This is a genomic window from Pseudomonas sp. SIMBA_041 (assembly GCF_046535095.1).
Taxonomy (GTDB): domain Bacteria; phylum Pseudomonadota; class Gammaproteobacteria; order Pseudomonadales; family Pseudomonadaceae; genus Aquipseudomonas; species Aquipseudomonas mucoides.
The window spans coordinates 287,832-386,338 of record NZ_JAWRXJ010000007.1; the positions used below are offsets into that span (position 1 = coordinate 287,832).

General features: G+C 58.9%; 92 protein-coding genes, 1 tRNA gene and 1 other RNA gene (1 of these 94 only partly in view). 39 read left to right on the forward strand and 55 right to left on the reverse strand.

Translation table 11 applies throughout. The features are described from left to right. Positions 1-64, reverse strand: the 5' portion of a protein-coding gene (trmJ, locus tag SB725_RS19225; protein ID WP_027922746.1) for a tRNA (cytosine(32)/uridine(32)-2'-O)-methyltransferase TrmJ. 707 nt of this gene lie to the left of the window's left edge; the window shows 64 of its 771 coding nt (coding positions 1-64); it begins with the start codon at positions 62-64; its stop codon lies beyond the left edge, outside the window. 306 nt (positions 65-370) lie between these two features. On the opposite strand from trmJ, the gene suhB reads away from it, so the two are divergent. Next, positions 371-1,189, forward strand: a complete 819-nt coding sequence (suhB, locus tag SB725_RS19230; RefSeq protein ID WP_027922744.1) for an inositol-phosphate phosphatase — start codon at positions 371-373, stop codon at positions 1,187-1,189. A gap of 248 nt (positions 1,190-1,437) precedes the next feature. Here suhB and SB725_RS19235 read toward each other — a convergent pair whose 3' ends face one another. The 6 genes from SB725_RS19235 to queA form a co-directional block, all read right to left on the reverse strand. Further along, positions 1,438-1,986, reverse strand: a complete 549-nt coding sequence (locus SB725_RS19235; protein ID WP_027922743.1) for a glycine zipper 2TM domain-containing protein — start codon at positions 1,984-1,986, stop codon at positions 1,438-1,440. Positions 1,987-2,105: 119 nt separating this feature from the next. After that, positions 2,106-3,020 (reverse strand): protein translocase subunit SecF, encoded by a 915-nt coding sequence (gene secF / locus SB725_RS19240; protein WP_027922742.1) that lies wholly within the window; start codon positions 3,018-3,020, stop codon positions 2,106-2,108. A 9-nt stretch (positions 3,021-3,029) separates the two neighbouring features. Further along, the gene (gene secD, locus SB725_RS19245) at positions 3,030-4,898 is read right to left on the reverse strand and encodes a protein translocase subunit SecD (RefSeq protein ID WP_027922741.1); all 1,869 of its coding nucleotides are present in this window, start codon (positions 4,896-4,898) and stop codon (positions 3,030-3,032) included. Positions 4,899-4,962: 64 nt separating this feature from the next. Further along, positions 4,963-5,298, reverse strand: coding sequence for a preprotein translocase subunit YajC (gene yajC / locus SB725_RS19250; RefSeq protein ID WP_007982729.1), 336 nt, complete (start codon positions 5,296-5,298; stop codon positions 4,963-4,965). 43 nt (positions 5,299-5,341) lie between these two features. Continuing rightward, positions 5,342-6,457: a tRNA guanosine(34) transglycosylase Tgt gene (tgt, locus tag SB725_RS19255; protein WP_172825974.1), complete on the reverse strand. Its 1,116-nt coding sequence runs from the start codon at positions 6,455-6,457 to the stop codon at positions 5,342-5,344. Between the two features lie 14 nt (positions 6,458-6,471). Further along, positions 6,472-7,521 carry a tRNA preQ1(34) S-adenosylmethionine ribosyltransferase-isomerase QueA gene (gene queA / locus SB725_RS19260; RefSeq protein ID WP_410922482.1) on the reverse strand — a complete coding sequence of 350 codons (1,050 nt, stop codon included), beginning with the start codon at positions 7,519-7,521 and terminating at the stop codon, positions 6,472-6,474. Positions 7,522-7,628: 107 nt separating this feature from the next. On the opposite strand from queA, the gene SB725_RS19265 reads away from it, so the two are divergent. The 3 genes from SB725_RS19265 to SB725_RS19275 all read left to right on the forward strand — a co-directional run bounded on the left by SB725_RS19265 (position 7,629) and on the right by SB725_RS19275 (position 8,841). Continuing rightward, positions 7,629-7,713 (forward strand) — tRNA-Leu (locus tag SB725_RS19265). A gap of 150 nt (positions 7,714-7,863) precedes the next feature. Then, entirely contained in the window at positions 7,864-8,193 is a 330-nt protein-coding gene (locus SB725_RS19270) for a hypothetical protein (protein WP_410922483.1), read from the forward strand. Between the two features lie 405 nt (positions 8,194-8,598). Next, on the forward strand, positions 8,599-8,841 hold the full coding sequence (locus SB725_RS19275) for a hypothetical protein (RefSeq protein ID WP_410922484.1): 243 nt from the start codon (positions 8,599-8,601) through the stop codon (positions 8,839-8,841). Positions 8,842-9,004: 163 nt separating this feature from the next. Here SB725_RS19275 and SB725_RS19280 read toward each other — a convergent pair whose 3' ends face one another. Both SB725_RS19280 and SB725_RS19285 read right to left on the reverse strand, forming a co-directional pair. After that, positions 9,005-10,483: an ATP-dependent nuclease gene (locus SB725_RS19280; protein ID WP_410922485.1), complete on the reverse strand. Its 1,479-nt coding sequence runs from the start codon at positions 10,481-10,483 to the stop codon at positions 9,005-9,007. Further along, positions 10,480-11,664 carry a DUF262 domain-containing protein gene (locus SB725_RS19285; RefSeq protein WP_410922486.1) on the reverse strand — a complete coding sequence of 395 codons (1,185 nt, stop codon included), beginning with the start codon at positions 11,662-11,664 and terminating at the stop codon, positions 10,480-10,482. The genes SB725_RS19280 and SB725_RS19285 overlap by 4 nt, the downstream gene beginning before the upstream one ends. A gap of 771 nt (positions 11,665-12,435) precedes the next feature. Here SB725_RS19285 and SB725_RS19290 point away from each other — a divergent pair. Then, the gene (locus tag SB725_RS19290) at positions 12,436-12,747 is read left to right on the forward strand and encodes a DUF3077 domain-containing protein (RefSeq protein WP_410922487.1); all 312 of its coding nucleotides are present in this window, start codon (positions 12,436-12,438) and stop codon (positions 12,745-12,747) included. 164 nt (positions 12,748-12,911) lie between these two features. Here SB725_RS19290 and SB725_RS19295 read toward each other — a convergent pair whose 3' ends face one another. Both SB725_RS19295 and SB725_RS19300 read right to left on the reverse strand, forming a co-directional pair. Next, a complete protein-coding gene (locus SB725_RS19295; RefSeq protein WP_027922735.1) occupies positions 12,912-13,280 on the reverse strand; it encodes a PH domain-containing protein in 369 nt (122 codons plus the stop codon). Positions 13,281-13,292: 12 nt separating this feature from the next. After that, positions 13,293-13,745 (reverse strand): hypothetical protein, encoded by a 453-nt coding sequence (locus SB725_RS19300; protein WP_027922734.1) that lies wholly within the window; start codon positions 13,743-13,745, stop codon positions 13,293-13,295. Positions 13,746-14,119: 374 nt separating this feature from the next. Here SB725_RS19300 and SB725_RS19305 point away from each other — a divergent pair, with 374 nt between their 5' ends. The 8 genes from SB725_RS19305 (at position 14,120) to SB725_RS19340 (ending at position 22,770) form a co-directional block, all read left to right on the forward strand. Continuing rightward, a complete protein-coding gene (locus SB725_RS19305) occupies positions 14,120-14,596 on the forward strand; it encodes a formate dehydrogenase subunit gamma (protein ID WP_027922733.1) in 477 nt (158 codons plus the stop codon). Beyond that, on the forward strand, positions 14,593-16,125 hold the full coding sequence (locus SB725_RS19310) for a formate dehydrogenase beta subunit (protein ID WP_410922488.1): 1,533 nt from the start codon (positions 14,593-14,595) through the stop codon (positions 16,123-16,125). The genes SB725_RS19305 and SB725_RS19310 overlap by 4 nt, the downstream gene beginning before the upstream one ends. Then, a complete protein-coding gene (fdhF, locus tag SB725_RS19315; RefSeq protein WP_194940604.1) occupies positions 16,122-19,004 on the forward strand; it encodes a formate dehydrogenase subunit alpha in 2,883 nt (960 codons plus the stop codon). Before SB725_RS19310 ends, fdhF begins: the two co-directional genes overlap by 4 nt. Beyond that, positions 19,001-19,222, forward strand: a complete 222-nt coding sequence (locus SB725_RS19320) for a formate dehydrogenase subunit delta (protein ID WP_027922730.1) — start codon at positions 19,001-19,003, stop codon at positions 19,220-19,222. Before fdhF ends, SB725_RS19320 begins: the two co-directional genes overlap by 4 nt. Positions 19,223-19,418: 196 nt before the next feature. Continuing rightward, positions 19,419-19,796, forward strand: coding sequence for a hypothetical protein (locus SB725_RS19325; RefSeq protein WP_027922729.1), 378 nt, complete (start codon positions 19,419-19,421; stop codon positions 19,794-19,796). Positions 19,797-19,877: 81 nt separating this feature from the next. Next, positions 19,878-21,794, forward strand: coding sequence for an alkaline phosphatase D family protein (locus tag SB725_RS19330; protein ID WP_410922489.1), 1,917 nt, complete (start codon positions 19,878-19,880; stop codon positions 21,792-21,794). A gap of 14 nt (positions 21,795-21,808) precedes the next feature. Next, positions 21,809-22,306: an adenylate kinase gene (locus SB725_RS19335; RefSeq protein WP_027922727.1), complete on the forward strand. Its 498-nt coding sequence runs from the start codon at positions 21,809-21,811 to the stop codon at positions 22,304-22,306. Between the two features lie 11 nt (positions 22,307-22,317). Next, positions 22,318-22,770 (forward strand): bleomycin resistance protein, encoded by a 453-nt coding sequence (locus SB725_RS19340; RefSeq protein ID WP_027922726.1) that lies wholly within the window; start codon positions 22,318-22,320, stop codon positions 22,768-22,770. Positions 22,771-22,914: 144 nt separating this feature from the next. Here SB725_RS19340 and SB725_RS19345 read toward each other — a convergent pair whose 3' ends face one another. After that, complete coding sequence (locus tag SB725_RS19345; protein ID WP_059182193.1) at positions 22,915-24,090, reverse strand: aspartate aminotransferase family protein; 1,176 nt, start codon at positions 24,088-24,090, stop codon at positions 22,915-22,917. A gap of 102 nt (positions 24,091-24,192) precedes the next feature. On the opposite strand from SB725_RS19345, the gene SB725_RS19350 reads away from it, so the two are divergent. Together SB725_RS19350 and SB725_RS19355 are read left to right on the forward strand one after the other, a co-directional pair. After that, positions 24,193-25,098, forward strand: coding sequence for a LysR family transcriptional regulator (locus tag SB725_RS19350; RefSeq protein ID WP_027922724.1), 906 nt, complete (start codon positions 24,193-24,195; stop codon positions 25,096-25,098). A gap of 74 nt (positions 25,099-25,172) precedes the next feature. Then, on the forward strand, positions 25,173-26,186 hold the full coding sequence (locus SB725_RS19355) for a sensor domain-containing diguanylate cyclase (RefSeq protein WP_059182192.1): 1,014 nt from the start codon (positions 25,173-25,175) through the stop codon (positions 26,184-26,186). 20 nt (positions 26,187-26,206) lie between these two features. On the opposite strand, the gene msrA is transcribed toward SB725_RS19355, so the two are convergent. Genes msrA through msrB form a run of 3 tightly spaced genes read right to left on the reverse strand, consistent with a single transcriptional unit; the run spans position 26,207 to position 29,267 of the window. Next, positions 26,207-26,911: a peptide-methionine (S)-S-oxide reductase MsrA gene (gene msrA, locus SB725_RS19360; protein ID WP_059182191.1), complete on the reverse strand. Its 705-nt coding sequence runs from the start codon at positions 26,909-26,911 to the stop codon at positions 26,207-26,209. 30 nt (positions 26,912-26,941) lie between these two features. Next, positions 26,942-28,705, reverse strand: a complete 1,764-nt coding sequence (locus tag SB725_RS19365; RefSeq protein ID WP_059183054.1) for a cytochrome c biogenesis protein DipZ — start codon at positions 28,703-28,705, stop codon at positions 26,942-26,944. Between the two features lie 43 nt (positions 28,706-28,748). Next, a complete protein-coding gene (gene msrB / locus SB725_RS19370; RefSeq protein ID WP_059182190.1) occupies positions 28,749-29,267 on the reverse strand; it encodes a peptide-methionine (R)-S-oxide reductase MsrB in 519 nt (172 codons plus the stop codon). A gap of 152 nt (positions 29,268-29,419) precedes the next feature. On the opposite strand from msrB, the gene SB725_RS19375 reads away from it, so the two are divergent. The 4 genes from SB725_RS19375 (at position 29,420) to SB725_RS19390 (ending at position 33,072) form a co-directional block, all read left to right on the forward strand. Continuing rightward, complete coding sequence (locus tag SB725_RS19375; protein WP_027922719.1) at positions 29,420-30,136, forward strand: response regulator transcription factor; 717 nt, start codon at positions 29,420-29,422, stop codon at positions 30,134-30,136. Further along, complete coding sequence (locus SB725_RS19380; RefSeq protein WP_027922718.1) at positions 30,133-31,650, forward strand: sensor histidine kinase; 1,518 nt, start codon at positions 30,133-30,135, stop codon at positions 31,648-31,650. The genes SB725_RS19375 and SB725_RS19380 overlap by 4 nt, the downstream gene beginning before the upstream one ends. 66 nt (positions 31,651-31,716) lie before the next feature. Then, a complete protein-coding gene (locus SB725_RS19385) occupies positions 31,717-32,232 on the forward strand; it encodes a hypothetical protein (RefSeq protein WP_410922490.1) in 516 nt (171 codons plus the stop codon). Positions 32,233-32,367: 135 nt separating this feature from the next. Then, positions 32,368-33,072 (forward strand): hypothetical protein, encoded by a 705-nt coding sequence (locus SB725_RS19390; RefSeq protein ID WP_027922716.1) that lies wholly within the window; start codon positions 32,368-32,370, stop codon positions 33,070-33,072. A gap of 57 nt (positions 33,073-33,129) precedes the next feature. Here the strand turns inward: SB725_RS19390 and SB725_RS19395 are convergent, their stop codons facing one another. Next, complete coding sequence (locus SB725_RS19395) at positions 33,130-33,624, reverse strand: RidA family protein (protein ID WP_027922715.1); 495 nt, start codon at positions 33,622-33,624, stop codon at positions 33,130-33,132. Positions 33,625-33,745: 121 nt separating this feature from the next. On the opposite strand from SB725_RS19395, the gene SB725_RS19400 reads away from it, so the two are divergent. Then, the gene (locus SB725_RS19400) at positions 33,746-35,155 is read left to right on the forward strand and encodes a PLP-dependent aminotransferase family protein (protein WP_410922491.1); all 1,410 of its coding nucleotides are present in this window, start codon (positions 33,746-33,748) and stop codon (positions 35,153-35,155) included. Positions 35,156-35,349: 194 nt separating this feature from the next. Here the strand turns inward: SB725_RS19400 and cyoE are convergent, their stop codons facing one another. The 7 genes from cyoE to hmpA all read right to left on the reverse strand — a co-directional run bounded on the left by cyoE (position 35,350) and on the right by hmpA (position 42,912). Further along, on the reverse strand, positions 35,350-36,237 hold the full coding sequence (cyoE, locus tag SB725_RS19405) for a heme o synthase (protein WP_027922713.1): 888 nt from the start codon (positions 36,235-36,237) through the stop codon (positions 35,350-35,352). A gap of 11 nt (positions 36,238-36,248) precedes the next feature. Further along, a complete protein-coding gene (gene cyoD, locus SB725_RS19410) occupies positions 36,249-36,590 on the reverse strand; it encodes a cytochrome o ubiquinol oxidase subunit IV (RefSeq protein WP_222588365.1) in 342 nt (113 codons plus the stop codon). Next, on the reverse strand, positions 36,590-37,216 hold the full coding sequence (locus SB725_RS19415; RefSeq protein WP_027922711.1) for a cytochrome o ubiquinol oxidase subunit III: 627 nt from the start codon (positions 37,214-37,216) through the stop codon (positions 36,590-36,592). The genes cyoD and SB725_RS19415 overlap by 1 nt, the downstream gene beginning before the upstream one ends. A gap of 3 nt (positions 37,217-37,219) precedes the next feature. Beyond that, positions 37,220-39,250 (reverse strand): cytochrome o ubiquinol oxidase subunit I, encoded by a 2,031-nt coding sequence (gene cyoB / locus SB725_RS19420; protein ID WP_027922710.1) that lies wholly within the window; start codon positions 39,248-39,250, stop codon positions 37,220-37,222. A gap of 3 nt (positions 39,251-39,253) precedes the next feature. After that, positions 39,254-40,198 carry a ubiquinol oxidase subunit II gene (gene cyoA, locus SB725_RS19425; protein ID WP_027922709.1) on the reverse strand — a complete coding sequence of 315 codons (945 nt, stop codon included), beginning with the start codon at positions 40,196-40,198 and terminating at the stop codon, positions 39,254-39,256. 817 nt (positions 40,199-41,015) lie between these two features. Further along, positions 41,016-41,525, reverse strand: a complete 510-nt coding sequence (locus SB725_RS19430) for a disulfide bond formation protein B (protein WP_027922708.1) — start codon at positions 41,523-41,525, stop codon at positions 41,016-41,018. A 205-nt stretch (positions 41,526-41,730) separates the two neighbouring features. Further along, positions 41,731-42,912, reverse strand: coding sequence for an NO-inducible flavohemoprotein (gene hmpA / locus SB725_RS19435; protein WP_059182187.1), 1,182 nt, complete (start codon positions 42,910-42,912; stop codon positions 41,731-41,733). A 148-nt stretch (positions 42,913-43,060) separates the two neighbouring features. Here hmpA and norR point away from each other — a divergent pair, with 148 nt between their 5' ends. The 5 genes from norR (at position 43,061) to SB725_RS19460 (ending at position 47,485) form a co-directional block, all read left to right on the forward strand. Next, positions 43,061-44,611 (forward strand): nitric oxide reductase transcriptional regulator NorR, encoded by a 1,551-nt coding sequence (gene norR / locus SB725_RS19440; RefSeq protein ID WP_027922706.1) that lies wholly within the window; start codon positions 43,061-43,063, stop codon positions 44,609-44,611. Positions 44,612-44,877: 266 nt separating this feature from the next. Then, positions 44,878-45,780, forward strand: a complete 903-nt coding sequence (locus SB725_RS19445; RefSeq protein ID WP_027922705.1) for a chemotaxis protein CheV — start codon at positions 44,878-44,880, stop codon at positions 45,778-45,780. Positions 45,781-45,807: 27 nt separating this feature from the next. Beyond that, on the forward strand, positions 45,808-46,266 hold the full coding sequence (locus tag SB725_RS19450) for a GNAT family N-acetyltransferase (protein ID WP_027922704.1): 459 nt from the start codon (positions 45,808-45,810) through the stop codon (positions 46,264-46,266). 59 nt (positions 46,267-46,325) lie between these two features. Then, positions 46,326-46,652 carry a hypothetical protein gene (locus SB725_RS19455; RefSeq protein WP_027922703.1) on the forward strand — a complete coding sequence of 109 codons (327 nt, stop codon included), beginning with the start codon at positions 46,326-46,328 and terminating at the stop codon, positions 46,650-46,652. Positions 46,653-46,735: 83 nt separating this feature from the next. Continuing rightward, positions 46,736-47,485, forward strand: a complete 750-nt coding sequence (locus tag SB725_RS19460; RefSeq protein WP_027922702.1) for a YkgJ family cysteine cluster protein — start codon at positions 46,736-46,738, stop codon at positions 47,483-47,485. A 153-nt stretch (positions 47,486-47,638) separates the two neighbouring features. Here the strand turns inward: SB725_RS19460 and SB725_RS19465 are convergent, their stop codons facing one another. Continuing rightward, complete coding sequence (locus SB725_RS19465; protein ID WP_027922701.1) at positions 47,639-47,896, reverse strand: hypothetical protein; 258 nt, start codon at positions 47,894-47,896, stop codon at positions 47,639-47,641. Positions 47,897-48,159: 263 nt separating this feature from the next. Here SB725_RS19465 and SB725_RS19470 point away from each other — a divergent pair, with 263 nt between their 5' ends. From SB725_RS19470 to SB725_RS19495, 6 genes are all read left to right on the forward strand, one after another. Next, entirely contained in the window at positions 48,160-49,320 is a 1,161-nt protein-coding gene (locus SB725_RS19470) for an efflux RND transporter periplasmic adaptor subunit (RefSeq protein ID WP_027922700.1), read from the forward strand. Further along, entirely contained in the window at positions 49,317-52,418 is a 3,102-nt protein-coding gene (locus SB725_RS19475; RefSeq protein WP_410922492.1) for a multidrug efflux RND transporter permease subunit, read from the forward strand. Before SB725_RS19470 ends, SB725_RS19475 begins: the two co-directional genes overlap by 4 nt. Positions 52,419-52,427: 9 nt before the next feature. Beyond that, a complete protein-coding gene (locus SB725_RS19480) occupies positions 52,428-53,105 on the forward strand; it encodes a heavy metal response regulator transcription factor (RefSeq protein ID WP_007943491.1) in 678 nt (225 codons plus the stop codon). After that, entirely contained in the window at positions 53,095-54,459 is a 1,365-nt protein-coding gene (locus SB725_RS19485) for a heavy metal sensor histidine kinase (RefSeq protein ID WP_027922698.1), read from the forward strand. The genes SB725_RS19480 and SB725_RS19485 overlap by 11 nt, the downstream gene beginning before the upstream one ends. A 162-nt stretch (positions 54,460-54,621) precedes the next feature. After that, a complete protein-coding gene (locus SB725_RS19490; protein WP_059182184.1) occupies positions 54,622-54,840 on the forward strand; it encodes a hypothetical protein in 219 nt (72 codons plus the stop codon). A 258-nt stretch (positions 54,841-55,098) separates the two neighbouring features. Beyond that, positions 55,099-56,547, forward strand: coding sequence for a sensor domain-containing diguanylate cyclase (locus SB725_RS19495; RefSeq protein WP_410922493.1), 1,449 nt, complete (start codon positions 55,099-55,101; stop codon positions 56,545-56,547). Between the two features lie 204 nt (positions 56,548-56,751). Here the strand turns inward: SB725_RS19495 and lpxC are convergent, their stop codons facing one another. The 18 genes from lpxC to rsmI form a co-directional block, all read right to left on the reverse strand. Continuing rightward, complete coding sequence (lpxC, locus tag SB725_RS19500) at positions 56,752-57,663, reverse strand: UDP-3-O-acyl-N-acetylglucosamine deacetylase (protein WP_008060300.1); 912 nt, start codon at positions 57,661-57,663, stop codon at positions 56,752-56,754. A gap of 112 nt (positions 57,664-57,775) precedes the next feature. Then, positions 57,776-58,969 carry a cell division protein FtsZ gene (ftsZ, locus tag SB725_RS19505; RefSeq protein ID WP_410922494.1) on the reverse strand — a complete coding sequence of 398 codons (1,194 nt, stop codon included), beginning with the start codon at positions 58,967-58,969 and terminating at the stop codon, positions 57,776-57,778. A 71-nt stretch (positions 58,970-59,040) separates the two neighbouring features. Beyond that, positions 59,041-60,300 (reverse strand): cell division protein FtsA, encoded by a 1,260-nt coding sequence (gene ftsA / locus SB725_RS19510; RefSeq protein WP_027922695.1) that lies wholly within the window; start codon positions 60,298-60,300, stop codon positions 59,041-59,043. Between the two features lie 15 nt (positions 60,301-60,315). Next, the gene (locus SB725_RS19515) at positions 60,316-61,185 is read right to left on the reverse strand and encodes a cell division protein FtsQ/DivIB (protein WP_027922694.1); all 870 of its coding nucleotides are present in this window, start codon (positions 61,183-61,185) and stop codon (positions 60,316-60,318) included. Between the two features lie 4 nt (positions 61,186-61,189). Beyond that, positions 61,190-62,158: a D-alanine--D-alanine ligase gene (locus tag SB725_RS19520; RefSeq protein ID WP_410922495.1), complete on the reverse strand. Its 969-nt coding sequence runs from the start codon at positions 62,156-62,158 to the stop codon at positions 61,190-61,192. Further along, entirely contained in the window at positions 62,155-63,615 is a 1,461-nt protein-coding gene (gene murC, locus SB725_RS19525) for a UDP-N-acetylmuramate--L-alanine ligase (protein ID WP_027922692.1), read from the reverse strand. The genes SB725_RS19520 and murC overlap by 4 nt, the downstream gene beginning before the upstream one ends. Then, positions 63,608-64,678 (reverse strand): undecaprenyldiphospho-muramoylpentapeptide beta-N-acetylglucosaminyltransferase, encoded by a 1,071-nt coding sequence (gene murG / locus SB725_RS19530; protein WP_027922691.1) that lies wholly within the window; start codon positions 64,676-64,678, stop codon positions 63,608-63,610. Before murG ends, murC begins: the two co-directional genes overlap by 8 nt. Continuing rightward, positions 64,668-65,885 carry a putative lipid II flippase FtsW gene (ftsW, locus tag SB725_RS19535; protein WP_027922690.1) on the reverse strand — a complete coding sequence of 406 codons (1,218 nt, stop codon included), beginning with the start codon at positions 65,883-65,885 and terminating at the stop codon, positions 64,668-64,670. The genes murG and ftsW overlap by 11 nt, the downstream gene beginning before the upstream one ends. Further along, complete coding sequence (murD, locus tag SB725_RS19540) at positions 65,882-67,228, reverse strand: UDP-N-acetylmuramoyl-L-alanine--D-glutamate ligase (protein ID WP_027922689.1); 1,347 nt, start codon at positions 67,226-67,228, stop codon at positions 65,882-65,884. Before murD ends, ftsW begins: the two co-directional genes overlap by 4 nt. A gap of 6 nt (positions 67,229-67,234) precedes the next feature. After that, a complete protein-coding gene (gene mraY, locus SB725_RS19545; RefSeq protein ID WP_027922688.1) occupies positions 67,235-68,317 on the reverse strand; it encodes a phospho-N-acetylmuramoyl-pentapeptide-transferase in 1,083 nt (360 codons plus the stop codon). Beyond that, positions 68,317-69,684 carry a UDP-N-acetylmuramoyl-tripeptide--D-alanyl-D-alanine ligase gene (locus tag SB725_RS19550; protein ID WP_410922496.1) on the reverse strand — a complete coding sequence of 456 codons (1,368 nt, stop codon included), beginning with the start codon at positions 69,682-69,684 and terminating at the stop codon, positions 68,317-68,319. The genes mraY and SB725_RS19550 overlap by 1 nt, the downstream gene beginning before the upstream one ends. Next, positions 69,677-71,140: a UDP-N-acetylmuramoyl-L-alanyl-D-glutamate--2,6-diaminopimelate ligase gene (locus tag SB725_RS19555; protein ID WP_194940614.1), complete on the reverse strand. Its 1,464-nt coding sequence runs from the start codon at positions 71,138-71,140 to the stop codon at positions 69,677-69,679. The genes SB725_RS19550 and SB725_RS19555 overlap by 8 nt, the downstream gene beginning before the upstream one ends. Further along, positions 71,140-72,879 (reverse strand): peptidoglycan D,D-transpeptidase FtsI family protein, encoded by a 1,740-nt coding sequence (locus SB725_RS19560; protein WP_172825972.1) that lies wholly within the window; start codon positions 72,877-72,879, stop codon positions 71,140-71,142. The genes SB725_RS19555 and SB725_RS19560 overlap by 1 nt, the downstream gene beginning before the upstream one ends. Further along, positions 72,879-73,172 (reverse strand): cell division protein FtsL, encoded by a 294-nt coding sequence (ftsL, locus tag SB725_RS19565; RefSeq protein WP_027922684.1) that lies wholly within the window; start codon positions 73,170-73,172, stop codon positions 72,879-72,881. The genes SB725_RS19560 and ftsL overlap by 1 nt, the downstream gene beginning before the upstream one ends. Then, a complete protein-coding gene (rsmH, locus tag SB725_RS19570) occupies positions 73,169-74,116 on the reverse strand; it encodes a 16S rRNA (cytosine(1402)-N(4))-methyltransferase RsmH (RefSeq protein ID WP_027922683.1) in 948 nt (315 codons plus the stop codon). Before rsmH ends, ftsL begins: the two co-directional genes overlap by 4 nt. Continuing rightward, complete coding sequence (mraZ, locus tag SB725_RS19575) at positions 74,113-74,568, reverse strand: division/cell wall cluster transcriptional repressor MraZ (protein WP_008147486.1); 456 nt, start codon at positions 74,566-74,568, stop codon at positions 74,113-74,115. The genes rsmH and mraZ overlap by 4 nt, the downstream gene beginning before the upstream one ends. A 355-nt stretch (positions 74,569-74,923) precedes the next feature. Next, positions 74,924-75,277: RNase P RNA component class A (gene rnpB / locus SB725_RS19580), an RNA gene on the reverse strand. 75 nt (positions 75,278-75,352) lie between these two features. Continuing rightward, on the reverse strand, positions 75,353-76,258 hold the full coding sequence (gene rsmI, locus SB725_RS19585; RefSeq protein WP_170219129.1) for a 16S rRNA (cytidine(1402)-2'-O)-methyltransferase: 906 nt from the start codon (positions 76,256-76,258) through the stop codon (positions 75,353-75,355). A 176-nt stretch (positions 76,259-76,434) separates the two neighbouring features. Between rsmI and SB725_RS19590 the strand changes: the two genes are divergently transcribed. The 4 genes from SB725_RS19590 to SB725_RS19605 all read left to right on the forward strand — a co-directional run bounded on the left by SB725_RS19590 (position 76,435) and on the right by SB725_RS19605 (position 79,884). Beyond that, positions 76,435-78,246, forward strand: a complete 1,812-nt coding sequence (locus SB725_RS19590; protein WP_027922681.1) for a penicillin-binding protein activator — start codon at positions 76,435-76,437, stop codon at positions 78,244-78,246. Beyond that, a complete protein-coding gene (locus tag SB725_RS19595) occupies positions 78,246-78,608 on the forward strand; it encodes a YraN family protein (RefSeq protein WP_081743924.1) in 363 nt (120 codons plus the stop codon). The genes SB725_RS19590 and SB725_RS19595 overlap by 1 nt, the downstream gene beginning before the upstream one ends. 104 nt (positions 78,609-78,712) lie before the next feature. Beyond that, positions 78,713-79,306 (forward strand): phosphoheptose isomerase, encoded by a 594-nt coding sequence (locus SB725_RS19600; RefSeq protein WP_008025961.1) that lies wholly within the window; start codon positions 78,713-78,715, stop codon positions 79,304-79,306. Continuing rightward, on the forward strand, positions 79,303-79,884 hold the full coding sequence (locus tag SB725_RS19605; RefSeq protein ID WP_410922497.1) for a BON domain-containing protein: 582 nt from the start codon (positions 79,303-79,305) through the stop codon (positions 79,882-79,884). Before SB725_RS19600 ends, SB725_RS19605 begins: the two co-directional genes overlap by 4 nt. 116 nt (positions 79,885-80,000) lie before the next feature. Here SB725_RS19605 and SB725_RS19610 read toward each other — a convergent pair whose 3' ends face one another. The 7 genes from SB725_RS19610 to rplM form a co-directional block, all read right to left on the reverse strand. After that, positions 80,001-80,414, reverse strand: a complete 414-nt coding sequence (locus tag SB725_RS19610; protein WP_007943725.1) for a ClpXP protease specificity-enhancing factor — start codon at positions 80,412-80,414, stop codon at positions 80,001-80,003. A 16-nt stretch (positions 80,415-80,430) separates the two neighbouring features. Next, complete coding sequence (locus tag SB725_RS19615) at positions 80,431-81,048, reverse strand: glutathione S-transferase N-terminal domain-containing protein (RefSeq protein ID WP_027922678.1); 618 nt, start codon at positions 81,046-81,048, stop codon at positions 80,431-80,433. A gap of 150 nt (positions 81,049-81,198) precedes the next feature. Next, positions 81,199-81,981, reverse strand: a complete 783-nt coding sequence (locus SB725_RS19620) for a cytochrome c1 (RefSeq protein WP_027922677.1) — start codon at positions 81,979-81,981, stop codon at positions 81,199-81,201. Further along, on the reverse strand, positions 81,981-83,192 hold the full coding sequence (locus SB725_RS19625) for a cytochrome b (RefSeq protein ID WP_027922676.1): 1,212 nt from the start codon (positions 83,190-83,192) through the stop codon (positions 81,981-81,983). The genes SB725_RS19620 and SB725_RS19625 overlap by 1 nt, the downstream gene beginning before the upstream one ends. After that, a complete protein-coding gene (petA, locus tag SB725_RS19630) occupies positions 83,192-83,785 on the reverse strand; it encodes a ubiquinol-cytochrome c reductase iron-sulfur subunit (RefSeq protein ID WP_027922675.1) in 594 nt (197 codons plus the stop codon). The genes SB725_RS19625 and petA overlap by 1 nt, the downstream gene beginning before the upstream one ends. 269 nt (positions 83,786-84,054) lie before the next feature. Beyond that, positions 84,055-84,447 (reverse strand): 30S ribosomal protein S9, encoded by a 393-nt coding sequence (gene rpsI / locus SB725_RS19635; RefSeq protein ID WP_002555064.1) that lies wholly within the window; start codon positions 84,445-84,447, stop codon positions 84,055-84,057. A gap of 14 nt (positions 84,448-84,461) precedes the next feature. Next, positions 84,462-84,890: a 50S ribosomal protein L13 gene (gene rplM, locus SB725_RS19640; protein ID WP_007905295.1), complete on the reverse strand. Its 429-nt coding sequence runs from the start codon at positions 84,888-84,890 to the stop codon at positions 84,462-84,464. A gap of 245 nt (positions 84,891-85,135) precedes the next feature. Here rplM and SB725_RS19645 point away from each other — a divergent pair, with 245 nt between their 5' ends. Beyond that, entirely contained in the window at positions 85,136-86,176 is a 1,041-nt protein-coding gene (locus SB725_RS19645) for an NADP(H)-dependent aldo-keto reductase (RefSeq protein ID WP_027922674.1), read from the forward strand. A 103-nt stretch (positions 86,177-86,279) separates the two neighbouring features. Here the strand turns inward: SB725_RS19645 and SB725_RS19650 are convergent, their stop codons facing one another. Further along, positions 86,280-87,416: an acyl-CoA dehydrogenase family protein gene (locus SB725_RS19650; protein ID WP_410922498.1), complete on the reverse strand. Its 1,137-nt coding sequence runs from the start codon at positions 87,414-87,416 to the stop codon at positions 86,280-86,282. Between the two features lie 243 nt (positions 87,417-87,659). Between SB725_RS19650 and SB725_RS19655 the strand changes: the two genes are divergently transcribed. After that, positions 87,660-88,556, forward strand: coding sequence for a GlxA family transcriptional regulator (locus SB725_RS19655; RefSeq protein ID WP_172825971.1), 897 nt, complete (start codon positions 87,660-87,662; stop codon positions 88,554-88,556). Positions 88,557-88,752: 196 nt separating this feature from the next. On the opposite strand, the gene zapE is transcribed toward SB725_RS19655, so the two are convergent. From zapE to SB725_RS19670, 3 genes are all read right to left on the reverse strand, one after another. Continuing rightward, the gene (zapE, locus tag SB725_RS19660; protein WP_027922671.1) at positions 88,753-89,847 is read right to left on the reverse strand and encodes a cell division protein ZapE; all 1,095 of its coding nucleotides are present in this window, start codon (positions 89,845-89,847) and stop codon (positions 88,753-88,755) included. A gap of 91 nt (positions 89,848-89,938) precedes the next feature. After that, a complete protein-coding gene (locus SB725_RS19665; protein ID WP_410922499.1) occupies positions 89,939-91,294 on the reverse strand; it encodes a tryptophan--tRNA ligase in 1,356 nt (451 codons plus the stop codon). Positions 91,295-91,318: 24 nt separating this feature from the next. Next, positions 91,319-91,948 carry an alpha/beta hydrolase gene (locus SB725_RS19670; protein WP_410922500.1) on the reverse strand — a complete coding sequence of 210 codons (630 nt, stop codon included), beginning with the start codon at positions 91,946-91,948 and terminating at the stop codon, positions 91,319-91,321. Between the two features lie 144 nt (positions 91,949-92,092). Between SB725_RS19670 and SB725_RS19675 the strand changes: the two genes are divergently transcribed. Further along, the gene (locus tag SB725_RS19675; protein WP_027922668.1) at positions 92,093-92,527 is read left to right on the forward strand and encodes a YhcB family protein; all 435 of its coding nucleotides are present in this window, start codon (positions 92,093-92,095) and stop codon (positions 92,525-92,527) included. A gap of 196 nt (positions 92,528-92,723) precedes the next feature. Here SB725_RS19675 and SB725_RS19680 read toward each other — a convergent pair whose 3' ends face one another. Continuing rightward, positions 92,724-93,428 carry an OmpA family protein gene (locus SB725_RS19680; RefSeq protein WP_059182174.1) on the reverse strand — a complete coding sequence of 235 codons (705 nt, stop codon included), beginning with the start codon at positions 93,426-93,428 and terminating at the stop codon, positions 92,724-92,726. 103 nt (positions 93,429-93,531) lie between these two features. Beyond that, the gene (locus tag SB725_RS19685; RefSeq protein ID WP_027922666.1) at positions 93,532-94,176 is read right to left on the reverse strand and encodes an MBL fold metallo-hydrolase; all 645 of its coding nucleotides are present in this window, start codon (positions 94,174-94,176) and stop codon (positions 93,532-93,534) included. Between the two features lie 211 nt (positions 94,177-94,387). Here SB725_RS19685 and SB725_RS19690 point away from each other — a divergent pair. After that, positions 94,388-98,507, forward strand: a 4,120-nt coding sequence (locus tag SB725_RS19690) for a matrixin family metalloprotease (RefSeq protein ID WP_410922501.1), incomplete at its 3' end; no start/stop codon positions are given.

Below are 98,507 nucleotides of genomic sequence, written 5' to 3' on the forward strand. Positions count from 1 at the left end.
CAGCCCCGCCGATGTTGCCGGGATGGCTGGTATTGACCAGGACGACACGAATGTTATGCAGCACGGGAGGCAGTCTCGAACACAGAAATAAGGAGCCGAATCTTACAGTTCCTCCGGGTGTCCCGCCTCAAAAATAACTGTTCACTTTTGACGGCGTTCAATGTCGGCATGCTGCGCTGCCGCCTCTCCCCATAGCAAGTCATGAGTCGGCGCGGCGCCTTGCCCGCCAACATTGACCACTCGTCAAAAAGTGAACGTATTTCTGAGGCGGGACACACCGTTAAGCTATGAAAGCGAACACCGACCTTCACCTGTAGAAAAGTTCTGATAGAATGCTCGGCTTTCTTTAACAACCTTAGGTGACACATCCATGCAGCCCATGCTGAATATCGCGCTGCGCGCCGCCCGCAGCGCCAGTGAATTGATTTTCCGCTCCATCGAGCGCCTGGATACCATCAAGGTCGACGAAAAAGACGCCAAGGATTACGTATCCGAGGTGGATCGCGCCGCCGAACAGAAAATCATCGATGCGCTGCGCAAGGCCTACCCGAACCACTCGATCCTGGGTGAAGAAACCGGCATGCACGCCGGCAACGGTATCGAAGGCGAAGAATACCTGTGGATCATCGATCCGCTGGACGGCACCACCAACTTCCTGCGCGGCATTCCTCACTTCGCTGTCAGCATCGCCTGCAAATACCGCGGTCGCCTGGAACACGCTGTTGTTCTGGACCCGGTTCGCCAGGAAGAATTCACCGCCAGCCGTGGTCGCGGCGCTCAACTGAACGGTCGTCGCCTGCGCGTCAGCGGTCGCACCAGCCTGGACGGCGCCCTGCTGGGTACCGGCTTCCCTTTCCGTGACGACCAGATGGACAACCTCGACAACTACCTGGGCATGTTCCGCGCCCTGGTTGGCCAGACTGCCGGCATCCGTCGCGCGGGTTCGGCGAGCCTGGACCTGGCCTACGTGGCTGCCGGTCGTTTCGACGCATTCTGGGAGTCGGGCCTGTCCGAGTGGGACATGGCTGCAGGCGCCCTGTTGATTCAGGAAGCCGGTGGCTTGATCAGCGACTTCACCGGTGGTCACGAATTCCTTGAGAAAGGCCACGTCGTTGCTGGTAACACCAAATGCTTCAAGGCAGTTCTGACGGCGATCCAGCCGCACCTGCCAGCCTCGCTGAAGCGCTAAGCCTCCAGCGAAAGAGAAAGCACCCTTCGGGGTGCTTTTTTATGCCTGCGATTTGGGCATTACCCCCAATCCTTGTGGGAGCCGGGCTTGCCCGCGATGGCGGTTTCGCCTGCACCCTTCATGGTGACTGACACATTGCTATCGCGGGCAAGCCTGGCTCCCACAGGGTTTTACGGTGATTCATGAATTCCAGGCACAAAAAAAGCACCCCGAAGGGTGCTTCTTTTAAAACGCTTAAGCTTGAAGATTTAGCGGTTTTCTTCGTTCTGCGACAGGACCAGCTTGCCTTCCTTGTCGACCGGGATCTGGTTGCCCGGATCACGATCCATCCGCACCTTGCCTTCCTTGCCATCCAGCGAATAACGAACATCGTAGCCAACGACCTTGTCGCTGATGTCATTCACTGTATTACAGCGAGTTTGAGTCGTGGTGTAGGTGTCACGCTCTTGCATGCCTTCCTGAACCTTGTTGCCTGCATAACCACCGCCGACAGCGCCTGCGACCGTAGCAATCTTCTTGCCGGTGCCGCCGCCGATCTGGTTACCCAGCAAACCACCTGCTAATGCACCGACCACCGTACCGGCAATCTGGTGTTGATCCTTGACCGGCGCTTGCCGAGTCACTGCGACATCCTTGCAGACTTCACGTGGCGTCTTGATCTGTGTCTTGACCGGTTCAACGGCTAGTACTTGCGCATACTCAGGGCCGCTTTTAACCAGGCTGTAGGTGGCAACAGCACCCCCGGCAGTCACACCGACAGCACCCAATACCGCACCAACCAGCAACGACTTGTTCACATGAACCTCCTGACCATCACATGCGGGACAAACCCGCGCTTCTCCCAGCCTTGGAGCATAAAAAAAGGCGCGAGTTCAACTCGCGCCTTTTTTGGCATTCCGCGGGAAAGCGATGGCCGTTATGGACGGTCGTCGACTTCCTTCTCGGTTGCCGCAGGAGGAATCAGATCCTCACTGTTCAGGTTCAGCCAGATCAGCACCACGTTCGCGATGTAGATCGACGAGTAAGTACCCGCCAGAACACCGATGAACAGGGCAATGGAGAAGCCAAACAGGTTGTCACCACCGAAGAACAGCAGGGCCGCAATCGCCAGCAACGTGGAGATCGAAGTCGCCATGGTCCGCAGCAGGGTTTGCGTGGTCGAGATGTTGATGTTCTCGATCAGGTTAGCCTTGCGCAGTACTCGGAAGTTCTCACGAACCCGGTCGAATACCACGATGGTGTCGTTGAGCGAGTAACCAATGATCGCCAGTACCGCCGCCAGCACCGTCAGATCGAAAGTGATCTGGAAGAACGACAGGATACCGATGGTCACGATCACGTCGTGGATCAACGAAACAATCGCACCGACCGCAAACTTCCACTGAAAGCGGAATGCCAGGTAGATCAGGATGCCGCCCAGCGCCATCAGCATGCCGAGGCCGCCCTGGTCGCGCAGTTCTTCACCCACCTGCGGGCCGACGAACTCGACGCGCTTGACCGTCGCCGGGTTGTCACCGCCGACTTTCAGCAGCGCTTCTGCCACTTGATGACCCAACTGTGGATCTTCACCCGGCATACGCACCAGCAAATCGGTAGTTGCACCGAAGCTCTGCACGATGGCTTCGTGATAGCCCGATGTCACCAGTTGCTCACGCACCTTGGTGACGTCGGCCGGACGCTCGTAGGTCAGCTCAATGAGCGTACCGCCGGTGAAGTCCAGGCCCCAGTTCATGCCCTTGTGGAAGACGCTGAAAATGGCCAGCGCCGTAAGGAACAATGTGACGCCGAACGCAAAGTTGCGAACGCCCATGAAGTTGATTGTACGTAACATGGCAGCCCCTTAAATCCACAACTTCTTGAAGTCACGACCGCCGAAGATCAGGTTGACCATCGCGCGGGTCACCATGATGGCCGTGAACATCGAGGTAAAGATCCCGAGGGACATGGTCACTGCGAAGCCTTTGACCGGGCCGGTGCCCATCGCAAAGAGAATCCCGCCGACCAACAGGGTGGTCAGGTTGGCGTCGAGAATCGCGGTGAATGCCCGGCCGAAGCCTTCGTTGATTGCCCGTTGTACGGTCATGCCCGCCGCGATCTCTTCACGTATCCGCGAGAAGATCAGTACGTTGGCATCGACCGCCATACCCATGGTCAATACGATACCGGCGATACCCGGCAGGGTCAGCGTTGCACCCAGCAAAGACATCAAGGCCAGCAGCAGCACCATGTTCACCGCCAGCGCGACGGTGGCAATGATGCCGAAGAAGCGGTAGATGGCGATGATGAACAGCGAGACAAACAGCATGCCCCACAGCGAAGCATCGATACCCTTGACGATGTTGTCGGCACCCAGGCTTGGACCAATGGTGCGCTCTTCAGCGAAGTACATTGGTGCAGCCAGACCACCGGCACGCAGCAGCAGCGCCAGTTCGGACGACTCGCCCTGGCCGTTCAGGCCAGTGATGCGGAACTGAGCGCCCAGTGGCGACTGGATGGTCGCCAGGCTGATGATCTTCTTCTCTTCTTTAAACGTCTGGACCGCAACGTCTTTCTCGACGCCGTTGACCATTTGCTTGGTGTAGGTGGTCACAGGGCGTTGTTCGATGAAGATCACCGCCATGCTGCGACCGACGTTGCTGCGAGTCGCACGACTCATCAGCTCGCCACCGTGGCCATCCAGACGGATGTTCACTTCTGGCGTGCCGTGCTCGCCGAAGCCAGCCTTGGCGTCAGTCACCTGGTCACCGGTGATGATCAGGCCACGCTCGATCTGTGCCGGCGGACGCTTGCCTTCACGGAACTCGAAGGTTTCGGAAGTGGCTTTCGAAGCACCTGGCTCAGCCGCCAGACGGAACTCGAGGTTGGCCGTCTTGCCGAGGATACGCTTGGCTTCTGCGGTGTCCTGAACGCCCGGCAATTCAACCACAATGCGGTTGGCGCCCTGACGCTGAACGATCGGTTCGGCAACACCCAGTTCGTTGACGCGGTTACGTACCGTGGTCAAGTTCTGCTTGATGGAGTATTCGCGGATTTCCGCCAGCTTGGCTGGGGTCATCGCCAGACGCAGCACCGGTTGACCATTCAGGTCGGCCGGAACAATGTCGAAATCATTGAAGTTCTTGCGGACCAGCGCACGGGCCTGTTCGCGGGTTGCTTCATCACTGAAGCCCAGCTGAATGGCACCGTTGAGTTGCGGCAGGCTGCGATAGCGCAGTTTCTCTTTACGCAACAGGCTCTTTACATCGCCTTCGTACACTTTCAAGCGTGCGTCGAGGGCTTTGTCCATGTCCACTTCCAGCAGGAAGTGCACACCACCGGACAAGTCCAGACCCAGCTTCATCGGGTGCGCGCCGAGGCTGCGCAGCCACTGCGGCGTGGTTTGTGCCAGGTTCAGTGCAACGACGTAGTCATCACCCAATGCCTTGCGCACGACGTCTTTGGCCGGCAGCTGATCTTCAGCCTTGGTCAGACGAATCAGACCGCCCTTGCCATTGGCCGCCAGCGTGGCTGCCTTGACGTTGATCCCGGATTCCTTGAGCGCTGTGCTCACGCGATCCAGATCAGCCTGATTGACCAACAGCGCAGTACTTGCACCGCTGACCTGAATGGCCGGGTCATCAGGATATAGATTGGGAGCGGAATAAATCAGACCGACCGCCAGCACCGCCAGGATCAGAATGTATTTCCACAGAGGGTATTTGTTCAGCATCACGCCGCCCGTTTATGACGCGGGGCGCCTTGCGCGCCCCGTCGATTGAATATGAAGTTGAAACTTAGATCGCTTTCAGCGTGCCTTTTGGCAGCGTCGCGGCAATAGCGCCCTTCTGGAACTTCATTTCGACAGTGTCGGAAACTTCCAGAACAACGAAATCGTCTGCCACTTTAGTGATCTTGCCGGCGATACCACCGGTGGTCACAACTTCGTCGCCTTTCTGCAGGCTGCTCAGCAGGTTCTTCTGTTCTTTGGCGCGCTTGGCCTGTGGACGCCAGATCATCAGGTAGAAGATGACCAGGAAACCGACCAGGAAAATCCACTCAAAGCCGCCACCCATTGGGCCTGCCGCAGGTGCAGCAGCGTCAGCCATGGCATTAGAGATAAAAAAGCTCATTTAGCACTCCAGTTGCAAATGTTGAATCTTGGGGTCAGAAAACTCAGTCCAAAGGCGGAACAGGTAACCCGCGTTTGGCGTAGAAGGCATCGACAAAGGCGGCCAATGTACCCTGTTGAATAGACTCGCGCAAACCAGCCATAAGCACCTGGTAATGGCGCAAATTGTGGATGGTATTCAACATGCTACCCAGCATTTCGCCGCACTTGTCCAGATGATGCAGATAAGCACGGGAGAAGTTCTGGCAGGTATAGCAATCACAGGTCGGATCGAGCGGCGAATCATCATGGCGATGGAACGCGTTACGGATCTTCAGCACGCCGGTGTCAATGAACAGATGCCCATTGCGGGCATTACGGGTTGGCATCACGCAATCGAACATGTCCACACCGCGGCGCACACCCTCAACCAGATCTTCCGGTTTGCCAACGCCCATAAGGTAACGAGGTTTGTCAGCCGGCATCTGACCCGGCAGGTAATCCAGCACCTTGATCATCTCGTGCTTGGGCTCGCCCACCGACAGACCGCCAATGGCCAGGCCATCAAAGCCGATCTGGTCGAGGCCTTCCAGGGAGCGCATGCGCAGGTCCTGGTGCATGCCGCCCTGAACGATGCCGAACAGCGCCGCCGTGTTGTCGCCATGGGCTTCTTTCGAGCGCTTGGCCCAACGCAACGACAGCTCCATCGACACGCGAGCGACGTCTTCGTCAGCCGGGTACGGGGTGCATTCGTCGAAAATCATCACGATGTCCGAACCCAGGTCACGCTGGACCTGCATCGATTCTTCCGGACCCATGAACACTTTGGCGCCATCCACCGGGGAGGCGAAGGTCACGCCCTCCTCCTTGATCTTGCGCATGGCGCCCAGGCTGAACACCTGGAAACCGCCGGAATCAGTCAGAATCGGGCCTTTCCACTGCATGAAATCGTGCAGGTCGCCGTGCTTCTTGATCACTTCGGTGCCAGGACGCAGCCACAAGTGGAAGGTGTTGCCCAGAATGATTTCCGCGCCGGTGGCGACGATATCCCGCGGCAACATGCCCTTGACGGTGCCGTAGGTGCCCACCGGCATGAACGCCGGGGTTTCTACGGTGCCGCGTGGAAAGGTCAAACGACCGCGACGAGCCTTGCCGTCAGTAGCAAGTAACTCAAACGACATACGACTTTGGCGACTCATTCTGTTTCCTCTGGGCCACGTGGTGCGGGGTTACGGGTGATAAACATCGCATCACCGTAGCTGAAAAAGCGGTATCCATGCTCGACGGCCGCTTTATAAGCAGCCATGGCTTCGGGATAACCGGCGAATGCCGAAACCAGCATCAACAGCGTGGATTCAGGCAAATGGAAGTTGGTGACCAGGGCATCGACCACATGAAACGGGCGGCCCGGGTAGATAAAGATATCGGTGTCGCCACTGAACGGCTTGAGCACACCATCGCGCGCGGCGCTTTCCAGGGAACGCACGCTGGTGGTCCCCACCGCCACCACACGACCACCGCGAGCACGACACGCCGCGACCGCATCCACCACGTCCTGGCCGACTTCCAGCCATTCGCTGTGCATGTGGTGGTCTTCGATCTTCTCGACGCGCACCGGCTGGAACGTACCGGCGCCGACGTGCAAGGTCACGAACGCGGTCTCGACGCCCTTGGCGGCAATCGCCTCCATCAGCGGCTGATCGAAATGCAGCCCCGCCGTCGGCGCCGCCACCGCGCCCAGGCGCTCGGCGTAGACCGTCTGATAACGCTCGCGGTCCGAGCCTTCATCCGGGCGGTCTATATAAGGCGGCAAAGGCATGTGCCCGACGCGGTCCAGCAGCGGCAACACCTCTTCGGCGAACCCCAGCTCGAACAACGCATCGTGACGCGCCAGCATCTCGGCCTCGCCACCGCCATCAATCAGGATCTTCGACCCCGGCTTCGGCGACTTGCTGGAACGCACATGCGCCAGCACGCGATGACTGTCGATCACGCGCTCGACCAGGATTTCCAGCTTGCCGCCGGAAGCCTTCTGGCCAAACAGCCGCGCCGGAATTACCCGGGTATTGTTGAACACCATCAAATCGCCCGGGCGCAAATGCTCGAGCAAATCGGTGAATTGACGGTGTGCCAGGGCGCCGCTGACCCCATCAAGGGTCAACAGGCGACTGTTGCGACGCTCGGCCAAAGGGTGGCGGGCGATCAGCGAATCTGGGAGTTCGAAAGTAAAGTCAGCAACGCGCATGATGGGGTTCGTCTAGCAGGGGCCGGAAGTCTAGCCGAAATAGTGAAAATTCTCTATGTACCTGATTGACCGACGGTAATCTCATCTCTATACTTCGCCGCCATTGAGCCCTGATGGCGGAATTGGTAGACGCGGCGGATTCAAAATCCGTTTTCGAAAGGAGTGGGAGTTCGAGTCTCCCTCGGGGCACCAAAATTAAGAAAGGTCTTGCTTAGCAAGGCCTTTTTTTTCGCCTGCCAAAAAGTGCCTGACACAACGCCGACCTGTAGGAGCCGGCTTGCTGGCGATGCTTTTGATTTCTCGCACCCTCGACCGGTACGACCCTTCTCAAGGATTCACCCCATGGAACTGCTGCTGGAAACTGTTGCTCTGTTCTGCCTCAAGCTTGCTTATGAGACGGAGGATTCGAGTCCGATTCTTCGGGATGACTTGGTGATGAGTGAGTATGAGCGGGAGGTTTTTGGGTTGTTGGTAAGGCGGGGGGATGTTGAGGGGATTCAGTTGAAGGTGGGTGAATGCCTGAATTTGGCTCTGGAGGCATTAGGCGGCGTTGATAAACCGCTAGGGCGTGAGATGCATAGGTTGTCAGCTGATTTCAGCAATGCACGGACGATGGAGCAGCTTGATACCCCGCTTATGGCGCTCAAGGGCTACCTGAAAGATATTCAGTGAATGCCTGAGCCACACAGAAACCGGACACTGCCTTAACCCTTGCTAATCCTGGCCACTGGCCCGGGCTCGAGATTTGCTAATGGGTTCCACCTTTCCTCCAGTTTCGCAAGGCTCTATTACCTCGGCATTTCCGTCCTTTCTTCATCTGGAGCTAACGGCGCTTGGTCAACTCATGGGCCTTACCCAACTGGCAACACATCAGGGCATAGCGGTTAGAGTTTGTGAGGAAGACCTCGTCATTCCATACCGGATTCATCACAGGGGTGATGACGGAGTCTTGGAGCGTTTGACGGGAACCTAGAGAATTTTGTACTCGTGCCTTCTGACACGGCACCACGATGGTTATGTGCGCCAAAGTCAACTGAAACGGCTTCTCTTAGTGCAGAAACCCTGGATTGCCCGTTCGTGCTCCAGCTGACGGGCGAGTACGTCATCCAGATTCTTGAAACCATTGAAACGCATCTGCCCACGCTAGATCCGCCGCTTTACGGTCGTTTCATTCGAGACAATCAGGAGTACTTTCAAACGACGCAAGCACGCATGATCAGTTACTGGGATTGCCACTACCGACACCTGTACAAACTCCCATTCGGCCATGTTGGTTTTCGCGCGCTTGCCAAGCTTCGTGAGTTTTCTGAAAGTAGCTAGAACTCGACTCTGCCCCCACGTTATGGCCAAAAATTTACGACTCACCCGCCATACTCTTTATTATGCGCAGATCTTTTAAATTTCGAAAAAACAATAAACACCCCCTTTTCTTTAACCAGCATATCGAATAAATTTAAAAATACACAGGTAACTTTCAACAGCTTCACCCACCATAAATTGCGACTTTCGCCTCACTTAAAAAAACCTCAAGTTCCTTTGGATTCTCTTCAATCCACATCTCACACACGATGGAAAACAACCTGCTAAATTCCCACCCAAAAACCCGACTCACGTTATGGAAATAGTCATGAAAATCTGAACCTGCAGCCACGGCCTTTGCCTGGTTAACTTTCACTTCAGAAACCATCAGCTTTGTAGCAAGGAAGGCTGCTGGCTTTGACTTAAAGTAAGCCGCCATTATTTCATCAGGAGCTAGATTAGTAGGTAGAAAAAAATAGTCCCCACCTTTCTTTAAAGCTGCTTCGTTCCCACGGCAGTCACCATCATATAGCCCAGCAAACTTAAATCCCTTATGAGGAAAAGCCAACCGACCCAAATCAGCGGAAACATGCCCATCCGAACCAGATTTGTGATAATAAAAGCTATCTATAGAAAAATCTGTTGAGCTATTAAACAAAGCCTTAGCAAACAAAATACCCCCAATATCTTCCAAAAATAACATCCCTATTTTGGGTGAAACCAACCCCAAACTCTCAAGGTGAGATGCCATACCATCAGCGGCGGGAAAACTCTTAATACCCTCATCCGTCCTTAAAATCAGATGTACTCCACTAGACGGCATCCTTTTTAGGATATGTTCTGAATGCGTAGCCAACACCAAGGTAATACCTGACCCCGCAACAACTTTAGCTAAAACATTCGTCAATCTTTCTTGACTTGCTGGAGGCAGGAAGCTTTCTGGCTCCTCAACAAAAAGAACCTTACCCCCCTCAACATGCTCCATATACTTGACCAGCCACCAAAAATAAAACAATGACAGCTCCCCCATACCCATACCGGAACTATCATAAACAACCCCACTTAACTCAACCCTAAAAAAAGGAAAGGCAGGATAGTCATCGAATTCCCCTTCTACGGTGGTTATCCAGACACAACTATATTCATTCCCAGTCAGATAATTTATTACGCTTAACTCATCTGCCGCCGCAAGACTCTCGCCATGTTGTTCAATTAACTCTACGATATTTGTTTGTTGGAGCAACATCTCCTGAAAAAGCGGAATCAATGTACAGGGATCAAACATAAAAGAAGCTAATTCCATTTCCTCTTTACTCGGCGAGTCCAAGCCTACATCTGCGTCTTCGTAGTTCACATATTTTTCATAGCGAACACGATTTATCGCCAGATTGATTTTAAGCTTTGCATTCCGCAAGATAGGTGTCTTGAAGGGTGCACGGTTGCTGTATTCCCCTACCAAGCAATTATAGGCAAGCCTCATCAAGTTACTTTTACCCACACCATTTCTTCCTACGAAGACATTCACGCCTTCATTCAAAGAAATCTCTAGGTCATTTAAAACCTCATGCGAGGAAAACTTCAAAACCTCAAGCTTTACCGGGTATTTTCTCCGAGCTAGATCCTTCCAATAGTCATTAATTTTCGCTTCTTTTAAACCACTCATATTACGTCCCCCCAACTTAGGTCTCGACTAACCTTCGCCAAGGATGACTCGTTATAAACAACACTTTTCTGCGAGCTCAGATAGTGAAATATTGAATTCACATCCCCATAAGCCACAAACTCTTCTACTTCTTCGGAAAAATACAGAGAGTACATACCCCACAGAATCAAATCTCGCAAAATAACGGAGCTTGTATCAGCAACCCTAGAACTTGCCCGATCCTGATACACCTGAAAGGTCTTAACCAGAAAATCCTGTGTTATGCCACTTGGTATAAAGTCTTGAACAATTACAACCTCGTGATCTTCCCTTACATTTTCAAACCTATCGAAAAACTCATAAATAGTTTCAGTACCTAACCCCAAATCTATAGACTTATAAATAAAAATCAACCAAGATGAAATTGTCGCCTTGTTAAGCTTACTTGTATATTCCCTGTGCATCAAACACCCATGCAAGACATCCAAACAGCTTTTCGACATATCCGTCAATTTTTTTGAAAAACCAGTAGACTCCCTATATCTACCAGTCACCGTATTTGCAGTAACCTTTTTTGTTAAAGTCCCGCTCTCTAGCGTAAGAAGAAACTTAGCAAGCACATCATCGTATGCCATCCGAGAGTTCGAAAACCCGACAAGGTCCCGTGTAAACCCTACTTCCTCCATATATTCAGTAAGAGATTTAACCTGCTGCCTAGCCTCACCAAAATAAGCGTTACGCTGTTCAGCAGAAGTTAAATTTGTCGGCTGATTCAATCTATAAAACAACTCGCCAGGCTCACGAGGCTTATAGTCAGATATTGTGAGCACCCTTATTGTGAAATCCTCAAATTTACCTTGCATTTCTGCTGACAGGTCATCCCAGTAAAACCCATCAAGCGCCTGAATATATTTCTCTACAGGCTCTTGCTCGCCATTTATAGGGAATTGCCCCTCTATAAAATCTCGAATTGCTGCCAGCCGCTGCTGACCATCTAAAACCTCCTGCCTTTCGCTACTTGGAACCTGAATAACGTGAATTGGTGGAATATGCCAACCACGTAATACACTATCCACTAATCGCTGCTTTTTACCTTTCCCCCATACCTCCCCCCTTTGAAAATTCGGCTGTAAATCAAGACGATCTCCTCGTATCTTTCTATAAAGTGTTGCTATATCAGGATCTGATGGTGTCAGGTGCATTTTACATCCTCAAACTCAACGAGCACTTCACAATAAAAGTCAACGCCATACTTCCCCCCAACCTCAAAACATAAGCATTAACATTCCTTTGATGAACGTTGGTGACTGGCTAAGCAATCATCACTCGTTACAGGCACAAGTACAAGCCAGTGGCCATCAGAGAATCTCTTGATTCCAGATGCATTACTAACGAGCCCTAAGGTTGCAATCACCCCTACCTCTCCTCGTCTCGGTGCTATTGCCCAACGTCCTCACTTTCAAATACCGACATGCTTATCGCACCTGTTGCGAGGACTCAAGCTCACGCGCTCGAACTTTGATTTGAAACGAGGGGACCAAACCACATCCAATCTCGGAGTGAAGGGTATGGAATCTGCTCCTTCGAAGGTTGCAGGAACGAGGTCCACACGATACCCTCCCACCGTCGCTGCCAATTCAGCGACCGGGTGTGGAAACCCGTGCAATTCAAGGCGCAACAGCGCCCCAGACACGTCATCAGGCGCTTTTTTTATGCCTGCGGCGTGAGTTATGGCGGCTGTGCGTGGGACGTCTTCGGGCGTGCCGGTTTCCTTGATTCCCGGTTTTCCACCCTGCGCACAGCTGTCACCCATTCGTGTGGAAACGAATGCGGCAGCTTCACATATCAAGGAGTCTGATAATGCGCAGCATCAATCCGTACAAAATCTGGCTTTTCCCTCAACGCGACTCCCTGTTGCGTAACGCCCCACTGTCCACCCTCTCCCACCGCCTCTCCCTCATCGGAGGTGGCCAATGACCGATCAATCCGAGCTGAAAACCATCGGCCTAACCCCTGCCATTTACTGCGCCGATCAACCACTCTTCCACGTCACTCGCGGCGTTCCCCTCGGCGATGCATTGGCCATGGCTTCTGACTTTCTGTTTCTCGCCAAGAAGCTGAATGAAGATGCCGCGTACGCAACAGACACAGACCGCCACGCCTGGGCTGCGCATTATTTGACGGCGATGAGTAAGGCGGTGGTTGATGATGCGGTGAAGGTGCTTGGGCGGGGGCGGGAGTCTGCGGCGTCGGCTGAGCGGGCGGCGGCTACGTCTGAAGGGTAGTGGTTCAAAAATGAGGTGAGTGGGCTGCTTGTGATGATGGCGGTAGATTCAGCATGGATGTTGGCTGGTCTGGCGCTATCGCGGGCAAGCCCGCTCCCACAGGGATTGCGGTTAGCTGGAGGCCGTTGTTAGCCCCGAGTTTTCGGGGCTTTTTCGTGTTGGGGTCAGAGGACGTGTTGGGAGATCAGTTTTGAGATTTCTACCATGGATGTCCTGCCGGTGAATTCGAACTTCACTTTTCCCAACGACGAAAAGTAGATCTCCAGCTCTGAATCCAGGTCGAAGGTGCCGGACGTTTCCACCGAGTACGCCACGATGTTTTTGTAGGGCAGTGAGGTGAAGTCTTTTTTGCTGCCGGTGAGGCCCTGCACGTTGACGGCGATGATGCGTTTGTTGGTGAACACCACGCCGTCACGCATGGATTTGTAGGCGTCGATGACGTGTTCGCCGTCGAGCAAAAGGTCGGTAACGCGTTGGGCGTATTCTTCGTTTTGCTTGAGTTTGAAGAAGCCCTTGTTGTTGAAATCAATCATGTGTCGCTCCTGTTATTCAATCTGTATCGGTCCTTTGGTCCCGGCATCGCTGTCCATCCAGTAGTCCTGATTCTGCAGGCTTCGATCGCCCTGGAGGGTGAAGAGGATGTTCCCCTGGCGAAACTGCAGCGTGCCGTCGGTACGCTTGGCTTTGACCTGTTTGCCGTTGACCCACACTTGTTCCTTGGCATCGATGCGGATGGTGGCGACAGTGGCGCCGGCATCGCTCTTGGCCACCCATTGCCCGACGTAGGGGGTTGGGGCGCTTGGGCTGTCCGCGGCGGGGTTGGTGAAGCCTGCCTTGGCGTTTTCTGCCTTGCTCTTGTGGATATCGCAGCCTTGGGTTTCGCTGACCTGAGTGCAGCCGGATTGCTCCAGTTGTTTGCGATAGGTGTCGTTGATGGCGTAGGCCGGGGATTGCGCCGCGATCAGGATGACCAGCGCAGGCAGGATGAGTCGGTTCATATGTGCTCCTTTGCGATCTCGTCGGACGGCATCGTACGTTTACGGTAGCGGGCGAGTGTGCCGCGCTTGTACCACAAAACATTTCAGACAATGCGCGCCGTGGTCAGTGCTCTTCTAGACTTAACGGGTGGTCGTGGAAAGAACCAAACACGTCGCTTTGGTGCAGTCGAATCAATACCAGCGTGGCAAGCTCCCTCAATGCCCTATAAACGGTGCGGCAAAGACCGCGCCGGGCACAACAAGATGCCCGCTCAGGGTGCCCTGGCCAACGGCCTGACAATGCCACGATACCGTGACGTGGTGTGAATGCCGCAGCCGACACTTTCGGACGACCGACAACCGCCTGGTTTGTCCGTGACCGTGAGGAATGCTGTATGCCTGATGAGATGTTGCAATTGCCTATGGTCAACAGCGTGCTGGAGCGCCACAAGGGCTCTGCGGGTGCACTGTTGCCCATCCTCCATGAGATTCAGGCCGGTATCGGTTACATCCCCGATGCCGCCATCCCCGAGATAGCCCACGCCCTCAATCAGAGTCAGGCCGAGATTCGCGGCGTGATCAGCTTTTACCATGATTTCCGCACCGCGCCGCCGGCCCGGCATATCCTGCGGTTGTGCCGGGCGGAGTCGTGCAAGAGTCGCGGCGCCGAGCAGTTGGCCGCGCAGTTGCGTGATCGTCTGCAACTGGATGATCACGGCAGCAGCGCCGATGGCAGCATCAGTTTGCGTCCGGTGTATTGCCTCGGTGCCTGCGCCTGTTCGCCGGCGCTGGAGCTGGATGGTCAGGTGCATGCGCGGCTCAGTGCCGAGCGTCTCGATGCGTTGCTCGACGCTTGCCGGGAGGACGTATGAGCCTCTATTTATCCTGTGATTCCCTGGCCCGTGCCGTGGGTGCCGATGCGGTGGCGTCTGCACTTGCCAGTCAGGACCTGCAACGCACCAGCTCTCGCGGCCTGTACTGGCTGGAACCATTGCTCGAAGTGGACACCCCGCAAGGCCGTATCGGCTTCGGCCCGCTGACCGCTAGCGATGTGCCGTCGGTGCTCGATGCGCTGCAAGGCGACCCGTCCTCGCACCCACTGGCCTTGGGCCTGGTGGAAGAATTGCCGTATCTCAAGTCTCAACAACGCCTGCTGTTCGCCCGCGCCGGCATCACTCGTCCGCTGTCGCTGGACGATTATCGGGCCCACGGCGGTTTCGAGGGTTTAACCAGAGCTGTCACTATTGGCGGCGATGAGACCGCGACCGCGGTGTTCGATTCGGGCTTGCGTGGCCGTGGCGGCGCCGCCTTCCCCGCCGGGATCAAATGGCGCACGGTGCGCGCTACCGAGGCGGCGCAAAAATACATTGTGTGCAACGCCGACGAAGGCGACTCCGGCACGTTCGCCGACCGCATGTTGATGGAAGGCGACCCCTTCCTGCTGATCGAAGGCATGGCCATTGCCGGCATCACCGTCGACGCCAGTTACGGCTACATCTATGTGCGCTCGGAATACCCACAGGCCGTCGCCACGCTGAATGAAGCGCTGGAGATTGCCCGGACCAACGGTTACCTCGGCGCCAATGTCGGCGGCAGCGGTTTGGCCTTCGATATGGAAGTGCGTGTCGGGGCCGGTGCTTACATTTGCGGTGAAGAAACCGCGCTGCTGGACTCGCTCGAAGGCAAGCGCGGGATCGTCCGCGCCAAGCCACCGATTCCTGCGTTGAAGGGGCTTTTCGGCCTGCCGACGCTGGTGCACAACGTGCTGACCCTGGCCTCGGTGCCGCTGATTCTGGCCAAGGGTGCGCAGTTCTATCGCGATTACGGCATGGGCCGTTCTCTCGGCACGATGCCTTTCCAATTGGCGGGCAATATTCGTCGTGGCGGTCTGGTGGAACGGGCCTTTGGCCTGACGCTGCGTGAACTGGTGGAAGACTACGGCGGAGGCACCGCCAGTTGCCGGCCGTTGAAAGCCGCACAGGTCGGCGGCCCGCTCGGCGCCTGGGTGCCACCTTCGCAATTCGACACGCCGCTGGATTACGAAGCCTTCGCCGGCATCGGCGCGATGCTCGGTCACGGTGGCGTGGTGGTGGCTGACGACAGCCTGGACATGGCTCACATGGCGCGCTTCGCCATGCAGTTCTGTGCCGAGGAATCCTGTGGCAAGTGCACGCCCTGCCGCATCGGTTCGACCCGGGGCGTGGAGGTGATCGACCGTCTGCTGGCCGCGCCGGACCAAAGTGGTCGCGATGAGCAGGTCATCATCCTCAAGGACCTGTGCGACACGATGCAATACGGTTCGCTGTGCGCCTTGGGCGGCATGGCCCCCTTTCCGGTGGTCAGCGCCCTCAAGTACTTCCCCGCCGACTTCGGTCTGCAATCTTCGGAGGCCGACCAATGATTACCCTCTTCGACCCGAACACCGACATCGATCTGGGCACGCCGGCCCGTGAAAGTCAGGTGCAAGTCACCCTGAACATCGACGGCCGCAGCATCAGCGTGCCCGAAGGCACTTCGGTGATGCGCGCCGCTGCGCTGATGGGCACCACGATTCCAAAACTGTGCGCCACCGACAGCCTCGAAGCCTTCGGCTCTTGCCGCATGTGTCTGGTAGAAATCGACGGCATGCGCGGTTATCCCGCGTCCTGCACCACGCCGGTCAGCGAAGGCATGAGCGTGCACACCCAGACGCCGAAACTCGCGACGCTGCGTCGCAATGTCATGGAGTTGTACATCTCCGATCACCCGCTGGACTGCCTGACTTGCTCGGCCAACGGCAACTGCGAGCTGCAAACCGTCGCCGGCCAGGTCGGCCTGCGGGAAGTGCGTTACGGCTATGAAGGTGACAACCATCTGGCCGACGTGAAGGACACCTCCAACCCCTACTTCGACTACGACCCGAGCAAGTGCATCGTCTGCAACCGCTGCGTGCGCGCCTGCGAAGAAACCCAAGGCACGTTTGCGTTGACGATTACCGGACGCGGTTTCGAATCCCGGGTGGCAGCCGCTGGTGGCGAGAATTTCCTTGAGTCGGAATGCGTGTCTTGCGGCGCCTGTGTGCAAGCCTGCCCTACTGCGACGCTGATGGAAAAAAGCGTGGTCGAACTGGGTCAGCCCGAGCACAGCGTGATCACCACCTGCGCCTATTGCGGCGTGGGCTGCTCGTTCCGCGCCGAGATGAAAGGCGACCAACTGGTGCGCATGGTTCCCGACAAGAACGGCCAGGCCAACCACGGCCACTCGTGCGTCAAAGGGCGCTTTGCCTGGGGCTATGCCACCCACCCGGATCGCATCACCACACCGATGATCCGCAAACACATCAACGACCCGTGGCAGGAAGTCAGCTGGGATGAAGCGGTGACCTACGCCGCCAGCGAATTCCGCCGGTTGCAGCAAAAATACGGCCGCGACTCCATTGGTGGCATCACCTCCAGCCGCTGCACCAACGAAGAAACCTACCTGGTGCAAAAACTGGTGCGCGCCGCCTTCGGCAACAACAACGTCGACACCTGTGCGCGGGTCTGCCACTCGCCGACCGGTTATGGCCTGAAACAAACATTGGGTGAGTCCGCCGGCACCCAGAGTTTCGACTCGGTGATGCAGGCCGACGTGATTCTGGTAATGGGCGCCAACCCCAGCGACGCCCACCCGGTGTTCGCTTCCCAGCTCAAACGTCGCCTGCGTGAAGGCGCGCGATTGATCGTGATCGACCCACGCCGCATTGATCTGGTGGACTCGGTGCATGCCCGCGCCGAACTGCACCTGGCCCTGCGTCCGGGCACCAACGTCGCGATGCTCAACGCCTTGGCCCACGTTATCGTCACCGAAGGCCTGCTCGATCAAGCCTTTATCGACGCCCGTTGCGAGGGTAGCGATTTTGCCCGCTGGAGCGAGTTCGTCAGCCGTGCGGAGAACTCACCGGAAGTGCTGGCCGCCGTCTGCGGCGTAGACGCTGCCGACATCCGTGCCGCCGCTCGCCTGTACGCCACCGGTGGTAATGCGGCGATCTACTACGGCCTCGGCGTCACCGAACACAGTCAAGGCAGCACCGCGGTCATGGGCATCGCCAACCTGGCCATGGCCACCGGCAACATCGGTCGCGAAGGCGTCGGCGTGAACCCGCTGCGGGGACAGAACAACGTTCAGGGCTCGTGCGACATGGGCTCCTTCCCCCACGAGTTGCCCGGCTACCGGCACATCTCCAACGAAGTGGTACGGACGCAGTTCGAGCAGGCGTGGAACGTCACCCTGCAACCCGACCCGGGCCTGCGCATCCCGAACATGTTCGAGGCCGCCCTCAGCGGCAGTTTCAAGGGCCTGTATTGCCAGGGCGAGGACATTGCCCAGAGCGACCCGAATACCCAACACGTCACCGCTGCCCTGTCGGCCATGGAATGCATCGTGGTGCAGGACATTTTCCTCAACGAAACCGCCAGGTTCGCCCACGTATTCCTGCCGGGCAGCTCGTTCCTGGAAAAAGACGGCACCTTCACTAACGCCGAGCGACGCATCTCCCGGGTGCGCAAGGTCATGGAGCCACTGGGTGGCAAGGCTGACTGGGAAGGCACCGTGGCCCTGGCCAATGCGTTGGGCTACCCGATGAACTACAAACATCCGTCAGACATCATGGACGAAATCGCCAGCCTGACGCCGACGTTCACCAACGTCAGCTACGCCGAACTGGATCGCCACGGCAGCCTGCAATGGCCGTGCAACGCCGCAGCACCGGACGGCACGCCAACCATGCACATCGAGGAATTCGTGCGCGGCAAGGGGCGTTTCATGCTCACCGGTTACGTGCCTACCGAGGAAAAGGTCAATAACCGTTATCCGTTGCTGCTGACCACCGGGCGCATCCTCAGCCAGTACAACGTCGGCGCCCAGACCCGGCGTACCGAAAACGTCGCCTGGCACGACGAGGACCGTCTGGAAATTCACCCGACCGACGCCGAGAGCCGTGGCATCAATGAGGGTGACTGGGTCGGCATCGGCAGCCGCGCCGGGCAGACCGTACTGCGTGCGCGGGTCACCGAGCGGGTCGCGCCGGGCGTGGTGTACACCACGTTCCACTTCCCGGAATCGGGGGCCAACGTGATCACTACCGACAACTCCGACTGGGCCACCAACTGTCCGGAGTACAAGGTCACCGCCGTGGAGGTCAGCCGCGTCTACCACCCTTCCGAGTGGCAAAAACGCTATCAGGCCTTCAGTGACGAACAGGATCGTTTGCTCAAGGAACGCCGGCATGCCCGTGGCGCTAAAGCGGAGGTGCGCCGATGAGCACTGAAAACCTGATCAAGATGGCCAACCAGATCGCCCAGTACTTCGCCACCGAACCGGACCAGCAAGCGGCCGTGCTCGGTGTGCGTAATCACCTGCAGATGTACTGGACGCCGGGCATGCGCAAGGAATTGCTGGCCTGGCAGACGGAGCATCAGGGGGCGGACATGCATCCATTGGCGCAGGCGGCGGTCAGTGGGGCGGGCTGGGCGGCATAGGTCTGGATTGACCTTGAAGATCACCCAACTTGTAATGAGGGAGCTTGCTCCCTCATTACATTGGATTCGCGCTGCGACTCAATCAAATCGATATAAACCCACAACGCCCTTCAGCTCAGAGCCACTGATTTGATATCGTGCCTGCCATCGCCTCACCTCAACAAAGACCCACGACGTTGTTAACAGGGAAGATGGAATGCAGTTAATCAGTATGTTGATGTTCTTCGCTGCATCAGCAGGGATGTGGATTTGGGTTGTGAAGAGCCGTGGCCCGTTGAATATCTGGCTGGCGAACCTCTCGGGTGCCGTGGCCAGTTTCATCGTCGGGACTGCGGTGCTGATTCTTTGCTCGAGCTGGTTAACCCCGGACGCCCCCGTCTCGCGAGCCCCGGCCTTTGCGCTTTATACGCTGATGGCATTTATGGGCACTCTGATCGGGACCTGGCTCTTGGTATTCACCAAGTGCAACCAGGAACAATCCCCCGCTTATCGACATTTTGCTGCGGCAGCGTGCAGCCTGGTGGCCGCACTGGTTGCGCTGGTGGTGTCGGTCACGATCTTTCCCCTCAAGTAACCCCCATCGGGCAATTGATGAAGTTCAGCCAGAGCTCTGCGCTATCATCGCCGGCCTGTGCGCCAAGAGCCTTGAACCCGGATGTCCGTATCTCTGCCTTTGTCTGATGACTGCCACTCACTGCCACCGGTGCTGGTCGGCCCGCTGTTGCGGCGGCTGGAACCTGCGCGGCTGGTCATGTGGCTCGTGGGATCCCGGGCGCTGTCGCTGACGTTGCGCCTGCAAGACTGCGCCGACATCCGACTGGATGCCGGACAGTGCACCGTCATCCCGATCGGCACTCACGCGTTTATCCACTTGATCGATGTGCCGCTGGCGACCGCCCTGCCCTGCGACACCGTGATCGAATACGACCTGTTGATCGACGGGACGGGCATCGCCGAGTGGGCCCCGCATTTGCTCTACGGCGATGCTCACTGCCCGAACTTCGTCCTGCGCTCGCGCATTGATCAATTGCTGCATGGCTCCTGCCGTAAACCCCATCACCCGGCCACCGATGGCTTGCTCTGTGTCGACGGTCTATTGGCAACGGAACATGACGCATCGCAACGCCCGGCGCTGTTGATGATGAGCGGCGATCAGATTTACGCCGACGATGTCGCGGGACCGATGTTGCGAGCAATTCATGCCTTGATCGAGCGGTTAGGACTGTTCGAAGAACACCTCGAAGGCGCCGTGGTCAGCGACAGCGCCAAGCTTTATGAGCACCCGGCCAGCTACTACCACCGTGCGGATTTGTTACCGGCGCTCAAGAGCAATGAAACCCTGCGTGATCGATTTTTCGGCGGCGCGCGCAAGCCGATCTTCACCAGCAGCAGTGCCGACAATCACCTGATGACGTTCGCTGAAGTGATGGCCATGTATTTGCTGGTCTGGTCGCCGACGCCCTGGAGATTGATCGCCCCGCAACCGCCTGCGCTGACGCCTGAGAGACGCAAGCGTTATGCCGCTGAACAGACCCATATCGATGGCTTCAAGTCCGGCCTGGGCGGTGTCGCCCGGGCCATGGCGCATCTGCCGTGCCTGATGATCTTCGATGACCACGACATCACCGACGACTGGAACCTTTCCGCGCAATGGGAGGAAACGGCCTACGGCCATCCGTTCTCCAAGCGCATCATCGGCAACGCCTTGATCGCCTACATGCTGTGCCAGGGTTGGGGCAACAACCCCGACGCGTTCAGCGATGTGCTGGAAAAAACCCGTTTGCTCAGCGTCACCGGGGCCGACCGTTACCTCGACAGTCCGGTGCAGGATGACCTGATCGATGCACTATTGAGCTTTCAGCAGTGGCATTACGTGCTGCCCACCACGCCCGCCCTGGTGGTGATCGACACCCGCACCCGGCGCTGGCGCAGCGAGATGAACCTCAAGCAACCGTCGGGCCTGCTGGACTGGGAAGCCCTCAGCGAGCTGCAACAGGAACTGCTCGATCATCCGTCGGCGATCATCGTGTCACCCGCGCCGATCTTCGGCGTCAAACTGATCGAAACCGTACAGAAAGTCTTCAGCTGGTTCGGTTATCCCCTGCTGGTGGACGCCGAAAACTGGATGGCCCATCGCGGCGCGGCGCAAGTGATCCTGAACATCTTCCGACACTCGCGCACACCGGGTAACTACGTGGTGCTGTCCGGTGATGTGCATTATTCCTTCGTCTACGAAGTGCTGATCCGGCACCGTAAGGCCGGCCCGAAAATCTGGCAGATCACCAGCAGCGGCATCAAGAATGAATTCCCGCCGAGGCTGCTCGAATGGTTCGACCGCCTCAACCGCTGGCTCTACTCGCCGCGCTCGCCCCTCAACTGGCTGACCAAACGCCGACGCATGCGCATCGTCCCGCACATCCCCGAACACGCCGAGGCCGGCGAACGGCTATGGAACTCGGCAGGCATCGGCCAGGTGTACTTCAATGAGAAAGGGCAACCCCAGGATATCTATCAGCACAACTCAAACGGCTCGCCCAAGACCCGGATGGTTGCGCCTGAACATGACGACTGAAACGGCGAGTCACCATGAACCTCACCCGCACGCTGATCATCGGCAACTCCGGCGCCGGCAAAAGCTGGCTGGCGGAACGATTGGCCGCACAACTCAAGGTGCCATGGATCGATCTCGACCTGATTTACTGGGTGTCGGACGAACACAGCATCGCCCGCCCATATGCCGCGGCACTGGACATAGCGCGGGTGGCGGCCGCTGAAGATCAGTGGGTGATCGAAGGTGTTTATGGCTGGATTGTCAGAGAACTTATCCACAGGGCAACGGCGCTGATCTGGTTGTGTGTGGATGACGACAGCTGTGTGGCCAATATTCGTCAACGAGAACATAGACCGGACAATGACGAGTTGCTGATAGCGTTGGTGGAATGGGCCGCCAGTTATCGGATGCGCGAAGACGCCAGTGGGTTTACCGTACACCGGCAATTGTTCGCAACGTTCACGGGCTCAAAAATCAAACTCATGGATCGAGGTGAAATCAGCGCTTTCGCCAAGTCCTCCCACACGGTTTAACAAGGATAGGTATGTTTGCACGGAGCAAGTTGGTCCCCGAACTGATGGTCATCGACCTCAAGAACAGCCTTCATTTCTGGACCTCATTGATCGGTTTCAAGATTGCTTACGAACGCCCGGAAGCGGGTTTCGCCTACCTCGATAACAACGGCGCACAGATCATGCTGGAGCAATATGCTCCGGATGACGGCCAGTGGGTGACGGGCGCATTGGAAGCACCGTTTGGTCGAGGTATCAACTTTCAGATCACCGTCGATCTCGTCGAACCGATACTTGAGCGATTGTCGGAAGTCGAATGGCCACTGTTTCGCCCGTGCGCCGATGTCTGGTATCGCGCCGATGCGGTGGAGGTCGGGCAACGCGAATTTCTGGTGCAGGATCCGGATGGGTATCTGGTTCGGTTGGTGGAAAGCTTGGGGGAGCGGCCGTATTCAGATCTGTCTGCTGCCGAGGAGACGGCCTAACTACTACGCTCTCCTGCTAACGCAGAACGCCTGATCAAATCGATTGGTAGCCTGCGCGCGGGGAAGACTAACGCCGGAAAACTTATAGAAGAGTGAACATTTGATCGTTCCCACGCAGAGCGCGGGAACGATCGGGAACGTGTGTCAGGCAATGGTCACGGCCCGACAAACGCCTCTGACAACCATCTCCACTTCCCGCTCATCAATCGTCAACGGCGGCAGCAAGCGAATGGTTTTCCCGCGTGTCACATTGATCAGCAAACCGTGATCGCGCGCGGCGATCAGGGTCAGGTCGCGGATCGGTTGCTTGAGTTCGATGCCGACCATCAAGCCTTGACCACGGATTGCCAGAACGTTCGGATTGTCCGCCAATTCGCTGCGTAATCTGGCGAGCAGACGTTCGCCCTGAAGCCTGGCGTTGTCCAGCAGTCCTTGTTCTTCGATGATGTCCAGCACGGTGCAACCCACACGGCAGGCCAGTGGATTGCCACCGAACGTGCTGCCATGGCTGCCCGGAGTGAACAAATCGGCGGCTTTGCCCCGGGCCAGGCAGGCACCGATGGGGATGCCGTTACCCAGCCCTTTGGCCAGGGTCATGACGTCCGGAACAATACCCTCGTGCTGGAACGCGAACCATTGGCCGGTGCGGCCGATGCCGGTCTGGATTTCGTCGAGCATCATTAGCCACGAGCGTTTGTTGCAGAGTTCGCGCACCGCTTTGAGATAGCCCGGCGGCGCCAGCTGCACGCCGCTTTCGCCCTGGATCGGCTCCATCAGGACTGCCACGATTCGTTGACCGTGGGCTTGCTGCACGGCATCCAGTGCACTGAGGTCACCGAACGGGACCTTGACGAAATCCCCCGGCAATTCATTGAACCCCAAGCGCACGGCCGGGCCATCGCTGGCGGATAACGTGCCCAGCGTCCGGCCATGAAAAGCATTTTCCATGACCACCACCAGCGGCTGCTCGACGCCTTTGTGCCAGCCATAAAGCCGTGCGAGTTTCAGCGCGGTTTCGTTGGCTTCGGCACCGGAGTTGTTGAAGAACGCCCGCTCCATGCCGGACAACGCTGTCAGCCGCTGCGCCAACCGTTGTTGCCAATTGATGCTGTAGAGGTTGGACGTGTGCAACAGCAAACCGGCTTGCTCAGTGATCGCCGAGACGATTCGAGGATGGGAGTGGCCAACGTTGGTCACCGCCACGCCCGCCACGGCGTCCAGGTATTCACGACCCGCCTCATCCCAAAGGCGCGTGCCCACCCCTTTGCTGAAACTCAGGGCCAGCGGTTGGTAAGTGCTCATCAGGCAGGCGGCGGTCATGGCATCAAGCTCCATCAATGGTCGGTGTTTTTGCAGTATGGTTAGCCACCTGAGCTGGATAAACGCGGCAATACTTCAATCATCTTAAAGCCGAGCTTGATAATGGATTTGTTCCAGGCAATGACCGTTTACGTACGCGTGGTGGAGGCCGGCAGCATGACGGCCGCCGCGCAGCAGTGTGAAATGTCCACGACCATGGTCGGCAATCACCTGCGGGCGCTGGAGCAACGCCTGGGTGTACGCCTGCTCAACCGCACGACACGGCGCCAGCGCCTGACGGAATTCGGCTCGGCCTATTACCAGCGTTGCCTTGAAGTATTGGGATTGGTCGCCGATTCCGAACGCCTGGCTGAACAGAGTCAGGATGCGCCCAGTGGCACCTTGCGTATCACGGCACCACTGACCTTCGGCACGGAAAGACTCGCGCCTGCGCTCAGCGAATTTTCGCTGCAATGCCCACAGGTCAAACTGGACGTGGTGCTCACCAACGGGCGCCCTGACCTGCTCGAAAACGGCCTTGATGTGGCGTTTCGCCTGGGCGCCATTGAGCCATCGAACCTGATCGCCCGGCCGCTGATCGACTACACCCTGACCATGTGCGCATCACCGGAGTACCTGGCACGCCGATCTACGCCGGAAAAACCCGAAGACCTGCAACATCACGATTGCTTGTCCTTTGCCTACCCGGTCGGGGATGACTGGCAATCGGTCGAAAAACAATGGCGCCTGAGCGGACCCGAAGGCGAAGTGATGGTGGCCGTCAGTGGTCCGATGTTGATCAACAGTTCAGCGGGGTTGCATCAGGCGGCCCGTACCGGGATGGGCATCGTGATGCTGCCCGATGCGCTGGTGGAACAGGACCTGCTCAACGGAAAACTGGTGGCATTGATGCAGCACTATCAACTGCCGAGCCGGCCCATGCACCTGGTGTACGCCCAGGATCGCTACCGGCTGCCGAAATTACGCCACTTCGTCGACTTTGCCATGCAGTTGTGGGGCAAACACTAGCCGTGGCAATGCGCCATGAACTAATCTCGACCCCAGGCGAATCAATTGATATTTGCGCGTCAGGGAGAGCGGTGATGGGGGAAGCATCAAATATCACGCCGTTGAAATTCAATGTGTCAGATTTTAGCGAAGACCTGCTCCACACCATTCTGGAGCTGGTCAGCGATGGCATTTGGGACTGGAACGCCAACACCGGTTTTGTTTACCGCAACCCTGGTTGGTACAAGATGCTCGGCTACGAGCCTCATTCCCTGGACAACACCGCGTTGACCTGGGAAAACCTCATCCACCCTGACGATTACCCCCGCGTCATGGCCGTGTTTGATGACTACCTGAAACAGCGCGCGCCCACCTATCAAGCCGAATATCGCTGCCGCATGCTGGACGGCAGCTACACCTGGATCGAAGACCGCGGCTATGTGCTGTCCCGCAATGCCGACGGCACGGTAGCGCGGATGGTCGGCGCGCACCGCAGCATCGACGACAAGCGACGTCTGCTCGAGGAACTGGAGCGACGCGCTCATTCCCTTGAAGCCATCGTTGAAGAGCGCACCCGGGAATTGTCCCGGGTCAATCAGCAGCTGCAGATTCAACTCGAAGAGAACCGCAAACTCGCGGAAACCGACACGCTTACCTCCATCGCCAATCGCTACCTGATGGAAAAAAGCCTGCCTCAGGCATGCGAACGCGCCCAGCGCTTTCGACGTCCCCTGTCCCTGATCGCGATGGACATCGACGACTTCAAGATCATTAACGATCATTACGGCCATGCCTTGGGTGATGCCGCCATCGTGCAGGTGGTCGAGGGCGTGAAGCACTTCGTGCGCGAAGGCGATCTGCTGGCGCGATGGGGCGGTGACGAGTTCATCATGATCCTTCCCGATACCCCGTTGGCTGACGCCAGACTCCTGGCCGAAAAAATCCGCGATGGCCTGTCGAGCCTGCCCCCGGTGGGCGCGTTTCACGTGACCATGAGTTTTGGCGTGGTCCAGCGTTTTGAGGAAGAACAACAGACCGGGTTGCTGGCTCGGGCTGATCAGGCGCTTTATCGGTCGAAGGTGTCGGGCAAGAATATGATTTCGGGGTAACCCCCCGTTATCGCTTCCACTCACATCCCCGCCTTCACCAACACCGGCTTCTCCTGATAACGATCGGGATACAACTGCTTCAACTGCGCCACTTTCGGTAGATCGTTGATCACGATGTACGGATAGGTCGGGTGCTCGGTCAGAAAATCCTGGTGCTCCTCCTCCGCCGGGTAGAAGCCGTTGTAGGTTTCCAGCTTGGTCACTATAGGTTTGTTGAACGAATGAGCAGCGTCGAGCTGGGCAATGTAAGCCTGGGCGACGCGTTGCTGTTCGGTGTTCTCAGTGAAAATCGCCGACCGGTATTGAGTGCCGCTGTCGGGGCCTTGGCGGTTCAGTTCGGTGGGGTTGTGGGCCACCGAAAAATAGATCTGCAGCAGCGTCCCGTAACTGACCTGAGTCGGGTCGAACGTGACCTCGACGGACTCCGCGTGGCCGGTATCGCCCTCGCTGACCCGTTCATATTGGGCGGTGTTGGCCGCACCGCCGGCGTAACCGGAAACCGCTTTCTTCACGCCTTTAACGTGCTGGAAAACGCCTTGGACGCCCCAAAAACACCCGCCGGCAAACACCACTTTTTCGCTGTGGACCTGGGTCGTTTCATCCAGCGCCGGCGGAGGGATGACGACGGCTTCTTCGGCTCCGAACGAGAACGCCGAGCACTGACTGATAATGCCGGCAGCGGCCATCCCCAACAGGGTGCGGCGCCAGGTGAACAGGGTTTTCATGGAGCAGACTCCTCAACAAATGAAATGACTTCAACCGAACGTAAACGCGTACGCCGAAACACCCGGATCGAGAAACTCGATGCTGAACGTGCGGTCGGTCACGCCGCCGCTCTGGCGTACCAATTGATACAAACGCTGTGAATTCACACGGCCGCTGCCATCGGGTGCCACATCAGTGCCGTGGGCATCGCCTGGGGCTTTGCCGTCAATGAGCACTTTGAATCGCACCGGTTTACCGTCGGCACCGGGGCCCAGTACCAAGTGCAGATCACGGGCATGGAAGCGATAAACGATGCGACTGGCTGGCGCGCTGGAAGTCGCACGCTCTGAACCGACATTCCACTTTCCGTCCAGGCTCCAGTCGTTGAGTGCCAGCTCGGCGGGAGGGCTGTACGCGGCCACTTTGTCAGGCACAAGGCCGGTTTCGGGGACGAAATGCTCCGCCCGCTGGAAACCGACATAGGTTTCCGGTGATTGCACTTCGCTCATGTCCGGCGCGAGTTGAACCCCTGTCGCCTCCGCGTTGATCAAACCGTCCGCGACGTTCACTGTGCCCGCTTCACGCAGCAGTTGCTGGATGACCCTTTCCGATTCGGCGTATTCGCCTTCACCAAAGTGGTGATAACGAATGCGCCCCTGAGCATCGGCAAAGTAGTGAGCCGGCCAGTATTCGTTGTTGAAGGCACGCCAGATCTTGTAGTCGTTATCGATGGCCACGGGGTAGTTGATACCCAGGTCCTTCATGGCCTTGGTGACATTACCGACGTCGCGCTCAAAGGCGAATTCAGGGGCATGGACGCCGATCACCACCAATCCCTGATCGCGATACTTCTCGGCCCAGGCTTTCACATACGGCAAGGTGCGCAGGCAGTTGATGCAGGAGTAAGTCCAGAAATCCACCAACACAACTTTGCCCTTCAAGGCCTGCGCGGTCAGAGGTGGGGAATTGAGCCATTGCACCGCGCCATCCAGCGCTGGGAGATTGCCTTCAATCGGCAACGCGCCCGATGCCTTGTCACTCGCTTTCATCGCGCCACCCGCGGCCATCATCGCCCCGCTGTTGTTCGGCGACTTGCCGGCCAATCGGCCCACCAGGGCTTGCTCGATCCCGCCGGTGGACGCGGTCGAAACCCGTGCCAGAATCCCGGTATCCAACCCCAGGGCAATCGCGGCGACACCCGCCAGCATGGCGGCCCCAAGACCGCGCCGAACCCATTCCCCGGCGCCAATCGAGCGCTTCATTGCCGCGAAGACTTTACCGCCGAGCAGCAGTGCCACGGCGAGCGACGTGGCGGCACCGGCCGCGTACGCCAGCAGCAACAGCGTGGTTTCGATGCTGGCTCCTTGCAGCGCCGCCCCGGTCAGCAACAGACCCAGGATCGGCCCGGCGCAAGGCGCCCAGAGCAAACCCGTGGCGACGCCGATCAGGAACGAAGCGCCGGGACGCGGCCGGGCATCGGCGCCGGCGGCTTCCGACAATCGACTGCCGGCCGCCACCAGTGGTCGAGTCAGACGCTCGGCGAGTCGTGGCAGCAGCAGCGTCAGCCCGAACAGTGCAACGAACAGCAACGCGAGCCAGCGACCGTACTGATTGACTTGCACCACCCAACCGCCGCCCACCGCCGCCAACGTCGCGACCAGGGCGAAGGTCAACGCCATCCCCGCCAACAGCGGCAAGCCACTCTTCATAAACGGCTGCCCGGTTCGCGCGAAGACAAAGGGCAGCACCGGCAGAATGCAGGGGCTGACAATCGTCAGGACACCACCGAGATAAGCGAGAACCAAAAGCCACATAGCGTCGACCTGCATCAAGTGAGTGAAATGAAATGCCCATGAATCAAGCTGCCTGTGGCTCGAACGTCAGCGCCAGACCGTTCATGCAATAACGCAGGCCGGTAGGCTTGGGCCCGTCATCGAAGACATGCCCCAGATGACCGCCACAGCGCCGACAGTGGACTTCTTCACGCAGCACGCCGAAAGACCGGTCCTGACGAGTGGCCACCGCTTTGTCCAGGGGGGCCCAGAAACTCGGCCAGCCGGTGCGACTGTCGAACTTGGTATCGGATGAGAACAGCGGCAGATCACACCCGGCGCAGGCGAAAACGCCCTCGCGATGCTCATTGTTCAACGGGCTGCTGTAGGCCCGCTCGGTGCCCTCTTTACGCAGGATTTCGTACTGCTCGTCACTGAGCATGGCGTGCCATTCGCTGTCGCTGTGGGTCACCTCGAATACCTCCGCGGCACTGGCATCACTGACCAGTGCCGTACTGGCGGCAAATTTTGGCAACACACCGATCACCAAGGCTGCAGCGCCCAGCCCGCCGCCCGCTACAAGAAACTGTCGCCGTGAAAACATGGCCTTCTCCAAAATTCCCGATGCCTGATAAGGAACACAGCCTAGGCTTGGGTTGATCGCCAAATCCTCACGAGCAGTTAAACAATTCGTGATAACTCGGACTGAGGAAAACCCGCACAATGTGCCCATTGCGCTACAAAGGATTGAGCTTTATGGAACAGACCAAACGCGTCCTGGTGGTCGAGGACGACCTGCACATCGCCGACCTTATCTGCCTGCATCTTCGCGATGAGCAGTTCGAGGTGGTGCACTGCGCCGACGGTGACGAAGGCATGCGCCTGTTGCAGCAAGGAAGCTGGGACGCGTTGATCCTCGACCTGATGCTGCCCGGTGTCGATGGCCTGGAAATCTGCCGTCGGGCACGGGCGATGGCCCGCTACACCCCGATCATCATCACCAGCGCACGCTCCAGCGAAATGCACCGGATCCTGGGGCTGGAACTCGGCGCCGACGATTACCTCGCCAAACCCTTTTCGATGCTGGAACTGGTCGCCCGGGTCAAAGCGCTGCTACGCAGGGTCGACGCCATGGCCCGCAACCTGAAGATGGACTCGGGCAGCCTGATGACGGACGGCTTGTCCATCGACCCGATCACCCGCGACGTTTCGCTCGACGGTCGTCGCCTGGACCTCACGCCACGGGAATTCGACCTGCTGTATTTCTTCGTCCGCCAACCCGGCAAAGTCTTCTCGCGCATGGATTTGCTCAATGCGGTCTGGGGTTACAGCCATGAAGGTTACGAACACACGGTGAACACCCACATCAATCGTCTGCGGGCCAAGATCGAAACCGATCCGGCGCTGCCCGCGCGCATCCTCACGGTGTGGGGGCGTGGCTACAAATTCGCCGTCAAGGAGGAGCAGCCATGAGGCTGACCCTGACACAACGCCTGTCGCTGGTGTTCGCCATTCTGTTGCTGGTGTGCTGTGGCACATCGGCCTGGATGCAAGTGCGCTCCAACAAGATGCATGAACTGGAAGTGGTCCAGGGGCTGTCGCGCGATCTGGCGCAACACATCGCCCATGACACGGTGCTGATGGACAGCAGCGGCTTGATGCCCAATGCCATTCGTGAACTGTTCAGCAAACTCATGCAGGTCAATCCCAGCGTTGAGGTTTATCTGCTGGACACCGAGGGCAAGATTGTCGGAAGCGCCGCACCGGAGGGACGGATACGTCGGGAGCGGATCGATCTGGCCCCCGTCCAGCGCCTGCTCAAAGGTGATGCCCTGCCGATTCTCGGTGATGACCCGCGCAGCGCCGACGGGCGCAAGGTGTTCAGCGCTGCGCCATTGCAGGTCAACGGCCAGCCCGCCGGTTACCTGTATGTGGTACTGCTCAGCGAAGAACACGACCGCTTCGCCGAACGCGGTGCCACCAGCGCCGCACTCAATACCGCCCTGTTGTCCATCGGTCTGGTGGCATTGCTGTGCCTGATTGCCGGTCTGACGGCATTTGCCCTGATTACCCGACCGCTGCGGCGCTTGACCGAAAGAGTCAGTCAGTTCGACATCGACGGCGTGCCCTCCACACCGCCCACCTCCGAGCCGATGGAAAAAGCCGCCAGTCACGATGAAATCGCCGTGCTGGACGCCGCCTTCCGGCAGATGCAAACCCGCCTCAGTGAACAGTGGCGCTCGCTGACGCGTCAAGACCAGGAACGCCGCGAACTGGTGGCGAACATTTCCCATGACCTGCGAACACCACTGGCCTCGCTGCATGGATACCTGGAAACCCTGTCGCTCAAGGACGCCACGTTATCCCCCGTCGACCGGCGTCGCTATCTGGGCATCGCCCTCGATCAAAGCCGCAAGGTGGGAGGCCTGGCGCAATCGCTGCTGGAACTGGTCAGGCTGGAACACGGTTTTGTGCAACCGGTGCTGGAGCGCTTCTCACTGACCGATCTGGTGCAGGACATTTTCCAGAAATTCGAACTGACCGCCGAAGCGCGCCAGATCGAACTGAAGGCCACTTTCGCCCCTAACGTTTCCGCCGCCTGCGCCGACCTGGGATTGATCGAGCGCGTGCTGACCAACCTGTTCGACAATGCCCTGCGCAACACCCCTCAAGGCGGAGAAATCGAACTGAGCCTGCGCCCGCAAGGGCCGTTTATCGAAGTCACGGTCAGCGACACCGGCCCCGGCATTGCTGCGCCGCTGCGCGAAGGCCTGTTCCTGCGCCCCTTCAACATTGGCGGTGCACGGCGCGATGGCGGGTTGGGGCTGCGCATCGTGCATCGGATCCTGCAGTTACACGGACGTGAGATCCAGCTGATCGATCTGCCCGGACGAGGCGCGACCTTCCGCTTCTCCTTGCCAGTGGATCAGCAAACGGCGGAACAATGGGCGGTTCACTCGATGAATCTGAATTCGATGGGGAAATAGCCGACCGCACCTGCTCCGGCAACGGCTATTATCCCGGCACTTGTTTTTCGGCATGGACGCTGCGTGATGATCAATACCCTGCAACACACCCCGCTGTGGGTTTATGCGGTATTCCTGGTGCTCTGCTACTACGGAATCAAAGCGCTATCCCCGACTGAGGAAAGCAAAACCTCGCTACGCGTGACTCCGCCGATCTTGCTCGGCTGGTCGCTCTATTCACTTAACCTGTCGTTGAACCCCACCGCCTCCCTCGGTTGCTGGTTGATCGCCGTTGTTCTGGGAGGTCTGGCCGCGCTGGTGCTTTTCCAAAGCAGAGGCGTCGAACTCAATAAGCCGAAAACCGGACTGGTCGTGCCGGGAACAGCGAAAACCCTGGTGCTCTACCTGCTGTTTTTTGCCGTGAACTACTACTTCGGCTACCAGGATGATGTTCACCCGGAACAGGCCACCACGCTTGAGATGTTACTGCTCAAGGCCTCCGCATCCGGGTTTGTCTGCGGATTGATCAGTGGTCGCTCTTTGCAGTTTTATCGGGCGCTATCAGCGCTTCAGTCACAACGACCGCAAATGGCCATCGACTGAGGCCTTCTCGCAAAAATCATGACCAACCGCCTGTTCATCCGTGACAACTCGGCGTGGGTCCAATAGATTAGGCGACCTGAAAAGGCCCTGTGCTTTCTCGCCTCAATTCAAGTTAAAAGAAGTAGTGAAATTTCAATGTCCGATTCCAACACCGCTGAATCCGTAGTCACCCTGTCGTCCAAAGCGGAATACGAAAACTCCATCAATCTTTCACAGCATGTGCCTCAGGCCAAGACCATCAGCGAGATGGTCCTGGACGCTTTTCAATCCACCCGGGAAAGCGACCAGATCCGCGAACTGCGCGCCGCAATTCGCCAGGCACACGACAGCTTCGACGACGATAAAGCCTATGAACTGATGGGCGAACTCAAACAACTCAAGGACGCGGAAGCGGCCGACATTGCCGCTCTCGAAGACCTGAGCAGCAAATTCCCGATCAGCCGGATTCTCTCCAGCTTCAAGGATGACCCGGCGTTTCAGGAAATCGTCTACGGCCTCGCGCTGAAAGTGCTGAACCAGACTCACCAAGCCATCAGCAACCCAAGCAGTGGCAAAAGCAAAGTGGCTCGCGCCAAGAAAGACCTCGAAGTGTTCACCATCAGCAAGGACGGCATCAACGTCACCCTGCCACTGCGCACCCCGCGTTCAAGCCTGAACGTTGACCGCAAAGCGTTGGAGTTCCTCGGCTTTACCTTCGTCGGCGAAGGCGAAGACGCCGTGATTGAAAGCGAGACGTTCCTGGATAACGCCGGCGTCGAACAAGCGGTCAACCGCAAGAACATCATCACCGCACTGCAGCAACAAACCGCGTTCGACGGCTACAGCATCGCCGCGCAGTAACACGGCCCAACCCAAAAGCCCCGCCCTTGCAGCGGGGCTTTTTATTGCCTGCAAAAATCAGGAAATCGAAGGATGCAGCGCCGCAATCATGTCCACTTCCACCGGCGCGTTTTTCGGCAACTGATAAACACCGACCGTCGTGCGCGTATGTTTGCCAGCATCGCCCAACACTTGGGTGAAGACATCCGACGCGCCGTTGGCCACCTCACTGAGGTCGACGAAATCGAACGTGGATTTCACATAAACGGTGACACGAAGCAGGGCCTTGACGTTATCCAGTGAGCCGACGGCCTCGCGGATCAATGCCAGACCGCGTATCGCGCTGATGCTCGCGGCCTCTTGGGCATCGGCCAAATTAAGCTCCAGGCCCACCCGGCCCGGGTACTGGATTTTGCCGTTCATGCGCGGCACCAGGCCACTGACATACAGCTCATCGACATGCCGAAGCAGTGGCGCGTAATGCCCCCCGGCCGCGTTCTCGTCGTAGATATCGAAGCCATGCTCTTTCGCCATCTCGAGGAAACGTTCGTCGCGGGTTGTTTGCCTAATCATCTACTGAGCCCTCTTGATCCACCATACAAACGCGATTTTGATGGTAGAGACAGACGCTTCTCTTGATCAGGGCAAGTTCGTATAGAATCCAGCGAACTTTACTGCCAGGGAGACCAGTAAAATGCAGGCTCAACGCGCTGTGATCGCCGCCATCGAGTTCCAGCCGGGGGTGCCGCTGGTGCAGCAGATTGTCGATCAGCTGTCCGAAGCCATCAGCCAGGGAGGCCTGCCGCACGGGGCCAAGTTGCCGCCGATTCGCGAACTCTCCGAATTGATGAACGTCGGAAAATCCACCGTGGTGGACGCCCTCGACCGATTGCGGGCCAAGGGACTGGTGGTCTCACGCCAGGGCTCGGGGCATTACGTCCACCGGGCAAGCACTCAGCCCCCAACCGCTACTGCCCCAGACCTGCAACCGCAAGACACCCTCAGCCGTGTCCGCCGTGCGATTCTTGTGGATAACGACGCTCTACGTCCCGGTTGTGGATTTCTACCCGGCTCGTGGTTACCGGCGGATGAACTGCTCAAAGCCGTGCGCGGCACCCTTCGTGCGACATCGCTGCGCATGGGCGAATACGGTGAGGTCGGCGGTTACCGGCCGCTGCGCGAGGCATTGCGGGTCAAGTTGTCGGGCTTCGGCATCGAAGTGCCGGTGGAACAAATCATCACCACCGCCAACACCATGCAGGCCATCGACCAACTGATGCGCCTGTTGATAAAACCCGGCGATACGGTGCTGCTCGACGATCCGTGCTACTTCAACCTGCACACCAATCTGGCGTTGCACGGCGCCAAGGTCCTCACCGTTCCCCGCGATTGCAGCGGGCTGGATCTGGAGACGTTCGAGCACCTGCTGATCGTCCACCGCCCCGTGCTCTATATGACCAACAGCACCTTGCATAACCCGACCGGGCACTCGTTTTCGGCGGCGCAGGTGTATCGCCTGCTGGAGTTGAGTCACCGCTACGGTTTTCACATTGTTGAAGATGACCTGTACGGCGATCTCCAGCAACGACGCACCCCGCGCCTGGCCGCCAGCGGGCTCGACAATGTCAGTTACGTGTCCGGTTTCTCCAAGACCCTGACGGCCAATAGCCGGGTCAGCTACGCCGTGTTATCACCACAACTGGCCGCCCGAATGATCAGCCTGAAGATGAGCATCGCTGGCGTGACCTCGGAACTGGCGGAGCAAATCACCTGCACCATGCTCAGCAACGGAAGCTACGCCAAGCACATCCGGCGCACGGTGGATCGCTTGTATGAGTCGAGCAGTCGCGTGGCGCGCTGGCTGGTGGAGGCCGGATGCTCAGTGTCATCGGTGCCGGGCGAAGGACTGTTCATCTGGGCGCGTCTGCCCGGCGGGTTCCATGCCGAAACCCTCGCCAACAAAGGCCTCAAGAATGACCTGGTACTGGCGCCCGGAGCGATGTTGAGTAAAGCGGCCGACGCCAATAGTTTTCTGCGCTTCAATGTTGCGCATAGCGATGATCCACTGGTGCGGGAGCGGTTTTTCCGGTTGCTTGATAAGTGAGCTTGCTGACGACCGAGGTGTGGCCATCGCGAGCAGGCTCACTCCTACACTCGATTGCATTCCACAGGAAAGAACGCGGTCGAATGCAGGAGTGAGCCTGCTCGCGATGGCCACGACACGGTCCAAAAGAAAGCCCCAACAAAAAGCCCCGCACTTCTCTCGAAGGCGGGGCTTTTGTTTACAGCATCCGACGCTTAAGGCGCGTACGTCAGCAGCAGCTCGGTCGGCACTTTGAAGTCCAGGGACATCATCACGCTCAACGCGGTAATGGTGAAGATCGAGAACACGAACAGCTTGCGTGCCCAGACCGTGTCATCCACTGCCTTGTAACCGGTCCAGGCCATGTACAACCAGTACATGCCCATGGCCGCGGCGACGGCGAGGTAGCTCATGCCGGCGTAGCCGCTGAAGGTCAGCATCAAGGTCGCCACGAGGAAGGCCAGGATGTAGATCAGGATGTGCTTCTTGGCCACCTGGATTCCGCGCTTCACTGGCAGCACCGGAATCGATGCGGCCAGGTAATCGTTGAAGCGGAAAATCGCGATGGCGTAGGAATGCGGCATCTGCCACAGGCTGAACATCACCAGCAACGTCAGTGCGGCCATGTCGAAGCTGTTGGTCACAGCGACGTAGCCAATCACCGGCGGCATGGCGCCCGACAGACTGCCCACCAGCGTGCCGTGAACCGACTTGCGCTTGAGGTACAGGCTGTAGAAGCCGACGTAGATGACGAAACCGATCACGGCGAACAGCGCGGCCAACGGGTTAGCCACCTTGTACAACAACGCAACGCCGGCAACACCCAGGACGGTCGCAAAGGCCAGGGCCAGTTTCAGGGAAATCAAGCCCTGGACCAGCACGCGGTTCTTGGTGCGTTCCATCTTCAGGTCGATGTCGCGGTCGATGCAGTTGTTGAACACGCAACCGGAAGCCACCACCAGGGACGTGCCGATCATGGCGGCCAGGAAAATGGCCAGATCGACATGCCCTTTCGAGGCCAGGAAAAATCCGCCCGCCACAGAAAGCACGTTACCGAAAATGATCCCCGGTTTGGTGATTTGGATAAAGTGCTTAAAGGACATCCGGACTTTCCTCAGTGCGCCATCATGACGGTGTGGATGCTGAACATGATCCACAGCGACAGGCCTACCAACAGGACGATTACCAATGCAGCGAAGACAAACGCGATCACGTTGTTACGCTGGGCAGCGGAGCGGTCCAGGTGGAGGAAGTACACCAGGTGCACGAGCACCTGGATCACGGCGAAGGCCAGTACGATCCAGAGGGTCATGGCTTTTGGCAGCGATGGGTACATCACCAGGCCGAAAGGAATGATCGTCAGGATCACCGACAGGATGAAGCCGATGGCGTAGGACTTGACGCTGCCGTGGCTGGCGTCGTGACTGTCGTGACCATGGGAGTGTGCGTTAGCCATTACAGAGTCCCCATCAGGTAAACAACGGTGAATACGCAGATCCACACCACGTCCAGGAAGTGCCAGAACAGGCTCAGGCAGCTCAGACGGGTCTTGTTGGTCGCCGTCAGGCCGTTTTTCTGGACCTGATACATCATGATCGCCATCCAGATCAGACCGCTGGTCACGTGCAGACCGTGGGTGCCGACCAGGGTGAAGAACCCGGACAGGAAGCCAGAGCGGTTAGGACCGTAGCCTTCGGAGATCAGCATGTGGAACTCGTTGATCTCCATGCCGATGAAGCCCAGGCCGAACAGGAAGGTGATGGCCAACCAGCCCAGTACCGCCTTCTTGTTGCCCTTGAACAACGCCAGCATGGCGAAGCCGTAGGTGATCGAACTGAACAACAGGCAGGCAGTTTCGCCCAGCACGTATGGCAGCTCGAAGATGTCGTGGCCCGACGGGCCACCCGCTACGTTGTTAACCAGTACCGCGTACACCGCGAAGATCGACGCAAACAAAATGCAGTCGGTCATCAGGTAGAGCCAGAAACCGAATACGGTCATCTCGCCCGAGTCGTGGTGATGGTCATCGTGCCCATGTCCATCGACATGGGTGTGTCCAGCATTGGTCACTAAGTTCGACATGGTTTAAGCCTGTTCCAACGAGGTTTCAACACGGGTGGCAGTGGCCGGGATTTTCCCTGCGGCTACCAGACGTTTGCGCTGCTCGGCTTCGGTGCGCTCGATCACGTCGACCGGCACCATGTAGCCCTGGTCATCACGGGCAGCGTGGATCACGAAGTAGATCACGGCGCCGGCGAGGCCGAAGATGGCCATCCACCAGATGTGCCAGATCATCGCGAAACCGAACACGGTCAACAGAGCACCCATGACCAGGCCGGTCGCGGTGTTGTTTGGCATGTGGATCGGCTCGTACTTGACCGGAGTCTGGTACGCAGTACCGTCTTCCTTGGCTTCAGTGAACGGGTCGATGCAGTCGGCTTTTGGCAGTACGGCAAAGTTGTAGAACGGTGGTGGCGACGAGGTCGACCATTCCAGCGTGTGGGCATTCCACGGGTCACCGTGTTCGCACATGTTTTCCGGCTTCTTACGGTCACGAACACTGACGTAGAGCTGGATCAACTGGCAGGCGATACCGCAGGCGATCATGACCGCACCGAACATGGCCACGTACAGGTACGGCACCCACTCAGGGTTGGTGGTGGCGTTCAGACGACGGGTCATGCCCATGAAGCCCAGAGCATAGAGCGGCATGAACGCGACGAAGAAGCCCGAGATCCAGAACCAGAATGCTGCCTTGCCCCAACCTTCGTGCAGCTTGAAGCCGAACGCTTTAGGGAAGTAGAAGCCGAAACCAGCGATGTAGCCGAACACGGCGCCGCCGATGATCACGTTGTGGAAGTGAGCAATTACAAACAGGCTGTTGTGCAGGACAAAGTCAGCACCCGGAATGGCCAGCAGTACGCCGGTCATGCCGCCGATCGCGAAGGTCACCATGAAGCCCAGGGTCCACAGAACCTGGCTGGTCATGCGCAGACGGCCCTGGTAGATGGTGAACAGCCAGTTGAATAGCTTCACCCCCGTCGGGATCGAGATCAGCATCGTCGCCAGACCGAAGAAGGCGTTGACGTTGGCACCCGAACCCATGGTGAAGAAGTGGTGCAGCCAAACCATGAAGCCCAGGATCGAGATCGCGCCCGAGGCGTAGATCATCGAGTGGTGGCCGAACAGTTTCTTGCCGGAGAACGCCGAGATGACTTCGGAGAAGATCCCGAACGCCGGCAGAATCAGGATGTAAACCTCGGGGTGACCCCACGCCCAGAACAGGTTGACGTACATCATCGGATTGCCACCAAGTTCATTGGTGAAAATGTGGAAATCCATGTAACGGTCAAGCGTCAGCAGTGCCAGGGTAGCGGTCAGGATCGGGAAGGAAGCGACGATCAGAACGTTGGCCCAGGTACAGGTCCAGGTGAAGATCGGCATGTCCATCAGTTTCATGCCCGGGGTACGCATTTTCAGCACGGTGGCCAGGAAGTTGACCCCGGTTAGCGTCGTACCTAGCCCGGATAGTTGTAGCGCCCAGATGTAGTAGTCCACACCCACGCCAGGGCTGTAGCCCAGTTCCGACAGCGGTGGATACGCCACCCAACCGGTACGGGCGAATTCGCCGACACCCAGGGACACGTTCACCAGCACGACGCCAGACATCAGCAGCCAGAAGCTCAGGGAGTTCAGGAACGGGTAGGCAACGTCACGCGCGCCGATCTGCAGCGGCACTGCAAGGTTCATCAGGCCGGTGAAGAATGGCATCGCCATGAAGATGATCATGATCACACCGTGAGCGGTGAAGATCTGGTCATAGTGCTCAGGCGGCAGGTAGCCCGGCGAGCCTTCGGTGGACAGGGCCAACTGGGTACGCATCATGATGGCGTCGGCAAAACCGCGCAGCAGCATGACCATGGCGACGATGATGTACATCACGCCGATTTTCTTGTGGTCGACCGAAGTCAGCCATTCGGACCACAGGTAGGTCCACTTCTTGAAATAGGTGATTGCAGCGAACACGCCCAGACCGCCGAGCGCGATCATGGCGATGGTCACCATCACGATCGGTTCGTGGAACGGGACCGCTTCCCAACTTAATTTACCAAACATCGTTTACTCCTCTGCCCCGGCAGCTGAATGCGAACTCATGTCCATCCCTTCCATCTGGGCCACTTCTTTCTCTTTCTTCTCGTGGTCCACTTTCGGACCTGGTTTCATGCCTTCGTACTTGTCGACGATGGTCTGGAACAGGTTCGGCGTGAACGAGGAGTAGAGCGCTACTGGATTGTTCTGGCTTGGTTTGGAAAGGGCTTCGTATTCAGCTTTTTCAAGCTGTTTAGGTGCCTTCTTGACATCACTGACCCAGGCATCGAAGTCCGCCTGAGAGGTGGCGATTGCTTTGAACTTCATGCCGGTGAAACCCGCGCCGCTGTAGTTGGCGGAGATCCCGTCGAATTCAGCGTTCTGGTTGGCGATCAGGTGCAGCTTGGTCTGCATGCCCGCCATCGCGTAGATCTGACCGCCCAGGCCCGGAATGAAGAACGAGTTCATCACGGTGTCGGAAGTGATCTGGAAATTGATCGGCGTGTTGGCCGGGAAGACGATCTTGTTGACCGTGGCAATCCCTTGTTCCGGATAGATGAACAGCCACTTCCAGTCCATCGATACCACTTGAATGGTGATCGGCTTGACGTCGGATTCCAGTGGTTTGTACGGGTCCAGAGCGTGGGTCGACTTGTAGGTGACATAACCCAGGGCAATGATGATCAGCACTGGAATAGCCCACACCGCGATTTCAATCTTGGTGGAGTGCGACCACTTCGGCGTGTAGACGGCGTCGGTGTTGGAGGCGCGATATTTCCAGGCGAACAGGAAGGTCATGACGATGACCGGTACCACGACAAGAAGCATCAGCAGCGTTGCGGTGATGATCAGGTTTCGCTCGTCCAGGCCAACCTGGCCCTTGGGATCGAGCAAGGTCATGTTGCAGCCTGACAGCAACAATGTGCCAATCAGCGGCAATAAGCCTAGTAGTCTGGGGTACCTGTTTTTACTCATCTCACGACCTCTAAAGCAGCTTGCGCAATGCAGTTGGGTTTTGATCGCCAACACTTCACCCTGCCAAGGGTTGGCATTTTTCTTGGATTGAATAAGGGCCGCCCGTCGCGCGTCAGACGCTGCTCGACAAATCCTGGGACAGCGGTAAGTTCTTATTCGAATTCGTGGTCAAAGGCCTTGTTACAGACCAATTCCATTTGGTGCGGATAGTTGGAAGGCTCCGACACCTGGGAGTCGCATGAGGCGTTCAAGCCTCTCGACGCCCTACTTTCTGCTCATGATGAGCAGTGCCGGGAATTCAGTGCGGGCGATTGTAGATATGTAACGATTCATAAACCATGTCTCATCCCGAAATAATTTTTATCCATTCCAGCAACAATCATTAACGGATTTCGCAAAAGTCCGGCATGGTATCGAAATTGATTCTCAACAAAAACACTAAAAATAGTAGGTCTACCGAGCGCAGTTCAGACAGCTTCGGGGTGACTGCGTCCTCCCCCTACCCTGCTCAACCCCCTATGTGACAAGGGCTTTGGCAATTTGCCAGACCCTGTTAAAACTGCCTGTTCCAGCATTTCCGAGGTCAGATGATGTGCCGCGGCAACAGACCAATTTTGTTGCCCGCCCCCATGCCAATTCAGCCCCTTGAAATGCCTTGCGACACTCGCGCTGTGACAACATGTCGCACACGTGCCGCACCGTTGCTTGTCGCGCATCAAGGTCTTTTTACCTGGCCTCTGAAAATGCAAAACGCCCCGGCCCCCTCAACGAGGGCCGGGGCGTTTTTATGGATGACGCAGCAGTGCGGCGAACCGCCTCAGCGCAGCGCTTTACGGTTACGCGAAGTGAGCAACGGCACCAGAATCACGATCAGCACGAACGCTAACAGCGCCCATTGCGCCAGCGACAGACCGAGGATCGGCGGGTACGGCGTGGAGCAGAAGCCATCCACCTGGAAGCCCAGCGGGAAGATCTTCGCCAGCGGCAGACCATCGACAATCGGCTGCAGCACATCGATGCCGCAACTGACCGCAGGGTAGAACTGGGTGTAGACGTGATGCCCGGCCACCGCTGTGCCTGCCAGGGCACTGATGACCACCAGCGTCTCGAACACGGTAATGCTGCGACGGGTACGCGTGGCCGCGCCGATGAAGGCAAACACCGCGATAAACAACAACGCATAGCGCTGGAGAATGCACAGCGGGCATGGCGCCTCGCCCAACACAATTTGCATGTACAGCGCGCCGCCGATCAGCGCCAGGCAGATGATGCCCAGTAACACCAGATAGCGCCGTTCGCGCCCCAATCGCATTGTTTCCTCGCTCATCGCGTTTCCCTTTTAGATAGCAGTTGCCGCCAGTCTACACGCAGGCTCGGAGGTTTGAGAGCCTGGCGCGTGCCGGTGGATTGGGGGAATAAACGATAAGCCGGTTAAGAAGGGATTAACTTTTCTGACTGTCATCAAGAATTGAGACCGTGGTGCGGCCTGCTCGCGAAGAAGGCGACTCGGTCTCCCGAGTCGCCACATACAGTTACTCCAACGCCGAAGCCGGCCCAAAGAACTCATAACGGCTCTGCTTCTCCGGAACCCCCAACGCCTTGAGGTGGCGCTTGATCGCCGCCATGAACCCCTTAGGCCCCAGGAAATAAGCATCCAGGTCACGCTGCTCGGGCAACCACTCGCCCAACTGCTCGCGGCTCAACAACCCGACCTTGTCCGCCGCCGGACTCACACCGTCATCCTCGGCGTAGCAATAGAAACGCTTGAGTTGCGGATGACGCTCAGCCAACCCATCGATCCAGTCGCGAAAGGCATGCACGCTGCCGTTACGCGCGCAGTGGATAAAATGCACCGGGCGCTCGGTGGCCAGCGCGGCTTCGAGCATCGCCAGTGTCGGAGTAATGCCGACACCGCCGCTGATCAGCACCAGCGGTTTGTCGCTGGCCGTCAGGGTGAATTCACCTGATGGCGGGAACAGCTGGATGCTCGCCCCGACATGCAACTGATCGTGCAAATGGTTGGACGCCCGCCCACCGGTTTCACGCTTGACGCTGATGCGGTACTCGCCCTTGTTTGCCAGCGCCGACAGTGAGTAGTTGCGACGGATCTCTTCGCCGTCGAGGATCAGTTTCATGCCGATGTACTGGCCAGGCTCAGCCTCAAGAATCGGGCCTTTGTCGGCAGGTTCGAAGTAGAACGAGGTGATTTCCGCGCTTTCTTCAACCTTGGCCGTGACGATGAATTCCCGCGCCCCGCGCCAGCCGCCGGGCGCCTGTTCCTTCTGATCGTAGATGCTGGTTTCGGCACCGATCAGAATCTCGGCGAGTTGCCCATAAGCAGCGCCCCAGGCCGCGATGACTTCAGGGGTGGCGATTTCTTCGCCCAGCACTTCGGCGATGGCACGCAGCAGGCAGGTGCCGACAATCGGATAGTGTTCCGGCAGGATTTGCAGGGCCACGTGCTTGTTGATGATCTTGGCCACCAGGTCGCCCAACTGGTCGAGCTGGTCGATGTGCCGTGCGTACATCAAGACACCGTTGGCCAACGCACGCGGCTGATCACCGCTGGCCTGGTGGGCCTGGTTGAACAGCGGGCGGACTTCCGGGTATTCGGAGAGCATCATGCGGTAGAAGTGAGTAATCAGCGCTTCGCCGCCGCTTTCCAGCAACGGTACAGTGGATTTGACGATGGCACGGTCTTGAACGCTCAGCATAAGGACGACTCCGGAGCTTGATGTGTATTTCCTTAGACTTATCAGTTTCCGTGCCAAGTAATAAAACCATATAAATCAATAGTTTAAGAACATCGTAGTCATATCGACACACACTGTTTTATAGTCATGTCGACTACACGGAGTCACTATGACTGCAAAATCCCTGCTCACCGCCCTGCTGCCCCTGGTCTCCGACCTGTCCCGCGAACTGCCCGAAGGCGAGCGTTATCGACGCTTGCTCGAAGCCATGCGCGCCCTGCTCCCCTGCGATGCCGCGGCCCTGCTGCGCCTTGATGGCGAATGGTTGGTGCCGCTGGCCGTCGATGGCTTGAGCACGGACACCCTGGGCCGGCGCTTCAAAATCAGCGAGCACCCGCGATTCGAGGCTTTGCTGAGCAGCCACGGCCCGACCCGTTTTGCGGCCGACAGCGACTTGCCCGACCCTTACGACGGACTGGTCGAGGGTCTCGACGATCATCTGGAAGTCCATGACTGCATGGGTTGCCCGCTGTTCATCGACGAGCGCCCATGGGGTTTGCTGACCCTCGACGCCCTCGACCCGGAGCAATTCGAACCGATCGAACTGGATGCCCTGCAAGCCTTTGCCAGCCTCGCTGCGGCCACAGTCAACGCTGCCGAGCGCATTGAGCGCCTGGCCAACCGCGTCGAAGACGAGCACCAGCGCGCCGAGGTTTACCGTCAAGCCAGCGGTCAGCAGAACCGCGAGTTGATCGGCCAGAGCAAGTCCCACAAACGCTTGGTGGAAGAGATCAACCTGGTGGGTGGCAGCGACCTGACCGTGCTGATCACCGGCGAAACCGGGGTCGGCAAGGAACTGGTCGCGCAGGCGATTCACGCCGCCTCTGCCCGCGCCGACAAACCGATCATCAGCCTCAACTGTGCGGCACTGCCCGACACCTTGGTCGAAAGCGAATTGTTCGGCCATGTGCGCGGCGCGTTCACCGGCGCGATGAATGATCGTCGCGGCAAGTTCGAACTGGCCAATGGCGGCACGCTGTTTCTCGATGAGGTCGGTGAACTGTCACTGACGGTGCAGGCCAAGCTGCTGCGCGTCCTCCAAAGCGGCCAGTTGCAGCGCCTCGGCTCGGACAAGGAACACACAGTGGACGTGCGCCTGATCGCGGCGACCAACCGTGACCTGGCCGAAGAAGTGCGCAACGGTCGCTACCGTGCCGACTTCTACCATCGCTTGAGCGTTTACCCGTTGTTAGTCCCGGCACTGCGCGATCGCGGGCGGGATGTATTGCTGCTCAGCGGCTTCTTCCTGGAGCAAAATCGTTCACGCATGGGCCTCAACAGCCTGCGTTTGAACAGCGACGCCCAGGCGGCCTTGCTGGCCTACAACTGGCCGGGGAATGTGCGGGAGCTGGAGCATTTGATTGGTCGCAGCGCGCTTAAAGCGCTGGGTAATTGCAAGGATCGACCGAAGATTCTCAGCCTGAGTGCGGCGGATCTGGATTTGCCTACTGGCAGTGTCGAGGTGCTTACCGAACAACCCGTCGTCAGCCCTGTGTCATTAGTAGCCGGTGATCTGCGTGAGGCCACGGAGAATTATCAGCGGCAATTGATCAGCGCTTGCCTGGAGCGGCATCACAACAACTGGGCGAGCGCGGCGCGCGAGTTGGGCCTGGATCGGGCGAACCTCGGGAGGATGGCCAAGCGCCTAGGGATGAAATAACCCCCCCACTGTGGCGAGGGAGCTTGCTCCCGCTCGGCTGCGAAGCAGCCGCAAAACCTGAAAATGCGGATAGTCTGAAAACACACATCACCTGATCGGGAGTGCTTCGCACTCCAGCGGGAGCAAGCTCCCTCGCCACAGGGTTCGCCGTTGGGCCGGGAATGGGTATTTAGCCTAAAGCCTGCCCCCAACAAGTCGATAACCCGGCATCAATAGTTTTTGGCGACTTTTTACTCGCCCATCACCTTTTTCCACAGAAGGTTTTTATGTCCACCAACAAAGCCCGCGCAGATTCACTTTCGCTTTTGCTGTTTACCTTGCGCAGCGGCAAGCTGATGGCGATCAACCTGCTCAAAGTCAGCGAAATCATCCCCTGCCCGCCGCTGACCCGGCTGCCGGAGTCGCATCCTCACGTTAAAGGCATCGCCACCCTGCGCGGCGCTTCGTTGTCAGTAATCGACCTGAGCCGTGCCATCGGCGAACGCCCGCTGGAAGACCCGAACGGTGGCTGCCTGATCGTCACCGACGTCAGTCGCTCCAAGCAGGGCCTGCATGTTCAGGCCGTGAGCAAGATCGTCCACTGCCTCACCACCGACATCCGCCCGCCACCCTTTGGTTCCGGCGGCGTGCGCTCGTACATCACCGGCGTGACCTCGGTCGACGGCACGCTGGTGCAAGTGCTGGACATCGAAAAAGTCATCCACGGCATCGCCCCGGCACAGATCGAAACGGCCCCCACCGAACTGAGCATGGAAGACGCTGAAGTACTGGGCAGCGCACGCATTCTGGTGGTCGATGACAGCCAGGTCGCCCTGCAACAATCCGTGCATACCCTGCGCAACCTCGGCCTGCAATGCCACACCGCCCGCAGCGCCAAGGAGGCCATCGACTGCCTGCTCGACCTGCAAGGCACGGCCCAGCAGATCAACCTGATCGTCTCGGACATCGAAATGTCGGAGATGGACGGCTACGCCTTCACCCGCACCCTGCGCGAGACGCCGGACTTCTCGCACCTTTATGTGCTGCTGCACACATCGCTGGACAGCGCGATGAACAGTGAGAAAGCGCGTCTGGCCGGGGCCAACGCGGTGCTGACCAAGTTCTCTTCGCCCGAACTGACCAAATGCCTGATCGAGGCGGCCCGGGCTGTCGCTGAACAAGGTCATTAAGAGGTGGCCGAGCACTTTTGCTATTTGATGCGGCGCAACCTCGCCGAGGCTGTGCCGGTGATCACCTGGCCTGAAGGCATCGTCCTCAGCCAATACCGCCCTGAATTGGCAGTCGCCGTTCATCACTTGATGGAACAGGGTTACCAGGACGGTGGCGGCCGCGTCCCGATACTGGAGGTGTGGCAGCAGCGGTTTGAAACCGATCCCGAATACGATCCAGCCCTGTGTTTCATTGCGCTGGATGCCGACGGCATCGTCGGTGTATGCCAGTGCTGGACCAGCGCCTACATCAAGAACCTGGTGGTCCACCCGCGGGCGCAACGCCTCGGGCTGGGCCGCGCCTTGTTGCTGCAGGCGTTTCACGTGTTTCAGCAACGTCGGGAAGGGTTTGTCGATTTGAAGGTATTGGAAGACAACCTTCGGGCGCAGCGGCTGTATGAAAGTGCCGGGATGTATGTGGTCCGCCGGGAGCCGGTTCCCGTCTGACCCGCGTCATCAGACCTTAAGGCATACTCGGCCATACAAACCCAATGGATGCCCGACCAATGAAAGCCGCCACCCTGACCTTCCTCTGCCTCACCGCCCTCGCCTCCCAGGCCCACGCCTCCAGCCCCGACGCCTGGGCCGCCTACGACAAAGCCGTCCTCACCAGTTGCACCAAAGCCAGCGGCCTGAAAAACGCCAAGCCCGTCGGCAACCCTGCGCAATTCGATGACCGGGTCGACTACACCGCCCTCCTGCTGCAAGGCCAATACCCGCAAAAACACATGAAAGGCCAGCAAGGCACCGAGCTGTGCCTCTACAACAAGAAGACAAAAACCGCCTATGTGACCGAGTGGGACTCCGTTCACCCGACCGCCAAGTCCCAGTGAATGGCGCATAACTTGCTTCATCGCTGAGCAGTGCGGTGACATTCTGTCGCCGTTTCTTGCCCTCACATGCGGCCCGGCGATCAATGAACACAACGTTTTCCTGCGTAGGTTGCGGCAAGTGCTGCACCGACCACCACGTCCCCCTGACCCTGGCGGAAGCCCGCATGTGGGCGGCCGATGGCGGTCAAGTGATCGTGCTGGTCGAGGGTTTTCTGGGTAACGGCCTGGGCTTGCCGGTGCAGCAACGCGAACACGCCGAACGCCGTTCGGTGCTGGTTCGAAGCGGCGCGTCCGAGGCGTACGTGGCGATCACCTTCGCCGCCTATAACGTCGGTCGCTGCCGGAATCTTGACGAAGACAACCTGTGCCGCATCTACGAGCGCCGACCGCTGGTGTGCCGTATCTACCCGGCAGAAATCAACCCGCACATCCTGCTGAACACAGCGATCAAGGATTGTCCGCCCGAGTCATGGGAACAGGGCCCGGATTTGATCATCGGCGGTCAGGTGGTGGATCAGGAGCTGGTGGAGTTGATCCAGCGTTCTCGCCAGGCGGATCGCGATGATATTCAGGCCAAGGACGCGATTTGCGCGTTGCTGGGGATTCGCACGACAGCGCTGAAGGGCGATGGGTTTACCGCTTATCTGCCGGACATGAACGCGTTTGCCACGGTTATTGATCAAGTGTCAGCGCAACCACTGGCGGCGCCGGAGGGTGAGTGGCTGTTTCATGTGTCGGGGGATGACATTGCCGGGCAGGTGCAGGCGGCGGGTGCGCAACTGGTGACTGAAGCACCGGTGAACTATGCGTTTATTTCGTTGCGGGCGGCTTGATTCAGGATTGATGTCGCCGGGTATGGCCCATCGCGAGCAAGCTCGCCCCCACAGTGGTTCTTCGTCGTACACAGAATCTGTGACCTGTGACGTTAACTGTAGGAGTGAGCCTGCTCGCGATGACGGCAGATCAGGCACCGCTCAAGTCAAATCCTAGCGCTTGCCCATCGAACGACGCGTACCCGGAGGCGCCGCCCCAGGCGTCTTGGTATGACCATTCTTCGCGCCATTCTTGTACCAGGGCTGACTGGCGTTCTTCGCGGCAGCCAGATCACCTGGTTTGAACGGGAACTTGAACGCCGGGATCGCGGTTTTGGTTTCGCTGTCTGCGCTGGAGTCGACGCTGTCTGGCAGGTCTGCCTGGTCGTCGCTCAAAGCGTCGGCAACCGGCGGTTGTGTCGGGGAAGTCATGAAAGCTCCGGGTGATGCACATAGAGTCGGGCCCGGTCAGCGAGCCGCGAAAGGCGGCAGTATACCTGTGTCGAGAGCCGCAAGCTTCACACCGCGCGTGAGTCCGTCGGGTTTTGTGCTGGCGGGCCCATCGCCGCAAATTTGAAAATCCCAAACTGACAGCCCCGTCAGTTAGCAGTCACCTTCCTGACGGGCTGACAGGGTTATAAAGAAGGGTATAAACCTGAAAATACCCCAACCTCTCAGCCCGGCGCCCCACTCGCATGCGAATTCAGAAAAAACCCGCCTTGATCGCAGGTCTGCTAATGGCCTTGGCAGCGCTGGGCACCTGGTACCTCGTCAAACCGGCCACCGCCAAGCTCACCGCCCCGACCGCCATCCCGGTGCGCGTGGTCAACGTCGTTGAGAAAGATGTGCCGCGTTATGTCAGCGGTATCGGGTCGGTGTTGTCCTTGCACAGTGTGGTGGTGCGCCCGCAGATCGACGGCATTCTCACCAAAATCATGGTCAAGGAAGGCCAATTGGTGAACAAAGGTGACCTGTTGGCCACCATCGATGACCGCTCGATCCGTGCCAGCCTCGATCAGGCCCGCGCTCAACTGGGAGAAAACCAGGCGCAGTTGCAAGTGGCACTGGTCAACCTCAAGCGTTACAAATTACTGAGCGTTGATGACGGCGTGTCCAAACAGACCTACGACCAGCAACAAGCGCTGGTCAATCAGCTCAAGGCCACCGCCCAGGGCAACCAGGCTTCAATCGACGCCGCTCAGGTGCAGCTCTCCTACACACAGATTCACTCGCCGGTCACCGGGCGCGTCGGTATTCGTACAGTGGATGAAGGCAACTTCCTGCGCATGACCGACGCCCAGGGCCTGTTCACGGTGACGCAGATCGACCCCATCGCCGTTGAGTTCTCCCTGCCGCAGCAAATGTTGCCGACCCTGCAAGGGCTGATCGGCGACCCGCAACGCGCACAAGTGAAAGCCTACATTGGCGCCGACACCGACGGTGAAACCGGCAATTTGCTGGGCGAAGGTCACTTGACCCTGATCGATAACCAGATCAACGCCAACACCGGCACCATCCGCGCCAAGGCCGAATTCAACAACCCCGGGCAGAAACTCTGGCCGGGCCTGCTGGTGACGGTAAAAATTCAGACTGCCTTGGAGAAAGATGCGCTGGTGGTGCCACCCACCGTCGTACAACGCGGTCCCGATCAACACTTCGTGTACCGGGTCAACGGCGACAAAGTGGAAACCGTGACCGTGCAGGTGGTTGCCCAAGGCAGCAGTCAGGACATCATCAAAGGCGTGAAACCGGGCGATGTGCTGGTCAGTGATGGCCAGTCGCGACTCAAACCGGGGTCGACCGTGCAGGTCATGAGCGATCCGCCACAAGTGGTGCAAACGGAGCCGAAGCCATGAAGGGCCACGGCTCGGTCTCGGCCTGGTGCATCGATCACCCGGTCGCCACCATCCTGCTGACCTTTGCGCTGGTGCTGCTCGGCGCCATTGCCTTCCCGCGCCTGCCGATTGCGCCGCTGCCGGAAGCCGAATTCCCGACCATTCAGGTGGCCGCGCAATTGCCCGGCGCCAGCCCGGAGACCATGGCGTCGTCGGTGGCCACGCCGCTTGAAGTGCAATTCAGCGCCATTCCCGGCGTGACCCAAATGACGTCGAGCAGCGCCTTGGGCTCGACCAACCTGACCCTGCAATTCACCCTCGAAAAAAGCATCGACACCGCCGCCCAGGAAGTCCAGGCCGCGATCAACACCGCCGCCGGCAAACTGCCCAAGGACATGCCAACACTGCCGACCTGGCGCAAGGTCAACCCCGCCGACAGCCCGGTGCTGATCCTCAGCGTCAACTCCACGCAAATGCCCGGCACCGAGCTCAGTGACCTGGTGGAAACCCTGCTGTCCCGCCAGATCAGCCAGATCGAAGGCGTAGGCCAGATCAACATCACCGGTCAGCAACGTCCGGCGATTCGCGTTCAAGCCTCGGCGGACAAACTCGCCGCTATCGGCCTGACCTTGGCCGACATACGTCTGGCAATCCAGAACACCAGCCTCAACCTGGCCAAAGGTGCGTTGTACGGCGAGTCGAGCATTTCCACGCTGTCGACCAACGACCAGTTGTTTCACCCCGAGGAATACAGCCAACTCATCGTCTCCTACAAGGACGGCGCTCCGGTTCACCTGCGGGATGTCGCCAAAGTCGTCAACGGGTCGGAAAATGCCTACGTGCAAGCCTGGGCCGGTGACAAGCCGGGGGTGAACCTGGTGATTTCCCGGCAACCGGGCGCGAACATCGTCGAGACCGTGGATCGAATTCAAGCCGTGTTGCCGGCGCTGGAAGCCATGCTCCCCGCCTCGGTGCAGGTCGAGGTACTGGTCGACCGCACCCAGACCATCCGCGCGTCCTTGCATGAAGTGGAAATCACCTTGCTGATCGCGATCATGTTGGTGGTGGCGGTGATGGCGCTGTTCCTGCGCCAATGGTCGGCGACGCTGATTGTGTCTGCAGTGTTGGGCGTTTCCCTGATCGCGAGTTTCGCCCTGATGTACATCATGGGCTTCAGCCTGAACAACCTGACCCTGGTGGCGATTGTGGTGGCCGTGGGGTTTGTGGTCGACGATGCAATTGTGGTGGTCGAGAACATTCACCGACACCTTGAGGCTGGCGAGGGCATGCGCGAAGCGGCGATCAAGGGCGCGGGCGAGATTGGTTTTACCGTGGTCTCGATCAGTTTCTCGCTGGTGGCGGCGTTCATTCCGCTGCTGTTCATGGGCGGCGTGGTCGGGCGGCTGTTCAAGGAATTCGCCCTGACCGCGACGTCGACGATCATGATTTCGGTGGTGGTGTCGCTGACCCTGGCGCCGACGCTGGCCGCGCTGTTCATGCGTGCGCCGGTGCACCACGCCCACAGCAAACCGACGTTCGGCGAACGCTTGGTGGGCGGCTATGAAAAACTGCTGCGCCGCGCCCTCGCCCATCAGAAATTGATGATCGGCGTGTTTGGTCTTTCCCTGTGCCTGGCCGTCGTCGGTTACATCTTCATTCCGAAGGGCTTCTTCCCGGTGCAGGACACCGGTTTTGTCCTCGGCACCACCGAAGCAGCCGCCGACATTTCCTACGGCGACATGGTGAAAAAACACCTAGCGATGGCCGAGATCGTCGCGGCGGATCCGGCGGTTGCGGCGTTTTCCCACTCGGTCGGGGTGTCGGGCAGTAACCAGACCATCGCCAACGGGCGCTTCTGGATTTCCCTGAAAAAACGCGGCGACCGCGACGTCTCCGCCAGCCAGTTCATCGACCGGATTCGCCCACAACTGATGAAAGTCCCCGGCATCGTGCTGTACCTGCGCGCCGGCCAGGACATCAACCTCAGCTCCGGCCCGAGCCGCGCCCAGTATCAATACGTGCTCAAGAGCAACGACGGCGCGACCCTCAGCACCTGGACCCAGCGCCTCACGGAAAAACTGCGCCGCAACCCGGCGTTCCGCGATATTTCCAATGACCTGCAACTGGGCGGCAGCATCACCCACATCAGCATCGACCGCAGCGCCGCGGCGCGTTTCGGCCTGACCGCCAGTGACGTCGACGAAGCGCTGTACGATGCGTTCGGTCAGCGACAGGTCAATGAATTCCAGACCCAGATCAACCAGTACAACGTGATTCTGGAACTGGACACCCAGCAACGCGGCAAAGCCGAAAGCCTCAACTACTTCTACCTGCGCTCGCCGCTGAGTGGGGAAATGGTGCCACTGTCGGCGCTGGCCAAATTTGACGCACCCACGGTCGGTCCGTTGTCCATCGCCCACGACGGCATGTTCCCGGCCGCCAACTTGTCGTTCAACCTCGCGCCTGGCGTGGCGTTGGGCGATGCGGTGATCATGCTCAACCAGGCCAAGGCCGACATCGGCATGCCGGCGGCCATGAGCGGCAATTTCCAGGGCGCGGCCCAGGCATTCCAGAGTTCGCTGGCCAGCCAGCCGTGGCTGATTCTGGCGGCGCTGGTGGCGGTGTACATCATTCTCGGCGTGCTTTACGAGAGCTTCGTGCATCCGCTGACCATCATCTCGACGCTGCCGTCGGCGGGGCTGGGGGCGGTGATCATGCTGTGGATCTGCGGCCAGGACTTTTCGATCATGGCGCTGATCGGGCTGGTGCTGCTGATCGGTATCGTGAAGAAGAACGGCATCCTGATGATCGACTTCGCGCTGGACGCCCAGCGCAACCGTGGCTTGCCGCCGGAAGAGGCGATTTTCCAGGCCTGTATCACGCGGTTCCGACCGATCATCATGACCACCCTCGCCGCCTTGCTCGGTGCGCTGCCACTGATGCTCGGCTACGGCACCGGCGCCGAACTGCGCCAGCCCCTGGGTATCGCGGTGGTTGGCGGCTTGCTGGTGAGCCAGGCGCTGACGCTGTTCACCACTCCGGTCATATACTTGTGGCTTGAGCGGCTATTTCACGGGCCCAAACCTTCGCCGGTACCGGCGTTGGCGACCACAGACTGAGGCGGGGTCATGCGCGTTCTGATTATCGAAGACGAAGAAAAAACCGCGGACTATTTGCACCGCGGCCTGACGGAACAGGGGTACACCGTGGATGTGGCGCGGGACGGCGTTGAAGGCCTGCACCTGGCGCTGGAAAGTGACTACGCGGTGATCGTCCTCGACGTCATGCTGCCGGGCCTCGACGGCTTCGGCGTGCTGCGCGCCTTGCGTGCGCGCAAGCAAACTCCGGTGATCATGCTCACCGCCCGCGAGCGCGTCGAAGATCGCATCAAAGGCTTGCGCGACGGCGCTGACGATTACCTCGGCAAGCCGTTTTCCTTCCTTGAACTGGTGGCGCGCCTGCAAGCGCTGACCCGGCGCAGCGGCGGTCACGAACCGGTACAAGTGAGTATCGCTGACCTGTGGATAGATTTGATCAGCCGCAAAGCGACCCGCGCCGGCACACGCCTGGACCTGACCGCCAAAGAGTTCTCGCTGCTGAGTGTGCTGGCTCGTCGGCAAGGCGAAATCCTCTCGAAAACGGCGATTGCCGAGATGGTCTGGGACATCAATTTCGACAGCGACGCCAACGTCGTCGAGGTCGCGATCAAGCGTCTGCGGGCCAAGCTCGACGGGCCGTTCGACGAGAAGCTGCTGCACACGATTCGTGGCATGGGTTATGTGCTGGAGAGCCGTGGTGTCCAGTAACTCCATCGCACTGCGCCTGAGCGGGATGTTCACGTTGGTGGCGCTGTTGGTGTTTTTGTTGATCGGCTGGGCGTTGTATCAGCAGGTCGACAAGGGCCTGGGTCTGTTGCCCGAAGCCGAGCTGGATGCGCGCTACAGCGTGCTCGAGTCCACCGTCGGCCGTTACGGCACGCCCGAGCATTGGGTGAAGATCAACAACAAGCTCAAGCTGCTTGGCGAGGAAGACAAGCGCATCAGTTTCTGGATTATCAGCGGCGATCCGCCGTACGAATATGGCAACCCGACACCGCAGATTCGCGCCTTCGCCGAAGGGCCGCTGGGCATGCGCGACTTGCAGTTGCCGGATCATCCTTATCCGCTGAAAGTGCTGGTGAGCCAGTTCCCGGCCAAGGATCAACGCCCACCGCTGCGCTTCATGATCGGCATCGACACCGAAACATTTTTCGAGACTCAGCATCACCTGCTGATCGCGCTGATCAGCCTGGCGATTGTCGGCGTGTTGCTGGCGTCCGCGCTAGGGTACTGGGTGGCGCGCATCGGCCTTAAACCCTTGATCAAACTGTCCCAGGAAGCCCAGCGCCTGGCGCCGCCGCTGCGTTCCGGACGCTTGCGCCTGTCGTCGCTGCCGCCGGAGTTGAATCAATTCGTCAACTCGTTCAACTCCACACTGGAGCGGGTTGAGCAGGCCTATTCGCGGCTGGAGTCGTTCAACGCCGACGTCGCCCATGAATTGCGCTCGCCGCTGACCAACCTGATCGGCCAGACCCAGGTCGCGCTGACGCGCGGGCGCTCGGCCGAACACTATTTTGAAGTGCTGCAATCGAACCTCGAAGAACTGGAACGGCTGCGCTCGATCATCAACGACATGCTGTTTCTCGCCAGCGCGGACCAGGGCAGCAAGGCCACCAAACTGACGTCCACTTCCCTCGCCGTTGAAGTGGCGACAACGCTGGAGTATCTGGATTTCATTCTTGAGGATGCACAGGTTCAGGTGCAGGTCAGCGGCGATGCGCAGGTGCGGATCGAGATCGCGCATCTGCGCCGGGCGTTGATCAATTTACTGAGCAACGCGGTGCAGCACACTGAGCCCGGGCAAGTGATTCAGGTACGGATCGAGGTTGAGGAACATCAAGTGAGCATTGGTGTGGCCAACCCTGGATCGCCGATTGCCAGTGAGCATCTGCCACGGTTGTTTGAACGGTTTTATCGGGTAGATGCGTCGCGCAGCAACAGTGGCAACAATCACGGATTGGGGCTGGCGATCGTCAAGGCGATTGCGCTGATGCATGGCGGCGATGTGTTTGTGCGCAGCGACCACGGCATGAATACCTTCGGTATTCACCTCCCCGTCTGACCCTACCCATGATCATTCCCACGCAGAGCTTGGGAATGATCACTGGCAAACTGTTGCTTCTGGCGCAACAGTCCTTTCTTCGATTGGCTCTGTTTCCCATCGGCCAAGATCCTTATCTTTGCCCGCACCAAACAGCACTTGCCAAGCAAGAAGGTTTAAAAGATGTCCAACATTACGGGTATTGCCAGCGCTTTCGTTTTGTCCTCATTGTTTCTGTCTCCGTTCGCAATCGCGGAAGAGTCGCAGACGTTCGTCGCGCAAAATGCTGCACGCGCCGCCGCCTACGATCAGAGCGAAATGACGGCCAAGGCTCAAGACGCCGCGCAAACCCCTCAAGCGTCCACTTCCGCCACCCAGCAACGGGTTGAGAAAGACAGCTGACTCATCGAACACCTGTTTCCCTCGACACTTTTCATCGGCTCTTCCCTTTGAAAAGTTGTCTTCAAAGCCGCTGCTATCAGCGGCTTTTTTTTCATTGGGGATTGGCGCAAGTGCGTTCCCGTTCAATGTCTTCTAAGCTTGAATAAGTAAAGGCCAGCGCGTTTTGCTGGCCTTTTTTATGCTCTTCAAGCAGACAAACGCCCCATGCCAGTGAGCCCCCCCCAACACCTATCAGGCAAGACCGGACGACCTGAGCTCATGGTGATGCTTGGCAGCCTGCTGACGGTGATCGCGATTCTCAGCATCGTCGCGTTTCTGCTGATCCGCGAACACGCCAACGCCCAGCAGGCCGCGACCCGCGGCGCGACCACCATTGCGCAGTTGATCGACGCAGACGTGCTGCGCACCGTCGAGCTCTACGACTTGACCCTGCAAGGCCTGATTGCCGCGTCGCAGCGCGAAGACCTGAAACAGGTTTCGCCGCAGATTCGCCATCTGGTGCTGTTCGATCGCTCCACCACCGCGCGCTTCAAGGGCGATATTTTGTTGTTGGACAAGCACGGGGACGTCCTCGCCGACTCATCGCTGATCGATCCCAAGCCCGGCAACTTTGCGGACCGCGACTATTTCCTCGCCCATGCGTTTAACAGTGACACCGGCATGTTCATCAGCCGGCCATTCAAACCCCGCTGCGACTGCGACGACAGCGAGGAATGGCGGATCAGCTTCAGTCGACGCATCTCCTCGTCCACTGGCGAGTTTCTCGGCGTCGCCGTGGCATCGATGCGCCTCGCGTACTTCGAACAATTATTCAACAGCCTGGACATCGGCAACGACAGCACCCTGAGCATCATCAATGACGACGGCATTCTGCTCGCACAAAAACCTCATCTGATCAACGACCCCATCGGCAAGAACTTCGCCGGCAGGCCCAATGTCATGCGCATCCTGCGTGAGGGCGCGGGCAGCTTCGACAGCGTGTCGAGCGTCGATCATCTACAACGCCTGTACACCTTTTCCAGGGTCGGCAACCTGCCGTTGACGGTCATCGTCGCGCTCTCCGGCAACGAAGTGTTCGCCACCTGGAAGCGCACCGCGATTGTCATCAGCGGTGCCACCGGCGTGCTGTGCATCGGCCTGCTCTGGCTGACCTGGTTGCTGTGCCGCGAGCTACGCCTGCGCCATCACGCCGAACAGGAGTTGGCACTTTTGGCCGCCACCGATGCCCTGACCGGTGTCGCCAACCGCCGAACCCTGGATCAGACCCTGCGCCATGAGTGGTTTCGTGCTCAACGCTCGGGTAAGCCGCTGTCGGTGCTGATGGTTGATGCAGACCACTTCAAGGCGTTCAACGATCGCCATGGCCATCAGGGTGGCGATGATGCGTTGCGGGCCGTGGCCAAGGTGATCTGCACCAATGTACGGCGGCCCGGGGACCTGGTGGCGCGGTATGGCGGTGAGGAGTTCTCGGTGATCCTGGCGGAAACGGACAACGCAGGGGCCCGGCAGATTGCCGAAAAAATCCGCGTGGCAGTGGAGCAGATGCCATTGGTGGCGGGGGCGGAAACACCGATCACTGTCAGTATCGGGATCAGTACCTGGACGACGGAAAAGGAAATCAGTCTGGAGCAGTTGCTGTTTATGGCGGACAAAGCGCTGTATCAGGCCAAGGAAGGTGGGCGCAATCGGGTGGTGACTGCGCAGTGAGTCCTGCGTTGCAGCGCAGGGCCTCATCGCGGGCAAGCCCGGCTCCCAAGTAATGCGTCGGAGCTAAATCTGGGGCTCTCCAAATAACCTGTGGGAGCCGGACTTGCCCGCGATGAGGCCGGAACGAACATCGCACGACTTTCCCAGGGGGCATAAAAAAAGGCCACCCGAAGGCAGCCTTTAAAAACTAGAGAGGTTTTTTGCTTACACGGCCGCGACGGGACGCATGTAAGAGATCGGTGCAGTGCTGGCGTCTTCGAAAGTCACGACTTCCCAAGCATCTGTCTGCTCAATCAACTTGCGCAGCAGCTGGTTGTTCAATGCATGTCCGGACTTGAAGCCCTTGAACTCACCAATCAGGCTATTGCCCAGCAGGTAGAGGTCACCAATTGCATCGAGGATCTTGTGCTTCACGAATTCGTCTTCATAGCGAAGACCGTCTTCGTTCAGTACGCCATCCGCGTCGACCACAATAGCGTTTTCAACACTGCCGCCGAGTGCGAGGTTGTGCTTGCGCAGGTACTCGATATCACTCATGAAACCAAAGGTACGGGCGCGGCTGACTTCTTTTACGAACGAAGTGCTGGAAAAATCCACGCTTGCACTTTGTGTGCGGTCACGGAAAACCGGGTGATCGAAATCGATCTCGAAGCTCACCTTGAAACCTTCGAAAGGGACGAAAGTGGCGCGCTTGTCGCCATCTTCCACTGTCACTTCCCGCAGGATCCGGATGAACTTCTTGGCTGCGTCCTGTTCTTCCAGGCCGGCCGACTGAATCAGGAATACGAAAGGTCCAGCGCTACCATCCATGATCGGTACTTCGGACGCGGAGAGCTCGACGTAGGCGTTATCGATGCCCAGGCCAGCCATGGCCGAGAGCAAGTGCTCCACCGTGTCCACTTTGACGTCACCGTTAACCAGTGTGGTCGACATAGTGGTTTCGCCAACGTTTTCTGCGCGAGCAGGAATCTGCACCACAGGATCGAGGTCAGCACGACAAAACACGATGCCGGTGTCGATAGGCGCGGGCTTGAGGGTCAGGTATACCTTCTCCCCGGAGTGCAGGCCTACACCTGTGGCACGGATAATATTTTTCAGTGTGCGTTGTTTAATCATGGCTTGGGCCGCTTCAGCGCAAATTGCGAACTGGTATCAACAAAGGCTGGCGATGATAGCAGACCAGACCTTTGCTGAACACCAATCAACTTCATAGCCCTGATACATTCCATCAATCAGCCTGACGACGCAGGAAAGCCGGGATGTCCAGGTAGTCCAGATCATCTTGCGGATTCATCTTCGCGGCAGTCGCAGCACCGGCCTGAGCCTGGTTGCGCATGACGGTCGGACGGTCCAGGTCACGGTAGTTCACCGCTGGCTGTTCCTGACGAGTGGGCGCCGATTGTTGCGGCTGGGAGGCCATCGAGGTGTGAACGGTGTTGTCGATGACCTTCACAGGCTTCTCGATTTTCGCGCCCAGACCGGTAGCAACCACAGTCACGTGCAGCTCGTCGCGCATGTCCGGATCGATAACGGTACCGACCTTGACCATGGCGTGCTCGGAAGCGAAGGCTTCGATGATGCTACCCACGTCGGAGTACTCACCCAGGGACAGGTCAGGACCGGCGGTGATGTTCACCAGGATGCCGCGTGCACCTTGCAGGTTCACGTCTTCGAGCAACGGGTTGCGGATGGCCGCTTCGGTGGCCTCGCGTGCACGGTTCGGACCGCTGGCGCAGCCAGTGCCCATCATCGCCATGCCCATTTCGCTCATCACGGTACGGACGTCGGCGAAGTCGACGTTGATCATGCCCGGACGCTTGATGATGTCGGAGATACCGCGAACGGCACCGGCCAGTACATCGTCAGCCTTGGCGAATGCGGACAGCAGGCTTGCGTCCTTGCCAAGGATGGTCAGCAGTTTCTCGTTGGGAATGGTGATCAACGAGTCGACGCTTTCGGACAGCAGACGGATGCCTTCGTCCGCGATCTGCATGCGCTTGCGGCCTTCGAACGGGAACGGACGAGTCACCACCGCAACGGTGAGGATCCCCATTTCCTTGGCCACTTCGGCAATGATTGGCGCCGCACCGGTACCGGTACCGCCGCCCATGCCAGTGGTGATGAACACCATGTTGGTGCCCTGCAGGACTTCGGCAATGCGCTCACGGTCTTCGAGAGCGGCCTGACGACCTACTTCAGGGTTGGCGCCGGCGCCCAGACCTTTGGTCACACCGGTACCCAGTTGCAGGATGGTCCGCGCGCCGATGGATTTCAGCGCCTGGGCATCAGTGTTGGCGCAGATGAATTCAACGCCTTCAATGTTGCTCTTGACCATGTGGTTGACAGCGTTGCCGCCGCCTCCGCCAACACCGATAACTTTAATAACCGGGCTTGCGGGGATGTTGTCTACGAGTTCGAACATTTTCCCTCTCCTTTACGTTCTCTAGTTTTTTCGCCTACTGCCTGTATCTACAACGGTGCTGCGATAAATCTTTAGAAGTTGCCTTGTACCCAGCTCTTGATGCGATCGAGCAAGGCGGCTTTCGGTTCTTCATTGCTGTAGCTGTCACGGCTGCTGATGCCCGAGAACGAAATCCCGTCGGACTGCTTTTGCAGGCCGTACATCAACAGGCCAACGCCGGTGGAATAAATCGGGTTGCGGACCACGTCGTCCAGGCCCTTGACGCCATGCGGCACGCCCAGGCGGACCGGCATGTGGAAAATCTCTTCAGCCAGCTCGGTGGCGCCTTCCATCTTCGACGTACCGCCGGTCAGCACGATGCCGGCCGGGATCAGGTCTTCGTAGCCGCTGCGACGCAGTTCAGCCTGGATCAGCGTGAACAGCTCGTCGTAACGCGGCTCGACCACTTCGGCCAGGGCCTGACGGGACAGCTCGCGTGGAGGACGGTCGCCAACGCTTGGGACCTTGATGGTTTCACCGGCACCGGCCAGCTTGGCCAGGGCGCAGGCGTAGCGAATCTTGATTTCTTCGGCGTACTGGGTCGGGGTGCGCAACGCCATGGCGATGTCGTTGGTCACCTGATCACCCGCAATCGGGATCACCGCAGTGTGGCGGATTGCGCCTTCGGTGAAGATGGCGATGTCGGTGGTGCCGCCGCCGATGTCCACCAGGCACACGCCCAGCTCTTTCTCGTCGTCGGTCAGCACCGAGTAGGCCGAGGCCAGTTGCTCAAGAATGATGTCGTCGATTTCCAGACCGCAGCGACGCACGCATTTTTCAATGTTCTGTGCGGCGTTGACGGCGCAGGTGACCACATGGACCTTGGCTTCCAGACGCACGCCTGACATGCCCAGTGGCTCGCGAACGCCTTCCTGGTTATCGATCACGTAATCCTGCGGCAGGGTGTGCAGCACGCGCTGGTCAGCCGGGATCGCCACAGCCTGGGCAGCGTCGAGAACGCGCTCAAGGTCGGCCGAGCTGACTTCGCGATCACGAATCGCCACGATGCCGTGGGAGTTCAGGCTGCGGATGTGATTGCCGGCCACGCCGACAAACGCCGAGTGAATGCGGCAACCGGCCATCAGCTGCGCTTCTTCGATGGCGCGCTGGATCGACTGCACGGTGGACTCGATGTTCACCACCACGCCTTTCTTCAGGCCACGGGACGGATGAGTACCGATCCCGACGATTTCCAGCGTGCCGTCGTCCGAAACCTCGCCGACCAGCGCCACCACCTTGGAGGTGCCGATATCGAGACCGACGATCATTTTGCCGCTTTGCACGTTTGCCATGGGTCCTGCCTCTTCTTAATTCTTCGCGACAGCGGGTTGGGCTGTCGTGGGCGCTACAGGTTCCCGCCAGCCAACAGCGAGGCCGTTGGCGTAGCGCAGATCGATGCGCGCAATGTTCGTAATCTGTTCTTTGAGCGTCTTGTCATAGATGGCAATGAAACGGCGCATCTTCTCCACCAGGTTGCCGCGCCCCAGCAGCAGTTCGATCCCCGGGCCGGCACTGCCGGCGCCGGTGGTCAGGAACCAGCTGCCGCGTTCACGCAACTCCAGGCGTGCAATCGAGAAGCCCAGCGGCCTGAGCATCTGGCTCAGCACCTGGTATTGCTGCATGACCTGCTGTTGAGCCCGTTGTGGGCCGAACAGCTGCGGCAAATGTTCGTAGTTCGCCAGTTCACGCGGGGTGAACGCCTGGCCCTGGTTGTTCAACAGCGACTCATCGCCCCAACGGGCCACCGGCAGTTGTTCTTCCAGGCGGATCACCACCTGATCCGGCCACACCCGACGCACTTCGGCGTGGGCAATCCATGGCATCGTCTCAAGCTCGGTGCGCATGCTTTCCAGGTCGATGGTGAAGAAGCTCGACGCCACGTACGGGGCGATCCGCTGCTGCACGGCTTGCTGGCTGATGTAACTCAAATCACCCTGCACGTTGATCTTGGTGATCGGCCGGTCGGCGTACGGCAGCAAACGCTGTGCGCCTTCGTAAGTGCCAAACCCCAGTGCAACCAACAGCACTGGCCAGAACAACGCTTTGAGAAAACCAAAATTGGCTTTCGGCAGGCGCATCGACATCGGCTCTTTGGCCACCATTCGGCTGGCACCCCGTGGCACCGGCTTGCGGCCGGGTGCTGGGGGTGGCTGATGTCTTAGCTGCGCGCCTTGCATGGTCTTACCCTCGCGGCTCGTTATTGCCGGCAATGCTGGCGGCCAAAATCGCCAGAACCAGTTGCTGGAAATCCAGACCGGCGGCACGGGCCGCCATCGGCACCAGGCTGTGATCGGTCATGCCCGGCGCGGTGTTCACTTCCAGGAACCAGAACTGCCCGTCAGCGTCCTGCATCACGTCTGCCCTGCCCCAACCGGCGATACCCAGCGCCTCGCAGGCTTTCGCCGTGAGGTCCATGAGTTCCTTTTCCTTGGTACTGTCGAGCCCGCATGGAATGCGGTACTGGGTATCGTTGGCGATGTACTTGGCGTCGTAGTCGTAGAAGCTGTGCGTCGTGCCCAGGGCAATCGGAGGCAACACCTGGTCACGCAGGGTGGCGATGGTGAACTCCGGACCGTGAATCCATTGCTCGACCAACACTTGCGAATCGTAGGTACTGGCCGCTTTCCAGGCGTCGATCAATTCCGACGCGGACGTCACTTTGGCCATACCGATACTTGAACCTTCATGCGCCGGTTTGACGATCAAAGGGAAGCCCAGTTCCGTCGCTGCCGAAATACAATCGGCCTCGCTGCTCAACACGGCATGGCGCGGCGTCGGAATACCCAGGCTGTGCCAGACCTGCTTGGTGCGCAGTTTGTCCATGGCCAGTGCCGAAGCCAGAATGCCGCTGCCGGTGTACGGAATGCCCAGGCATTCGAGCAGGCCCTGCATGCTGCCGTCTTCACCGCCACGACCGTGAAGAATGATGAAGGCGCGGTCGATTTTTTCGTTGAGCAAACGCTGCAACAGGTCATCGCCGACGTCGAGGCCGAACGCATCCACACCAGCACTTTGCAGTGCAGCGAGGACCGCGTTACCGGACTTCAGCGAAACCTCACGCTCGGCACTCTTGCCGCCGAACAGCACGGCGACGCGGCCGAAGTCTTTCGGCGCGACGGTGGAGACGAGATTGGCGTAAGCAGCAGTCATTTCAACTTCCCCACGGCAGGTGCAGCAACGGCACCCGCGAACAACGGACTGTTCAACAGTTTTGGTGCGAGACCGCCGATATCACCGGCGCCCTGGCACAACAGGATGTCGCCGGCACGCAGCAGCGGCTTGACCAGCGGCGCGAGGTCGACACCGCGCTCGATGTAGATCGGGTCCAGCTGACCGCGCTGACGGATGCTGTTGCACAACTTGCGGCTGTCAGCGCCCGGGATCGGCTCTTCGCCGGCCGGATACACTTCCATCAGCAGCAGGACGTTGGCGTCGGCCAGTACATTGACGAAATCGTCGTACAGGTCGCGGGTGCGGCTGTAACGGTGCGGCTGGTAAACCATCACCAGGCGGCGCTCCGGCCATCCACCGCGTACGGCCTTGATCACGGCGGCAACTTCGGTCGGGTGGTGACCGTAATCGTCGACCAGCATCACGTTGCCGCCTTCGACCGGCAGTTCGCCGTAGACCTGGAAGCGTCGGCCGACACCCTGGAACCCGGACAGGCCCTGGACGATGGCTTCATCGCTGACGCCCTCGTCAGAGGCGATGCAGATGGTCGCCAGCGCGTTCAATACGTTGTGGTTGCCCGGCATGTTCACCGAGACATCCAGCGGCTCGCGTTCAGGGCGCAGCACGGTGAAGAAGGTCTGCATGCCCTGCTGACGCACATTGATCGCGCGCACGTCGCAGTCATCGCCGAAGCCGTAGGTGACAGTCGGGCGCTTGACCAGCGGGAGAATTTCACGCACCACCGGATCGTCCAGGCACACCACGGCCAAACCGTAGAACGGCAGGTTGTGGAGGAACTCGACGAAGGTTTTCTTCAGTTTGTTGAAGTCACCGTCGTAGGTCGCCATGTGGTCGGCGTCGATATTGGTGACCACGGCCACCAGCGGCTGCAAGTGCAGGAAACTGGCGTCGCTTTCGTCGGCTTCGGCGATCAGGTAACGGCTGGTGCCGAGCTGGGCATTGGTGCCCGCGGCATTCAGGCGGCCACCGATGACGAACGTCGGGTCCAGGCCACCGGCCGCGAACACCGAAGCGATCAGGCTGGTGGTGGTGGTTTTGCCGTGGGTACCGGCGACGGCGATACCGTGGCGGTAACGCATCAGCTCGGCCAGCATCTCGGCGCGCGGCACCACCGGGATACGGCGTTCCAACGCAGTCGCGACTTCCGGGTTGGAGGTGTTGACGGCACTCGACACCACCAGCACATCGGCAGCCGCGGCGTTTTCGGCGCGGTGGCCGATAAAGATATGCGCGCCGAAAGATTCCAGGCGCTCGGTAACCGGCGAGGCTTTCAGGTCGGAACCGGACACTTCATAGCCCAGGTTCAACAACACTTCGGCGATCCCGCACATGCCCACTCCGCCGATGCCCACGAAGTGGATTTTACGGATGCGGCGCATTTCCGGTTGCGGCATGGCTTTCTGATTCTCAACCATGAGCCACCTCCAGGCAGGTATCGACCACGTTACGGGTGGCATCGGGTTTGGCCAGGCGGCGTGCCGCGTTAGCCATATCGTTGAGTCGTTGTGGTTGCATCAGGACCTCTGTCAGGCGAGCGGCAAGATCCGCTGCGCCAGTCGTTCTTTGCGGCATCAGGAAGGCAGCGCCTTCACGGGCCAAATAATCGGCGTTGCGGGTCTGGTGATCGTCGATCGCGTGGGGCAAAGGCACCAGCATCGAGGGCAGACCGGCGGCGGCCAGTTCACTGATGGTCAGCGCGCCTGCGCGGCACACCACCAGGTCGGCCCAGCCATAGGCTTGGGCCATGTCTTTGATGAAAGGCTGCACTTGCGCCTCGACGCCAGCCGCGCGATAGCGCTCTGCAGTCACTTCATCGTGGTTTTTACCGGCCTGATGAAACACTTCCGGACGCAGGTCGGGGGCGACTTGCGACAAGGCTTCAGGCAGCAATTTGTTCAACGGTTCTGCGCCCAGGCTTCCACCCAGGATCAGCAAACGCGCCTTGCGACCGGCCAGGGCTGGTCGCGCCGTTTCGAGGAACAGCTCGGTGCGCACCGGGTTACCGGTGGTCCGACGGCTGTCCGACAGGGTAAAGGTGTCGGGGAACGCTTCACAGACTCGGGCGGCCAACGGCACCAGCAACCGATTGGCGGTACCGGCCACGGCGTTCTGTTCGTGAACGATCACCGGCACACCGGCCAGTTTGGCGGCAACTCCACCAGGGCCGGTCACGTAACCACCGAAGCCGACCACACACACTGGCCGCAGCTGACGAATGATCGCCCGCGCCTGCCAGACGGATTTAAGCAACATGAACGGTGCCTTGAGCAGGGACAATTTGCCCTTGCCGCGCAAGCCACTGGCGTTGATCCGGTGCAGTTCGATCCCGGCCATCGGCACCAGGTCGTTCTCGATGCCGCGCGGCGTCCCGAGCCAATGCACGGTGTAACCGCGGGCCTGGAATTCGCGAGCGCAGGCCAGTGCCGGGAAAACGTGCCCCCCGGTGCCGCCCGCCATGATCAATACGTTAGCGCCCATGGGGTGGCTCCTCGGCGAAGTCACTTTCATGGAACTCCATCTCCTCACTGCCCAGGTGGGTTCGACTCTCCCACTCGATGCGCAGCAACAAGCCGAGACAGGCACCGCAAATCACCAACGAACTGCCGCCGTAACTGAGGAACGGCAGGGTCAGGCCTTTGGTCGGCAGCAGGCCGACGTTCACGCCGATGTTGATCAGGAACTGACCAATCCACAGGAACGACAGACCGTAAGCAATGTAGGCAGCGAAGAACTGCTTGGCCTTCTCGGCCCAATAACCGATGTACATGCCACGAATACAGACAAAGACGAACAGCGCCACGGTGCACAACGAGCCCACGGCCCCCAGCTCTTCAGCCAGCACCGAGAACACGAAGTCGGTGTGGGCTTCTGGCAGGTAGAACTGTTTCTGTACGCTGTTGCCCAGGCCAACGCCCAGCCATTCGCCGCGACCAAACGCGATCAATGCCTGGGACAACTGATAGCCGGCACCAAACTGGTCGGCCCACGGGTCGGCAAAGTTGGTCAGACGCGCCATTCGATACGGCTGCACTTGAATCAACAGCACCACCGCCGCAACGGCCAGGACCACCATCAAGGAAAACCGGAACAGCCCGACGCCGCCCAGGAACAGCATCGCCGCCGCCGCCCCCATCATCACGACGGTGGCACCGAAGTCCGGTTCCATCAGCAGCAGGCCGGCCATTGGCAGCAACACGATGAATGGCTTGAAGAAACCCATCCAGCTTTCGCGCACTTCTTTCTGGCGACGCACCAGATAGCCGGCGAGGTAGATCACCACGAACACCTTGGCGATCTCGGACGGCTGAACGTTGAAGAAGCTGAAACCGATCCAGCGCATCGAACCGTTCACTTCACGGCCGATCCCGGGAATGATCACCATCACCAGCAAACCGAATGCACCCAGCAGCATCAGCCAGCCCAGGCGTTGCCAGGTGGCGATCGGGATCATCATGGTGATGACGCAGGCACCCAGGCCCAGAACAATGTAGATAAGGTGGCGAATCATGTAATACAGGGCACTGCCCGATTGCACTGCGGCAACTTCGGTCGAGGCCGATGCAATCATGACCAGCCCCAGGCCGATCAAGGCCAGGCAACCGGCGAGCATCGGGAAGTCGAGGTCGACCCCGCGCCCGGTGATGATCGGCGACGGATAAGGCTTGATGATGTTTCTCAGGCTCATGCCAGTTCCTCCACGGCTTGGACGAACTGATGACCACGGTCTTCGTAGTTCTTGAACATGTCGAAACTGGCGCAGGCCGGTGACAGCAGCACCACGTCACCGGGGTGGGCTGCCGCGCGGCATTGCTCCACGGCTTCGACCAGCGAACCGACACGAATCAGCGGCACGGCATCGCCGATGGCCTGGCCGATCTTGTCTGAGTCACGGCCCATCAGGATCACAGCGCGGCAGTTGGCAGCCACCGGATCACGCAGGTCATTGAACTCGGCACCCTTGCCGTCGCCACCGGCGATCAGCACGATCTTGCCGTCGATGTCCGCGCCCAAACCTTCGATGGCCGCCAGCGCGGCCCCCACGTTGGTGGCTTTGGAATCGTTGTAGTAGCTGACGCCGTCCAGATCACGCACCCACTGGCAGCGATGCTCGAGGCCGGCAAAGCTGCGCAGGGCCGTGAGCATGGCGTCGAATGGCAGACCGACGGCATGGCCCAGGGCCAATGCCGCCAGGGCGTTGGACTGGTTGTGGGCGCCACGAATTTTCAACTCGCGCACCGGCATCAGGTTCTGGAATTCGAAGGCCAGGTACTTCTCGCCGTCTTCTTCGCGGATACCGAACGCCTTGAAATCAGGTTTGCTCAAACCGAAGGTCCAGCACGGCTGGCCCTCGCCCATCAGCGGACGGCTCAGGGCGTCCTGACGGTTGACCACAAACTGTCTGGCGCCACGGAAAATCCGGTGCTTGGCCAGGTGATAGGCCGGCAGACCGCTGTAACGGTCCATGTGGTCTTCGCTGACGTTGAGCACGGTCGCCACTTCGGCGTTCAGTTGATCGGTGGTTTCCAGCTGGAAGCTCGACAGCTCCATCACGTACAGCTCGATGTCATCGTCAAGCAGGTCCAGCGCTGGCGTACCGAGGTTGCCGCCGACCGCCACACGCTTGCCCGCCGCGACGGCCATCTCGCCAACCAGAGTGGTGACGGTGCTTTTCGCATTGGAACCGCTGATGGCGACAATCGGCGCCTTCGCGTTACGCGCGAACAGCTCGATGTCACCGGACAATTTCACGCCACGGGCGGCGGCAGCCTGCAGGGCCGGGGTCGCCAGCGCCAGGCCGGGGCTCACGTAGAGCTCGTCGGCACGGCACAGGAACTCGACGTCCAGCTCGCCACAACGCACTTCCACGTGCGGATAGTCACGCTTGAGCGTGGCCAGTTCCGGTGGATTTTCCCGCGTATCGGCCACAGCAAACGACGTGCCCCGGTTCGCCAGGAAGCGAACCAGGGACATGCCGCTCTTGCCGAGGCCGACAACGATGCGGAAGTGGTCAGAAGCGATCAGAGACACGAGTTTCTACCTCAGCTTCAGGGTGGCAAGGCCGACCAGCACGAGAATCACGGTGATGATCCAGAAACGGACGATCACGCGTGGCTCAGGCCAGCCCTTGAGTTCAAAGTGGTGGTGAATCGGTGCCATGCGAAACACGCGGCGACCGGTCATCTTGAAAGAAGCAACCTGGATGACCACCGACAGGGTCTCCATCACGAACACACCGCCCATGATGAACAGGACGATTTCCTGACGGACGATCACCGCGATGGTGCCCAGCGCGGCGCCCAGCGCCAGTGCGCCGACGTCGCCCATGAACACTTGAGCCGGATAGGTGTTGAACCAGAGGAACCCGAGGCCCGCCCCGATCAGCGCACCGCAGAACACGATCAGTTCACCCGCGCCCGGTACATAAGGAATCAGCAGGTATTCAGCGAACTTCACGTTACCCGACAGGTAGCAGAAGATCCCCAGACCGCCGCCGACCATCACGGTCGGCATGATCGCCAGGCCATCGAGGCCGTCAGTCAGGTTGACCGCGTTGCTCGAGCCAACGATCACGAAGTAGGTCAGGACGATGAAGCCTGCGCCCAGCGGAATGCTGTAATCCTTGAGCATCGGCAAAATCAGGGTGGTTTCTACCGGGGTGGCCGCGGTCATATAAAGGAAGACCGCAGCGCCCAGACCGAACACCGACTGCCAGAAGTACTTCCAGCGACTCGGCAAGCCACGGGAGTTCTTCTCGATCACTTTGCGGTAATCGTCGACCCAGCCGATGGCACCGAACAGCAACGTCACCAGCAGCACGGTCCAGACATAACGGTTGCTCAGATCAGCCCAGAGCAGGGTGCTGACGCCGATGGACGACAGAATCAACGCACCGCCCATGGTCGGCGTACCCGACTTGGACAAGTGCGACTGTGGACCGTCGTTGCGAACGGATTGGCCGATCTGACGGTTCTGCAGGGTGCGGATCATCCACGGGCCATAGCACAGCGACAAGACCAGCGCGGTCAGCACACCGAGAATCCCGCGCAGGGTCAGGTACTGGAAGACCGCGAAGCCTTTGTAGAACTGTTGCAGATACTCCGCTAGCAGCAGCAGCATTAATGTTTCTCCAGACTGGACCCGCACAAAGCGGCGACGATGTTTTCCATCGCAGCGCTGCGCGAACCCTTGATCAAAATGGTGGTATTGGTGTCTTGCTCGGCGCCCAGCGCCTTGATCAGTTCAGCCTGAGTGCTGAAGTGAAAGGCCTGTGGACCGAAAGCGTTTACGGCGTGAACCATCATGGGTCCGACGGCATACAGCGCGGATACTTTGCCGCGGGCGTATTCGCCCACATCGCGGTGCCCCTGCTGTGCCCAATCGCCCAACTCGCCGATATCCCCGAGCACCAGAACGGTGCGACCGGAAAAGCCGGCGAGTATATCAACGGCAGCGCACATGGAGGTCGGGTTTGCGTTGTACGTGTCATCAATCACGCGCATGCCGTTGGTGGCCAATTGCGCGACAGAGCGGCCCTTGACCGGTTGCACAGCGGCCAGGCCGGTGGCAATGCCGAACAGCGACACGCCCAAGGCATGAGCGGCTGCGGCAGCGGCCATGGCGTTGGCGACGTTATGCGTGCCGAGCAGGTTCAATTGAACACGCTCCACACCGTCAGGCGTGTGCAGGTTGAACGCCGGGCAACCACGAGCGTCGCGGTCCAGGTCGCTGGCATAGAAGTCGGCGCTGAGGTTGCTCAGAGCGAACGTCAGCACTTTGCGACCGGCAGCGCGGGTCTTCCAGATTTCAAAAGCCTTGTCGTCGAGATTAAGAACGGCGATGCCATCGGCCTCAAGCCCTTCGATAATTTCGCCTTTGGCTTCAACGATTTTTTCCGGCCCGCCAAACTCGCCAACGTGGGCAGTCCCGGCGTTGTTGAGGATGGCCACGTGGGGTTTGGTCATGCCCACGGTGTAGGCAATTTCGCCAAGGCGCGAAGCACCCAGTTCGATCACGGCGGCGGTGTGTTCCGGCGCGAGTTCGAGCAAGGTCAGCGGCACGCCGAGGTCGTTGTTCAGGTTGCCACGGGTCGCCAGTACCGGACCGCGCGTGCGCAGGATGCTCGCAAGCATCTCCTTGACCGTGGTCTTGCCGCTGGAACCGGTGACGGCTGCAACCGGGTGGGTGAACGCGGCACGGTTCAATGCGCCCAGTTGACCGAGCGCTTGACGAGTGTCCTTGACCAGCAGTTGTGGCAACGCGCTGTCGGCGACTTCACGCTCGACCAGCGCCGCTACGGCACCTTTGTCGGCCACGTCGTTCAGATAGTCATGACCGTCGAAACGCGGGCCGGTCAGGGCAATAAACAGTTGGCCGGGCTTGATCGCGCGACTGTCGATGCTGACGCCATCAAATGTGGCATCGGCATTGAGCAGTTGGCCATTCAATGCCCCGGTCAGCTCGCTCAGTTTCAACGCTTTAAGCATGGGCCACCTCCCACGCGGTCAGGGCATGATCGGCCTCGACCAGATCGGAAAAATCGTGACGCTCGCCGTTGATTTCCTGATAGTCCTCGTGACCTTTGCCGGCCAGGACAATCACGTCATCCGCCGAAGCGCTGGCGATCAATTGGGCAATCGCCTGGCCACGACCGGCCACGAACGTCACTTTATCCACAGCCGTGAAGCCGGCGCGGATGTCATCGAAGATCACTGACGGGTCTTCGGTGCGAGGGTTGTCATCGGTGACCAGTACGCCGTCGGCCAGACGCTCGACCACTTCGGCCATCAGCGGACGCTTGCCGCGATCACGATCACCGCCGCAACCGAACAGGCACAGCAAGCGCCCCTTGGCGTGTGGACGCAGGGCCATCAGGACTTTTTCCAGCGCATCCGGGGTGTGGGCGTAATCGACCACCACCAATGGCTGAGTACCGCCACCGAGGCGCTGCATGCGACCGGCCGGGCCTTCGAGCTTCGGCAGGACGTTGAGAATTTCGTCCAGCGCATAATCCAGACCGAGCAACGCGCCGACGGCGGCCAGCACGTTGCTCAGGTTGAAGCGACCGAGCAAGGTGCTGCGCAAATGGTGCTCGCCCTGCGGCGTCACCAACGTGGCGCGCACACCTTCGTCATCAAATTGCGCTTCACGGCAATACAGGTAGGCGCTGCTGTCTTCGAGGCTGTAGGTGATCAAACGCGACTCACGCTTTTCGGCGGCCAGTTGCCGGCCGAAGTCGTCGTCGAGGTTCACCACCCGGCACTTCAAATCATTCCAGGCAAACAGCCTGGCCTTGGCTTCGCCATAGGCCTGCATGGTGCCGTGGTAATCAAGGTGATCGCGGGACAGGTTGGTCATCACCGCCACATCAAACGCCAGCGCCGTGACGCGGCCCTGATCCAGCCCGTGGGACGAGACTTCCATGGCGACCGCTTTGGCGCCGGCCTTTTTCAGGTCGGCCAGGGTCGCTTGCACGGCGATTGGATTCGGCGTGGTGTGCAGGCCGCTTTCCAGCGCGCCGTGGAAACCGCAGCCCAACGTGCCGACGATGCCGCAATGTTGGCCAAGCAGATCAAGCGCCTGGGCTACCAATTGGGTCACGCTGGTTTTGCCGTTGGTGCCGGTCACACCCACCAGGTTCAAATGACGGCTCGGGTCGCCATAAAAGCGCCCGGCGATGTCCGACAGCTGTGCGGCCAGGCCTTTGACCGGAATCATCGGCACGTCGGTGATCGGCAATACGGTCGAGCCTTCGACTTCATACGCCACCGCGGCAGCGCCGCGTTGCAGCGCGTCGGCGATGTGCGCACGACCGTCGAAACGCCCGCCAGGAACAGCGAGAAACAAGTCGCCAGCGCGCACGTTGCGGCTGTCGAGCGCCAATTCGCGGATCAATAGATCGCGGCCAGCGTGGGCGAAAATTTTATTCAGACTTAGTGACATCAGCCGCGCCCTCCATTGGCTTTCAGCGGAACAACGGGAGTCGCGTTCGCGGTTTGTGTCGGCGGCAGGTTGTCCGGCGTGATGTTCATCAGGCGCAGCGTCCCGGACATCACTTTGCTGAACACCGGCGCCGAAACCAGACCACCGAAGTAACCGGCCTTGGTCGGTTCGTCGATCACCACGACGATGGCGTAACGCGGATCGCTCATCGGGCCGAAGCCGGCGAACAGCGAGCGGTAAGAGTTCTCGGCGTAGCCCTTGGTGCCCACCGACGTTTTACGTGCAGTACCCGACTTGCCGGCCACGTGATACGCCGGCACCTGCGCACGGAACACACCGCGCGGCGCTTCGATGACCTGGGTCAGCATGCCTTGCATGGTTTTTGCGACGGCTTCCGGCAGCACTTGCGTGGTCTGCGGCGCCTTGTCGGTTTTGATCAGGGTCAGCGGCGCGAGACGACCGTTGTTGGCCAGCGCCGAGAAGGCGTGCACCAGCTGGATCGCCGTCACGGAAATACCGTAGCCATAGGACAGCGTGGCGGTTTCAGCCTTGCGCCATTCGCGGTAGTTCGGCAGGTTGCCGACGCGCTCGCCCGGGAAGCCAAGGCCGGTGTCCTGGCCGAGGCCGACTTTTTGCGCCAGACGGAAAATCGTTTCGCCGCCGATATCGAACGCGACCTTACTCATGCCGACGTTACTGGAATTGATCAGAATCCCGGTCAGGTCGAGCACCGGGCCTTCGGTCTTCGAGACGTCCTTGATGGTGTACTTGCCGATCTGCAAGGAGCCTGGGTACACCTCGACGGTATCGCTCGGTTTCCAGCGGCCGGTCTCGATGGCGGCGCTCATCGAGATCGCTTTCATGGTCGAACCCGGTTCGAACACGTCGATCATCGCGCGGTTACGCATCATCGCCGGTTGCAGGTTGCGACGGTTGTTCGGGTTGTAGGTCGGCTGGTTGACCATGGCAAGGATCTCGCCGGTCTTCACGTCCATGATCACCAGGCTGCCAGCCTTGGCGCCGTTCTCGATGATCGCGTTACGCAGTTCGCGGTTGGCCAGGTATTGCAGGCGCAGGTCAATGGACAACGCCAAGGGCTTGCCGGCCTTGGCGTTTTTGGTGACCTGGACATCCTTGATCAGCCTTCCGCGCCGGTCCTTGATGACCTGACGCTTGCCGGCGACCCCGGCGAGCCATTCGTCATAAGCCAGTTCGACGCCTTCACGACCGTGGTCATCGATGTCGGTAAATCCGACCATGTGCGCGGTCACTTCACCGGCCGGGTAGAAACGCCGGAACTCCTCAATGCCGTAGACGCCCGGTACTTTCAGGTCGAGCACTGACTGGCCCTGCTCGGGGGTCAGCCCACGCACCAGATAGATGAATTCTTTGTTGGCCTGGGCTTCGAGACGTTCAGCCAGGGCTTTCGGGTCCTGACCCAGCGCTGCCGCCAGTGCCGGCCATTTTTCCTTGGCCGTTTGCATTTCCTTGGCGTTGGCCCACAGCGTGGTGACCGGCGTACTCACGGCCAAAGGCTCGCCGTTACGGTCGGTGATCAGACCACGGTGAGCCGGGATAGGAATATGACGAACACTGCGCGCATCGCCCTGACCTTTAAGAAAGGCACGGTCGATGACTTGCAGGTCGATGATGCGCCAGGAGATCGCCGCAACCATGATGCCGAGCAGCCCCAGCACCACGCGAAAACGCCATGGGAACATTGCCCCTTCGAGTTTCATCATGGCGTCACCATCTGCACTTCAGCGGCGCCAGGAATGCGCATCTTCAGTTGTTCGGTGGCCAGCACTTCGATACGGCTGTGGGCGGTCCAGGTGCTCTGCTCGAGAATCAGGCGGCCCCACTCGGCCTGCGCCTTGTCGCGCACGCTCAGCTCGTTGTACAGCGAGTTCAACAGCTGACGGTTCCAGTGAGCGCTGTACGACACGCCGATCGCCGAAACAAGCACGGCCACAAACAGCAGCAGCATGAAAAAGCTTCCGCCGGGCAGTGGCTTGGCGAAAAGCTTGCTCACCGCAGCTTCTCCGCGACGCGCATGACGGCGCTACGGGAACGTGGGTTGGCTTTGAGTTCGGCCTCGGAGGCGGACTGCGCTTTGCCATGGATTTTGATGATCGGTTCGAAGGCGACGTGACGCACCGGCAGATTGCGCGGCAGGTTGTCGGCTTCACCTTTAACCAGTTTGCGCATGAACAGTTTGACGATGCGGTCTTCCAGCGAGTGGAAGCTGATGACGACCAGGCGGCCGCCGACTTCCAGGCATTCCAGCGCCGCTTCGAGGCCGGCTTCCAGATCGCCCAATTCGTTATTGACGTGAATGCGCAGGCCCTGGAACGCACGGGTCGCCGGGTTCTTGCCCTTTTCCCACGCCGGGTTGGCGACTTTCAGGACTTCGGCCAGGTCGGCGGTGCGCTCGAACGGCTTGATGTCGCGGCGCTCGGCGACGGCACGGGCCATACGACCGGAGAAACGTTCCTCGCCGTACTCTTTGAACACCCGAGCGATTTCTTCGACCGGCGCGGTGTTGACGAACTCGGCAGCGCTGATCCCGCGGGACGGGTCCATGCGCATGTCCAGCGGGCCGTCATTGAGGAAACTGAAGCCGCGCTCAGGGTCGTCGAGCTGCGGCGAAGACACGCCGAGGTCGAGCAAAACGCCGCTGACCTTGCCGGCCAGACCGCGGTCGGCGACTTCCGAACCGAGCTCGGCAAAGCTGCGCTGCACAACGACAAAGCGGCCGTCTTCGGCCGCTAGCGTCTGCCCGGTGGCAATGGCTTGAGGATCCTTGTCAAATCCGAGCAACCGGCCATCAGGCCCCAGCTGACTCAAGATCAGCCGGCTGTGACCGCCGCGCCCGAACGTACCGTCCAGATAGCAGCCATCAGGACGTACGGCGAGAGCCTCGACGGCTTCGTCAAGCAGTACGGTGATGTGGTTAAAGCCGCTATCAATAGTCACAGGATCAAATCACGCAGTTCATCAGGCATGGCGCCCGGTTGTTGAATAGCAGCCAGGTCAGCGGCAGAAACCGCATCCCAGGCATCCTCGTCCCACAATTGGAACTTGTTCAGTTGGCCTACCAACATCGCGCGCTTATCCAACTTGGCATATTCACGAAGACGCGGTGGAACCAGAAAACGACCACTGCCATCGAGCTCGAGGTCGACGGCATTACCAATCAGTAAACGTTGCAGGCGGCGGTTCTCTTCGCGAAGCGAAGGCAGTGCGCGCAGTTTGGTTTCGATAATTTCCCACTCATCGAGGGGGTAAACACACAAACATGGATCAACGGCATCGATTGTGACGATTAACTGACCGGAACTACGCGAAACGAGCTCGTCACGGTACCGGCTCGGCATGGCGAGACGGCCCTTTGCATCGAGACTGATAGCGTTAGCTCCGCGAAACACGTCAGCGTTTCTCCAAATTTTAGCGTTTTACGTTCAAAAAACCCACTTCATGCCACTTTCCGCCACTTGCGCACACTATAGGAATGCGGCCACCGCACCGTCAAGGCGCGGATTAAAGGAAAACCCTTACAGAACTGAGATTTAGGAGCACAGAAGGAGGTGTTACGGGAATCTGACGTGTCATTCGACCCAATAACTTGAATCAGCACGGATGGCTGCGTTCGAAAGTTAAAGTAGTTTGTTAAGAGTAAGATTTTTTTGGTATTACGAAAGTGCTTCTGCTGATGATTCTGAACGGAGGGAAACTGCCATCACTGGCGCCCTGTTCAACGATTCAAACAGGGAGGGGAAAAAGGTGGAGAGTCGATCTGTAAGCCGGGTTCTGTCTTGAACAGTCATTCGTCTACGATGGCCATCACTGGACATCTTTAGCAACCTACCCGGTCCCAGCGCGGGCCACGCCTTGGGACCCTATTTGGTCTTGCTCCAAGTGGGGTTTACCTAGCCACGAACTGTTGCCAGACGTGCGGTGCGCTCTTACCGCACCTTTTCACCCTTACCGGCGCCGAAGCGCTTAGGCGGTTATTTTCTGTGGCACTTTCCGTAGGCTCACGCCTCCCAGGCATTACCTGGCACTTCGCCCTATGGAGCCCGGACTTTCCTCCCCCCCCTAATTTTCATAGAGGGCAGCGACTGTCCGATCGACTCTCCGCCGCGAAGGTTAACGGCAGAGCGGCCGAAGAACAAGCGCTAAACGCCTTTGGCCCCTCCTGCACATCGGGTTTTACTCGCCCTTCTGTTTATCCAGTGCGACCTGATACAGCACATTCTTGCGCTCGCCGGTGATTTGCGCCGCCAATGCCGCTGCACGCTTGAGCGGCATCTCCTCTAACAACAAATTGAGGATGCGCATCGCTTCGCTGCTGACGGCGTCCTCGGTCTCAGGCGCAGCCCAGCCAGCCACCAGCACCACACACTCACCGCGCTGCTGATTGCTGTCCGACTCGACGAACTCGCGCAACTCGGCCAATGGCAGGCCTTTAAGGGTTTCAAAGGTTTTGGTGATTTCCCGAGCCAGCAACGCCTGACGCTCACCACCGAACACCAGCTCCATGTCTTGCAGGCATTCAAGGATGCGGTGCGGGGCTTCGTAGAAAATCAGCGTGCGTGGTTCTTCCTTTACCAGTTCAAGACGAGCGCGACGACCGACAGCCTTGGCCGGCAGGAAACCCTCAAAAATGAACCGGTCGGATGGCAAACCCGCTGCCGACAGCGCCGCGATCAAGGCGCAGGCTCCCGGCACCGGCACCACATTGATCCCCGCAGCACGGGCCTGACGCACCAGGTGATAACCGGGATCGGAAATCAGCGGCGTACCGGCGTCGGAGATCAGCGCCACATCGTCACCGGCCAGCAGGCGGGTGATAAAGCGGCTACCTTCATCCCGCTCGTTGTGTTCGTGACAGGCGGCCAACGGTGTCGGGATACCGAAATGCTGCATCAAACGCTGGGAGTGACGCGTGTCTTCGGCAGCAATCAACGCGACGTCGCGCAGGATCTTCAGCGCACGCGCACTGATGTCGTCCAGGTTGCCGATGGGCGTCGCCACCACATAAAGCGAGCCAGCAGCGGAATTCAAAGCACCTGGAGCAGTCAAAGCGCACACCTCATGATCGGTAAAAGGCGACATTGTAGCGCGTAGCGGCGCTTGCGATACGTCTGGCCCTTGACGGGTTTTTCCGCCATTTGTGCAGTGCTGCAACATTTACACGAGCTAAATTGATCGATTCACGCCAGTAACATCGCGCCCCGGCCAGTGCTTGGGTACAATTCCACGCTAATTTGATCGAGTATCAGGAACACTACATGATCGCTTGCCTGCGGCTGTTCACTGCCCTCTGCCTCGCTGCCTTGCTGGCGGCTTGCGCCAGCTCGCCCTCCTCCAGCCTTGGCGAACTTCCACGGACCCCGGATGCCAGTATCGAGCAACTGCTCGAGCAGGCGAATCAAAGCAAGGATCCGGAAAAAGCCGCCCTGTTGCGCTTGAGCGCAGCGGACGCAGCCTACCGACAAGGGAATGCCGGCCAGTCCGCGCAAATCCTGCAGTTGGTTCCGGTCGAGCAACTCAAGCCTGGCCCACAAGTCTTCGCCAGCACGCTGGCGGCGGAACTGGCGATGGTGCGCAACCAGCCCAAAGCGGCACTGACTGCCTTGAGCCATCCGAGCCTGCAACACCTGAGTGAATTGCCCGTCGAGCAACAGGTTCGCACGGGTACTGTTCACGCTCGCGCCCTTGAAGCCGATGGCCAGACGCTCGCCGCCGCACGGGAGCGTATTTTCATCGCGCCGATGTTGAGCGGTGAAGCAGCCAGCAAAAACCACGAAGCGATCTGGACCCTGATCGCCTCACTGCCTACCGAGCAACTGCAACCCACCACCTCCGACGACCTCGGTGGCTGGATGGGCCTGGCGCTGGCCGTGAAATCGGCCGGTACGCTGGAACAACAGCAAGCCGCGATTGATAACTGGCGCGCGCAAAACCCTAAACACCCTGCCGCCGTTCATCTGCCGCAGGCACTGACCAACCTCAAGGAACTGGCCAGCCAGCCCCTGAGCAAGATCGCCCTGCTACTGCCACAGGACGGCCCGCTGGCCTCGGTCGGCAAAGCATTGCGCGAAGGTTTCATGGCGGCTCACTACCAGGCACAACAAGCCGGGCAGAAGCCACCGGCCATCGAGTTCTATGACAGCTCGAAGCTGACGTCGATGGACGAGTTCTACCGCAAGGCCCAGGCCGATGGCGTGCAACTGGTGGTTGGCCCGCTGGAGAAGCCGCTGGTCAAACAGCTTAGCTCGCGTCCGCAACTGCCAATCACAACCTTGGCACTGAACTACAGCGAAGGCGAACAAGGCCCGGCCCAACTGTTCCAGTTTGGCCTGGCGGCTGAAGACGAAGCCCGCGAAGTGTCTCGCCGCGCTCGTGCCGATGGCCTGCATCGCGCCGCGATCATGGTGCCAAAAGGCGAATGGGGCGATCGTGTACTCCGCGCCTTCAGCCAGGACTGGCAGGCCAACGGTGGCAGCATCGTCGCCACCGAACGCGTCGACCAACCGGTTCAACTGGCCCAGCAGATTGCTGACATGTTCCAGCTGCGCCAGAGCGAAGGCCGCGCGAAAAGCCTGCAAAGCACCGTAGGCTCGCAGGTCGCTGCCCAGCCTTCACGTCGCCAGGACATCGAGTTCATCTTCCTGGCCGCCACTCCGCAACAGGCCCAGCAGATCAAACCGACCCTGAACTTCCAGTACGCAGGCGATGTGCCGGTTTACGCCACCTCCCACGTGTTCAGTGCCAGCGGTGACGTCAATCAGTACAACGACATGAACGGTATTCGCTTCTGCGAAACCCCGTGGTTGCTGGATGCCAATGATCCACTGCGCAAACAAGTGACAGCACAATGGCCACAAGCCGGCGGCAGCCTCGGTCGCCTGTATGCCATGGGCGTCGATGCCTACCGTCTGGCGCCACGCCTGGGGCAACTCAAGGCCTTGCCGGACAGCCGCATCTCGGGCCAGTCGGGCAGCCTGGGCATGACCCAGAACCAACGCGTCGTGCGCCAGTTGCCTTGGGCCCAGTTCGTCAACGGCCAGGTTCAACGCCTGCCTGACACCCCGAACTGATGCCTGACAGGTCACGCCAGCAAAGCGGTCAAGATGCCGAGCGCCATGCGCTCGAGCATCTTCAACAACACGGTCTGCGCCTGCTGGCGCAGAACTGGTTGTGTAAACGCGGCGAGCTTGATCTGGTCATGCTTGATGGCGATACAGTAGTATTCGTTGAAGTCCGCTACAGAAAAAATACCCAATGGGGTGGCGCGCTCGATAGCATCGATGAGCGCAAACGGCAGAAACTGATTTTCGCCGCGCAGTATTTTCTTCAGCGCGAGTCGCGTTGGGCCAATTCCCCTTGCCGCTTCGACGTGGTTGCCATCGACAGCAATCTTGATCAGTTGAACTGGATTCAGAATGCCTTCGACAGCTGATCGCTTGCGCCCCGAACCGGACACCTACACCCAACACTTTTGCTCTTTGCTTTGCGGGCTGCACATTCATGTGCCGAGTAGCCGCGCTAATTAAGGTCACACAGATGGACATGCAATCCCGAATTCGCCAGCTTTTTCAGGCCAGTATCGACACCAAGCAAATGGCGATGGACGTACTTGCACCGCACATCGAGCAAGCCAGCCAAGTGATGGTCAACGCCCTGCTCAATGAGGGCAAAATGCTTTCCTGCGGCAACGGCGGCTCCGCTGGCGACGCCCAGCACTTTTCGTCAGAGCTGCTCAACCGCTTCGAACGTGAGCGCCCGAGCCTGCCAGCCATCGCGCTGACCACCGACAGCTCGACGATCACCTCGATTGCCAACGACTACAGCTACAACGAAATCTTCTCCAAACAGATCCGCGCCCTCGGCCAGCCAGGCGATGTATTGCTGGCGATTTCCACCAGCGGCAACTCGGCAAACATAATTCAGGCGATCCAGGCCGCACATGATCGCGAAATGATTGTCGTAGCATTGACCGGTCGCGATGGCGGCGGCATGGCGTCACTGCTATTGCCCGAGGATGTCGAGATTCGCGTACCGGCCAATGTCACCGCACGTATTCAGGAAGTCCACCTGCTGGCGATCCATTGCCTTTGCGATCTGATCGACAGCCAACTGTTCGGGAGTGAAGAATGACCTCTAATCGCCTAGGCCTGATGGCCTTGACCCTGTGCCTGATCGGCATCAGCGGCTGCACCTCGGTGGTTAACGCCAGCCGTGAAGCGCCGATTGAAGATGACCGTGGCACACGCACCTTCGGCAGCAAGATCGACGACTCCCTGATCGATACCAAAGTCGGCGTCAACGTGGCCAAGGCCGACCCGGCCCTGGACAAGGATTCGCACATTGTCGTTACCAGCTTCAATGGTGTGGTGCTGCTCGCCGGGCAGACGCCTCGCGAAGACCTCAAGGCCAAGGCCGAGCAGGCCGCAGCCGCTGTGCAGCGGGTAAAAACCGTGCACAACGAATTGCAGATCCTGCCGCCCTCCTCGCTGCTGGCACGCCAGAACGACGCCTGGCTGACCACCAAGATCAAGACCCAGATGCTCGCAGACGCCAACATCCCCGGCTCGCGCATCAAGGTGGTGACCGAAAACGGCATCGTCTACTTGCTGGGCCTGCTGACCAAACAGGAAGCTGCTCAAGCGACCAACCTGGTACAAGGCGTTTCCGGCGTGCAGAAGATTGTGAAGCTGTTTGAGTACATCGACTGATTCCCACCTGCAGGAGCACGGCTTGCCGGCGATGGCGTCTTTGAATCGCCATCGCGAGCCAGCTCGGCTCCTACGGAAGTAATAAAAAAGGCGATCCATCCGGATCGCCTTTTTTATTACTTCACCACTTTCAAACTGGGTCGACCGCTGGGACGCGGCGGCTCGCTGTCGGGTGGCGGAATATCATCATCCGGCTCAATCTCTTCTTCGTCTTCCATAGGCGATTCCAGATCGAACACCATGCCCTGACCGTTCTCCCGGGCGTAAATCCCCAGGATCGAGGCGATAGGCACGTACAGGGTGTGTGGCACACCGCCGAAGCGCCCTTCGAAGCTGACCGCCTCGTTGTCCATGTGCAAATGCCGCACGGCTTGTGGCGACACGTTCAAGACGATTTGACCGTCACTGGCAAAGCCCTGAGGCACCTGCACCGATGGGTATTCCGAATTGACCAGCATGTGCGGGGTGCAATCGTTGTCCACAATCCACTCGTAGAGCGCGCGGACCAGATAAGGTCGACTGGAGTTCATAGCGGCTCCTTAAGCCTTAGCGCATATCGCGTTCGACACCAGACAGACTTGCCTGGAAAGCCTCACGCGCAAACGAGCGCTCCATATAATCAAGCAGCGGCTTGGCAGGCCGCGGCAGTTCAATACCCAAAATCGGCAAGCGCCAGAGTATTGGTAATAGGCAGCAGTCCACCAGACTTTGTTCCTCACTGAGGAAAAACGGCTTGTCGGCGAACAGCGGCGACACGCCCGTCAGGCTCTCGCGCAGCTCTTTACGAGCGACGACGCGGGCTGCTTCCTTGGTCTTCGAATCCAGGATCAGATCCACCAGGCCACACCAGTCGCGCTGAATACGATGAATCAGCAGACGGCTGTTTGCACGCGCCACAGGATAAACCGGCAGCAAGGGCGGGTGCGGGTAACGCTCATCCAGATATTCCATCACCACGGTCGACTCCCACAACGCCAGGTCACGATCGACCAGGGTGGGCAGGCTTCCGTAAGGGTTCACCTCAATCAGTTTAGGCGGCTGGCGACCAGCTTCCACGTAAATGATCTCGGCGCTGACACCCTTCTCTGCAAGTACGATACGCACTCGGTGGGAATAGTGGTCGGCGGGGTCGGAGTAACAGGCCAACCGATTGGTCACGCCCATGGCGGTCCTCCTCGCTTGTTGAAATTATCGAAAGCGGAAAAACGAGCGCGCCCAGAGGACGCCTCCCGTAACGCCTGGATCACCAGACTCGTTACACCTTCAGAGGCGCCCTTGGGCGCGCGCGATTAACAGCAACTGCTTGAATCTTTATCAGTGCACATCTTTCCAGTATTCGCGCTTGAGCAGATAAGCGAACACGAAGAAGAACGCCAGGTACAGCAAGACGTAAGTACCAATGCGCTGATGTTGCAACTTAACCGGGTTAGCCGAGTAAGCCAGGAAGGTTACCAGATTCTTGACCTTCTCATCGAACTGCTCTTCGGTCAGGGCTCCCGTTTTCGGCACGATGGTCATTTGATCACAGGCTTCATGCGTCAAAGGCGTACCGGTCAGCGGGTCAAACTGCTTCTTGCCGTCTTCGACGATCTGAACCTGCTTGCAACCGATGATCTGACGACCTTGCAGGCCCGCCAGGACGTTAGGCATACCGACGTTCGGGAAAACCTTGTTGTTCACGCCCCATGGACGCGACGGATCTTCGTAGAACGACTTCAGGTAGCCATAGAGCCAGTCAGTACCGCGAACACGAGCCACCAGCGTCAGATCAGGCGGAGCCGCGCCGAACCAGGCCTTGGCGTCTGCCGGCTGCATGCCGATGCTCATGTGGTCGCCAATCTTGGCGCCGGTGAATACCAGGTTCGAGAGCATCAGCTCATGGGGAATGCCCAGGTCATCCGCAACGCGCTCGTAGCGCTGGAACTTGGCGCTGTGGCAGCCCATGCAATAGTTGGCAAAGGTACGTGCACCATCTTGCATGGCAGCCTTGTCGGAAACGTCGATGTCGACCTTTTCCAGCTCAGGACCACCATGTTCAGCCGCGAAGGACAGGACAGGCAAAGCAGCAAAAATCAGCGCAAAAAATAACTTTTTCATCAGCCAGTCACCCTTTCCGGAACCGGTTTGGTCTTCTCGAGCCTGGTGTAGAACGGCATCAGAATGAAGTAGGCGAAGTACAGGAAGGTACAGACCTGCGACAGCAACGTCCGCTCAGGAGTCGGGGCCAACACGCCCAGCACGCCAAGGATCACGAACGAAATGCAGAACACCCACAGCCAGATCCTGCTCAGCCAGCCTTTGTAGCGCATCGACTTGACGGGGCTACGGTCCAGCCACGGCAGGACGAACAGCATGGCGATCGACGCACCCATGGCAATAACACCCATGAGCTTGTCCGGGATGGCCCGCAAAATCGCGTAGAACGGAGTGAAGTACCAGACCGGAGCGATGTGCTCTGGGGTCTTGAAGGCGTTCGCCACTTCGAAGTTCGGTTTCTCGAGGAAGTAACCACCCATTTCCGGGAAGAAGAACACGATCGAGCAGAAGATGAACAGGAACACCACCACGCCGACGATATCTTTCACGGTGTAGTACGGGTGGAAGGCAATGCCGTCCAGCGGTACGCCGTTTTCGTCCTTGTGTTTCTTGATGTCGACGCCGTCCGGATTGTTCGAACCGACTTCGTGCAACGCCAGAACGTGCAGCACCACCAGACCGAGGATCACGATCGGCAACGCAACAACGTGCAGGGCGAAGAAGCGGTTCAGGGTAATACCGGAAATCAGGTAGTCACCACGGATCCACTGGGTCAGGTCGTTACCGATGACCGGGATCGCACCGAACAGCGAGATGATCACCTGGGCACCCCAGTAGGACATCTGGCCCCATGGCAGCAGGTAACCCATGAAGGCTTCAGCCATCAGCGCCAGGTAGATCAGCATGCCGAAGACCCACACCAGCTCACGCGGCTTCTGGTACGAACCGTAGAGCAGGCCACGGAACATGTGCAGATACACCACGATAAAGAACGCCGAGGCGCCAGTGGAGTGCAGCAGACGCAGGATCGAGCCGTACTCGACGTCGCGCATGATGTATTCGACGGAAGCAAACGCCTCTTCTGCCGACGGGGTGTAGCTCATGGTCAGCCAGACACCGGTGACGATCTGGTTAACCAGAACGAGCAGTGCCAGGGAGCCAAAGAAATAGAAGAAGTTGAAGTTCTTCGGGGCGTAGTACTTGCTGAGATGGTCTTCCCACATTTTGGTCGCGGGAAAGCGCGCATCAACCCAATCCATGAACTTGCTCATCACGCTTTCTCCGTATCGACGCCGATGACAATGATGTCGTCGGTCTCATAGGAATGCGGGGGAACTGGCAGGTTCAAAGGCGCAGGTTGCGACTTGTAGACGCGGCCAGCCAGATCGTAGTGGGAACCGTGGCACGGGCAGAAATAACCGCCTACCCAGTCCTTGCCCAGATCAGCAGGTGCCACTTCGGGACGGAAGGTCGGCGAGCAACCCAGGTGTGTGCAGATACCGATCAGCAGCAGTACTTCTGGCTTGATCGAACGCGTTTCCGGGTCGACATAAGTCGGTTGTGTCGAGTTCTTGGAGGTCGGGTCAGACAACTGGCCCTCGATCTTTTTCAGATTCCCCAGGATTTCCGTAGTACGGCGGACAATGAATACCGGCTGGCCGCGCCACTCAGCAATCATCTGCTGGCCTGGCTCGATTTTGCTGACATTCACTTTCACCGGTGCACCTGCGGCTTTCGCCTTGGCACTGGGAAACCATGACCCCACGAACGGGACCGCAGCCCCCACCGCTCCTGCAGCACCCACCACGGATGTGGCTGCTACCAAGAAGCGACGCCGGCCTGCATTCACGCCGTCATTGCTCATTCAGTCCTCTCCCATCAGCTTTTGTGGCCTGTTAAATCAGGCATCTACTAAGTAAATCTATGTACTTATAAAAATTTTGCCGAATGGTAATGAAAAGCCCCAATTCTGACAAGGTAATTACCCAAGGGCTCCACTGCCAAGCCTTGCAGTATAGGGGCTCTACGGCTGTGGCAAGTTGTCACAGCGCAATTCTTTGATAAATCGCACACATAAAAAAACGCCCAGCTCCGTGAGGAGACTGGGCGTTCTTTTTTGAACGTGAAAGCGAATTAACGCTTCGAGTACTGCGGACGCTTACGCGCTTTACGCAGACCGACTTTCTTACGTTCAACTTCACGAGCATCGCGAGTAACGAAGCCAGCTTTGCGCAGAGCGCCACGCAGGGTTTCGTCGTACTGCATCAGTGCGCGAGTGATACCGTGGCGGATTGCGCCAGCTTGACCACTTACACCACCGCCGATCACGGTGACGTAGATGTCGAACTTCTCGACAGTCTCAGTCAATTCCAGCGGCTGACGAACTACCATGCGGGCAGTTTCGCGGCCGAAGAAATTATCCAGCGAACGGTTGTTGATGGAGATGTTACCAGTACCCGGACGCAGGAAAACGCGTGCGGTTGCGGTCTTGCGACGGCCAGTGCCGTAATTTTGAGTCGCCGACATAATGAACTATTCCGTTAAAACTTCAGTTCTTGGGGCTGCTGAGCAGTATGAGGGTGTACAGCGCCCGCATAGACTTTCAGCTTACGATACATGTCGCGACCCAGCGGGTTCTTAGGCAGCATGCCTTTGACCGCGGTCTCGATCACGCGCTCAGGGGCTTTAGCGATCAGCTTTTCGAAGTTGATCGACTTGATGCCGCCCGGGAAACCGGAGTGGGAGTAGTAGATTTTGTCGGTGGTTTTAGCACCGGTTACACGAATCTGCTCGGCATTGATAACGACGATGTAATCGCCGGTGTCAACGTGAGGAGTGTACTCAGCTTTATGCTTGCCACGCAGACGGCTCGCGATTTCGGTGGCCAGACGACCCAGGGTCTGACCTGCAGCGTCGACGACAAACCAGTCGCGCTGTACTGTTTCCGGTTTAGCAGTAAAAGTTTTCATTCTTTATAGCCTCAGGGGCCGCCCTGTAAATTAGACGGCGGATCTTACTGAATAGTGCGTACTTTGACAAGTCAAAGGCAGCCGGATACAGACGCTTTCGGGGGCTCGGGTCGGCGCGTCCGTTCAACGGCAAGATTCTTCGGCGGCGGCGCATCACTTCCACTGCAGAAAGAGGTGCGCAATTATGCAGATTGCGAAAAATAATTCAACCTGCTTTTATGATTGTTTTGCCCAAGGAGTACCCGATGGACTATCGCCAGCTAGGCAGAACCAATCTGAATGTGAGCGCCATCTGCCTCGGAACCATGACCTGGGGCGAGCAAAACAGCGAGGCTGAAGCCTTCGCGCAGATTGAACGGGCCAAAAGTGCCGGGATCAATTTCATCGACACTGCCGAGATGTACCCGGTGCCACCCAAGGCCGAAACCTACGCCACCACCGAGCGCTACATCGGCAATTACTTCAAAAGTCGCGGCGATCGCGCCGACTGGATCCTCGCCAGCAAGATCGCCGGCCCCGGCAATACCATCGATTACATCCGTGATAAAAACCTGCGCCACAACCGCCAGCACATCACCGAAGCCGTGGACGCGAGCCTGAAACGCCTGCAAACCGACTACATCGACCTCTATCAACTGCACTGGCCGGAACGCAGCACCAATTTTTTCGGACAGCTGGGCTACAAGCACAAGAGCGAAGCCAACCTCACGCCGCTGGAAGACACCCTCGAAGCGCTGGACGAGCAGGTCAAGGCCGGCAAGATCCGCCACATCGGCCTGTCCAATGAAACACCATGGGGCACCATGCGCTTCCTCGCCCTGGCCGAAGCCCGTGGCTGGCCGCGCGCCGTGTCGATCCAGAACCCGTACAACCTGCTCAACCGCAGCTTCGAAGTCGGCCTGGCAGAAATTGCCATTCGCGAACAATGTGGCTTGCTCGCTTATTCGCCGCTGGCGTTCGGTTTCCTGTCGGGCAAGTACGAAGGTGGCGCTCGCCCACCAAAAGGCCGCCTGAGCCTCTACAGTCGCTTCAGCCGCTATTTCAACCCACAATCGGAAGCAGCGTGCAGCCGTTACGTGGCACTGGCCCGTGAACACGGCCTGGACCCGGCGCAAATGGCATTGGCATTCGTGACCCAGCAACCGTTCGTCACCAGCAACATCATTGGTGCGACGACGATGGAGCAACTGGAGAGCAACATCGCCAGCTTCGATTTGAAACTGTCGGATGAAGTGCTGGAGGGGATTGAGGCGATTCACAAGGATCACCCGAACCCTGCACCTTGATTGATCCTTAAAACCAATCGCGGGCAAGCGCCGCTCACACAGGTTCGGTTATTCCTGTGGGAGCGAGGCTTGCCCGCGATGGCGTCAGTTCAGTCAATGCAGATCAAAGCGAACGCGCAATAATCTCCTTCATGATTTCATTGGTCCCCGCATAAATCCGCTGCACCCGCGCATCCGCCCACGCCCGGGCAATCGGGTATTCCCACATAAAGCCGTAGCCACCATGCAACTGCACGCACTCGTCGAGTACCTTGCATTGCAGGTCCGTGCCCCAATACTTGGCCATCGCCGCCGTCGGCACGTCCAGCTTGCCTTGCAGGTGCAACTCCAGACAGCGATCGACGAAGACTCGGCCAATCTGAATCTCGGTGGCCATCTCCGCCAGCTTGAAGCGCGTGTTCTGGAAATCGGCAATCGCCTTGCCGAACGCCTTGCGTTCGCGGGTGTAGTCCAGCGTCCATTGCAACGCAGCCTCAGCCGACGCCAGCCCGCCGATGGCCACGGTGAGGCGTTCTTGCGGCAATTCCTGCATCAGGTAAGCGAAGCCCATCCCGGCCTGCCCCAACAGGTTTTCCTTGGGCACCCGAACGTCCTGAAAGAACAATTCCGACGTGTCCTGCGCCTTCATCCCGACCTTTTCCAGGCGCTTGCCCTTGTCGAAGCCGGGGGTGCCGGCCTCGACCAGAAACAGACTAGTGCCCTTGGCGCCGGCCTTCGGATCGGTCTTGGCCACGACAATCACCAGGTCCGCCAGAAAGCCGTTGGTGATGAAGGTTTTCGAACCGTTGATGATGTACTCGTCGCCATCCAGCACCGCCGTGGTCTTCACCCCTTGCAGGTCGGAACCGGCCCCCGGCTCGGTCATGGCGATCGCCGTGACCATCTCGCCGGACACCAGTTTCGGCAGGTATTTGTGCTTCAACGCCTCACTGCCGTAATGCAGGATGTAAGGCGCCACAATGTCCGAATGCAGGGAGAAACCGATCCCGGTCAGCCCCAGGCGCCCGACCTCTTCGATCACCACCGCGCTGTACAAAAAGTCCGCGCCCAACCCGCCGTATTCCTCCGGCAGATGCGAACACAACATCCCCGCCTCCCCGGCCTTGCTCCAGAGTTTTCGGTCGATATAGCCTTGTTTTTCCCACTGTGCATGGAACGGAACGGCCTCTTTTTCGAGGAATGTACGCACGCTGTCGCGGAAAAGTTCGTGCTCGGAACTGAACAAGGTTCTGGGGATCATGCGGCACCTGTCGTTATTGTTAGAGGAATGGCCCTTCAGAGACTAAGCCTCACCTCCGACACAGGACACTGGACACATCAGACAAAAAATAAGACGATCCAGCCGTTTGATGACCACTTTCCCTTATAAAAATAAAGTTGAATTATGTCTAAGCACGTCTCCACGCCCCTGCGGCGCGTCAGCATCCTGGCGATCGACCGGGTTTTCGCTTCCACCCTCCTGCAAGCCAAAGATTTCTTCCATCTGGCCAGCCTGCGCTATGGAAAACAGCTGGGCCAGGGCCTGACACCGGCATTTGAAACCCGGTTGGTCAGCCCCGACGGCAAGCCAGTGAACAGCTTCAGCGACGTGATCATCCCGGTAGACGGCGGCCTGGAAAACGCCGACATCATCATCCTCCCCGCCTTCTGGGACGACTTCGAGACGCTCTGCAAACGTTATCCGCAGGTCTTCCCGTGGCTGCGCGAGCAACATGCCCGCGGTGCGGTGCTGTGCGGCGAAGCGACAGGGGTGTTCTGGCTCGCCGAGGCCGGCCTGCTCAATGGCAAGGAAGCGACCACGTACTGGCGCTTCTTCAACGCGTTCGCCGAGCGCTACCCGCAGGTTCAGCTGAATCAGGACAAGCACCTGACCGACGCCGACAACCTGTATTGCGCCGGCGGTACCACCTCGGCCTGCGATCTCTACATCTATCTGATCGAGCGCTTCTGCGGCGCCAACGTATCGCAGGCCGTGGCGCGGGATATCCTCTACGAAGTCCAGCGCAGCTATTCCCCGGGACGGATTGGTTTTGGCGGCCAGAAGCTGCATCAGGACGTGATCATCCTGCAGATCCAGCACTGGCTCGAAGAGCACTTCGCCGACAAATTCCGCTTCGAAGACGTCGCCCGCGAACACGGCATGAGCATCCGCAACTTCATGCGCCGCTTCCAGACCGCGACCGGCGACAAGCCGCTGCATTACCTGCAACGCCTGCGCATCGAAACCGCCAAGGGGCTGCTGTCCGGCAGCCGCAAGAGCATCAAGACCATCAGTTATGAGGTCGGTTACGATGATGCAAGCTTCTTCGCGCGGCTGTTCCGCCAGCACACGGAACTGTCGCCGAACCAGTATCGGCAGCAGTTTCAGCAGGCGGCGTAATACTCAAATCCAACACATATCCAATGTGGGAGCGAGCTTGCTCGCGATTGCGGTGTGTCAGTCGACATCAATGTTGAATGTGAAACCGCCATCGCGAGCAAGCTCACTCCCACAGGGTCCGCGCTGGAGTCAAGGTCTGCTCAAGGCATAAAAAAGGGCCTGCAAATGCAGGCCCTTTTTTTGTGTCCGAATCGTCCTACGGCTTGTGCGCCCGGGACAGGAATTCGTGCGACTGCATTTCCAGCAGACGGCTGAGCGTGCGCTGGAACTCAAAGTTCAGGCGACCGCCGGTGTAGAGGTCTTTGAGCTCGACTTCGGCTGAAATGATCAGCTTGACGTTACGGTCATAGAACTCGTCGACCATGTTGATAAAGCGACGGGCGATGTCATCCGTGGTGACGCTCATCTGCTCGACACCGCTGAGCAGCACGGCGTGGAAGATCTTGCCCAGTTCGATGTAATCGTTCTGGCTGCGTGGGCCGTCGCACAGTTCGCGGAAGTCGAACCAGGCCACGTCATCACACGTACGTACCGCGCGGATGGCGCGATTCTCGATCATCAGCACGTCATTTTCGACCGCGGCGGTGCATTCCGGCGTCAGTGCGCGGAAGCTCTTGCGCAGGCTTTCCTGAGCGGCTTCGTCCAACGGAAAGTGGAACAGTTCCGCTTGTTCAAGATGACGCAGACGGTAATCGACGCCGCTGTCGACGTTGACGATGTCGGTGTTCTGCTTGATCAGCGCGATGGCCGGCAGGAAGCGCGCGCGTTGCAGGCCGTCCTTGTACAGGCCGTCCGGCACGATGTTCGAGGTCGCGACCAAGGTCACGCCGTTCTTGAACAGCTCTTCCATCAGCGTGCCAAGAATCATGGCGTCGGTGATGTCGGAGACGAAAAACTCATCGAAGCAGATCACGCGCGACTCGTCGGAGAAACGCTTGGCGATGATGGTTAGCGGGTTTTTCTCGCCACCGAGGGTCTTCATCTCCTCGTGCACGCGCTTCATGAAGCGGTGGAAGTGAGTCCGGGTCTTTTCCTTGAACGGCAGCGCTTCGAAGAAGGTGTCGACCAGGTAAGTCTTGCCGCGACCCACGCCACCCCAGAAGTACAGGCCCTTGACCGGCGCCTGCTCTTTCTTGCCAAACAGTTTGCCAAACAGGCCCGGCTTGCTCTGCGAGGCCGCGACCAGATCGTCGTACAGGCGCTGCAAATGGCGCACAGCAGTTTCCTGCGCGGCGTCATGGAAGAATTCCGGGCGCTTCAGATCAGCTTGATATCGTTCTAGGGGCGTCATAATTCGTTAGCAAGGCAACAAAAACGGGCCGTCACTGTAGCGACGGCCCGGGGGAATGGCAATCGGCCCTTGGTCGGGTCGAGCCGCTGTTTTATTCCTGAACCGGCGTCAACGCAACGCGCAGGGCGTCGATGGCGCCGTCACGCGCGGCGCTGTCGGCGAATGCCGGGCTGTCTGCCACACACTCGCCTTCCAGCCAGACACTGAAGCTCAGGTCTTCGCTGCGCAGGTCCAGAGGCTGGCCCGCTTGCAGTTGCTTGGTCACTTGCCCAGCGGTTTTGCCGTCGGCAAAGTTGCGCGACAACAGCAGTTGCTCGCCATCGGCCGCCAGCAGACGGAAGCGGAAACTGCCGTCGTCTTCACGGAAGCTGACAAAACGTGCTGCTTTCGCGGCTTTTTTCTTGGTAGTGGCCGCGACTTGAGTCTGCGCCACGAAAGAACGCAGGCCGACCGCTTCACGCAGTTCGTGAAGGAACGGTGTCGCCACGGCACGGGCCTTCTTGGCGCCGACTTGCAGCATGTCTTCCAGGTCCGCCGGGCGTTCGATCAACTGGTGATAACGCTCGCGGGACTCGCCCAGTTCGCTGTCCAGCAACTGGAACAGACGATTCTTCGCTTCGCCCCAACCCAGGCCCTGCAACAGTTCGCTGCGGAACTCGTTGGACTGCGCCGGGGTGGCAAATGCCTGGAACAGTGTGAACAGGTGCGAATTGTCCGGGTCTTTGGCTTCGCCCGGCGCGCGCGAATCGGTGACGATCCGCGAAATCGCGTCCTTCATCTCTTTGGCGCTGCTGAACAACGGGATGGTGTTGTCGTAGCTCTTCGACATTTTGCGACCGTCGAGGCCTGGCAGCGTGGCAACACTTTCTTCAATCAGCGCTTCAGGCATGGTGAAGAATTCTTTGCCCTGACCGAACAAATGGTTGAAGCGCTGACCGATGTCGCGGGCCATTTCCACGTGCTGGATCTGATCGCGACCGACCGGCACCTTGTGCGCGTTGAACATCAGGATGTCCGCGGCCATCAGCACCGGATAGCTGTACAAGCCCATGGTGATGCCTGCATCCGGGTCTTCGCCGGTCTCAACGTTCTTGTCCACCGAAGCCTTGTAGGCGTGGGCGCGGTTGAGCAGGCCCTTGGCGGCGACGCAGGTCAGCAGCCAGGTCAGCTCGGGGATTTCCGGGATGTCGGACTGGCGATAGAACGTCACGCGGTCCACATCCAGGCCACCGGCCAGCCAGGTCGCGGCGATTTCCAGACGCGAGCGCTGGATGCGCAGCGGGTCATCGCATTTGATCAGGGCGTGGTAGTCGGCCAGGAAGTAGAACGAATCGGCATTGCTGTCACGGCTGGCGACGATCGCCGGGCGGATGGCGCCGGCGTAGTTGCCCAGGTGTGGCGTGCCGGTGGTGGTGATGCCGGTGAGGATACGGGTACGAGTCGTCATGGGTAATCGCTTGTCAGACTGCAATCAATTCGAAAGACGCGGCAGGATCAGATCCTTGAGATCGGTCAGCTTGCCATGAAAAAAGTGTCCGCATTCTGCCACTTTCAGCAGCTCATGGGGACGCTCGAGTTTCGCGGACCAGTCGTAGACGGCTTGCGGGTCGATCACTTCGTCGGTTTCCGGCTGGATCAGGGTCAATTCGCCGTGTTGCGGCAGTTGATCCTGATCGCCCAGGCGCATGACAGCGGGCGCTACCATGAACACATGTTTCAGCTGTTCGCCCTTGGCTTCCAGGCGTCCGCCGAGACTGGCGGCAACAAAACCGCCGAAGGAGAAACCGAACAGGGTCAGTGGCAAATCTGGATGTTTGGCCCGCAGCCATTCGGCCACCGCCTCGGCATCGTCGACTTCGCCGGTGCCCATGTCGTGGGCGCCTTCGCTGGCACCGACGCCACGGTAGTTGAACCGCAAGGTAATCAAACCGGCATCACGCGCGGTGCGCTGCAGGGTCGACACCACTTTGTTGAGCATGGTGCCGCCCTGCACCGGGTTCGGATGGCAGATCAGCGCAATGCCGCGTGGCTGCTCATTATCGAGGTAAAGGGCTTCCAGTTGACCCACCGGGCCATCAATCACTACAGGGGTTTCGCGCATAAGCAAGGAAGGAACTCCGTGACCTCGAATCGGGTCGACTCGTCTAGCAATTTGTCTGTGCCAATCTATTGCGAGTGAATCGCGGTATACAGCGCAGGTTCGAGCCGTTAACGTAAAGCAAAGCCGTTTATAGAGGAAGGACTCGTGGAACACTCGCTCTTAGTTTGGTTGTTACCGACTCTTGCCCTGGTTGTGGGTGTCGCCATTGGATTCCTGATCGCTCGCCTGGTGCCAAATGCCGCGCCGAGCAGCACGCAACGTCAGCTGGATGACATTCAGGAACGTTTCGACAATTATCAGAATGAGGTGGTAACCCACTTCAACAGCACGGCCACCCTGGTCAAGAAGCTGACTCAGAGCTATCAGGAAGTGCAGGATCACCTCGCCGAGGGCGCCAACCGCCTGGCCCTGGACGAGCAAACTCGCCAGCGCTTGCTGGCCTCCTTGCACGCCGATGCGGCAACGGCCCCGCGTGAACGCCTGACGCCGCCGCGCAACCAGGAGCCGCCTCGCGATTACGCACCAAAATCCCCGAACGCGCCGGGCATGCTTGATGAGCATTACGGCCTGAAGAAGTAATCAGGTTTAGCGCAATACAAAAGCCCTCGGACGAGTGATTGTCCGGGGGCTTTTTTGTTGCTGATGTTTGGGTTGTCAGCACTGGCCTCATCGTCGGAACAAATCACACAAAAAAGCCCGCCCGATCTGTTGAGGATCGGGCGGGCTCTTTTTTTACGCCTGGGGTTCAGTCAGGTTGGTAAAGGTAAAACGGTTATTACTGAGGATACTGCTGACCCGGAATCGCTTTCAAGTTGACTTCAACGCGACGGTTCTGTGCCCGACCATTGGCATCACCGTTGCTGGCAATCGGATTATCCGGGCCGGCACCGCGAGCCGAGAGATTGGCACCGCTCACGCCTTGCGACGTCAGGTAAGTCGCCACGCTCTGTGCACGACGCTGGGACAGGTCCATGTTGTGCTGACGCGCGCCGGTGCTGTCGGTGTAGCCGACGATCTCGATCTGGTTCTGGTTGAACTCCTTGAGCGAGCCCGCCAGGTTGTTCAACGGCTGATAGAAGCTTGGGGCGATGTTCGCCGAATCGGTGGCGAACGTGATGTTGCCCGGCATGATCAGTTTGATCTGATCGCCCTGGCGCTGCACTTCAACCCCGGTGTTGGCCATGCTGGCGCGCAGTTTTTTCTCTTGCTGGTCGGCGTAGTAACCGTAACCGGCGGCGGAAGCACCCACCACCGCAGCGCCGATCAGCGCGCCCTTGCCACGGTTATCGTGGTTGATCGCGGCACCGGCCAAGGCACCCGCCAAGGCACCGAGGCCGCCGTATTTAGCGGTTTTGCTCATGCCTTCGGAGCCAGTATCAGCCTGCCCCTGAGGCTGGCCATTGTAAGGGTTGGGCGAAGCACAGCCCGACAGCAAGGCCACTGCGGTAGCGACAATAATCAAAGGACGCATGGTGAACATTAAGAGCTCCTACTTTTTGCATTCTGTGGTGCAACGGACTTAAGCATTGGACCTTTGCGGGCGTTGGATCGTCGCGCCGGTCAAAAATTCCCTGTGTTACAAATCAGGCCCGCACGAACGGGTTCTCGCGCATTTCATCGCCCAGACGCGTGTCCGGACCATGCCCGGTGACCACGGTCGCTTCTTCGTCGAGGGTATACAGCCGCTGCTTGATCGACCGCACGATGGTCGCCTGATCGCCGCCCCACAAATCCGTGCGCCCTACCCCGCGTCGAAACAGCGTATCACCGGCAATCAGCAGCTTAGCCTCTGAAAACCAGAAGCTCATGGAACCTGGCGTATGCCCCGGTGTGTGGATCGCCACACCGCAACCGCAAGCCAGTTCTTCGTCATCGGCCAACCAGCGATCCGGCGACGGAACCGGCGTATAAGGCACTCCGAACATCTGGCACTGCATTTCCAGGTTGTCCCAGAGAAACTGATCTTCTTTGTGCAGGTGCAACGTCGCGCCGGTTTTCTCCTTGAGCTGACCGGAGGCCAGGAAGTGATCCAGGTGCGCGTGGGTATGGATGATGCTGACCACCTTCAAGCCCAAGGCATCGAGGCGCGCCAGAATCAATTCATGATTGCCGCCCGGGTCGACGACGATCGCCTTTTTAGTGATCGGGTCGCCGATGATGGTGCAGTTGCACTGCAACGGGCCGACGGGGAAGGTTTCGCGGATCAGGGCGGGGTTTGTAACGGTCATGGGAAATCGATGGCCTGTATTGGACAGAAGGCATTGAACATGGCTTCAGGATTCTACGCCACTCGCCGATACAGTTCTCCAGGCCAATTACTTGACGTCAGCAACAGAAAAGTAGTGGCCAGATGATGTCAACCGTACCGATTCTGGTGCAGAATTGTACTTTTGTAGCGGCCGCATCCAGGAAGGGCCGCAGCGCACTCAGGAATTTCGCATGCCCACTCCGACTGGTTCCACCTTAAGCTTTTATTCTTCGTTGACTGGCGTCAAACCCGTAGACAGTCTGCTCTCCGGAACTTACTGGCTAGGTTCGAGCTGGACCGTTGGAGGGTCGACGAACCTGAGCTACAGCTTCATCTCGGGCAGCAATTCCTACTTTGCTACCAACTACAGTGCCGACAATGAATACCTGGCAATGTATGAGCTGTCGCAGGACCAGCGTGGCGGCATTATCAGAGCGCTGAGCTCTTGGAGTGCGGTCGCCAATATCAAATTCACCCAGACCACCGACGATATCTCGAACGTCGGAGACCTGCGCTTTGGCGGCTATGCGCTGATGAAGGATCAGGCCGCTGCCTGGGCCTACACACCGTCCAATACGCCCAAGGGCGGGGATGTCTGGATCGGCGACCCAGCCAATGAGTTCCCGATCAATGGCTCCTACGATTACATGACCTATATCCACGAGATCGGTCATGCCATCGGACTTAAACACCCCTTCTCGCCCAACTCGCTGAACACCACGATCCTGGACCCGTCGCTGGACGATGTCCGCTTCACCGTGATGAGCTACAACAATAACTACTCGTATCAGCCTACAACGCCGATGCTTCTGGACATTCTCGCGATCCAGGCACTGTATGGGGCCAATACCCAGTGGCAATCCGGTGACAACGTTTATCGTTGGGAGAGCTACCAGAAGGTATTCGAAACCATCTGGGACTCCGGCGGTACCGATACGATTGACGCCAGCAACCAGCTGAATTCGGTCAACCTCGACTTGAACGAGGGCGCGTTCAGTTCCATCGGTGTCTACTTTGAGAACAGCACCAGCGGGACCACTTACATCTTCAACAGCGGTCTTGCGATTGCTTACGGTACGAAGATCGAAAACGCTATTGGCTCGACGTTCAACGATATTTTGAAAGGCAATGCCCTGGACAACGTCCTGGATGGCCGCGAAGGCGCGGATACCATGTACGGTGGCGCGGGTAACGATACTTACTACGTCGACAATAAAAATGATGTGGTCGTTGAAACCGGTACGTCCGCCACGGAAATCGACTCGGTAATTTCGACGGTCAGCTACAACCTCACCTTCAGCCCCAACGTGGAAAACCTCACGTTGCTCACTAGCGGCAACCTCAACGGGACCGGCAACGCTTCGAACAACGTGATCACGGGTAACGCCGGCAACAACGTTCTTGATGGCGATGCCGGCGCTGACACCCTGATTGGTGGCGCTGGCAACGACACCTACATCGTCGACAATGTGAACGACGTCGTCATCGAGACCAGCACTCTGGTCAGCGAAATCGACACCGTTCGCTCGTCGGCGACGTTCATGCTGGGCGCGAACCTGGAAAACCTCATCCTGACCGGCAATGCCAGCGTCAACGCCATTGGTAACGCACAGAACAACGTGCTCACAGGCAATGATGGCGACAACCAGTTGAATGGTGGCTTAGGGCTGGACACCATGATCGGTGGCAAGGGCAACGATGCCTATGCGGTGGATCAAGCGGGCGAATTGACGCTGGTCGTGGAAAACGCCAATGAAGGCAGCGACACCCTGCATGTCATCTACAACGCAACCGCCCAGGACAATCTTGTCGATCTGCGCGTGAGCAATCTGCAGAACGTCGAGAACGTATTGCTGTTGGGCACCGGCGCCTTTTCGGCGGTCGGCAACGACCTGAACAACGCCCTGACCGGCAACGGCTCGTCCAACACGCTTGACGGTGGACTGGGCAACGACACCCTTGATGGGGGCGCTGGCGCCGACACGATGATCGGCGGACTCGGTAACGACACCTATGTCGTGGACGACGTTGCGGATTCGGTGGTCGAAGCCGCCAACGAAGGCATCGACCTGGTCCAGAGCTCCATCGGGTATGCGCTGGGCGCCAATATCGAGAACGGCCAACTGGTAGGTACTGCCCAGGTCGACCTTACCGGTAACGATCTGAACAACCTCCTGACCGGTAACGCGGGCGCGAACATTCTCAACGGCATGGCCGGTGCCGACATCATGGACGGCGGGGCTGGCAACGACAGCTACTACGTCGACAACGTCGGTGACGTGGTCATCGAACGGGGCGCGTCCACCTCGGAAATCGACGCAGTCGCCGCCTCTATCGACTACACCCTGGGCGCCAATGTCGAATACCTGACCCTGCTGGGCTCGGCCAATCTCAACGGCACCGGCAACATCCTGAACAACGTGATCACCGGGAATGCCGGCGACAACATCCTCGATGGTGGCGCCGGCGGCGACTACCTGGCGGGAGGGACGGGTAACGACACTTACCTGGTCGACAATGTCGGCGACGTGGTGGTGGAAACCAGTACCCTGGTCAGTGAAATCGACACTGTGCGCTCCTCCGTGACATTCACGCTGGGTGCAAACCTGGAAAACCTGACGCTCGTCGGCACGAACACCGGCCCCATCAACGCGTTCGGCAACAGCCAGAACAACGTGCTGACGGGCAACGATGCCGACAACCAGTTGAGCGGTGGCGGCGGTCTGGACACGATGATCGGCGGCAAGGGTGATGACGGTTACATCCTGGATCAGTCCGGTGAACTGGCGCTGGTTCAGGAAAACGCCGGAGAAGGCAGAGACTCGCTGTACGTCACCTACAACGCGACCGCACAGGATTATGTGGTCGACCTCGGCTTGAGCAATCTGCAGAACGTCGAGGACGTCCTGATCCAGGGCAGCGGCGCATTCAGCGTGACCGGCAACGCCTTGAACAACGGCATGATCGGCAACAGTGGCGACAACCTGATAGACGGCGGCCTGGGCGCCGACTTCATGGCAGGCGGCACAGGCAACGACACCTATGTCGTCGATAACATTGGCGACGTCGTCAGTGAAACCAGTACTGTCGCCGGCGAAATCGACACCGTGCGCTCCTCGGTCACCTATGTGCTCGGCGCCAACCTGGAAAACCTCACCCTCACCGGCACCGCCAACATCAACGGCGTCGGCAACACCCAGAACAACGTGCTGATTGGCAATGATGGCGACAATCAGCTCAACGGTGGCGCCGGACTGGACACACTGATCGGTGGCAAGGGTAACGATGACTACGGTATCGACCAGGTGGGAGAACTGGCCCGTGTTCAGGAAAATGCGAACGAGGGGATCGACACGCTCTACATTGGCTACAACGCCGGCGACCCGAGGCTGTTCAGCAGCTATGTCGACCTGCTCGGTAATCTGCAGAACGTCGAAAACATCATTGTGCAGGGCAGCGGGTCATTCAACCTGACGGGCAACAGCCTGAACAACGCCCTGACCGGCAACGCCGACAACAACGTGCTCGACGGCGGCACCGGCGCCGACACCCTGGACGGCGGCGCCGGCAACGACACCTACTACGTCGACAACGTCGGTGACGTGGTGATCGAGCGCGGCACTTCAACCTCGGAAATCGATACCGTCAACGCCACGCTCAGCTACACCCTGGGTGCCAACGTTGAAAACCTGAACCTGCTGGGCGTCGGTGACATCAACGGTACAGGCAACGCCCTGAACAACCGTATCACCGGCAACAACGAAGACAACATCCTGGACGGTGGCGTGGGTGCCGACTTCATGGCGGGCGGTCGCGGCGACGACACCTATATCGTCGACAACGTCGGCGATGTCATCAGCGAAACCAGTGAAGTGAATTTCGAAATCGACAGCGTTTTCGCCTCGGTCACTTACACCCTGAGTGCCAACCTGGAAAACCTGACCCTGACTGGCACCGACAACATCAATGCTATCGGCAACGCCCGGAACAACGTGTTGATCGGCAACGATGGCGACAACCAGCTCAACGGCGGTCTGGGTCTGGACACCATGAGCGGTGGCAAGGGCAACGATGCCTACGCGCTCGACCAGGTCGGCGAACTGACGCGGATTCAGGAAAACGCCGGGGAAGGCAATGACTCGCTGTACGTGGTCTACAACGCAGACCAAGGCAACGCCATCAACCTGGGCGTGAGCAATCTGCAGAACGTCGAGAATATTCTGCTGCTGGGCACCGGCGCATTCAACCTCACCGGCAACAGCCTGAACAACACCTTGACCGGCAACGCCGACAACAACGTGCTCGACGGCG

Bases quoted from the DNA above. Each gene is read 5' to 3' on its own strand.
- SB725_RS19560 (WP_172825972.1), bottom strand. From the start codon at position 72,879: ATGAAACTCGAAGGGGCAATGTTCCCATGGCGTTTTCGCGTGGTGCTG.
- murC (WP_027922692.1), bottom strand. From the start codon at position 63,615: ATGGTTGAGAATCAGAAAGCCATGCCGCAACCGGAAATGCGCCGCATC.
- SB725_RS19300 (WP_027922734.1), bottom strand. From the start codon at position 13,745: ATGAACCGACTCATCCTGCCTGCGCTGGTCATCCTGATCGCGGCGCAA.
- SB725_RS19375 (WP_027922719.1), top strand. From the start codon at position 29,420: ATGGAACAGACCAAACGCGTCCTGGTGGTCGAGGACGACCTGCACATC.
- SB725_RS19650 (WP_410922498.1), bottom strand. From the start codon at position 87,416: ATGATCCCCAGAACCTTGTTCAGTTCCGAGCACGAACTTTTCCGCGAC.
- SB725_RS19470 (WP_027922700.1), top strand. From the start codon at position 48,160: ATGCGAATTCAGAAAAAACCCGCCTTGATCGCAGGTCTGCTAATGGCC.
- SB725_RS19515 (WP_027922694.1), bottom strand. From the start codon at position 61,185: ATGCAAGGCGCGCAGCTAAGACATCAGCCACCCCCAGCACCCGGCCGC.
- rpsI (WP_002555064.1), bottom strand. From the start codon at position 84,447: ATGTCGGCGACTCAAAATTACGGCACTGGCCGTCGCAAGACCGCAACC.
- mraY (WP_027922688.1), bottom strand. From the start codon at position 68,317: ATGCTGCTGCTGCTAGCGGAGTATCTGCAACAGTTCTACAAAGGCTTC.
- petA (WP_027922675.1), bottom strand. From the start codon at position 83,785: ATGAGCAATGACGGCGTGAATGCAGGCCGGCGTCGCTTCTTGGTAGCA.
- SB725_RS19555 (WP_194940614.1), bottom strand. From the start codon at position 71,140: ATGTCACTAAGTCTGAATAAAATTTTCGCCCACGCTGGCCGCGATCTA.
- SB725_RS19685 (WP_027922666.1), bottom strand. From the start codon at position 94,176: ATGACCGTTACAAACCCCGCCCTGATCCGCGAAACCTTCCCCGTCGGC.
- SB725_RS19340 (WP_027922726.1), top strand. From the start codon at position 22,318: ATGTTTGCACGGAGCAAGTTGGTCCCCGAACTGATGGTCATCGACCTC.
- cyoE (WP_027922713.1), bottom strand. From the start codon at position 36,237: ATGTCCTTTAAGCACTTTATCCAAATCACCAAACCGGGGATCATTTTC.
- SB725_RS19330 (WP_410922489.1), top strand. From the start codon at position 19,878: ATGTCCGTATCTCTGCCTTTGTCTGATGACTGCCACTCACTGCCACCG.
- fdhF (WP_194940604.1), top strand. From the start codon at position 16,122: ATGATTACCCTCTTCGACCCGAACACCGACATCGATCTGGGCACGCCG.
- SB725_RS19290 (WP_410922487.1), top strand. From the start codon at position 12,436: ATGACCGATCAATCCGAGCTGAAAACCATCGGCCTAACCCCTGCCATT.
- SB725_RS19395 (WP_027922715.1), bottom strand. From the start codon at position 33,624: ATGATTAGGCAAACAACCCGCGACGAACGTTTCCTCGAGATGGCGAAA.
- SB725_RS19520 (WP_410922495.1), bottom strand. From the start codon at position 62,158: ATGACTGCTGCTTACGCCAATCTCGTCTCCACCGTCGCGCCGAAAGAC.
- tgt (WP_172825974.1), bottom strand. From the start codon at position 6,457: ATGTCGTTTGAGTTACTTGCTACTGACGGCAAGGCTCGTCGCGGTCGT.
- SB725_RS19400 (WP_410922491.1), top strand. From the start codon at position 33,746: ATGCAGGCTCAACGCGCTGTGATCGCCGCCATCGAGTTCCAGCCGGGG.
- SB725_RS19385 (WP_410922490.1), top strand. From the start codon at position 31,717: ATGATCAATACCCTGCAACACACCCCGCTGTGGGTTTATGCGGTATTC.
- SB725_RS19460 (WP_027922702.1), top strand. From the start codon at position 46,736: ATGAACACAACGTTTTCCTGCGTAGGTTGCGGCAAGTGCTGCACCGAC.
- SB725_RS19355 (WP_059182192.1), top strand. From the start codon at position 25,173: ATGGGGGAAGCATCAAATATCACGCCGTTGAAATTCAATGTGTCAGAT.
- SB725_RS19550 (WP_410922496.1), bottom strand. From the start codon at position 69,684: ATGCTTAAAGCGTTGAAACTGAGCGAGCTGACCGGGGCATTGAATGGC.
- SB725_RS19490 (WP_059182184.1), top strand. From the start codon at position 54,622: ATGTCCAACATTACGGGTATTGCCAGCGCTTTCGTTTTGTCCTCATTG.
- cyoB (WP_027922710.1), bottom strand. From the start codon at position 39,250: ATGTTTGGTAAATTAAGTTGGGAAGCGGTCCCGTTCCACGAACCGATC.
- SB725_RS19295 (WP_027922735.1), bottom strand. From the start codon at position 13,280: ATGATTGATTTCAACAACAAGGGCTTCTTCAAACTCAAGCAAAACGAA.
- SB725_RS19615 (WP_027922678.1), bottom strand. From the start codon at position 81,048: ATGGGCGTGACCAATCGGTTGGCCTGTTACTCCGACCCCGCCGACCAC.
- SB725_RS19610 (WP_007943725.1), bottom strand. From the start codon at position 80,414: ATGAACTCCAGTCGACCTTATCTGGTCCGCGCGCTCTACGAGTGGATT.
- SB725_RS19305 (WP_027922733.1), top strand. From the start codon at position 14,120: ATGCCTGATGAGATGTTGCAATTGCCTATGGTCAACAGCGTGCTGGAG.
- SB725_RS19475 (WP_410922492.1), top strand. From the start codon at position 49,317: ATGAAGGGCCACGGCTCGGTCTCGGCCTGGTGCATCGATCACCCGGTC.
- rplM (WP_007905295.1), bottom strand. From the start codon at position 84,890: ATGAAAACTTTTACTGCTAAACCGGAAACAGTACAGCGCGACTGGTTT.
- SB725_RS19365 (WP_059183054.1), bottom strand. From the start codon at position 28,705: ATGTGGCTTTTGGTTCTCGCTTATCTCGGTGGTGTCCTGACGATTGTC.
- SB725_RS19680 (WP_059182174.1), bottom strand. From the start codon at position 93,428: ATGTTCACCATGCGTCCTTTGATTATTGTCGCTACCGCAGTGGCCTTG.
- secD (WP_027922741.1), bottom strand. From the start codon at position 4,898: ATGCTGAACAAATACCCTCTGTGGAAATACATTCTGATCCTGGCGGTG.
- SB725_RS19605 (WP_410922497.1), top strand. From the start codon at position 79,303: ATGACCTCTAATCGCCTAGGCCTGATGGCCTTGACCCTGTGCCTGATC.
- SB725_RS19625 (WP_027922676.1), bottom strand. From the start codon at position 83,192: ATGAGCAAGTTCATGGATTGGGTTGATGCGCGCTTTCCCGCGACCAAA.
- SB725_RS19450 (WP_027922704.1), top strand. From the start codon at position 45,808: ATGCGGCGCAACCTCGCCGAGGCTGTGCCGGTGATCACCTGGCCTGAA.
- cyoA (WP_027922709.1), bottom strand. From the start codon at position 40,198: ATGAGTAAAAACAGGTACCCCAGACTACTAGGCTTATTGCCGCTGATT.
- SB725_RS19430 (WP_027922708.1), bottom strand. From the start codon at position 41,525: ATGAGCGAGGAAACAATGCGATTGGGGCGCGAACGGCGCTATCTGGTG.
- SB725_RS19415 (WP_027922711.1), bottom strand. From the start codon at position 37,216: ATGTCGAACTTAGTGACCAATGCTGGACACACCCATGTCGATGGACAT.
- SB725_RS19620 (WP_027922677.1), bottom strand. From the start codon at position 81,981: ATGAAAAAGTTATTTTTTGCGCTGATTTTTGCTGCTTTGCCTGTCCTG.
- SB725_RS19600 (WP_008025961.1), top strand. From the start codon at position 78,713: ATGGACATGCAATCCCGAATTCGCCAGCTTTTTCAGGCCAGTATCGAC.
- rsmI (WP_170219129.1), bottom strand. From the start codon at position 76,258: ATGTCGCCTTTTACCGATCATGAGGTGTGCGCTTTGACTGCTCCAGGT.
- SB725_RS19325 (WP_027922729.1), top strand. From the start codon at position 19,419: ATGCAGTTAATCAGTATGTTGATGTTCTTCGCTGCATCAGCAGGGATG.
- SB725_RS19595 (WP_081743924.1), top strand. From the start codon at position 78,246: ATGCCTGACAGGTCACGCCAGCAAAGCGGTCAAGATGCCGAGCGCCAT.
- SB725_RS19645 (WP_027922674.1), top strand. From the start codon at position 85,136: ATGGACTATCGCCAGCTAGGCAGAACCAATCTGAATGTGAGCGCCATC.
- SB725_RS19335 (WP_027922727.1), top strand. From the start codon at position 21,809: ATGAACCTCACCCGCACGCTGATCATCGGCAACTCCGGCGCCGGCAAA.
- ftsW (WP_027922690.1), bottom strand. From the start codon at position 65,885: ATGAGCCTGAGAAACATCATCAAGCCTTATCCGTCGCCGATCATCACC.
- ftsA (WP_027922695.1), bottom strand. From the start codon at position 60,300: ATGGCAAACGTGCAAAGCGGCAAAATGATCGTCGGTCTCGATATCGGC.
- SB725_RS19465 (WP_027922701.1), bottom strand. From the start codon at position 47,896: ATGACTTCCCCGACACAACCGCCGGTTGCCGACGCTTTGAGCGACGAC.
- SB725_RS19590 (WP_027922681.1), top strand. From the start codon at position 76,435: ATGATCGCTTGCCTGCGGCTGTTCACTGCCCTCTGCCTCGCTGCCTTG.
- SB725_RS19445 (WP_027922705.1), top strand. From the start codon at position 44,878: ATGTCCACCAACAAAGCCCGCGCAGATTCACTTTCGCTTTTGCTGTTT.
- SB725_RS19480 (WP_007943491.1), top strand. From the start codon at position 52,428: ATGCGCGTTCTGATTATCGAAGACGAAGAAAAAACCGCGGACTATTTG.
- SB725_RS19345 (WP_059182193.1), bottom strand. From the start codon at position 24,090: ATGACCGCCGCCTGCCTGATGAGCACTTACCAACCGCTGGCCCTGAGT.
- SB725_RS19280 (WP_410922485.1), bottom strand. From the start codon at position 10,483: ATGAGTGGTTTAAAAGAAGCGAAAATTAATGACTATTGGAAGGATCTA.
- cyoD (WP_222588365.1), bottom strand. From the start codon at position 36,590: ATGGCTAACGCACACTCCCATGGTCACGACAGTCACGACGCCAGCCAC.
- SB725_RS19270 (WP_410922483.1), top strand. From the start codon at position 7,864: ATGGAACTGCTGCTGGAAACTGTTGCTCTGTTCTGCCTCAAGCTTGCT.
- zapE (WP_027922671.1), bottom strand. From the start codon at position 89,847: ATGACGCCCCTAGAACGATATCAAGCTGATCTGAAGCGCCCGGAATTC.
- SB725_RS19670 (WP_410922500.1), bottom strand. From the start codon at position 91,948: ATGCGCGAAACCCCTGTAGTGATTGATGGCCCGGTGGGTCAACTGGAA.
- norR (WP_027922706.1), top strand. From the start codon at position 43,061: ATGACTGCAAAATCCCTGCTCACCGCCCTGCTGCCCCTGGTCTCCGAC.
- SB725_RS19390 (WP_027922716.1), top strand. From the start codon at position 32,368: ATGTCCGATTCCAACACCGCTGAATCCGTAGTCACCCTGTCGTCCAAA.
- SB725_RS19665 (WP_410922499.1), bottom strand. From the start codon at position 91,294: ATGACGACTCGTACCCGTATCCTCACCGGCATCACCACCACCGGCACG.
- murG (WP_027922691.1), bottom strand. From the start codon at position 64,678: ATGGGCGCTAACGTATTGATCATGGCGGGCGGCACCGGGGGGCACGTT.
- hmpA (WP_059182187.1), bottom strand. From the start codon at position 42,912: ATGCTGAGCGTTCAAGACCGTGCCATCGTCAAATCCACTGTACCGTTG.
- lpxC (WP_008060300.1), bottom strand. From the start codon at position 57,663: ATGATTAAACAACGCACACTGAAAAATATTATCCGTGCCACAGGTGTA.
- SB725_RS19350 (WP_027922724.1), top strand. From the start codon at position 24,193: ATGGATTTGTTCCAGGCAATGACCGTTTACGTACGCGTGGTGGAGGCC.
- yajC (WP_007982729.1), bottom strand. From the start codon at position 5,298: ATGAGCTTTTTTATCTCTAATGCCATGGCTGACGCTGCTGCACCTGCG.
- SB725_RS19310 (WP_410922488.1), top strand. From the start codon at position 14,593: ATGAGCCTCTATTTATCCTGTGATTCCCTGGCCCGTGCCGTGGGTGCC.
- secF (WP_027922742.1), bottom strand. From the start codon at position 3,020: ATGTTACGTACAATCAACTTCATGGGCGTTCGCAACTTTGCGTTCGGC.
- SB725_RS19380 (WP_027922718.1), top strand. From the start codon at position 30,133: ATGAGGCTGACCCTGACACAACGCCTGTCGCTGGTGTTCGCCATTCTG.
- SB725_RS19285 (WP_410922486.1), bottom strand. From the start codon at position 11,664: ATGCACCTGACACCATCAGATCCTGATATAGCAACACTTTATAGAAAG.
- suhB (WP_027922744.1), top strand. From the start codon at position 371: ATGCAGCCCATGCTGAATATCGCGCTGCGCGCCGCCCGCAGCGCCAGT.
- SB725_RS19455 (WP_027922703.1), top strand. From the start codon at position 46,326: ATGAAAGCCGCCACCCTGACCTTCCTCTGCCTCACCGCCCTCGCCTCC.
- SB725_RS19495 (WP_410922493.1), top strand. From the start codon at position 55,099: ATGGTGATGCTTGGCAGCCTGCTGACGGTGATCGCGATTCTCAGCATC.
- ftsZ (WP_410922494.1), bottom strand. From the start codon at position 58,969: ATGTTCGAACTCGTAGACAACATCCCCGCAAGCCCGGTTATTAAAGTT.
- msrB (WP_059182190.1), bottom strand. From the start codon at position 29,267: ATGTTTTCACGGCGACAGTTTCTTGTAGCGGGCGGCGGGCTGGGCGCT.
- queA (WP_410922482.1), bottom strand. From the start codon at position 7,521: ATGCGCGTTGCTGACTTTACTTTCGAACTCCCAGATTCGCTGATCGCC.
- SB725_RS19320 (WP_027922730.1), top strand. From the start codon at position 19,001: ATGAGCACTGAAAACCTGATCAAGATGGCCAACCAGATCGCCCAGTAC.
- msrA (WP_059182191.1), bottom strand. From the start codon at position 26,911: ATGAAAACCCTGTTCACCTGGCGCCGCACCCTGTTGGGGATGGCCGCT.